We start from the raw sequence: 81,260 nt of genomic DNA, 5'->3' as shown, positions 1-81,260 counted from the left end.
GGGCAAGCCCGCTCCCACGCCCCTGGCACTGAAAGCGCTGGCGTGGGAGCGGGCTTGCCCCGCGATGGGGTCAGCCTGAACCCTGCGGCGCTCAGCTTTCCTTCTTCTGCAGACGCACTGCCAGCACATCGCACGGCGCACCATGCAGCACGTCATTGGCAGTGGAACCCAGTAGCAGCGCCAGGCCATGACGACCATGGCTGCCGACCACGATCAGGTCGCACTGTTGATCCTTGGCCAGCTGATGAATCTCTTGGCGCGGCTGGCCGTAGACCAGGTGCGAATCACCGCGGTTGATATCGGGGTACTTGTTGTACAAGCGCTCCATGCGCTCCTTGGCCTGGTCGAACTGCTGTTGTTGCAGCTGCGACAGGTCCATCGGCACGTCACCGCCAAAGGCCATGGCCATCGGCTCGACGATGTGTACCAGCGATACCTTCGCGCCGTTAGCCAGAGCGATCGCCTTGGCGCGCTTGATCACCGGGTCGCATTCTTCGGTCAGGTCGACGGCGACCAGAATATGTTGGTATTCCATGGGTGGTACTCCTGACAATCGCGATAGTAGAAGTATGGTCGCTTTCGCGCCGATTAACGTGAAACCTGGCTAACCAGCTCATTTGCAACGCTTTATGGGATCTACAGATATGACGGTATGGCTGGTGGTGTCAATCCTTGCGCTGATTCTCAGCCCTCTGGCGTGGTTGCGCCCCTCACGCAAACAGAGCGAGCAGATGAACCTGCGCCTGGAGGGTCGGCGTATGGGCCTGGCCATGCAATTGGCACCGCAGCAGTGGCCGCACTGGCTACAAGACCAGCCGCCAAGCCCTTGTCCGCAGTACCATCGGGCGCGGCGCAAAGGGCGCGACGATTGCTGGGCCTACTGGCAGGTGAGTCCCGGGGTATGGTGGAACACGTGGCGTGAGCCTTGTGCCGATCCACGCCTGACCGAGCAATTTGCCCGCCTGCCAGGCAATGTCTACCTGGTCGAGGCCAATACCCAGATGATCGCTCTGTACTGGGGAGAGCGCGGCGATAGCTCTGTGTTGCAGAATATTGCCCAGACCTTGGAAACCCTCGCTTAAACCATCGAAACGACATCGCGGGGCAAACCCGCTCCCGCGTTAGCGTGGAGTGGGCTTGCCCCGCGATGCGTTCTGCAGCCGCAGAAAGGCCAGGCAGGCCGGGAAACATTCGACTCGCCCCTCACTATAGCTAGCCTCAGCGAATTTGCGTTTAGCCAAACGCTTTTTTCTCCTGCCTCTTTGTTTATCGCTGTCATGAATGTCTGGCGATCACTGTCATCAGGGTTTGCACCCAAGCGTTGCAAAATGACCGGAAAGTCGCGTTTTCACACTGCTTGCGAGCATTTGACAACGTCGATCATTTCGGAGAATGTGTGCATACCCAAATCAAACGGGCGTATGAATTGAGCGTTTGTATGTCAGACCGCTCGTACGAATCCCGACTATCGCGCTGACGGGTGTGCCTGGTAAGACCGCTGAATAGACAGCGTTTCAGCCAGCGTTCGGCGTGTACAGTTCAGCTTCCATATCGTGGAGATCAGTTGATGATTTACGAAGGTAAAGCCATCACGGTTAAGGCTCTTGAAAGCGGCATCGTCGAACTCAAATTCGACCTCAAGGGTGAGTCCGTCAACAAGTTCAACCGCCTGACCCTGGACGAACTGCGCCAGGCCGTAGCTGCCATCAAGGGCGATGCTTCGGTCAAGGGCGTTATCGTCAGCAGTGGCAAGGACGTGTTCATCGTCGGCGCCGACATCACCGAATTCGTCGACAACTTCAAGCTGCCCGAGGCCGAACTGGTCGCTGGTAACCTGGAAGCCAATCGCATCTTCAATGACTTTGAAGACCTCGGCGTGCCTACTGTCGCTGCCATCAACGGCATTGCTTTGGGCGGTGGCCTGGAAATGTGCCTGGCCGCCGACTACCGGGTCATGTCCAGCAGCGCCAAGATTGGCCTGCCGGAAGTCAAGCTGGGCATCTACCCAGGCTTTGGCGGCACCGTGCGCCTGCCGCGCCTGATCGGTTCGGACAACGCCATCGAGTGGATTGCCGCCGGTAAGGAAAACCGTGCCGAAGACGCCCTGAAAGTCGGCGCAGTCGACGCTGTAGTCGCACCTGAGCTGCTGCAGGCCGCCGCCCTGGACCTGATCAAGCGCGCCATCAGTGGTGAGCTGGATTACCAGGCCAAGCGCCAGCCCAAGCTTGAGAAACTCAAGCTCAATGCCATCGAGCAGATGATGGCCTTCGAAACCGCCAAAGGCTTCGTTGCCGGCCAAGCGGGCCCGAACTACCCGGCGCCGGTCGAAGCGATCAAGTCGATCCAGAAAGCGGCCAACTTCGGCCGTGACAAGGCGCTGGAAGTCGAAGCCGCAGGTTTTGCCAAGCTGGCCAAGACCGACGTCGCCGCCAGCCTGATTGGCTTGTTCCTCAATGATCAGGAGCTCAAACGCAAGGCCAAGGCACATGACCAGATCGCCCAGGACGTGAAACAGGCCGCCGTGCTCGGCGCCGGTATCATGGGTGGCGGTATCGCCTACCAGTCGGCGGTCAAGGGTACGCCTATCCTGATGAAGGATATTCGTGAAGACGCCATTCAGTTGGGCTTGAACGAAGCCTCCAAGCTGCTCGGCAACCGCGTCGAGAAGGGCCGTCTGACCCCGGCGAAGATGGCCGAGGCGCTCAATGCCATTCGCCCGACCCTGTCCTATGGCGATTTCGCCAATGTCGACATCGTCGTCGAGGCGGTGGTCGAGAACCCCAAGGTCAAGCAAGCCGTGCTGGCTGAAGTGGAAGGCCAGGTCAAGGAAGATGCGATCCTCGCTTCCAACACCTCGACCATCTCCATCAACCTGCTGGCCAAAGCCCTCAAGCGCCCAGAAAACTTCGTCGGCATGCACTTCTTCAACCCGGTGCACATGATGCCGCTGGTGGAAGTGATCCGTGGCGAGAAGTCTAGCGAAGTGGCCGTGGCCACTACCGTTGCCTATGCCAAGAAAATGGGCAAGAACCCGATCGTGGTCAACGACTGCCCGGGCTTTTTGGTCAACCGCGTGCTGTTCCCGTACTTCGGCGGCTTCGCCAAGCTGGTCAGCGCTGGCGTCGACTTCGTGCGCATCGACAAGGTCATGGAAAAGTTCGGCTGGCCGATGGGCCCGGCCTACCTGATGGACGTGGTCGGTATCGACACAGGCCACCACGGCCGCGACGTGATGGCCGAAGGCTTCCCGGACCGCATGAAGGACGATCGCCGCTCTGCCGTCGACGCCCTGTATGAGGCCAATCGCCTCGGTCAGAAGAACGGCAAGGGCTTCTACGCCTATGAGACCGACAAGCGCGGCAAGCCGAAGAAAGTCGCCGATGCCAGCGTGCTGGATGTGCTCAAGCCGATCGTCTTCGAACAGCGTGAAGTCAGCGACCAGGACATCATCAACTGGATGATGATCCCGCTGTGCCTGGAAACCGTCCGTTGCCTGGAAGATGGCATTGTCGAAACCGCCGCCGAGGCCGATATGGGCCTGGTGTACGGCATCGGCTTCCCTCCCTTCCGTGGGGGCGCGCTGCGCTACATCGACTCGATAGGGGTCGCTGAGTTCGTCGCCCTGGCCGACCAGTACGCCGATCTGGGGCCGCTGTACCACCCCACCGCGAAGCTGCGCGAAATGGCCAAGACTGGCCAGCGCTTCTTCAACTGAGCGCCCAAACGAGTTAGAGCGAGAGTATTGATATGAGCCTGAATCCAAGAGACGTGGTGATTGTCGACTTCGGTCGGACCCCGATGGGCCGTTCCAAGGGTGGCATGCACCGCAACACCCGTGCCGAAGACATGTCCGCGCACCTGATCAGCAAACTGCTGGAGCGTAACGACAAGGTCGATCCAAAAGAAGTCGAGGACGTGATCTGGGGCTGCGTCAACCAGACCCTGGAGCAGGGCTGGAACATCGCCCGCATGGCCTCCTTGATGACCCAGATCCCGCACACCTCGGCCGCGCAAACCGTCAGCCGCCTGTGTGGCTCGTCGATGAGCGCGCTGCACACCGCCGCCCAGGCGATCATGACTGGCAATGGTGATGTGTTCGTCATCGGTGGCGTCGAGCACATGGGCCACGTCAGCATGATGCATGGCGTCGACCCTAACCCGCATATGTCGCTGCATGCGGCAAAGGCCTCGGGTATGATGGGCCTGACTGCCGAAATGCTTGGCAAGATGCATGGCATCAGCCGTGAACAGCAAGATGCCTTTGGCTTGCGCTCGCACCAGCTCGCTCACAAGGCGACCCTGGAAGGCAAGTTCAAGGACGAGATCATCCCGATGCAGGGTTATGACGAAAACGGCTTCCTCAAGGTCTTTGACTTCGACGAAACCATTCGCCCTGACACCACTCTGGAAAGCCTGGCCGCCCTCAAGCCTGCCTTCAATCCAAAAGGTGGTACGGTCACTGCCGGTACTTCTTCGCAGATCACTGACGGTGCTTCGTGCATGATCGTCATGTCTGGCCAGCGCGCCATGGACCTCGGCATCCAGCCGCTGGCGGTGATTCGCTCCATGGCAGTAGCGGGCGTCGACCCGGCAATCATGGGTTACGGCCCGGTGCCATCGACCCAGAAAGCCCTCAAGCGCGCCGGCCTGACCATGGCCGATATCGACTTCATCGAGCTCAACGAAGCCTTCGCCGCACAGGCCCTGCCAGTGCTGAAAGATTTGAAAGTGCTCGACAAGATGAATGAGAAGGTTAACCTGCACGGCGGCGCCATTGCTCTGGGCCACCCGTTCGGTTGCTCCGGTGCACGTATTTCGGGCACCCTGCTCAACGTCATGAAGCAAAATGGCGGTACCCTGGGCGTCGCCACCATGTGTGTCGGCCTGGGCCAAGGCATCACCACTGTCTTCGAACGCGTCTGATCGCGATCGCTAGGCAGCAACCGGGGCCATGTGCCCCGGTTTTTGTTTTTTACAGAATTTGTTCAAGAGGGTCAGCGAGATGCACATACAGCCAGGCGTATACCGCCACTACAAGGGCCCTGAGTATCGTGTATTCGGCGCTGCGCGGCACTCCGAAAGCGAAGAGTGGGTAGTCTTCTACCAATGTCTGTATGGTGATTACGGGCTTTGGGTGCGACCCCTTTCGATGTTCCTGGAGTCAGTCGAGGTTGACGGCGAGCAGGTGCCACGCTTTGCTTTGGTCACGGCCGAAGAAGGGCGGTTCGAGCATCCCGGTGCAGACCAGGCTTAGTCGACTGCGCTTGACCTCACCCTGTTGCCACTATATATAGCGGTGCCGCGTGCGGCACCTGACGCGTTTTTCATTTTCAGATTCAGGAATACTCCGATCCATGGGCAAATCGCTGGTCATTGTGGAATCCCCGGCCAAGGCCAAGACCATCAACAAGTACCTGGGCAGCCAGTACGTGGTGAAGTCGAGTATCGGCCACATCCGTGACCTCCCCACCAGCGGTTCGGCCAGCACCAGTAAGGAGCCGGCGGCCAAGCGTGGCAAGGCTGCAGCGGGTGAGGCGCCGGCCTTGTCGCCGAAAGAGAAGGCTCGGCGCCAGCTGGTCGCGCGTATGGGCGTCGATCCGGATGCGGGCTGGAAGGCCAAGTACGAGATCCTGCCGGGCAAGGAAAAGGTCATCGACGAGTTGCGTCGTTTGGCAAAAGATGCCGACACCATCTATCTCGCGACCGACTTGGACCGCGAAGGGGAGGCGATTGCCTGGCACCTGCGTGAGGCCATCGGCGGTGACGACACTCGCTACAAACGCGTGGTGTTCAACGAAATCACCAAGAAAGCCATCCAGGAGGCGTTCTCGCAGCCGGGTGAGCTGGATATCGACCGGGTCAACGCCCAGCAGGCACGGCGCTTCCTCGACCGCGTCGTGGGCTATATGGTCTCGCCGCTGCTGTGGTCGAAGATCGCCCGTGGCCTGTCGGCAGGTCGCGTGCAGTCGGTAGCGGTCAAGCTGGTGGTCGAGCGTGAGCGCGAGATTCGTGCCTTCAACCCTGAAGAGTACTGGGAAGTGCACGCCGACCTTGGCACCGCCAAGGATGCCAAGGTGCGTTTCGAAGTGGCGCGCGAGAAGGGTGAAGCCTTCAAGCCGCTCAACGAAGCCCAGGCCATGGCTGCCCTGGACAAGCTCAAGGCCTCCAGCTACAGCGTGGCCAAGCGCGAAGACCGGCCAACCAGCAGCAAGCCTTCGGCGCCGTTCATTACCTCGACCCTGCAGCAGGCCGCGAGCAATCGCCTGGGCTATGGCGTGAAGAAGACCATGATGATGGCGCAGCGCTTGTACGAAGCCGGCTACATCACCTACATGCGTACCGACTCGACCAACCTGTCGGCTGACGCTGTGGACATGGCTCGCAGCTACATCGAGAAAGAATTCGGCAAGCAGTACCTGCCTGAAGCGCCGATCGTGTACGGCAGCAAGGCAGGCGCCCAGGAGGCGCACGAGGCGATTCGTCCTTCCGATGTCAACATCCATCCCACCAAGCTCAGTGGCATGGAGCGTGACGCCGAGCGTCTGTACGAGTTGATCTGGCGCCAATTCCTGGCCTGCCAGATGCCGCCTGCGCAGTACCTGTCCACCAGCGTCACAGTCAACGCCGGTGACTTCGAGCTGCGTGCCAAGGGCCGTATCCTCAAGTTCGACGGTTACACCCGGGTGCTGCCGCAACAGAGCAAGCCAGGCGAAGACGATGTGCTGCCGGACATGGCCCAGGGCGAGGCGCTCAAGCTCATCAAGCTCGACCCAAGCCAGCACTTCACCAAGCCGCCGGCGCGCTTTACCGAAGCCAGCCTGGTCAAGGAAATGGAAAAGCGTGGCATTGGCCGTCCATCGACCTATGCGGCGATCATTTCCACCATTCAGGACCGTGGCTATGTGACCCTGCATAACCGCCGCTTCTACTCCGAGAAGATGGGCGACATCGTCACCGAGCGTCTGTCGGAGAGCTTCTCCAACCTGATGGACTACGGCTTCACCGCCGACATGGAAGAAAACCTCGACGACGTCGCCCAGGGCGAGCGCGACTGGAAGAACGTTCTCGACGAGTTCTATGGCGACTTCAGCAAGAAGCTGCAGACTGCCGAGTCGTCGGAAAACGGCATGCGCGCCAACCAGCCGACCATGACCAACATTCCGTGCAAGGAATGCGGCCGGCCGATGATGATTCGTACCGCCTCCACCGGCGTGTTCCTTGGCTGCTCAGGCTACAGCCTGCCGCCTAAAGAGCGCTGCAAGGCTACCGTCAACCTGGTGCCAGGCGACGAAATTGCCGCCGACGACGAAGGTGAGTCGGAGTCGCGGGTGCTGCTGGGCAAGCATCGCTGCCCGATCTGCGCCACGGCGATGGATGCCTACCTGCTCGATGAGAAGCACAAGCTGCACATCTGCGGTAACAACCCAGATTGCGTCGGCTACGAGATCGAGCAAGGCAGCTACCGCATCAAGGGCTACGAAGGGCCGAGCCTGGAGTGCGACAAGTGTGGCAGCGAGATGCAGCTCAAGACTGGCCGTTTCGGCAAGTTCTTCGGCTGCACCAACCCTACGTGCAAGAACACCCGCAAGCTGCTCAAGAGCGGCGAAGCGGCGCCACCGAAGATGGATAAGGTGGATATGCCGGAGCTCAAGTGCGAGAAGGTCAACGACACCTACGTGCTGCGTGACGGCGCTTCGGGGCTGTTCCTGGCTGCCAGCCAGTTCCCGAAAAACCGCGAGACGCGTGCGCCCTTGGTAATGGAAATCATCCCGCACAAGCACGAGATCGATCCGAAGTATCACTTCCTCTGCGAAGCGCCGCAGAAGGATCCGGAAGGTCGCCCGGCGGTGATCCGCTACAGCCGTAAGACCAAGGAGCAGTACGTGCAGTCCGAGGTCGATGGCAAGCCGACGGGTTGGAAGGCGTTCTACGACGGCAACGCGTGGAAGGTAGAAGACAAGCGCTGATCGATCCTGGCTGAACATTCGCGGGGCAAGCAAGCTGCCACCCTAGGGCTCGAGTTTGAGTCCAGGGCGTGGGAGCGGGCTTGCCCCGCGATGTTTTTGGGCTTGCGATAGGGCAGGGCGATGGCTGAAACTGAGCTATCGCCTTGCAGCCTTTGGGAGGGCATTTGAAATGGCCCAGGAACTCTACACCCGCACCAACCAGAAACTGTTCTTTGCCGGTCTTGCACTGGAATCCATGGCCAAGGCTGAGCAAAGCCGGGCAATGAACGCCCAGGGGTTGATCCAGGCTGAGCGCGAATCGGCGCTGTTTCACCTGTATGGCGCGCTGCTGGGGTTGTGCCACGAAATCGGTGGTTTCTATCGTCTGCCCCAGGCTAACGCCTCGCGTGCTGAGTTGTTGCTCAACGATGAAGTCCTGCAAAGCGTGGCGATTCCGGAAATGGCCGAGATGCTCGAACTGGCTCGCCAACCGGAAACCTGGCTAGCGCAATTGCTAGCAGCTTATGCCGATTTGTTCCGACCACCTGTCGCCAAGAAAGTCGCCAAAACCGACGTTACCCAGCCGCTGATTCAAGCCATTAATCTTGACCAAGCCGAGCAGCCCGCGCTATCTCGGGAAGAACTGGAAAGCTGGCGGAAAAATCTGAAAGATCTAGTGCGACGGTTTCGTGACGCGTTGAGTGAGTGCTGATAGGCCACTTGGCTGGTACAATGCCCGCCTTTCGTGGAGAACAGCCCTTTATGTCAACGTCCTTTCTTGAAATTGTAGAGTTGCCTGATGGCCGGATCGAGCTGCGTCGCGCCGAAGATGAAGGCTCTCTGGTAACCCTGGATTTCTCCGAGGACGCCAAGGCATTCCTACAGGGGCAGCACGTTGAAGTGGCCAAGGCCATGCTCAGTGTTGGTGTGCAGATGGCAGGCAAGCTGGTCGAAGGTGACTTCGAACGCGAAGAAGGCCCGCGCGTTCTGCACTGAGTTTCAGCTACACGATAGCGATCAATACAGGCAAAGCCTGAACATCAGCCGAGGCGGATGTTCAGGCTTTGTGCATTTCCGCTGTTTGCAGCGCGGGTCAGCTGCTGACGGGTGTTGGCGTTGAGGTTGCCCAGCCAGCTGACCACGGTGTGGCTGTGGCCCAGGCGCAGGGCTTCACAGGCCAGCTGCAGGGCGCTCTGGTTGCCGCCCGGTTGCAGCAGCAGGATGCGTTCGCGGTTAAGGCCTGCATCGCGCAGCCAGGCCTGGGTTAGGCTGGAGGGTGGGGCGATCAGGGTTAGCCAGCGTGCATCTTGCTCTTCGCTCAGGTCGCGTAGCACAGGCGCCAACAGGCTTTGGCAGTGACCCGGCGCACCGCGCAGGGCCAGTTCGCTGAACCGCTCGGGCTGGCTGCTCTTGCGCGCGTGTGCGCTAGCCTTCAGGCCCGGCAGTACCGGTTCGGCCAGAAAGGCTTCGAACAGCGGTAGCTGGGCGGACTGGGGTGCGTGGATGAACTGCTGCATGGCGCCTCCTGGATCAGCGGCGTATGACGCCGACACTCAAGCCCTCGATAACCAGCTCCTGTTGTTTCAGGTCGACTTCGATGGGGGCGAATTCGGGGTTCTCGGCGATCAGCCAGACCTTGCTGCCTTCGCGCTTGAAGCGCTTGACGGTCACTTCATCACCGATACGGGCGACGACGATCTGGCCATTGCGGGCCTCGCGGCAGGTGTGTACCGCCAGCAGGTCGCCGTCGAAGATACCGACGTCCTTCATGCTCATGCCGTGGACACGCAACAGGTAGTCGGCAGGCGGGTGGAAGAAGGTCGGGTTGATGTTGCAGGATTGCTCGATGTGCTGCTCGGCGAGAATCGGCGCACCGGCCGCGACCCGGCCAATGATCGGCAAGCCGCTTTCTTCAGCTTTGGCTTCGTGGCCAGGGATGCGGATGCCGCGGGATGCGCCTGGGGTCATCTCGATTGCACCCTTGCGGGCCAGGGCCTTGAGATGCTCCTCGGCAGCGTTGGGCGACTTGAAGCCCAGTTCCTGGGCAATCTCGGCCCGCGTTGGCGGGAAGCCGTTGTCGTCGAGGCAGCGTTTGATGAAAGCCAGGATCTCGGCTTGGCGGGGCGTCAGTTTCAGCATGGCGAGCGCTCTGTCTTTTTATACAGTGACTGGGATTATATACAGTAGATGGCCCGCTGCAAGCAGTTAACTGAAGAAGATGCGTGAGGGGGCGTATTGCGGGGGCTGCAGCTTGATGCGCAGCGCTGTGTTTTAATGGCGACCCATGGGTCACCGAGCCTTGACAGATGATGGCCTGAAACGTATGTTTCAAACAACTGTTTGTCAGGCCTCGTCCCGGAGTAGTGAGTAGTCATGGCCCAATCGGAAACCGTTGAACGCATTCTCGATGCTGCCGAGCAGCTATTCGCGGAAAGGGGGTTCGCGGAAACCTCGTTGCGGCTTATCACCAGCAAGGCCGGGGTCAACCTGGCGGCGGTGAACTATCACTTCGGCTCCAAGAAGGCCCTGATCCAGGCAGTCTTCTCGCGCTTCCTCGGCCCCTTCTGCGCCAGTTTGGAGCGTGAGCTGGAGCGTCGCCAGGCGCGTCCGGAGAGCAAGCCCAGCCTTGAAGAACTGCTCGAGATGCTGGTCGAGCAGGCGCTGGTGGTGCAGCCGCGCAGCAACAATGACCTGTCGATCTTCATGCGTTTGCTGGGCCTTGCGTTCAGTCAGAGCCAGGGTCACCTGCGGCGCTATCTGGAAGACATGTACGGCAAGGTATTCCGTCGTTACATGTTGCTGGTCAATGAAGCGGCCCCGCGTATTCCGCCGCTTGAATTGTTCTGGCGGGTGCACTTCATGCTCGGCGCGGCGGCGTTCAGCATGTCGGGTATCAAGGCCCTGCGGGCGATAGCCGAGACCGATTTCGGCATCAATACCTCGATCGAGCAGGTCATGCGCCTGATGGTGCCGTTCCTGGCGGCCGGTATGCGCGCCGACAGCGGTGTCACCGATGAGGCCATGGCCGCAGCGCAACTGCGCCCGCGGGCCAAGTCCAGCGCCTCCAGCACCCCCGCCAAGGCCTGAGCGCCGAGGCTGGGCGAGCAAGGGCAGTTGGGCTAAGCTAGCGCCCATGCCCGACCTCGATTTCCTGCACATTTCCCTCGCCGACCAGCACCTCTACGGTTTTGCCCATGGGCAGTTGCGTCTACGCCTGGCGGTTTCCACCGCGCGCAACGGTGCCGGTGAGCTCAATGGTTCTGGATGCACCCCACGCGGCTTGCATCAGGTGCGGGCCAAGATCGGCGCCGGCTTGCCCCTAGGCGCTGTGTTGAGCAGTCGCCGCTGGACGGGTGAGGTCTGGTCGCCGGCGCTGCACGCAGCATTTCCCGGGCGTGACTGGATCCTCAGTCGCATCCTCTGGCTCAGTGGCTGCGAACCCGGGGTCAATCGTCTGGGTCGGCGCGACACGTTTCGCCGCTACATCTATCTGCACGGCACGCCGGATACGCAACCGCTGGGTATACCCCTGTCCCATGGCTGCGTACGCCTGCGCAATGTTGATTTACTGGACCTGTTCGATCACGTACCCGCCCACTGCCCGGTGCGGATCGACGAGGCCGCATGCCCGCAATGGCTTTCCCTGAATATCGAATGAAGGACTTTCCATGACTGCCAGCCTGCAAGGCTCCCTGATGGTCGACATCGCCGGTTACTGGCTGACCGCCGAGGACCGGCATCTGCTGCGCCAGCCCGAAGTGGCCGGCCTGATCATCTTTGCGCGTAACATCGACAGCCCGCGCCAGGTGCGTGAGCTGTGCGCTTCGATTCGCGCCATTCGCCCTGACCTGATTCTTGCCGTCGATCAGGAAGGTGGCCGGGTCCAGCGCTTGCGCCAAGGCTTTGTGCGCCTGCCAGCGATGCGCGCAATCGCTGATAACGACAACGCCGAGTACCTGGCCGAGCAGTGCGGGTGGCTGATGGCCACCGAGGTGTTGGCGGTGGGCCTGGACTTGAGCTTCGCGCCGGTGCTGGATCTCGATCATCAGCGCAGCGCAGTGGTGGGTAGTCGTGCGTTCGAGGGTAATCCTGAGCGTGCCACGCAGCTGGCCGGTGCGTTTATCCGCGGCATGAATGCTGCGGGTATGGCCGCTTGCGGCAAGCACTTCCCGGGGCATGGTTGGGCCGAGGCCGATTCGCATGTGGCGATTCCCACTGACGAGCGCAGCCTTGAGCAACTGCGCCAGGCCGACCTGGTGCCCTTCACCCGTCTTAGCGGCCAATTGGCGGCGGTAATGCCGGCGCATGTCATTTACCCGCAAATCGACACTCAGCCTGCTGGTTTTTCCCGACGCTGGTTGCAGGACATCCTGCGCGGCGAGTTGGGCTTCGACGGGGTGATCTTCAGTGATGACCTGTCGATGGCTGGGGCGCATGTGGTGGGCGACGCTGCCAACCGGATCGAGGCGGCGTTGACTGCTGGTTGCGATATGGGCCTGGTATGCAACGACCGGGCAGCGGCGGAGCTCGCCCTGAGTGCGGCGCAGCGCTTGAAGGTCAAGCCGTCGCCGCGGATTGCCGGGATGCGCGGGCGTGGTTTTGCACGCACTGATTATCGGCAGCAGCCGCGTTGGCTGGAGGCGTTGGGGGCCTTGAGGGAGGCGCAGCTGGTCGATTGACAGCTTGGCCCTCATCGCAGGGCAAGCCCGCTCCCACAGCCCCACGATGAGGCTGTGGCGATGGCTATTTGCCGCGCTTGCCTGGCAACGGCGCAAACAGCGCTTCAATCTCCTCATCTCCAAGCCGCCACTGACCCGCCTGGCCGCCATCGAGCAGCCCGGCTGCCAGCGCCGCTTTTTCCTGCTGGAGCAGCTGGATCTTTTCTTCGACTGTCCCCCGGGTAATCAGCTTGAACACGAACACCGGTTTGTCCTGGCCGATGCGGTAGGCGCGGTCGGTAGCCTGGTTCTCGCTGGCGGGGTTCCACCAGGGGTCGTAGTGAATCACGGTATCAGCCGCCGTCAGGTTCAAACCGGTGCCGCCGGCCTTGAGGCTGATCAGGAACACCTCGCTATCACCCTTCTGGAACTGCTGCACCGGCGCGCGCCGGTCACGGGTATCGCCGGTCAGCAGGCTGTAGCGGATCTCGCGTTTCTCAAGCTCTTGCTCGATCAGCGCCAGCATCGAGGTGAACTGCGAAAACAGCAGTACCCGGCGGCCTTCGCTGAGCAGCTCTTCGAGCATCTGCATCAGGCTGCCTAGCTTGCCTTTGTCGGCCTGGTTGCCTTTGCTCTCCACGCTCTTGACCAAACGCAGGTCGCAGCACACCTGGCGCAGCTTGAGCAGGGCGTCGAGGATGACGATCTGGCTGCGCGCTGCGCCATTGCGCGCCAGTTCGTCGCGGACCTTCTTGTCCATCGCCACCCGCACCGCTTCATAGGTATCGCGCTGGGCGTCGCTGAGCTCGACCCAGTGGACCATCTCGGTCTTGGCGGGTAGATCCTGCGCCACTTGCTCTTTGGTGCGTCGCAGCAGGAACGGGCGGATGCGACTGGCCAGGTGGGCCATGCGTTCGTGGTCGCCGTGACGTTCGATCGGGGTGCGGTAGTCGTGGTTGAAGCGTTTGAGATCGCCCAGCCAGCCGGGCATCAGGAAGTGGAACAGCGACCATAGCTCGCCCAGGTTGTTTTCCATCGGCGTGCCCGTCAGGCATAGGCGCTGAGTGGCTTGTAGCTCGCAAACGGCCAGGGCGGCCTTGCTGGTGCTGCTCTTGATGTTCTGCGCCTCGTCGAGCACCAGCGTATGCCAAGGCTGTGCGCGCAGGTGTTCAAGGTCGCGCGGCACCAGGGCGTAGGTGGTCAGAATCAGGTCGTATTCACTCAGCGCGGAAAAATGCTTGCTGCGGCCTGGGCCGTGCAGGGCGAGTACGCGCAAGTCGGGGGCGAAGCGCTGGGCCTCGTCCAGCCAGTTGGGTACCAGGCTGGTGGGCATGACCGCCAGTGCTGGGTGCTGCAGGCGTCCGTGCTGTTTTTCCAGCAGCAGGTGGGCGAGGGTTTGCAGGGTCTTGCCCAGGCCCATGTCGTCGCCAAGGATGCCGCCGGTGCCCATCTCGCGCAGCGCCTGTAGCCAGTTCAGGCCCTGTTGCTGGTAAGGGCGCAAGGTGGCTTTGAGCTGTTTGGGCGGCTCGACCTCCAGCTCGCGGGCGTCACGCAGGCGCCGACCGAGACCGCGTACGTGCTCGCCGCCTTCCCAGTGCAGCGGCAGGTGCTCGATATCGTTAAGGCGGGCGGCGTCGGCTCGGTCCAGGCGCAGGGCGGGGCCTGCGGCGTCCTCGTGCAGGTAGAGCTCGCCGAGGGTGCCCATCACCGCCTTGATGCGGCCGTAGGGCAGGGCTACCCGCAGGGCCGGGCTCTCTGGTCGGCCCCGGTTGAGGTCGATCAGCAGGTGTTCATCGTCATTGCGCCGCGCCAGCTCGCTGGGGCGCAATAGCTCGGGGTTGCTGCGCAGCAGCTGCAGGACGATCGGCAGCAGGCTGTGGCGTTCACCATCGACGACGATGCCTAGTTCCAGATCGAACCATTCATGCCCAGGGGCTTCCTCGACCGTGGCGTACCAGTCGTCCACCTCGCGCAGGTTGAAGGCGAAGTCGCGGTGTACTTCGACCTCCCAGCCGGCCTCGCGCAGGCGCGGCAGGCCTTCGCGGGCGAACTGCAGCCAGGCTTCATCGTCGGGCAGTTGGTGCATATCACCAGCGCTGTCGGGCAGGGCCTTGCTCTGCCGGGTGGCCGGCTTGAAGCCGAACTCACGCAGGGTCTTGCGGATGGCCTGTTCGGCCTGGGGTTGGCGCTGGATGCGCTGGCTGGTCTCGCCGACCAGGCGGGTCAGCGGTTTGTCATCAGTGCCGGTGGCGCGCAGGCCGTCGTAGTCGAAGGCGAGGGCGGCGCGGTGTTGCATCTGGCGCTGCATGCGTCCGGTCTTGGGCATGTAGGCGCTGAATTCGAGGCTACCCAGGGTCAGCCGCGGCGTGGGGGTGAGGCTATCAATGGTTTCGCTGCGCACGGGCGTTGGCGTTGGCACGTGACGGTTCAGGGCGTTCAGGCGATGGCTCAAGGGGATGACCAGGTGTTCGGGTACGTTGGGTGCGCGTGCTAGTTGGCTGGCGATGAAGGGGTCCAGGTCGTGGCTGAGTTTACCCGCCAGGTGATGTTCGGTATCGATGTAATACAGCGGGTCGAGCGGCAGGGCGAGCAGGGGCATGTGTTCATCGTGGTACCAGGCGCCGCGATAACTGCCGTTGTTCAGCCGCACCCAACGAAACGCGGCATGCCGTACCGGCCCGGCGGCGAGGGTTGCCTGGGGTTCGGCGAGCAGCACTCGCCCGGTTGCCAAGGCGTACTCCAACAACTCCGCACCCTTCTTGCCTTCCAGGCAAAGCATGGGCAGTGCTGCGCCTCTGCTCTGGGTATCGATCAGGCGTAGCACGCGTGCGTCTTCGTCGGTGACGTAGCGCGGGGTGTAGTAGATCATCTCCGGCATCGAGGTGATGCGGCTCAGCTTCAGGTGGCCGTCGGCTTGCAGGGTGCCCTTCATCGCTGTCAGCAGCCAGCGCTGTTGGTCAAGGCTGATCTGGTAATAGATGGCCGGGCCTTTGCGCGAGGCTTCGCGGGCTTTGGCGGCTGTGGTTGGCGCTTCCAGGCCCTCCACCCATTTGCTCAGCTCGTGCGGCAAGGCCAGCGTGTGGTCGTTCAGCGCTGGCCGATCGCCCTGCAGGTGAAAAAGGGCGGCGGCGCAGTGCTTGCAATTGATCCCGACCGGGCAGGAGCAGCGTGCCAGGACCCGCAGCCTGCCAGCATTCATCACCAAATTGATCTTCTGGCTGTAGAGATGCCGAGCAGAGCCGGTGCAGGTCGACTCGATGGTGTTGTCGTGGATCGAGTGGAGGGTCACGCGGTCCTGTGCGGCATAGTCGCGACCACGCCCAAGTGCGCCGGGATCGAAATCTGCGGTCCAGCTTTCGTGGTCCCTAAGCAGTTGCTGCGTCTCGCTCTCGCTCACTTCACTGCTCCATCATCTCCGGATCCATCACCGGCAGCTTGCGCGCACCTACCGGCGCGACTTTCAGCAGTAGGGCCAGGTGCCCGCCATCGAGGAAGGTCAGCTGGCCGCTCTTCATGTTGCTGTTGATTTGCTTGAACTGCTCGCTGCGCAGCACGCTGCCATTGCCGTCGAGTTGGTTGACCCAGAAGTTCGCCTCAACGGCGATGAAGCGGCCTTCGGTGAGGCTCAGGTTGCCTTCGATGGGGAAATGGCCGAATTGCTCCTCACCCGCGCCGACGGCAATCCGGCTTGGCTCGCTGCCAAGCTGTTGTTGCCAGGCCTTGTGCAGCAGCACGGTGTAGCTGGGCGTCGCTTCCAGGCGAGTGGCCTCATCGCCCAGCACGGGCGGGCGTTCAGCGTCCTTGGCCAGGCGTGGGGCGCCGGCGCTCCAGTCTTCCGGGGCGAACTGGCTGGTCACTGCCGGCACGTCGTTCTGGCGCACCAGAATCATTTCTACCTGATACAGGCCTTCGGCGAAGGCGGCCGGCGCAAACAGCGTCAGCAGCAAGGTCAGGCAACGGATGGCACGCATGGATCTTCCTTCAGGCAGTCTGTGGGGTCAGGCGCTCGAAGAGCGCCTCCAGGGTATTGAAGCGTTCGTCGGGGCGTTCCATCGGCACCAGGAAGCGGAACTGGGTTGCGCCTTCGAACTTGTAGCGTTTGGGCTGGCCCTGGATCAGTTTGATCAGGGTCAGCGGGTCGACCGGCGTCTGGGCCTCGAACTCGATCTTGCCACCATTGGGGCCGCCGTCGACTTTCTTGATGCCGAGCTTCTCCGCCTGCAGCTTGAGCTGGGTCAGGCGGATCAGGTTCTTGGTCGGCTCTGGCAGCAGGCCGAAGCGATCGATCATTTCCACTTGCAGGTCCTTGAGGCCTTCTTCGTCGGCCGCCGAGGCGATGCGCTTGTACAGGATCAAGCGGGCGTGCACGTCGGGCAGGTAGTCCTCGGGGATCAGTGCCGGCAGGCGCAGGTTGATCTCCGGGCCGCCGCCCAGAGGTTGCTCAAGGTTTGGCTGGGTGCCCTTGCGAATGGCCTTGACCGCGCGCTCGAGCATTTCCATGTAGAGGGTAAAGCCCACTGCCTGGATCTGCCCGCTCTGGCCTTCGCCGAGCAGCTCACCGGCACCACGGATTTCCAGGTCGTTGGTGGCCAGCACGAAGCCTGCGCCCAGGTCCTGGGTATTGGCGATGGCCTCCAGGCGTTTCTCGGCGTCGCTGCTGACTTTCTGCCGGGCGGGCGTGAGCAGGTAGGCGTAGGCCTGGTGGTGGCTACGACCGACCCGACCGCGCAGCTGGTGCAACTGGGCCAGGCCGAACTTGTCGGCACGCTCGATGACGATGGTGTTGGCGCTGGGCACGTCGATGCCGGTCTCGATGATGGTCGAGGCGATCAGTACATTGAAGCGCTTGTGATAGAAGTCGCTCATCACCTGTTCCAGCTCACGCTCGCGCATCTGCCCGTGGCCGATGCCGATACGAGCTTCGGGAACCAGCTCGGCAAGGTCGGCGGCGCATTTTTCGATGGTTTTCACATCGTTGTGCAGGTAGTACACCTGGCCGCCACGCAACAGCTCACGCAGCAGTGCTTCTTTGACCGTGCTGTTGTTCTGCTCCATGACGAAGGTGCGCACCGACAGCCGGCGCGCCGGCGGGGTGGCGATGATCGACAGATCGCGCATGCCGGCCACGGCCATGTTCAGGGTGCGCGGAATAGGCGTGGCGGTCAGGGTGAGGATATCCACTTCGCTGCGCAGGGCCTTGAGCTGTTCTTTCTGACGCACGCCAAAGCGGTGTTCTTCGTCGATCACCACCAGGCCGAGGTCTTTGAAGCGCACATCGTCCTGCAGCAGCTTGTGGGTGCCGATGAGGATGTCGATCTTGCCTTCGGCGAGGTCTGCAGCGGCGCTGGCGATATCCTTGGCCGACTTGAAGCGGCTCATCACCTCGACCGTCACCGGCCAATCGGCGAAGCGGTCACGGAAGCTGTTGTAGTGCTGCTGGGCGAGCAGGGTGGTAGGCACCAGCACGGCCACCTGACGACCACTGTGCACGGCGATGAAAGCGGCGCGCATGGCCACTTCGGTCTTGCCAAAGCCGACGTCGCCGCAGACCAGGCGGTCCATCGGCTTGCCGGCGAGCATGTCGGCGCGCACCGCTTCGATGGCGTTCTGCTGGTCGGGGGTTTCCTCGAACGGGAAGCCGGCGCTGAAGGTGGCGTAGTCGGCGGCAGGGTCGGCGAAGGCATAGCCTTTGCGCGCGGCGCGGCGGGCATAGATGTCGAGCAGCTCGGCGGCGACGTCACGCACTTGCTCGGCAGCTTTGCGCTTGGCCTTCTGCCAGGTTTCCGAGCCCAGGCGGTGCAACGGCGCCAGGGCGTCATCGCTGCCGGTGTAGCGGGCGATCAGGTGCAGGTTGGCCACTGGCACATACAGCTTGGCGTTCTCGGCGTATTCGAGGGTCAGGAACTCGGCGGCCTGGCCGTCGATTTCCAGCGTCGCCAGGCCCAGGTAGCGGCCTACGCCATGGTCGATGTGCACCACCGGGGCGCCTTCGCGCAGCTCGGTAAGGTTCTTGATCACCGCATCGTTGGCAGCTTCGCCGCGTTTTTCGCGGCGGCGGCGCTGCATCACCCGTTGGCCGAACAGCGGGCTCTCGGCGATCAGGGCGATGGCCGGGTCGTCCAGCAGCAGGCCGTCGTCGAGTGGGGCGATGGTGATTGCCAGGCGCTCTTTGCCGGTGACGAAATCGGTCCAGCCTTCGACTGTCTGTGGCCGTAGCTTGAGGCGTTCGAGCAGCTCCAGCAGCACCTCGCGGCGGCCTGCCGACTCAGCGGTGAACAGCACCCGCCCAGGGAACTGGTCGAGGAAGTTCGCCAGCGCCGCCAGAGGCTGGTTGGCCTTGGCTTCGATGGCCAGGTTGGGCAGGGCGCGCCCGGGGAACCGTTCGCGGCCGGCGCCGGGCTCGACGTCGTCACTGCTGACCACCACGCGTGGCCACTGTTTGAGCTGGGCGAAGCAGTCCTCGACCGGCAGGAACAACTCTGCTGGCGGCAACAGCGGGCGGGTCAGGTCGCCGCGGCGATCCTCATAGCGCCCACGCACATCATTCCAGAAGTGCTCCGCCGCCTGTTCGACGCCCGGCAACGAAAACACCTGGGTGTCGGCCGGCAGGTAATCGAACAGGGTCGAGGTTTCCTCGAAGAACAGCGGCAGGTAATACTCGATGCCGGCCGGAATGATCCCGCTGGCCAAGTCCTGGAAGATCGCGCTGCGCCGGAAATCGACATCGAAGCGTTCGCGAAAGCGCGCCTTGAAGCGGGTCACTTCCTCTTTCTGCATCGGGAACTCGCGCGCCGGCAGCAGGCGCACCGAGTCGACCTTGTCGATCGAACGCTGGGTTTCTGGGTCGAACGTGCGCAGGGTCTCGATTTCGTCGTCGAACAGGTCGATCCGGTAGGGCAGCTTGCTGCCCATCGGGTAGAGATCGATCAGTGCCCCGCGCACGGCGAACTCGCCATGCTCGTAGACGGTGTCGACGCAGCGATAGCCGCTGGCCTCCAGGCGGGTGCGCATCTGTTCGACGTCAATCGTCTGGCCAACGTCCAGCACCAGGCTGCTGCCGAGCAGGAACCGCGTCGGCGCCAGGCGGTGCAGGGCAGTGGTGATCGGCACGACCAGAATGCCGTGATCCAGCTCTGGCAGCCGATACAGGCTGGCAATACGCTGGGAGATGATGTCCTGGTGCGGCGAGAACAGGTCGTAGGGCAGGGTTTCCCAGTCGGGGAACGGCAGCACCGGCAGGTCCGGGGCGAAGAAGCGCAGCTCCTGCTCCAGACGATCGGCCGCCTGGCTGTCGGCGGTCAGCAACAGGGTGAACCGGCGGGCGCCGCTGGCGGCCTCGGCGATGGCCAGGCTGAGGGCGGCACCGGGCAGGTTGCCCCAGGTTTGTTTGCCGGCTGTGGCCGACATTTGCGGTAGGCGCAGAACTGACACGGGAGATTGCACTCCAAGCGTTGCGGCAAAGAGGTCGATTGTACCGACGCCAGTGCCGGCTGTCAGGCTCGCGAGGGCCAGAACAGCGCGGTGTGGCGACGGCGACAGGCGCTCATTGCCCGATACGCTGTGGGGCGTCATAATGTAGCCCCTTTTTTCTCCCCCTACATGTGGAAGGTTCCCGTGACTCAGAAGCCCGACCAGTGTCTTGGTGAGTGGATCGATCGTGAAGCGCTTGCTGAAGCGATGATCCCGCTTATCGGTCAGCTCTACCGCAATAACAACGTGGTGAGCTCGATCTATGGCCGCAGCCTGATCAACCGTTCGGTTATCTCGATCCTCAAAGCCCACCGCTTTGCGCGTCACCGTCAGAGCGACGAGACCGAGCTGTCCGTCCACGAGACATTCCCGCTGCTCAAAGCGATGAGCGAGCTGAAACTGGGCGCCGCTTCGGTCGACCTGGGCAAGCTGGCCAACAAGTTCAAGCTCGAAGGCAATGGCCGCAGCGCCGAGCAGTTCGTGCGCGAAGAGCTGGCTGACGTGGTTGGCCAACAGAACGCCTCGGCGCGCAAAGGCACCGACGTTGTCCTGTACGGCTTCGGCCGCATCGGCCGCCTGCTGGCGCGCATCCTGATCGAAAAAACCGGTGGTGGCGACGGCCTGCGTCTGCGCGCCATCGTCGTGCGCAAAGGCGCCGAGAACGACCTGGTCAAGCGTGCCAGCCTGCTGCGTCGTGACTCGGTGCACGGCCCGTTCGATGGCACCATCACCATCGACGAAGCCAACAACACCATCACCGCCAACGGCAACCTGATCCAGGTTATCTACGCGAAGAACCCAAGCGAAGTCGACTACACCCAGTACGGCATCGAAAACGCCCTGATCGTCGACAACACCGGCGTATGGCGTGACGCTGACGGCCTCGGCCAGCACCTGGCTTGCCCGGGCGCTGCCCGCGTGATCCTCACCGCTCCTGGCAAAGGCGCGCTGAAGAACATTGTGCATGGCATCAACCATGGCGACATCAGCGCAGATGACAAGATCATCTCCGCCGCCTCCTGCACCACCAACGCCATCGTGCCGGTGCTCAAGGCGATCAACGACCAGTACGGCATCGTCAATGGTCACGTCGAAACCGTTCACTCGTTCACCAACGACCAGAACCTGATCGACAACTTCCACAAGGGCAGCCGTCGTGGCCGCGCCGCGCCGCTGAACATGGTTATCACCGAGACCGGTGCTGCCACTGCTGCTGCCAAGGCGCTGCCAGTGCTCAAGGGCAAGCTGACCGGTAACGCGATCCGCGTTCCGACGCCTAACGTGTCGATGGCCATCCTCAACCTGAATCTCGAGAAGGGCACCAGCCGCGAAGAGATCAACGAGTACCTGCGCCAGACCGCCATGCACTCCGAGCTGCACAAGCAGATCGACTACGTCAGCTCGCAGGAAGTGGTTTCCACTGACTTCGTAGGCTCGCGCCACGCCGGTGTAGTGGACGCTGAAGCGACCATCTGCAATGACAACCGCGTTGTTCTGTACGTCTGGTACGACAACGAATTCGGTTACAGCTGCCAGGTGGTTCGTGTGATGGAAGACATGGCCGGTGTGAACCCGCCAGCGTTTCCACGCTGATTCGCTTGTAAGGCAATGAAAAAACGGGAACCTTCGGGTTCCCGTTTTTTTGTCCAGCCTATTGTGGTGTCTGTGCTGGCGCTATCGCGGGGCAAGCCCGCTCCCACGCAGCACGCTCCCGCGCAGCCTAGTTTCCCACGTAGCCTAGTCTCCCACGTAGCCTAAGCGCCCACGCAGCTTGCGTTGTTATACGTGGGAGCCTAAGCGCCCACGCAGCTTGCGTTGTTATACGTGGGAGCGGGCTTGCCCCGCGATAGCGCCGGCCCAGACAACCGAGACTCAATGAATGCGCGCAACGCTCCTGCTCACCCTGCTACTGCTTGGCGCCTGCGACCAGCGCTCAACCCTGGAGCGCCTCAGCGGACCGACCATGGGCAGCAGCTACAGCATCCAGTACGTGCGTGAAGCCGATGGCCCGCCCCCCGAGCAGGTCCGCCAAGCCGTCGAAGCGATCCTGCACGACATCGACCAGCACTACTCCACCTACCGCAGCGATTCCACCGTCAGTCAGTTCAATCAGCTCTCCGCCAATCAGTGCCTGGCCATGCCCGCCGACCTGCTTGAATTGGTCGACTTCGGCCAACACCTGGCCGAGCAGAGCGCTGGCGCCTTCGATCTCACGGTCGAACCCTTGCTCGACCTGTGGGGCTTTGGCCCCCAAGCCCGTCATGAGCGGGTTCCTGATCCGCACGCTTTGGCCCAGGCCCGCCAGCGCGTCGGCTACCAGCACCTGCGCCGCGAACCGGGCATGCTGTGCAAGGAGGGCGCAGTAGAACTCGACTTCAACAGCATCGCCGCCGGCCATGCCGTCGACCTGATCGCCCAGCGCTTGGCTGCTATGGGCATCGCCAACTTCCTCGCTGAAGCTACTGGGGAGCTCAAGGCAGTAGGGCGCAAGCCCGATGGCAGGCCCTGGCGCATCGCCCTGGAGCTGCCGCGCGCAGACCGCCAGATCGCCCGCCAGGTGATCAGCGTCAATGGCCTGGCCGTGTCGACCTCGGGTGACTATCGCAACTATTTCGAGGAGAATGGCCGGCGCTATTCACACACCTTCGACGCGCGCCTGGGGCGGCCGGTCGAACATGAACTGGCTTCGGTGACCGTGCTCGATGCCTCGGCGCTGCAAGCCGACGGCTATTCGACCTTGTTGTTGATCATGGGGCCGGAGCGTGGCTGGGATTACGCCGTCGCCCATGACATCGCCGCGATTCTGGTGACCCGGGTCGAGGGTGGCTTCGTCTCTCAGGCTACGCCCAGCTTCGAGCGGGCAGTGAAAGGCGAGTGAAAGCGTAGGCAGGGATGATCGGCGCCAGGGAATCGGTGAACGATAACGACAATGTAGTGCAGGCAAAAATGGCCTACGACGCGACCAAGGGTTAATGTGCGCGGCGTTCACGCTTGATTAGACTGCACCCGAATTTTCTCATGGCGCCCCGGCGACATGATCGAGTCCCGCGGCTACCGTGGCCGGCGGGCGAGTTCTGAAGGAGTACGCATGGCTGTCTACAACTACGACGTAGTGGTGCTGGGTTCCGGCCCGGCCGGAGAAGGTGCGGCAATGAACGCCGCCAAAGCAGGGCGCAAGGTGGCGATGGTCGATAGCCGTCGCCAAGTCGGCGGCAACTGCACCCACCTGGGCACCATCCCGTCCAAGGCACTGCGTCACTCGGTGCGGCAGATCATGCAGTTCAACACCAACCCGATGTTCCGTGCCATCGGTGAGCCGCGCTGGTTCTCCTTCCCGGACGTGCTCAAGAGCGCCGAGAAGGTCATCTCCAAGCAAGTCGCCTCGCGCACCGGCTACTACGCGCGCAACCGTGTCGATGTGTTCTTCGGCACCGGCAGCTTCGCCGACGAGCAGACCGTCGAAGTGGTCTGCCCCAATGGCGTGGTCGAGAAACTGGTCGCCAAGCACATCATCATCGCCACCGGTTCGCGCCCCTATCGCCCGGCCGATATCGACTTCCATCACCCACGGGTCTACGACAGCGACACCATCCTCAGCCTGAGCCACACCCCGCGCAAGCTGATCGTCTATGGCGCTGGCGTGATCGGTTGCGAATACGCCTCGATCTTCAGCGGCCTGGGCGTACTGGTCGAGTTGGTCGACAACCGCGGCCAGCTGCTGAGCTTCCTCGATTCGGAAATCTCCCAGGCGCTGAGCTACCACTTCAGTAACAACAACATCACCGTGCGCCATAACGAGGAGTACGAGCGGGTTGAAGGCCTGGACAATGGGGTGATCCTGCACCTGAAGTCGGGCAAGAAGATCAAGGCTGACGCCTTGCTGTGGTGCAACGGCCGCACCGGCAACACCGACAAGCTGGGCCTGGAAAACATCGGCATCAAGGTCAACAGCCGTGGCCAGATCGAGGTCGACGAGGCTTACCGCACCACCGTGCCGAACATCTATGGCGCGGGTGACGTGATCGGCTGGCCGAGCCTGGCCAGCGCTGCCCACGACCAGGGTCGTTCGGCGGCCGGCAGCATTGTCGACAACGGCAGCTGGCGCTTCGTCAACGATGTGCCGACTGGCATCTACACCATTCCGGAGATCAGCTCGATCGGCAAGAACGAGCAGGAGCTGACCCAGGCCAAAGTGCCTTATGAAGTCGGCAAGGCGTTCTTCAAGAGCATGGCCCGCGCGCAGATCGCCGGCGAGCCGCAAGGCATGTTGAAGATCCTGTTCCACCGCGAGACGTTGCAGATCCTCGGCGTGCACTGCTTCGGCTACCAGGCTTCGGAGATCGTCCACATCGGCCAGGCGATCATGGATCAGCCGGGTGAGCGCAACACCCTGAAGTACTTCGTCAACACCACCTTCAACTACCCGACCATGGCCGAAGCCTATCGGGTAGCGGCCTACGACGGCCTGAACCGGCTTTTTTGAGCGGCTCCGGCCGGTGGCCTGAGCCGGTCGGGGAGTGCGGGTTCAGTCCTTCCCAAGGGTGGTCTTGGCCAAACCGGGAAAGTCTGTAATCAGGCTATCAGCGCCAAAGTCGGCGAGTCGGCGCATCAGTGCCGGCTCGTTGACCGTCCACACCGACACGTGCAACCCCTGGCGCTGGGCCTTGATCAGGCGCTCTGGGGTGCATAGCGTCCAGTTCAGAGCCAGCATCTGGCAGTTGTAGTTCTGCGCGACCTTCAGCGGGTCGAGCCAGGCATATTCGGCGACCAACCCACGCGACACGTCCGGGACCAGCTCCAGGGCGGCGCCGAGCACTTCGCGCGAGCTCGAGGTGATGGTGATCTTGTCCAGCAGGCCGTATTGCTGGGCCAGTTCGCGGATCGCCAGCACAGTGCTGGCGGCGCGGGTGCGCGAGGCGCTCTTGACCTCCAGCTGCCAATGCTCGAAATCACACTTCTCGAACAGCTCCTCAAGACGAGGAATCGGGCACGGCTGGACATGGCCTGGGCCGCCCTTGCGAGCGTCGTAGGTGGCAAGGTCGGCGGCAATGTGCTCGACCACCTTGCCGCGCCGGCCGGTGGTGCGCTTGAGGGTCGGGTCGTGGATCACCATCAGCTGGTTGTCGGCCGACAGATGCAGGTCCAGCTCGCAGCGGTTGACGCCGTGCGACAAGCACTTGCGAAAGCTGGTCAGGGTATTTTCGGGCGCTTCGCCCTTGGCGCCGCGATGGCCGTAGATCAGGGTCACGTTCGTTCCTTCAAATCAAAAAGAGCAGGGCTCAGGGGGCGGGATCGTTCTGTTCCAGCGCCTGGCGTCGTTGCTGTTGCTGGCGCTGCAAGATGTAGCGGGCGAGCAGTTGGCGCTGGGCATCGGTCATGTCGATGAATTCGGTGCCGACCTCGTAATCGCCATCCGGGCGCAGGTCGCAGTGGGTGACCCTGCCGCGCAGCAGCAGGCCATGGGCGCGGGGCATCAGCACCATTTTCACTTTGACCCGAGTGCCTGGGTCGATCTGCTGGGCCTGGGCGAACTCGATGCCGCCTTCGGACAGAATCACCCGGTGCGGTTGGCCGATTTCGCCCAGCAGGGTTTGGGCGACCACGGCGCTGAGCAGATCGAGGCGTTTGTTCTGGGCGCGCAGAAACGCGGCGAGGGTGCGGTCTTTGTCACTCAACTGGCGTAGCAGGTGCTGGGATTCGAAGTCCGACAGGTGCAGTTCGCTGAGCAGGTTGAATAGCGGCGAATCATCCTGCAACAGTTCTGGCTCAAGGGCCTCAGCCGCGCTCAAGGGGCTGATTTCCAGTGCGATCCTGTCTTCGATGCGGTAGTATTCGCGGCGATCTTCATCGTCTAATGTCGTCATGGCGAACCCAAGGTTACGGCGGTGGTCCGAGTGTAAAGCCGCCGTAGGCGCCCCGCCACAAGGACGTTCCCTTTCATCCGAACAAGCCCCGACATGTTCAGACCTCTATTCGCATTCATCGGTACGCGTTATACCCGTGCCAAGCGTCGCAATCACTTCGTCTCGTTCATTTCCCTGACCTCGATGATCGGCCTCGCCCTGGGCGTGGTGGTGATGATCGTAGTGCTCTCGGTCATGAACGGTTTCGATCACGAGATGCGTACCCGCGTGCTTGGCATGATCCCTCACGCCACACTTGAGAGCGGCCAACCGATCAATGATTGGCCGGCCCTTGCTCAACAAGTAAAGCAGAATCCGCAAGTGCTGGCGGTGGCGCCCTTCACCCAGATGCAGGGCCTGCTGACCCACGACGGCAAAGTCTCCAAGGTGCTGCTCAATGGCATCGATCCGGCCCGTGAGCGGGAGGTGTCGATCATCGACAACTTCATTCGCGAAGGTAGCCTGGACAAGCTGGCGCCGGGCGAGTGGGGCATCATGATCGGCGACAAGGCCGCCGCCAAACTGGGCGTTGCCATCGGCGACAAGCTGACCTTCGTCGCCCCCGAGGTCAGCGTGACGCCGGCCGGCATGTTCCCGCGCATGAAGCGCTTTACCGTGGTGGGCACCTTCCACGTCGGCGCTGGCGAGATCGACGGTTATATGGGGCTGACCAATATTGCCGATCTGTCCCGCCTGCACCGCTGGAAGCCCGATCAGGTCCAGGGTGTGCGGCTGAAGTTCGACGACCTGTTCCAGGCTCCACGGGTTGCCTGGGATATCGCTCAGCGCCTGGGCGACCAGGAGTTCTACGCCCGCGACTGGACCCGCAGCCACGGCAACCTGTACCAGGCGATTCGCATGGAGAAGGCCATGATCGGCCTGCTGCTGTTGCTGATCGTCGCGGTGGCGGCGTTCAACATCATTTCTACCCTGGTGATGGTGGTCAACGACAAGAAAGGCGACATCGCCATCTTGCGTACGCTCGGCGCCACGCCCGGGCAGATCATGGCCATCTTCATGGTCCAGGGTACGGTCATCGGCGTGGTCGGGACCTTGATCGGCGCCGTCGTCGGCATCATCGCCGCACTCAATGTCAGCGCCGCGATCGCCGGCCTGGAGACGTTGATCGGGCACAAGTTCCTCAACGCCGATGTGTACTTCATCGATTACCTGCCGTCGCAGATCATGGCCCAGGACGTCTGGCAGGTCTGTGGCGCGGCATTGGTCCTGAGTTTCTTCGCCACCCTGTACCCGGCCTGGCGTGCGGCCCGCACCCAGCCTGCAGAGGCGCTACGTTATGAGTGAGTCGCGCATGAGTGATAAAGCCGTTCTGAGTTGCCGCAACCTGGGCAAGTCCTACGACGAGGGCCCGGAGTCGGTGCAGGTGCTGGCCAATCTGCAGCTGGAGCTGCACCCCGGCGAGCGTGTGGCCATCGTCGGTAGCTCAGGTTCGGGCAAGAGTACCTTGCTCAACCTGCTCGGCGGTCTTGATACCCCAAGCCAGGGCAGCGTGTGGTTGGCCGGCGAGGAGTTGTCGGCGCTCGGTGAGCGCGCCCGCGGCCTGCTGCGCAACCGTGCGCTGGGCTTCGTCTACCAGTTCCACCACCTGCTGGCCGAGTTCACCGCTCTGGAAAACGTCTGCATGCCGCTGCTGATCGGTCGCACGCCGATCCCGGAGGCGCGCGAGCGGGCTGAAGCGCTGCTCAAGCGCGTGGGCTTGAGCCATCGCCTGAGCCACAAGCCGGCTGAACTGTCCGGTGGTGAGCGTCAGCGCGTGGCGATTGCCCGGGCGCTGGTCAATCGGCCAGGCCTGGTGATGCTCGATGAGCCGACCGGCAACCTCGACCACCACACCGCCCAAGGTATTCAGGAGCTGATGCAAGAGCTTTCCAGCGCTTCGCAAACCGCTTTCCTGGTGGTCACCCACGACCTCAACCTGGCGCGTCAGATGGACCGCGTATTGAAGCTCGAAGACGGCCACCTGGTGGCGATCTGAGTCGCTTGCCCGGGGCGGGATAAACCGCCCCGCAACTTTTTTCTTGGGTGTTCTCGTACATGTTCAGACCCTTGCCCTTGTTCATCGGTGCTCGCTACACCCGTGCCAAGCGCCGCAATCACTTCATCTCGTTCATCTCCATGACCTCGATGATCGGCCTGTCCCTGGGCGTGCTGGCGATGATCGTGGTGCTGTCGGTGATGAACGGCTTCCAGCGTGAGATGAGCTCGCGCATTCTCGGCTTGGTGCCGCATGCCAGCATCCTTGGCGTGCAACCGCTGGATGATTGGCAAAAAGTCGCCGATGCCGCGCTGAAGAACCCGGCAGTGATCGCCGCGGCGCCGATTACCGAAATGGAAGGCATGCTGTCCTACAAGGGCGCGATGCAGCCGATTCAGGTGGGCGGTATCGACCCGGCCGAAGAGGGCAAGGTTTCCATCGTGGGTCAGCACATCGTCCAAGGCAGCCTGCAAGACCTGGTGCCGGGTGAATACGGCGTGGTCATCGGCGAGCTGACGGCGCGACGTTTCCGCCTCAATACCGGAGACAAACTCACCCTGATCGTTCCTGAGATCAGCAAGGCGCCGGGCGGTATCACCCCGCGCATGCAGCGCCTGACCGTGGTTGGCATCTTCAAGGTTGGCGCCGAACTGGATGGCTCGCAGGCCTACATCAACGTCGCCGATGCCGGCGAGATGCAGCGTTGGGCACCGGGCAGCGTGCAGGGCGTGCGGCTCAAGTTGCATGACTTGTATGCCGCGCCGCAGGTGTCCAAGGCAATTGCTGCGCAGCTGGGGGCGGCCTATCACGCTGATGACTGGTCGCACACCCAAGGCAGCCTGTTCAGCGCCATGAAGATGGAAAAGACCATGATCGGCTTGCTGCTGATGATGATCATCGCGGTGGCGGCGTTCAACATCATCGCCACCTTGGTGATGGTGGTGAACGACAAGGGTTCGGACATCGCCATCTTGCGCACCATCGGCGCCACGCCTGCGCAAATCATGGGGACGTTCATGGTCCAGGGCAGCTTGATCGGTATTGTCGGCACCTTGATCGGTGGCGTGCTTGGGGTGATTGCCGCCCTAAACGTCAGCCAGATCGTTGGCTGGCTGGAGCGGGTCAGTGGCCAGCATATCTTCACATCCGATGTGTACTTCATCAGCAGCCTGCCTTCGCAGCTGCAATGGGCGGATGTGGCGATTATCTGCACGGCAGGGTTGGTGATGAGCTTCCTGGCGACTATCTATCCGGCGTACCGCGCTTCGCAAATCGAGCCGGCCATGGCGCTGCGTTACGAGTGATGGGTTGGGGGCCGCTTTACCGCGGCCCCGGTCATCCCGGTAGGTTGATCACAAACCGCGTCCAGCCACCCTCACATTCCGCCCGAATCCCCCCGCCATGCGCCTGGACAATCGACCGGGTAATCGCCAGTCCCAAGCCCGCATGCTCGCTGCTGCCTTCTCGTCGCGCAGGATCAGCCCGGTAGAAGCGATCAAACAAGCGCTGCAACGCCCCCGCCTCAATCGCAGGCCCGGTATTGGCCACCGTGATACTCAACCCCGCCGTCAAGCTCACCTTGATCGTGCCTCCTTGAGGGGTGAAGCGCAGCGCATTGTCCAGCAGGTTGGAAAGCGCCCGCCGCAGCATGTGCCGATCGCCCTCGATCGTCGCCGCGCCCTCGCGTAGCAGTTGCACGTCGCTTTCCTCGGCCAGCGCAGCGTAGTAGTCGAGCAGGGCATCGACCTCCGCAGCCAACTCCAGCGGCTGGCGGTTGGGCATCAACAAGCCATGGTCAGCCTTGGCCAGGTAGAGCATGTCGTTGACCAGTTGGGCCATCCACTGCAGCTCTTCGAGGTTGCCATGCAGCGCTTCGCGATACTCTTCCAGGCTGCGTGGACGGGTCAGGGTGACTTGGGTGTGGGTCAGCAGGTTGGACAGCGGCGTGCGCAGCTCATGGGCAATATCGGCAGAAAATGCCGAGAGCCGCTGGAAGGCGTCATCCAGCCGCTGCAGCATGGCGTTCACCGTGCTGGCCAACTGCGCCAACTCTTCGGGCATCTGCGCCACCGGCAGGCGCGTGGTCAGGGAGTGGGCACTGACGCTCGCCGCCACTTCGCCGATCTGCCTTAACGGTCGTAGCCCGCGCCGCGCAGCCCAGGCGCCGAGCAGGGCGGTGGCCAGTGCCGACAGGCCGACGGTGAGCCAGATCAGTCGCTGCATGCCCTGCAAGAAATGTTGGTGGTGGGTGATGTCGAGGAACAGGGTTAGTTGCGCGGCGTGCTCAGCGTGCTCATCGAGCGGCACGGACAGGCTGCGGTAATCGACGCTGTCGGCACGCAAGGTGGCTAGGCCAGGTTGTACAGCATCCTCTGGCAGCCCAGGGCGACTCTGGAACCACAGCTCGCCTTCGGCGCCACGAATACGCAGCGCGAGATCGGCCTGGTGGCTGAGCTCACCGCGCAGCGCTGGCAGTCTGGCGGCCAGTTTGTCCGCCGAGTCGACCCCAGCCAGTTGGCTGCGCAGCTGCGACAGACGGGCGCCGAGCAGTTGTTGGTCGAGTTCGACGAAGTGGTGTTTGCTGGCATGGCTGAACAACAGCCCGGCAGTCAATGACACTGCCGCGGTACAGGCGGCGAACAGCAGGGCCAGACGGCTGCCCAGCGACAATCGGCGCATCAGTCCTGGCGCTCCTCAAGTACGTAGCCCATGCCGCGCACGGTGTGGATCAGCTTGTTGCGATGGGCATCATCGATCTTCAGGCGCAAGCGGCGGATGGCGACTTCGATGACATTGGTGTCGCTGTCGAAATTCATGTCCCAGACTTGGGAAGCTATCAATGACTTGGGTAGTACCTCGCCTTGGCGACGCAACAGCAGTTCGAGCAGGGCGAACTCCTTGGCGGTAAGGTCGATGCGCTGGCCGGCGCGCTCGGCGCGGCGACGAATCAGGTCCAGACGCAGGTCGGCGAGGGTCAGCGTGGTGTCCAAACTGGGGCTGGCACCGCGTCGTAACAGGCTGCGCACGCGCGCTAACAGCTCGGAGAAGGCAAACGGCTTGACCAGGTAATCGTCCGCGCCGAGTTCCAGGCCGTGCACCCGATCTTCCACGGCATCGCGCGCGGTCAGAAACAGCACTGGCGTCTCTAGGCCCGCCTGACGTACGGCCTGAAGGATCTGCCAGCCGTCACGGCCAGGTAGCATCACATCGAGGATCAACAGCGCGTGATCGCCGGTCAGCGCCAGGTGCAGGCCGGTTTCGCCATCGGCGGCAAGCTCGGTGGCGAAGCCTGCTTCGCTCAGGCCCTGGCGCAGGTAATGGCCGGTCTTGGCCTGGTCCTCGACGATCAGCAGTTTCATGCACGGTCCTTCTCAAGTTGAAGCCCATCGCCCGGTTGGATGCGCTGGCGTGCGGAAATGATACGTGATGGTTTTGCCCTTCGCCCAAGCTGACAAAGTTGTAATCTTCCCGTCAGCTAGCTGCCAGTCATTGCCCCATAAAGTCGCCTCATCATCGCTGTAACCCCCGGAGTAGATATGAAACACCCGTTCATTGCCGCCGCTCTTGCGCTGTTCAGCCTGCCTGTGCTGGCTGATAGCAGCCACGGCTTCGCCTTTGGCGAGCCAGCCCCGGCAGCCAAGGCCACGCGCACCGTCGAGGTCGTGCTCAAGGACATTTCCTTCGAACCGAAAAGCCTGCAGGTAAAAGCCGGTGAAACGGTGCGCTTCGTCCTCATCAACCAAGGCCAATTGCCCCACGAGTTCAACCTGGGCGACAAGGCCATGCACGTCGAGCACCAGAAACAGATGATCGCCATGCAGGGCAAGCTGTTCACCGCCGGGATGAATCACGAGGGCATGGACCACAACCAAATGGCCCATGGCGAGCACGGCCATGCGGGAGGCAATACGGTACTGCTGCAGCCGGGGCAGCGCGGCGAGTTGACCTGGACCTTCCGCACCTCGGCACCGATCGAATTCGCCTGCAACGTGCCCGGTCACTACCAGGCTGGCATGGTCGGGCCGTTGACCATCGAGTGACTTGCTGCCCAAGGCGGGGTGCAAAACCGGTAGACTAGTTGCAGTTTCGAACTTTCAGGTCAGATTCCATGCACCCCGCAGCCGAACACTCTCCGCTGGGCAAGTCCAGCGAATACATCTCTACCTACACCCCATCGCTGCTGTTCCCCATCCCACGCCTGGCCAAGTGGGCCGAGCTTGGGGTCAGTGGCGATGCCCTGCCATGGCAGGGCGTCGATTACTGGAACTGCTTCGAGCTGTCCTGGCTGTTGCCTTCGGGCAAGCCAGTGGTGGCCATCGGCGAGTTCGCCATACCGGCAGATTCACCGAATATCATCGAGTCCAAGTCGTTCAAGTTGTACCTCAACTCGCTGAACCAGACGGTTTTCGCCTCTACCGATGAGCTGCAGGCGTGCCTTGAGAAGGACCTGTCAGCGGCGGCTGGCAAGCCGGTAGCGGTGCGCGTGCGCACCCTGGCTGAGGTTGAAGGTGAGGGCGTGGTGGCGCTGCCGGGGCAGTGCATCGATGGGCTGGATGTGGCGATCAGCAACTACGAGCAGCCACAACCACAGTTGTTGCAGTGCGATCCGCAGCGGGTGGTGGAGGAGGCGGTTCACAGCCATCTGCTCAAATCCAACTGCCCGGTCACTGGCCAGCCTGACTGGGGTAGCGTGGTGGTGGAGTACAAGGGCCTTGCGCTGGATCATGCCAGTCTGCTGACCTACCTGGTCAGCTTCCGCCAGCATGCAGACTTCCATGAGCAATGTGTGGAGCGGATCTATCTGGACCTCAAGCGCTTGCTCAAGCCTGAGTATCTGACCGTGTATGCGCGCTATGTGCGCCGGGGGGGCTTGGATATCAACCCGTATCGCAGCACTGGGGCGATCAGTCCGAGCAATCTGCGACTGGTTCGTCAGTGACAGTGCGGGGGCCGCTTGGCGGCCCCGTATAATGTTGACCCGGGCCTAGATGCCCATGCTGTGCAGGCTATTGGCGATACTGCGCAGGGTGGCAGTCAGGTCCGGGTGTTCGACTTCAAAGCGCTCGACCGCCAGGTGGAAACCATCAGCCAGGTTGTTGTCCGGCGTAGCTTCCTCAAGCTTCAACTGAGCTTCGATCTGTCTGGCTTCTTCATACAGCGCGGCCAACTCTTCTTCTGTGAGCGGCACATTTCGATCCAGTTGCTCGCGCAGGCTGTTCAGCCGCTCTTGCAGTTCGCGGGCAGGCATTGGGTGTTCTCCCTCTATGGCTTGGCAAAGCATGGACCTCGGCAACTAGGCAAAGGTTCTCACCTGTCTTCAAGCGTAATCCACTCGCCGCTGCTTTGCATGATCCGCGTCAATCACCCTGTGTCAGGGTTTTTCGCCCTTGCGCCGACGTTGGGCGATGTCCGCCAGGCAGGTATCGAGTGCTTCCAGATGATCGATCACCGAGTGCACGCCCAGGCTGAACAGCTCAAGGGTCGCCTTGCCTCGCGCTAGCTCGCGATCTTGCGGGTTCATGGCTTGCCACTGGGTCGAGGAAAGATCGCACGAGGGGCTACATGCCGCCAGGCCTACCGTCCACAGCCCAGCGTTGAGCCCGCACTGCAGCAAGCGCGGGTCGCCGCTGACCACCACGCAACCGTCCAACTGCTGGCTTTGCAGTTGCATCAGCGCTTGCCAGCAGGCATTGGGCGCAGGCCAAGGGGGGGAGGCGGTCAGCTGCCCCGGTAGCCACTGCGGCAGCACACTGGCCAATTGCTCGCTTTGCGAGGTGTTGAGTTCATCGAGCCAGATGCAGGGAATGTGTTGCTGACGCAAGCCGGCTAGGGTTTGCAGGGCTCCGGGGGCCGGGAGGGGGTTGCCCTCGGCTGGCTGGACCAGGCAGCTGCGCAAGCCGAAGAGCACAGCGGTGAAGGCGGGTGCGTCGTGCATGGTAACGTCCCTGAAATACTGCGCAGGCTATGCGTCGATTGTTACCGTGGGATGACTTCGCAACAGATGTTCACAAAATGTTGAGCAATAATGTGTAAAGGTGTTTATCAGCCAGCGACCCTTTATACTGTCGCCTTCTTAAGCAGCGCGCCAAGGCGCCTGCGACCGTGAAATCCGATGGAGAAACATCTATGCATAGGATCGGTGCCGGAGTGATCGAGCGAATCACCCACGCCTGTGTCTGCGCCAGCCTGCTATTGGCGCCCGTGGCGGCCACCCAGGCGGCGACCGAAGAAGATCCCTGGGAGGCGGTCAACCGCCCGATCTTCAGGTTCAACGACACCCTTGATACCTATGCCCTCAAGCCGCTGGCCCAGGGTTACCAGGCGATCACCCCGCAGTTTCTCGAAGACGGCATTCACAACATCTTCCGTAACCTGGGCGATGTCACCAACCTGGCCAACAATGTCCTGCAGCTCAAGCCGCATGCGGCTGGCGTGGATACCGCGCGGTTGATCGTCAACACCACCTTTGGCCTGGGCGGTTTCTTCGACGTCGGCACCAAGATGGGCCTGCAGCGCAACGACGAAGACTTCGGCCAGACCCTGGGTTACTGGGGCGTAGCCAGCGGCCCGTATGTGGTGATCCCACTGCTTGGCCCAAGCACCGTGCGCGATGGCCTGGCCAAGTATCCTGACACCTACACCGAACCCTACCGTTACATCGACCACGTGCCGACGCGCAACTCGATCATTCCCGTGGACATCATCGACACCCGCGCCAGCCTGCTGTCGGCCGAGAAGCTGATCAGCGGCGACAAGTACGTGTTCATCCGCAACGCGTACTTGCAGAATCGCGAGTTCAAGGTCAAGGATGGCGAAGTCGAAGACGACTTCTGATCTCAGTATTTTGTGAAACTGGGGCCGCTTCGCCGCCCTTCGCGGGCAAGCCCGCTCCCACCAGTACAGCGCCGAACACTGTGGGAGCGGGCTTGCCCGCGAAGGGCTGCGAAGCGGCCCCAGTTTTTTCCTAACAGCTCAATGCATGGCCAGAATCCGCAGGCCGAACTTCTGCTGGCCGCCGGGCTGATCGGCGATCCACACTACCTCGGTGCTGGCGTGCAAGCCCTTTAGCGCCGGGTGGTCGGAGTCGATGCTCACCTCGATCTGGTCGCCCACCTGGTAGCGTTGCGGGGCCTTGATCTGCATGCCGCCACTGGACAGGTCCACGCATACCGCAGCAATCACCTGGCCAGCATGCAGCAGGCTGACCTGGGCATCGATTCGCATGCGGATGAAATCGCGCTTTTCGCTGTGATTACTGGGTGTCTGGTGCATGCATGATCCTTTCATCGGGTTGCGTTCTACGGGTTTCTTATAACTCTCGGTAATTTGCCCGGTAAAGTGCACTGGACCCGACCCTCGCATGCTTGAAACGCCTGGCGGATGGGAGTACCGTCTGCGCCTTACAGGGCACCTCTGCTGGTTGCCGGACAAGGGTTCTTGTCCTACAACTCAAAGAGTAGAGCAGCCAAAGAGTATTCCAGTAGTGCTCGTCGCTTTTTATGACGATCCTACGCCAACCCAATCCGGCGCCGTTCGCCCACATGCAGAAAACCAGTGCAACGCTGCTGATCATCGATGACGACGACGTGGTCCGTGCGAGCCTCGCCGCCTATCTGGAAGACAGTGGCTTCAGCGTCCTTCAGGCCGGCAATGGCCAGCAGGGGCTTCAGGTCTTCGAAGAACACCAGCCCGATCTCGTGATCTGCGATCTGCGCATGCCGCAGATGGGCGGCCTCGAACTGATCCGTCGGATCAGCGAACTGGCCCCGCAGTTGCCGGTGATCGTGGTGTCCGGTGCCGGTGTCATGAGCGACGCCGTCGAGGCCTTGCGCCTGGGCGCTGCCGATTACCTGATCAAGCCGCTCGAAGACCTCGCCGTCCTCGAACACTCGGTGCGCCGCGCCCTCGATCGCTCACGCCTGGTGTTGGAAAACCAGCGCTACCGCGACAAGCTGGAAGCGGCCAACCGCGAGCTTGAGGCCAGCCTGCACCTGTTGCAGGAAGACCAGACCGCCGGGCGCCAGGTGCAGATGAACATGCTGCCCGAGAGCCCGTGGGTGGTGGATGACTTCGCCTTCGAGCACCAGATCATCCCTTCGCTGTACCTGTCGGGTGATTTTTCCGATTACTTCCGCGTGGATGATCGGCGCATTGCGTTTTACCTGGCAGATGTCTCCGGCCATGGCGCTTCGTCGGCGTTTGTCACGGTCCTGCTGAAATTCATGACCACCCGCCTGCTGTTCGAATTCAAGCGCGGCGGCAAGATGCGTGATTTCAAACCCTCGGAAGTGCTCAGCCACATCAACCGTGGGCTGATCAACTGCAAGCTGGGCAAGCATGTGACCATGGTCGGTGGCGTGATCGACCAGGATACGGGTCTACTGACCTACGCCGTCGGTGGCCACCTGCCGCTGCCGGTGCTGTACACCCCAGGTCAGGCCCGCTACCTTGAGGGCCGCGGTCTACCGGTTGGCTTGTTCGAAGAGGCGACCTATCAGGATGTGGTCATCGAGCTGCCCGAGCAGTTCAGCCTCAGCCTGATGTCGGACGGCATACTGGACCTTTTGCCGGGGGACACGCTCAAAGATAAAGAAGCTGCCTTGCCGGATATCGTCAAAGCAGCGGGTGGCAGCCTGGATGGGCTGCGCCAACGTTTCGGATTGGCTACGCTTGGGGAGATGCCGGATGATATCGCCCTATTGGTGTTGAGCAGGAACCTTCAATGAGTACCGGTAGAATCCAGTTCGCCGAGCAGAGCGGTACCTTCGTACTGAAATTCGTCGGTGAAGTGCGCCTGACCCTGTGTTCGGCCTTGGATGCGACGATCGAGAAGATCTTCACTGCGCTGAACTTCTCGGCCATCGTCATCGACTTGACCGAGACCGAAAGTATCGACAGCACCACGCTGGGCCTGTTGGCCAAGCTGTCCATTCTGTCCCGGCAGAAGGTCGGCCTGTTGCCGACCGTGGTCACCACCAACCCGGATATCTCGCGCTTGTTGCAGTCGATGGGGTTCGATCAGGTGTTCAACATCGTCGATCGTCCAGTACCCTGCCCAGAGTGCCTGACCGACCTGCCATCGCAGGACCAGAACGAAGACGTAGTGCGGTCCAAGGTGCTCGAGGCGCACAAGATTCTCATGGGCCTGAACGATTCCAACCGTGAAGCGTTCCATGACCTGGTGAGCGCGCTGGAGCGTTCATGATTAAAGCCGCTCACACATGATCGCGGCAATCCACATCCTGTGATCACCGCGCCCCTGTAGGCGCGGGCTTGCCCCGCGAAGGCATCAGCTCAATCAGCGCCCAGTCCGCCAGGCTCACTGATCCCGGACAAACTCATTCGCCGTCGAGCCATCGGCATTCAACTGAAACACCCGCTCCGGTTGCCCCTGTGCATTGAAAAACACCTGCCCCAGGCCGGCGCTATTCCACAAGCGCTCGCCAGCCTCACTGCGGCTCGGCAAGCGCGGCGCCACTTCCATCAAGCGCCGCTTGGTAAACCAGTTGAGCGGCGAGCGTGGCGAATACAGCCAGCGATTAAGCCTGTCGAGCACATCCAGCAAACGCTTGGGAAACTCGTTCTTGATCCCGCTGCTGGTGATCTGCCACAGGTCCGGATTGCGCTGGCGATGGCGGATCATCACCTCATAGACGAACGAATAGTGCACATCCCCCGACAGCACCACGTAATGCCCCGGTGTGCGCGAATGGCGGAAGATATTCAGGATCACCTGCGCAGCACCGCGGTGGGCCATCCAGTTTTCCGCATCCACCAGTAGCGGATAACCGCACCAGCTGAATACCCGCTGCACGGTTTCGATCAGCTTTACCCCGAAGATCGGCGCCGGTGAGACGATAATCGCCGACGGGTGATCGAGCAGCGACTGCTGCAGTTCACTCAGCGCCTCCCAGTCGAGCAAGCCGGAAGGCTTTTTCAGGCTGCTTTCACTGCGCCAGCGCCGGGTGCGGGTGTCGAGCACCAACAGCGGCGGATTGCTCGGCAGATCGTACTGCCAGCCCTGAAAGCGCAGCAGCTCGCCAATCAGGGCGTCCTGAGCCTGTTTGTTCAGATGCCGCTCAACACTGTTATCGCCCAGCGTCGCGCAGTGTTCGACCAGTTCTTTGCAGCTATCTGGATCGTTGCCCCAACCCTGACAGAGCAAGTAGCCGAGCAAGGCATTACCGATGATCCGTCGCGAGAAGGGATGGCCGTAGGCCGTTTCTTCCCATTGCGCGGAAAGGTTCCAGTCGTCGGTAATATCGTGGTCGTCGAAGATCATCAGGCAGGGCAGGTGCGCCATTACCCGTGCTACTTGGCCAAGGCCAGCAGCGAAGGCTTCGATCAGCGGCAGCTCTGCGTGGTAGCGCGCCTGCCGCTGTTTGGTGAGGCCCTCGGGCATATTCATGTCTACCAGCGCCCACGGCGTCGGCGACCAGACCAACAGATACATCGCCATCACCTCAGCGAAGGTCACCAGGTGGTTGTCGGCGTTGCTCGAAGAGAAAATCGGCTTGCGCTTGCCGCCGAAGAAGCGTTCGCGCAGGCTCTCGTTGCTCTCCTGAGCCGGCAGCAGGTCGGCGCGGTGGTAATAGCAAGCTGGATGGCGATACAGCGCTGTGCTGTCGTCGACCAAGGCGCCGTCCAGCGCTTCCTCGAACAGGCCTAGGCGCTCGATCAAACGATGGATGGCGCGCAGCATTGGGCCGGCGACATCGTCGGCATAGATCTGGTCGCCGCTCATCAGTAGCAGGGCAGGGCGCTGCTCGGGGCTGGCGCAGTCTTGCAGTAGCCGGTCGGCGCAGAGCAGGCCATCGGCAGCCGGATGATGAGGCTTACGGCACGAGCCGTGGAGCAGCTGTTCGATCCGCTCGCGCAAGACCACGCTTGGCCGGCTGGCGCCGGGATACAGCAGGTGCGGCGCCCAGGCGGCAATGCCTTCACCGGTGCTCAACTGCAGGTCGTATTCAATCGCCACGTTGCACGGCAACGGGGTGTCGAAGTGGACATCCAGCAGGTGTACGAATGCGTGCGTACCCATTGCAATCACTTGGCAGTCAACGCTCGCCTGGATGCCTGGGCAGTCGAGAATAAAGCGCGGATCAAGCGGTTGCGAACCGACCAGCCAGATGGCCAGGCGCTGGGGTTCCAGGCGGCGCAGCACAGGCCCGGCCAAGACGTGGGGGAGGAGATCGGCAGAGGGTGTCATCGACAGCTCAAATGGGTAGCAGCAAGCCAAGCCCGCCCCCACAGGAAACGCGCAGTCTCTGTAGGAGCGGGCTTGCCCGCGAAGAGGTCAGCAAATTCAACACAACATCCAGACTTGTAAGCAATGGGCGCAAGATGCTCGGCACTTTGCGCCCGTCAGGCAAACCCGATTTGTATCAGGCTTTTTCTGCCAGCAGTGCTTCCAGCTTTTCCTGGTCCCGGGCGAACTGGCGAATCCCCTCGGCCAGCTTCTCGGTACCCATTGCATCTTCGTTCATCGCCCAGCGGAACTGGCTCTCGCTCAGTTGCTGTTTGGCCTCGCCTTGATTGCCAGGCTTGAGGATGCGCGGCAGCTCGCCCTGATCATCGCTCAGCTGTTGCAGCAGTTCAGGGCTGATGGTCAGGCGATCGCAGCCAGCCAGTTGCTCGATCTGGCCGATGTTGCGGAAGCTCGCGCCCATCACCACGGTGTTGTAACCGTTGGTCTTGTAGTAGTCGTAGATACGCGTGACCGACTGCACGCCTGGATCTTCGGCGCCGACGTACTCCTTGCCGGTACTTTTCTTGTACCAGTCGTAGATCCGTCCTACGAACGGCGAGATCAGGAACACCCCGGCATCGGCGCAGGCCTGGGCTTGGGCGAAGGAGAACAGCAAGGTCAGGTTGGTCTGGATGCCTTCCTTCTCCAGCTTCTCGGCGGCGCGAATGCCTTCCCAGGTCGAGGCCAGCTTGATCAGCACGCGATCGCGGCCGATGCCAGCGCCATCGTACAGCTCGATCAACTGACGGGCCTTGGCCAGCAGCGCAGGCTCATCGAACGACAGCCGTGCATCGACTTCAGTCGAGATCCGCCCCGGAATGACCTTGAGAATCCCCGCGCCCACGGCCACGGCGAACTTGTCGCAGGCCAGGTCGACATTGCCCTTGCTGTCGGCCTTCACTTGCTTGAGCAGATCGGCATAGCCAGGGATGGCTGCGGCCTTGAGCAGCAGCGACGGGTTGGTGGTGGCATCGACCGGCTTGAGCCGAGTGATGGCGTCCAGGTCCCCGGTGTCGGCGACCACGGTGGTGAACTGCTTGAGTTGTTCCAGCTTGGAGGTCATGGGCGTGCTCTGTCCTGTGCAATGACTCGACATTACCCGACCCCCGACGGCCGCTCAAGGGCCGTCAGAGTGTCAGGCACAACCATCGCGAATTCACGCAAAACCCTGTAGCAGCGGGCGTGCCCCGCGATGGGCTGAGTACCAGCCTCGGGATCGACGGCCGTACCGAGATCCCCAGGCTATACGAAAGGTGAAGCTTCGAGTCAAAACCCCGCCCAGGGTTCCGTCCGCTTGCTTGATGCGCTCATTGCGCGAGCCGCGCAGAGGCCAGCCCAGCCCCCACTCCTCTATGGCAGTACCCTAGCTCAGCGACCTTGCAACAGCTCAGCAGCCTGATCCAGCACCGCCAACGGCGCGTCAGTCTTGTGAATATCCGCCGACAGCAACTGGCGGAACCGCCGCGCCCCCGGGAAGCCCTGGCCAAGCCCGAGAATATGCCGCGTCACATGGTGCATGGCGCCACCGCTGTCGATATGCGCAACGATGTAAGGCCGCAGCCGCTCCATCGCCTCACTGCGGCTAACCACCGGCGCGTCACTGCCAAACAGCTGCTGATCCACTTCGGCGAGCACATACGGATTGTGGTACGCCTCGCGCCCCAGCATCACCCCATCGAAGGTCGTCAGGTGCGTGCGGCACTCATCGAGCGTCTTGATCCCACCGTTGAGCACGATTTCCAGATCCGGGAAGTCCGCCTTCAACTGCGCCGCGACGTCATAGCGCAGCGGCGGAATCTCCCGGTTCTCCTTGGGCGACAAGCCCTCAAGAATTGCAATCCGCGCATGCACGGTGAAGCTACGGCAGCCCGCCTCGCGCACCTGGCCGACGAAATCGCACAGCTCGGCATAGCTGTCACGCCCGTTGATACCGATGCGGTGCTTGACCGTAATCGGCGTCGCCACCGCATCACGCATGGCCTTGACGCAATCGGCCACCAGCGCCGGGTGGGCCATCAGGCAGGCACCGATCATGTTGTTCTGCACCCGGTCGCTGGGGCAGCCGACATTGAGGTTGACCTCATCGTAGCCCGCCTGCTCGGCCAGCCGCGCGCAGGCTGCCAAGTCAGCCGGCACGCTACCGCCCAGTTGCAGGGCCAGCGGATGTTCGGAGACGTCATGGCGCAGGAAACGGTCGGCGTCGTTGTGCAGCAGGGCGCCGGTGGTGACCATTTCGGTGTAGAGCAGGGTGTGCTTGGAGAGCAGGCGCAGGAAGAACCGACAGTGGCGGTCGGTCCAATCCATCATCGGGGCCACGGAAAATTTGCGTGACATAACTTGTTGATTCATAAGGATATTTTGCAATTCAAATTAGGTGATTTTACCGTGATTTGTGCAGCTGGTGCACACGGGGTGCACATGAAGGGCTTGAATGGTACAAATATCGTCCATAATATGTCAGCAAGAATTTGCACACGGGGTGCACACGGACATGGCGACATTTACACGACTTCCCTCGGGCAAGACCCGCGCTCAGGTAAGGATCGGGGGATTCTACAGGGCGCAGACCTTTGATCTCGAAAAAACCGCTAGGAAATGGGCAAAGGAAATCGAGCAGCAGCTCAAGCTCTCTGGAACTGGTGAGTACATCGATCCGCCAAAGGACGCCAATCTAGAGGACTTGATTGTTCGGTACGAAGAAGATGTTGGAGGGGTAAAGCCGTTCGGCAAGAACAAGGCCGCTGTGCTGAAGTCGTTCAAACGCAAGATCGGTCATGTGAAGCTGAGATCTCTGTCGGAGGCCATCGTCCGTGATTTCGTCGACAGACGCGTAAAGGATGGTGCTGGCGGAGTGACAATCAGCATCGACCTGGCCTATCTCCGTACTGTTCTGAGCTGGGCTCGCTATGTCCGCAAGCTGAACGTCAACCCTGATATCACCGTTGATGTTAAAAGGTCACTGAAGCAGAGGGGGTTGAGGGTTCGATCGACAGAGAGAACGAGAGTCGCTTCCCCAGAGGAAATCGAGAAGCTGGCAGGGCACTACAGGAAAATGCAACGCGCTCAGATTGATATGATTGCTGTAATGGAGTTCGCAACCCTGACTTCGCTGCGTCAAGAAGAAATCTGTGCTCTGAGCATTGAGGATGTCGACCTGGAACGTCGCGTGATGGTGGTAAGAGATAGAAAGCACCCTACTGACAAAAAGGGTAACCACAGCGTTGTTCCAATTCTTGATGACTTTGTTGAGCCGATTCTCAAAGCCATGGGAGGCCGGAGGCGAGGTCAACTCTTTCCATACAACCATCGCTCAGTGAGTGCTTCGTTTACCAGGGCTTGCCAGGCTCTTGGAATTGGGGATTTGCGTTTTCATGACCTCAGGCATACAGCGACGACAGATCTGTTTGCCCGCGAGCTTGATATCGAATCTGTAGCGCTTTTCACAGGGCATAAGGATTGGAAGACCTTGCGTCGGTATACGCACATCAATCCCGAGTCAGTCCACCTCCAGGAGCGGAGGAAAGCTCTTCGCCGTGCAAGCGAGGATCGTTCACAAAGCGGCTCGGATGTGGGTTCGGTCTGATTTGGCTTGCGCGAGACTGTCGAAATAGTCTTTAACGTCTGCTTTCGAGTAAAGGGGCTCGTTTCCGAAGAGAATAGAGTCGGGCCCTTTCGCTCGCTTCCTCCATGATTCTAGCGTCGACTTTTTAACGCCAGCGAGCATCGCAACCTGGGTTTCTGTCAGATACCCAAGGGACTCAGCAAGCCTCGCACGCTCTCGCTCAGTAGCAGCACCATCGACAGCTAGCTCAAACTCTTCGACCTTCACGCACGCATTCATCTCTCATTCCAGTGCTCACAACGGGCGACACCACGCAGCCCCTCTGCAATCAATATGTTGCCAAATCGAATTGCTGGCAATACCGTTTGTCGGAAATAATCACCAGTATCGTTGACAAATTGGCAATTTACTGAAAGTACACTCGGTGTACTAATGCAGCCCCGCGAGCGTGTAAACCGTGAGATACCCAGCAAAACCGGGGCGTTGACCTTGCGCGACAAGCGAAAGCGTGCGTTAATAAATGCCATAATATATCAATCGGGGGATCGAAAATGGAAACCATCAAAAATTGGTGTCGCCGTCTCTTTCTGCTTGTGATGATCCTGTACATCTGCTCGATCTGGCTCTAGCCGTCCATGACCCAACCCCGTTCGGAGCTGCCTGGCGGGGTGTTTGGGAACAAATCTGCTTGGGGCCTGGAGCTGCTGGGGGCTACTTGGCTTTCTTCGCCTCGATGTCCTTCAGGCGTTTGATTTCCCGAGGTAGCGTCAGCTGGTCGTATACGTCGCGTACGGCTGCTAGCTCCGCTTTTGCACTCAACAGGTGATACTTGGGGGAGTTGTGGTGCTCAAGCGGCAGATCGGGCTCGCCGAGTTCGACGTAGCGCTTTCGATCCTGCTTCAGGAATTTCAGATGGCCTTCCAGGCGATTTACTTCTGCCCTGGCCTCGATTTGGTCAACACCGACCAGTTCTTTTACGAGCCTTTTGAACTGGGCAAGTGCGTCGCGGTAGATCTTTGCTGCGCGATCGTGAATCTCTACGCCCTGGAGCTTGGCTTCGAGTTCGATGATTGAGGTGTCCAGGTCGTGCTTACGCTTGGCGTAGTCTGCTTCTACTTGCGCTACTGTGCGTGCTGGACGCCCCATGCTTCTTGGGGACTCCTCGTTGATCATGGCCTTCGCTAAAGCTAAGCGAGCGATTCCGTAATTTTCAGCCAAGCCCCTGTCTAGGTTCTCGATTGGAGACTTCGGTGGTCTTCCTATCTTTGGAGCAGCGTCTATTCGAGCAGAAATGTCCTCTGGCTTCGATACTTCTTCCCCCTGCTCGACCTCCATGGCATTCAGTTCGGCGAGCGCAGCGGTAAATTCAGCAACGAGCTCTACGTAAGTTTGCTCATCCGATTTTGCGATCTTTCCAACTCGAAGCTGGATTTCAGGGGCTTCTTGGAAAGCGAAAACGTCGTGCACTGCGGGAAGCTGAGCCAGTTGCTTGATTAGGCCCGATTTTGTCTCGCCGCCCTTCGAAATCAGCATCCCGAGACTGAGGCGCTGTGACAGTGCGTTTGCGCGCAAAATGGCTGTATGGGGATCATCTACAGACAGGGGCTCAGCGAGCTGGTACCCGCACTCGTCGAGATTGGCTTTGAGTCGTGCAAGCTGATTTCGCTTCAGCTCCAGGTCGGAAGGTTTCGGCATGATCTGGCCCCGGTGCAAATATCGGGGATAATATTGCATGCCAACGTTTCTGGCTATCAGGGGCGCTGATGCTCTGGCAGCACTAGGCCAAGGTTGCGCTTGTAGCGCTGCAGGTCAGCAAGTGCTTTCTCCGGTGATGCTTCCCATACCTGGCGTTCTTCATTGCGCTGGAGATGGCCTAGCCAGGACACAGGGTCTTCCTCGGTGTGCACGAAGTCAATGTCACCCAGCAACGTGCTGTACCTGTAGCTCCGGCCAGTGGTGACGAAAGTCAGGCAGAAAGGCAACTGGCTGATCCAACCGTGCTCGCTGAGCACTGACTCGCAGCTCAGATAAAAGCTGTCGAGTGGACGAAGAAAATTGGTTAAGCGAAACAGCCCAGCCGCAGGAGGGCTAAGGAAGGGGTTTGAGTAAAGCGTGGGGGCGATCTTCTCGATGATGCAAGCTTTGACATGCCTGGCCATCGCGACCCGGAAGTAATCCTTTGTTGGATAGCCCGCAAACCCGACCAAGGTGGATTCAGGCACACACCACGCGCCAGCTGCAGCCAGGGTTCTGCACGACTCCATCAGCAGCTTTCGATTCACCACATGCCCTCATTCAACTCGACAAAAAACTATCATTTTTGATAATAAATTGTCGAGTAGGTGAACGGATCATTGTGGCCCAGACCCAGGCACAACGCGTTGGAACGAGCGGCGGTAGTACTGCTGGCACTCCTTAAGCGAGTATCGAATGTCGCGATTGTGTCCCCGGAAGAAGCCCAAATTCGGATTCCTGGTGCGCCAAGTCTTCAGTGTGTTCAGGCTCACACCCAAGACCTCTGCAGCTTCGCTAGCGGTGATCAAGTCATTCGGAATCCGCTCATACATGCCCATGTTTCGCTCTCTTTTCTGTTGTGTCGTCAACCGACCAGCAAAGGCTAAGAGCAATCAATATTCCTGTAAACCGCCAGTGAAATAATCAACTAAGTGTATTAATGCCCAGTGTCAGACAACCACACCCAGCAACCCCAGCAATTCCGGGTGTTGTCTGACACTGCCCCAGCTTTCTCTCATTGCATTCTCTGACGAATGGTAACGAAATTGACAAATTGGCAACGTAAAAAAGCCCCGGCCAGGAGAGAGAGGCCCGGCCAGGGCTGGTGCAGCACACAACAATAAAGGCATAGGCAGAAAGAGAGAGGAACTGCCTACATCTTTATATTAACACTGCCGCAACGCTGTATGTGGGGGTAAATCAAAAACTGTTGGGTTTTTTGAGTGCAAAGTTTGGTGGAGTTTGCGCGCAAAAGCCCCCTGGGGTTGAGGGCTCTGTGGGGTTTGCTTATCCAAAAATACGCAGAGTTGCCGATCTGCTAAAGTTGGCTTTAATTCTCTTTCCTGTCGCCTCATTGAGCAGGGTGACTGAGACTGAGTTATCGGGAAGATCTTTTGATTCCACCATTCTGTACACAACGTGATGAGATATTGCTCCGTCATTTTCTTTTGATATGAATTCATCAATCACCCTTTTGGGGGTATCGCTATTGAGAGGGCATAAGCTGATCGCATCAAAAATTGTGGCGGCAGAGACTACAGGCAGCTTTGTGTAGTCCTTGCTAATGTTGCTCTCAAATTTTTGGATGGTAGCTTCATAATCGAATGACTGATCATAGTACGGTCGATCAATGTAGTCGCGTGCGTCGAGGAGCTTGCTGAAGACGAAATCATTGAGGGCTGCAGATTCGTCAATGATGCTAGTACTCCCAAGCTCTATAGCAGATTCGTTGAACATCTTTACTAATACAAGGGCATCGAGGAAATCTGGATCAGGACACTCTGTCTGTAAATACGCGATATAACTACGGAGTGACGCGACCTTTTGATCCTTCGTCATTCTCTCCAGCATTTCTAAGCAGTACGGCATGTTGTTTTCCCTCTCTTATTGTTGTTATGGTTTCATTATCTCAATGAGGAGTTTTGAAAGCAACAAGGTGTTGGGCGGTATACCTGAAAGTAGTTTGGTGGCAAGGGCTGCTGGCGTGAAAAAGCCCCTCGCGGGGCCTCTTCGTTGCTTAAGCTTCAGTGAAAAAAGTGCCAATCTCGTTTTGGTCTGGGAAGCCACCAGTTCCTGCTTTGAGCTTGATACGGGCGTGGACAATCACGTCTTTTGCTTTCAAAACGTCGCCAAAACTGCTGGTGGGGAGGTTGGCGGCGGTCTTGAGTTTTTCGAGCATCTCGCCGGAGATCTTGATCGCGATTGGATGATTGCCTTGGCCGTAAAAACGGTGCCAAACGTGGCGTCCGGCGTGCTCGCCGCTGACGATTTCGAATTCGGCCAGGGCTGTTTCGCCGCCTGCCTTGGTCTTGCCGGGCTTAAAGTCTTTCAAGCGGATCATGGCTTCGTGAGTCGGCATTGGCTCTTTGCTCTGGGCCTTCCGGTTGACGATCGTGGTGTCGATGCCCTTGGCTTTTCGGCGCAGCCAGTTTAGATGGGATTTGACCCAGGATCTGCAGGCACGCAGGGCTGCAGCGTTTTGGCTCTCTCCTGGTCGTGGTTTGTGCCGAGCATAGGCGCGATCTCGGAAGTACTCGTTGCCAGGATTCTGCTCCTGGTCGACCTCCAGAATTTTTTGGACGATCTGCTCTTCGCTGGCTGAACGGAAAAGACCGCCAAGATACCGGTTTAGCTCAAAGCTCCGGCCTGCTGCGCCGACGGCTGTGCCTGGGGTGCGGGGCTTACCGGGGGTGGATGATTCGATGTCTAGACCGTAAGTGCTTTGAGATAGCTTAAGGTCGAGGGCGCACAGGGGCTTGCCGGGATTATAAAAGCTCATAGCCGCGCTTCTGCGATCAGGGTGTGACATAAATGTGTAGTAGCAGCGCGAGACCTCCTGCCAGCATCTGTCGATCACTTTGATCAGGCGGCCATCAAAAAAACCATCCAGGCATTCGATGACAGCAGCTGCAACTGCCGGCAAAGCCTCAGGTTGAATTGGGGTGTCTAATGGCATTACGACCCTGAAACGCGGGCACTCATCAGTGTTACTGTGTGATGTATAAATGCAGTGCTCAAAGTTCATGTCGAGTAAAGCATCTTCCATCTCTTCCAGGGTGATAATGTCGTCACGGGGCTTTTGATCGACGTCAAGCACGATCATCGATAGCTCCATTGCGTGCTCAATTAGTCGCTCAGGGTGTCTGAAGATCGCTGGGGTAAAGGTGCGACCGCTTTTTTCTTCGACAACACTCTCGGCTTGCAAGACGTTATCGTAAAATTCTTTGAAGTTCACGGTTTGGCAATTTTTGACCTGGCGGGTGGCTGCTGAATTTTGAATGCCGAATTTCATTGTGATGATCTCTCTTCTTGTTGTTGTGCTTCTGCGCACATTTGTATTGTTGAATATGAGCAAAAGGCTGCGCAACACCCATCTCGCTTGTCATTTTCGGAAGTCGAGGTATACGAAAGGAAAGATGCTTTCGTTTTTCTTAACCAAGTAAAGCTCCTCACCCGCAACGGGTCTTTCCTTTTATAAAAGGAAGGAGGCGGTTGACGGTGCTTGCTGATATCAAACCCTCAGGCTGGGGCGATGGCAAGGTATTTGGTTAAGAAAAACTGAAATCACAACGCTGCGTTACGCTTCACTCCCGAGCCTCATTTTTGGGCAATCGAAATCAACCCGGCGTTACCTTGATATCCCTCAATCAACCGAGCGTTACTTGCATACCTCAATATGTCCAACTGTCAACCCAGAAAGGTATTGCATGGTCTTTTGCTCATGTTCAACAATACAAATGTGCGCAGAAGCACGACAACAATACAGAGAGAAATCAAAATGCATCAGGTCGAACAAAACATCACTGGCGCTGGCAATACGGTCATTATCGGGATGGATTTCCCAATCAATGGCTTTCAAACCGTTGCAGCTGATGACCTCACAGATTCTACGCAGTACATTAAGAGCGAATATCCAAGCCTTAAAAGACTGGTGAACATTTCCAGCTCTGCTAGCCAGGCAGTTGAAGCGGCATTCAAAACCGCATCAGGCCTTTACGATCCACTCTCCGGGAAAATCACAGATAACGTCTATCAGCTGAATAGATCTGATGTAGCACTGCTCGTGCTTAAAAACGAGATGACGGAAGGCAATTTCAGTAAAGCAGCTTACGAATTGGCTCGGGACACATATATTGCTGGAGACAAAGCAGTTGCCGTTCAGAGCCTGGCCCTGGTGTCCGGAAGAAGTGAGACTGAATGCGCAATGGCCATCGCTGATAAGACACTCCGCGTTCAAGCATTCTTCGATTCAAAAAGCGATAGTCATGACTTCCCTGTAGTCCATAAGCCAGTTTCCGCGTCCTGGCTCCGATCGGTTCTCCTTCGTCGCGACCGTCGCGCACTGATCAAATGCCCGACTGGGTGGGGTAAAAGCTCCCTCGTCATCAACCCTTGCATCTCCGACTTCCTTGACGCCGGCAAGAAGGTTCTCGTGATTTCTCATCGTCGCTCGATCGTCAAGGGCATCAACATCCCAGGCCTGACTGACTACGAAGATGTCCAGCCTGGTCAGATGCAGAAAACCCGTGGACTCAAGGTGGTTGTCAACTCACTCATCAGTGCAAAATTTGACGATTTCATCAAGGACGTTGATCTGTTGGTGATCGACGAAGCGGCCCAAGTGCTCGATCACGTTTTCGAAGGCTCTGTTCAGCAGCGTGAAGTTGTGTGGAACACGTTGAAAGACGTCGTACACAGCGCGAAATCAGTGGTCTTTTCTGATGCCGACATTAACGACGAGTGCCTGTCCCTAATTCGAAAAGGCAAAGAGTTCATTGACTGCTTTGAAATCGACCAATCCCACTCTGACGTAAGCTGCAAGATTGGCGCTCTCGACCAAGTGCGTGCCATGGCCCTCTCTGCAGCCCAGGCAGGCCAGAACACCCTGATCGCCATCGACATCGCTCGTGACGCCGAGACCCTGGGCAAAGTCCTCGAAAAGACCGGCATTGCCCCTTTGGTCATCACCAGCAAATCTGCAGGCTGGCCAGCTCAGGCAGCCTTCATCAGCAATCCCAATACCACAGCCCACCAGGTAGTAATTTATTCACCTGCAATCACCTCGGCCCTGAGCATCACCAGTGGCCATTTCCAGGCCCACTACGGCTTGTTTGAGGGCTCTGTCACACCACGCTCAGCAATTCAGATGATGCGCCGTGACCGCACCGCCTGCGAGTTTGTGATCGGCCTGCGCAACCCTCAAAACAAGCGGGAAGAGATCGCCCAAGTCGAGTTCGACGCTTCTGCAAAATCCGCGTTCGACGATGTCCGCAAAGCCCACATGACTCGCACTGGCTGGCTCCGCGACAACATCCAGCTAACCCTGCCGTATGAGCTGAAACGCCAGGGATTCAAGCTGGAAATGATCACGAACGACAACGACCTCGGCATTGAGGGTTACAAAGCGAACAGCGCCGGTCGCAGAGCAGTGAAGAAGGACACCGCCCTGATCCTTCTTAACGCTACCGCTGCTAATGAAACCCAGGCCAAGCGCACACAGAAGATCGGCTCCAGCAGCGAAGCTGAGCACTTTGCCTCGATCCGTTATCAGGCTCAGCAAGCCCTGAAGCGAAAGGATCTGACTTTCCAGGACGCTCAATTCTGGGGTGAAGGCATCGGACAAGCGAAGCTCGACAATTACCGCAAGCTGTTCGCCAAGCCAGCCACTCAATTCGAAGAGCTCGTCCAGGAGCTGCACACTGGCCTGCTCAATGACAACTGGACTCCAGCCGACTCAGTGGCTCTCTATGATCGAATCAACGCTGTGAGGCACGAAGCAATCCTGGCTGGATTCAAAATGCCCAAGAACACTGGCAGCGTCTCTGACCGCAGTAAGCAAGGCGCAATTTCCGAAATCATGTCCCTGCATGGTTTGAAAACAAAGCGGAAGGATGGCGGTAAGTCAGGGTACTACTACATCATCGATCCTAAGTCCCTTGAGCAAATGAAAGAATACACAGGGCTTTAAGGGATTGCCTGGGGGCAAGGATGCCCCAATTCATCGCAAGTTGTCCGACACAAGAAAGAATTAAGATAATTGAATAAAAGGCGCGAATAGGTGTTGCGCCAGGTTTTGCTCATTAACGATAATAAGATCATAGCAGCACATAATAAGAATAAGAGAGTGCATTGTGAAAGGTCTAGATCCGCAGAAGATTGCTGACATCTTTAAATCAGATTCGTACGCCAAACACTTCCAGAAGCCACACGGCTATCTCAATGTCGACAACGAGCTCCTCAAGCTATGTGCTGATGCGTGCTACGAAGTCGAGCAAGCCTTCCCCTGGAATGACTACAATCGTCAGGCATACCAGCGCAAGTTTGAGGATGGTGAATCAATCATCAAGACTCCAGACCTGCCTCGCTACCCGCGCCCATATCGGAGCTGGAGTGAATTCAGAATGGGGCATTTCGGCGGCATGAAGGGCTTCGATTACGAGCCTTCCGCTTACAAGATTCCTTACTATGTCGAGCATAGCTACCAGCCAGATTGGATCGACCCCCTAAATGATCGAATCGTCTACGAGGGCAAAGGGGTTATTGCGGATCTAGAGACTGCTAGAAAATACATCTGTGCTGCGAAGCAGAACCACATTCACATCGTCTTCATATTCTCAAATCGCAATATCAAATGTCCCTGGGTTAAGCCGCGTGTTGATGGCACTTCAATGACGATGGAGGAATGGGCCAAGAAGCAAGGCTTCGACTATTGCTATGAGGGCCAAGAAGCCGCTTTCCGGAAGTCCGATCGTTACAAATGGCTTGTTCAAAACTTCGGACGTAATCTGCCGTCTCTGAAGGAACAACTCAGCGCAGACGGAATGAATAGCCATCCAGGCTTTTTTGCGCACAAACAACAATCAGCAGGTGTTACAATAACTGTACAATAAAAATAGTAAAGTCAGTCAACATGCGCCATATCCTAGGGATTGATCCCGGACTAACTGGTGGTATCGCAGTGATCGATGAGAACTTCAATCTTGTCGATTGCTTTCGTGTGCCCGTAAAAGAAATCGGCGGCAAGAATAAGGTCGATGCCGGGGCTCTATTTGATCGTCTTCTCCAATTCAGAATTGACCTTGCGGTACTGGAGCTGGTGGGCACAAGGCCAGGCGAAGGGGCTGTGGGGGCTTTCAGTTTCGGTGATGGCTATGGCGCTGTCCGTGCTGTTCTGGAGTGCCTGGGTATCCCTTATCGTCTAGAGCGGCCTCAGGCCTGGAGGGGTGGCCAGAGCCTCACTGGCTTGAGCAAGGAGCAAATCGGCGAGATCGCTTTCGAAGTCTTTGGCTCTGACGAGATCTACCGGGGCAAGCGCCTGAAAAAGGACGGCACTCGTGGGTGCAACGATGGCATCAGCGATGCCCTCATGATTGCCAAGTTCGGCGTGAGGTTTCTCGATGCGCCGTGCTAATCAGCTGTCCGCAAAACTCGTTAAAAAGATCGTGGAAGGTGTCCAGCGGACTACCACCATCGAGCTCGCCTGCGCAATTGCCGGGGTCTCAGAAGCGGGATTTTACAAGTGGCAAGCACTGGGCAGGGCCTTGATCGCAGACGAGGTCGATCAGGACGAAATGACCCCAGACGAGTTGCTTTGTGTAGAGCTTGTGGAGTCTGTTGAGCTTGCCAGGAAATTATCCTGCCTCCCCGCGATCGACACCATTCAGAAAGCAATCAAAATGGGAGACGTCAAAGCAGCAGAGAAGCTATTGGCCAGGCGCATGCCGGATGCGTTCGGTGACTACGATCGGAAGGAAGTCACGATCAAGACCGACAGCACGGGCGAACAGAATTCCGGCATCGCAAATATCCCAACGCTCAGCAGCGCTGCAGGTCAAGATCTCGAAGCCATCCTCATCCAGCAGCAGGCCGCAGCCGTAGACCTTGCCAAATCGTCAACACAGGCGAGGAAGCCAGGTCATGATTAAGCAGCGCACCCGATTCGACTGTGGGATCGCCTCTTTCGCGACCGCGCTTCAGCTGACGTACGAACAGGCGCTCAATCTATTCGCACCTCAATCAGATCTCCTGGGCACAACTGCCATAGACACCGCCAACGCTCTCACACAGCTTGGCATTCAAAATCAGTACGTCACATTCCCTGAGTACTACACCCACCTCGGTCGCCCAGGAAACCCCTGCAACCCCGAAATTGTCCGAGGCTGTCCTGCGATCCTGACGATACTATCTCGCAGTGGTTATGGCCTGCACGCGGTGTACTGGGACGGCCAGCAAGCTCACGACCCAGACCCTCGCTACCCAGAGCCAAGATCCCTGGAATCCCTGACCCTGCTCGAAGCTGTGTTTGTAAGCAAAACACCAGCTTTGTGCGCAAAAAGCGGAGCGTTGCTGCAGGGCTTTGAGGGTGTGTCGGCATGACTGCGATGTTGCCCCGCAAGGCCTTGAACACCGCCGTTCGCAGAGTGATTTGGGAGCCCACCAAGAACAAATCCGGAGGGCTTTCGAGCCAGGAGATGTTCCTGATCGTTGGCCAGCCCGACACGCTCGTGCACGAAGTGTTGTTCCATGGCACTCGCGGAAATGGGAAGTCGGCATGCTTGCTAATGGGGTTCGCCCAGCACGTCGGTAAGGGCTGGGGCGCGTACTGGCGCGGTGTGATTCTTCGTCGTCAGTATTCCGCTCTGCGCGACCTGATCAACGAGGCGGAAAAGGTCTTCCCGAGGCTCTTCCCTGGCGCGACTTACAACAAATCTGAGCGCACCTGGACGTTCCCGGAGGGTGAGCAGCTCATCTTCCAATACATCGAAAAGGCGTCGCAGTACGAAGCGAAGTTCCACGGCCAGCAGTTCACATATATCGGTTTTGATGAGCTCACGACCTGGGCTACCGACGAGATCTACGAGAAGCTCCTTTCGACCCTACGTACAGCGTACCAACCGACAGCCCGGCAGCCCCTGATGCCCCCGAAACAAGTCAGGGCAATGACAAACCCCTGGGGCGTCGGCAAGAGGTGGGTCAAGGAACGATTCATCGACGGCAAGCGCAACGGCGAGATCGAGCGCACGATCAAAACCCTGGTCGACGAGGACGGCAACACCCAGGAAATCGAGTGGAAGCGCTGTGCGATCTTCGGGACGGTTTTTGAGAACAAATACGTCGACCTGGAGTACAAAGCTTGGTTGATGAACATCGCCGATCCCATGCTCAGGGAAGCCTGGCTTTACGGAAATTGGGAGGTTGTGGACGACACGGCAATGTTCGCCAAAGTGTGGAACAGAGACATTCACATCCTGCAGCCCTTCGAAATTCCTGCGGCGTGGAAGGTGGATCGCGCTTTTGACTACGGTCAGTCGACTCCGTTTTGCTGTCTGTGGACTGCAGAAGCGAACGGTGAAGCGATCACGGTCGGTGGCAAGCTTTTCTGTCCGCCCAAGGGGTCGCTGATCATCTGCGGGGAGGACTATGGGACGCCTCTGACGCCTGATGGCAAGCAGCAGAAAAGGGATCTTGGCCTGTTCTTGAGTGCTGGCAAGATAGGCGCTCGGCTGAAGGCCAGAGAGGTAAAGCTACAGACTACAGTGCTGAAAAATCATGCCCGCATTGCCGCTGGCCCTGCCGACAACCAGATCTTCAACGGCGCCCTGGTCGACAATGGCACCGCACCGACTGTGGCAAAGGAATTGGCGCAGGAAGGCATCACATTCACGCAGTCCGACAAGCGCGCCGGCAGCCGGATCACATCAGCACAGATCATGTTTGAGCGCCTGCAGGCCACCGCAGACCGCAATCCCGAAAAGCCCCACATCTACATCTTCTCAGGCTGCAAATTCCTAACTCGCACTATCCCTGACCTGTATCGCGATGAAGATGAGCCCGACAGCGTAGCCAAGGGCGCGGATGACCACAGCTGGGATGCCCTGGCTTACCGCCTGACATGGAAACGCCCTCACACATCTGTGACCACGGGGGTCATGGGTTAAAAGCAGCATCAATAACAAGAGTCGAAAAGACCAATGAAAGTCCAAGACCGCAGCGAAATCTGCTCGAAATACCTCTCCGATCGCAAGATCATCAGGGCCCTCCGGGGTGGCACCGAGGCCATGCGAAACGCCGGTCAAGACTACTTGCCACTGGAGGCAGGTGAGACCCCAGCCGCATACTCGAAACGCCTAAAACGCTCAGTACTCACGAACTTCATTGCGAGGGTTGTGAAGAATTTGAGTTCAAAGCCTTTCTCGCGCCCTGTGGGTGTCACATCTGAGGGGCATCCGGAGCTTGCAGAGCTTTTCGCTTCTGATATCGACGGCAAAGGAACCTCGGTGAGCGCTTTGGCGAGCGTAGTGTTTCAGGATGCGCTGTGGAATGGCACGTCGTTCCTGTGTGTCGATGCGCCTGTTGATGGTGGTCAGCCCTATGTGTACTGGCTGTCGGCGGATGACATCCTGGGCTACAAGCTCGACGAAGATGGCCGCCTGCTGGAGATCAGAATCTCGGAAGTGGCGGCTGTTGAGGATGGGGAATGGGGTGAGCGGAATGTGGCCCGCGTGAGGGTATTCAGGCGCTCTGGGGGGAAGGTGCTTTGGAGCTTGTACCAGGAGTCTGAGGGTGCCGATTACGCACAGGTTGAGCCGTGGCGCGACTTCGGCCTGCAGGAAATCCCGGTCATTCCGATTCACTCAAATCCTGCCGAGACTCGCGGGACGCTGTTCTGTCCGCCGCCGATGATCGATCTTGCTCACATGAACGTTGCTCACTGGCAAGAATTTAGTGACCAACGAAACATTCTTCACGTTGCCCGCGTGCCAATACTATTTGCCTCGGGTGTTGAGGAAGGCGTTGAGATCAAGATCGGTGTCGATAGTGCGATCGTGGCCAACGCCGGCAGTGATCTGAAATTCGTGGAGCACAGCGGAAATGCCATAAATGCCGGACGTCAGAGCCTGCAAGACCTGGAGGGCCAGATGGCGTCTTATGGGATAGAGATGCTGCAGAACAACGGAGTCGTCGAGACAGCCACCGGCAGGGCCCTAAACGCTGGTGAAAATAACAACCAGATCGCGAGCATGGCCACGGCCACCGCATCGGCTATCGCGAAGGTTTTTGAGATGTTGGCCAGGTTCTCGCGGGTGAGTGCTGCATCGTTCAGCGTCGACATCAACACCGAGTACGGCATCAATGCGAGCACTGAAGAACTGCAGGCCCTGGCAACCGCTCGTGCGAATGGTGACCTGAGCCAGTTCGAATACCTGGCAGAGCTGAAACGCCGGGGCGTGCTCCGGAATGACTTCAATCAAGAAGACAACGCCGATCGCCTGGCAACTGAGTACGTCGCCGCTTGATGGTTTGATGTCAAAGCGCTGCTATTCTGCGTTCTCCAACCTGGAAGGACGCAGTTATGTACCCAGACGCTTTCGAACCCGGAGAGAAAACCGTATACGGTGACGACTACACACCTGCTGATTGGCGGGCGTTGCAGGAGTTTTCTCAGGACAACCCAGGCCATTACACCATGCCTTGCTGCGGGGCGCGTGCAATCCCCAAGACCAGCCCCAACGGTGTCCATCACTTCGCTCACTACGGCAGCGAGTGTGCGAATGCCCCAGAAACGATCTGGCACCAGGAGGCGAAGGACTTGGTAATCGGGTCAATCAAGCGTCTTGGTCTTGAGGGTGTTCACGAGCTTTCTGGTGGCACCGGGAAGGATCGATGGCGCGCAGACGTAATGCTCACATCCCCCACAGGCCCCGTAGCGGTAGAGATCCAACGTTCGCATCAGCACATCCGAGACTTCGTCCGTCGAACTGAGCGATACACCCGCCACGGAATTCGTTGTGTCTGGATCGTGCGGTTCGACCAGTTCCAGTCCTTGGTTAAACGCATATTCAATCAGCGTTATCGTGCTGAAGTGCACCATAAGCGGAGCCTAGAGGAGCACGAGACCTTGGTGGCCATGCCTGATTTCTTCTATGCCAGCCTTTCGACCAATGAAGGAAATACAAAGATCGGAATCCCCAGGGGCGTGTTCACCCTCGATGAATACATATCAGCTGTCTCCGACAACAGGTTCGTATTCAACGGTGATAGGTGGGTGATACAAGATCTTTGAATGCAAAAAGCCCCGCGAGCTGGCGGGGCTTCTGGGTTGGCAAGGATCAGGTCTTTTCTCGCAGCTTATTAAATCTCAAAACCCTGGACGTTTTGAAAGGGCTATCTTGACTGGCTGAGAATAAAAATATCGCCATGAATACTAGAAGGTATTGGTGGTCGTTCAACACAAGTCCCCCAAAATAATGGAGAAAGATCTTGCAGAAAGTCGTAATTACTAGCGACCAGATGCAGATATCGGAAATGTAGTTCGTGAGCATCCATGCTTTACCCGACTTTGTGGTGGGGTCGTAGTTCGCTGAGCGACAACTAATACAAGTTATAAGTAGGAAGATGTCTACTAAAATATAAAGGCTCATTGTTTTTATTCTCTTGGGTGGTTCTATATATTAACGCATTGGAGCAATGGGTGGTGCAATACCCCAAGCCCGGATATACCTTAAAGTAGTTTGCTGTCAAACGGCCTGCTGTTATAATGTCTTCCTACCTAACAGGAGATGATGCTGTGACTTTGGTGATCGCAGGGCACTCGTTGCTCAACATGGGTTTCAGTCGTTTGGATAATAAGTTCTGCGAGGGAATCTTCTTCGTCTCTGACAGCAGCATCACACAAAAGGGTACAACGCTAGTCAGTGGCTTCAAGAAAGTTGTCGAGATGCCCATCCGTGTAGCCGGGGTGAACTTTCTAGAGGAAACGTTTCAGGGTTATCATGGCTACAGATACGAAGGTGCTTGCGCTATCGCATTCGCTGGCAGTACCTTGGTAGCCCAGCACATTCTGAATTCGATTCGGAACCATTTGGCTGATTTGTATCCCACTTTTCGAGATGGCAGGTACCAGTTAGCAATGGTCTGCGAGGGGAGTAAATTCCTCCATGGTGACTATCCGACAGATATGTTTTTGCAGCGGGATATTAGCCCTAGCAGCCTCTTATCAGCGCAGCTGATTGCTGATGTGGTAGAACATTCAGTACAATCAACTCTGAATCAGGCAAAGAAGCATCAGAACATGAATCATATGTTCTCTGCTTACCAGGCCTATTTTATTCTTGGCATCTGCTGCCCTAAAACAAAAAAATACCATATTTATCAATATGAGATTTTGCCAAGCGATCCAGACGGCGCTGTTGTATCGATGAAGGAAATTCCTGAAGGCCAGGTAGCTGTTATTGGTATGCGCAAGCTCCATGAGCAAGATGCCAACGATACATTCGCCAAGGCAGTGGCTGACGGTAATACCACAGCGCCCGTGATGTTTGATTTTCTGGCCAATGCCATCACAGCTCAGAATGAAATTGGGGTCTTTGATATAGGCTTCCCTGCTTTCCTCTACACGCTTGAGCAGAGTCGCTTGAGTAAGCCCAAAAGGCGTGAGTCATAACCACAGATCCCCGCCAGCCCGAGATCCGACACCCAGAGCAAGCGGCAACTAGCCTGGGTAGTGTTGTTTGGTTAAGAAAAACCGCTTGTAAACAAAAAGCCTCCTGGCGGTGGCATTCTCATCCAGTGTTAGTTCGCAGAAGGTGCTCTCAGTCCTAATGAACAGAATCGTCTTCGACTTGAGAGTTCCGGATTTTGGCTCGAACAGTTTCCAGGTCTGACCCCGTCGGCACATCAACACGCTTCAGAGTCTTAATCCGGCCACGTCCGAAGTTCTTCCTTAGCTCGTAGATGTCCAGGATTTCGTCGTTGTTGCCGTAAAGCTCTTGGATGTAGTGGATCTCAAGGCCATTGCCTAGCATGGTGGGCGCGTCCTTCATGTTTTTCTCTCTTATTATTATGTGCTGTGGGTGGATTTGAAAACAAAGACAAGGTTCAAAGGCCCAGGTCAGCGCCGAGCTTGTGGTCTAGATACTGGCGCAAGTGCATTTTTGTAGTGTCCAGCATATAGGCCTGCGCCAGTTTTTCTTTCAGGGCATCGAAGTAGTTGCTCCGGAACTGATATGGCCGATCATATGTTTTATCGTATGATATACGGCGTACCTCATCGCGACCAAGTTCAACGATCGCTGCCTGAACAAGCGGAAAGCTCTCGGATAGGATGTGATGCGCACTTCTTTGACGCTCCTCTCGCCTTTGCCTTTCATCTTGACTCATTGACGGCAGATCCATGATGTTTAGAAGTGGGGCTGTGTGAAGAATCGTTCGAGCGTATCGCAACACGCTACACTCTTCGCCTGGCTCTTCCTTAGCATCCAAATCCTCTTTAACTTCTATAGCCATGGACTGGAGATCCTCGGCAATCCTTTTCGACATCGCGTCAAAGACACCCTTCAGGGAAGGGGGAAGACTTTCGCAAATGTCATTCTGGGGTTGTAGGGTTACGAAGAAGTCGAATCTAGTATGATCATGAGGCATGGAGTTTATCTCTCTTATTATGTGTTCTTCTTACTTTAAGAGTACTGGTTGTGCATACAGTTACGCAATAGGTCAAGGAAAATATTCTCGACTCGTACAACAACTATCAGGATAATACTTGCACGCTATCCGAGCTGGGATTACATTTCATAGCACTTACTAAAACGGAGCATCACCAATGTCAAAAGCAGCCGAATACCGGGCCCTTGAACGCCAGATCGCCGAGCAATTGCAAGCGCTGGAAGCTCTCAAAGGCAGCGAAGCCCTGCAGCGGGAGCTGGAGTTTGAAGACAAACTGCGCAAGCTTCTCGCCCAGTACGGGATGTCTCTGCGCAACGTCATTTCGATTCTCGATCCAAAGGCTGCTGCGGGTGCTGGAGCTGCAGTTAGCGTCAAGGCTGACGGGCGTAAGGGGCCGCGTGCGCCGCGAGCAGTCAAGCGCTATCTGAACCCGCATACCAACGAAGTGGTAGAGACCAAGGGTGGAAATCACAGCACCCTCAAAGCCTGGAAGTCGGAGCATGGCGCTCAAGAAGTCGAAAGCTGGCTTCAAGCCTAAGGAATAGGTATGTCTGTGAAAAAATGGTGGGCAGCTCTTTATCTAGTATCGGTATCTAGCCTTGCTCAGGCCCAGCCAGCCTTGTACGGCGTCACTACCGGACAAAGCTTCGAAACAGCAAAGAAAGAGCTGGCTTTCTGCGATAGCTGTCGCGCCGAGTTCAACGAGCGGCCAAAGACGGTTAGCCATTACACTGTCTATCTAAATTATCAGAAGGAATTTTATAGCAACACTCCAAATGCTGGTGTGAATTTCAATAGACCTTGGGAGGCTGTGTTCGTAACAATAGGAAAACAGGGCCAAGTCGTATCCGTGCTTAATCAGATACACGGAGATGAAGCAAAGGTCGATGGTTTCATAGCGCAGCGGGCTAAAGAGTCGGGCCTGAATTTGGTTTCAATCAATGAGCGGCTAGAGGGTCTACCGGCTACGACCTTGATCAGTGGCGGAAGGAACAAGACATCTACACTAGACGATAAAGATGCTGCTGGTCAGCAATTCAGAATTTCGAAGGTAAAAGCGCGCAGCGGTCTCTATCTTGTTAGCGCCTCCTACACTGACTTCGATCTTTATCATCAGTTGCTCGGCAGCACTCCTCCTCAAGCGGTGGCTGAGCGGGACGTTGGCTACACGTTAGCGAAATTGTCTAAAATGCAGCCGTTGAAAATAGCTTTTGGCCCAGAAACGCAGAGTGCAGCAGGTAAGCTAACAGTTAATGGTTCGAATGTGTCGCTTAACGGAAGTGCAGTCTATCAAGATGAGTACGACATCTCCGGGATCGCCAAGCTGCCTGGGGCTGGTGATAAATTCATGCTCGCAATCGAATCGGGTGGAAACTCATGCTCTGGTTCTATGAGCAAAATCCTAACCATCACTGCAGGCCAAACCCAGGTCTCTGATGAGTTTGGTTTTTGTGCGCCTCCCGCTGTCTATGATGCTAAAGATTTTGATTCGAGCTTCGTAATGGTCTTCGAGTCCGACAATCCCGAATATGCCGACGATAAGCAAGTGTTCCTGATGCGCTGAGTCGGCCCTTGCCTCGTTAAATAGTTGTTGCGCTCTCTTTTGCTCCCTCCGCATAGTGACAGTATGCAAGGGCATAACAACAAGAGAGCGCACCATGAACATCAGCAAAATCTACGCAGACGCCAAAGCCGCCATTGAATTCTCATCCGGCACGTACTTCCTTTTCCAAATTACTCCCCGAATCGAGGATTTCTGCGTAGACGAGTGCTTCCGCTTAGCACAGCAGGACACCCGTAAACCCTCCGACCGCCCTGATCTCAAGCAGCTCCCGAAATGGCAACAGCTTTGCGCAGCTGCGTGCATGACCGAGTTTCACGCCTGCCTCTCACGCATCGCCCAAGAACGTCTGGAACGACTTAAAACTGCCTAATCCTTAACACCCTAGGGCCTGGCCACCCGAGCTGGGCCCTTGACATTCCCACCCCCAATTGCCAATCTGTCAATAACTGCCATAATATGACGGACAGGCCATGCTCACCTACATCACACCCCGTGACCGCCTGCTGCTCAAGCTTTTGAAGCCAAAAGTCGCGGCGTGGCGGTGGTTTGCTAGGGCCAGGGGGCTCATGAGCATTTCTGCTGAGAGCCATGAATTCCTTGAGCGAGCCTTGAACGAGCAAATTGAGAATTACGATAGGTTCTCAATGGTCGGCGGCTTCAAGTTCCAGGACGGGCAGTACCTGCTTCAGTTGCAGACGGCGGATGGCGTAGTGAATCGCTACTGCTCGTCTCTGCTGGAAGTTGCGGTGATTGTGAGCTTTAAGTTCAAAGTTTGGAGCGGCCCTGTGCTGAGTTTTACTCCTCCGTTTTCGACAGCAGCTCTTAATGCCACCAGCCCTAATGACTTTATTGCCAGGTTTCTAGGGATGCTGCGAGAGGAGCGGCTTGATCAACTTCGACGGCTCTGGCTCACATATCTGACTACTGAGCGGGATAGCGATTCTTCCAGGCGCTCACAGGTTAAATGTATTGCGGGCATTCTTTCTAGGAATTACGAGTCTGCTCACGCCGGAGCGGATGTTGGCGAGAGGTTTTCTGCCGATCTTGTAAGCTTGGGAATCGATAAAAAAAAGGCTTACGACGATATCTTCGATTTGATGCACCCTTTGATTCTAAAAGAGTTGCAGCTGGATAGGCCTCACGCTTATCACCTGTACCCTGTTTGTGAGAGCGAAGATGAATTGCGTCGACTCCTAAGTGGGGATCTGGGGTTCCTTCGCGGCAGAGTGGCATTGATGACTGCTGAACAGAGGGAGTACACGTTTGGCTCGGAGTTGGGGCTATGATGTACCTCCAAAATATCATCAGGTTCTGTTCCCCAGCTGCGAGCAGATTTGAGGGTGGCAACTACTATTTCGATGATTGCGAGTTTGGCACTTTCATTGAGTTCTTTGATTATGTGTCCCAGGTTTACTCATTCTCTGAAACAACAGTTCACGTAGACTGGGAGTTTGAATGCCTCAGCAGCATCGCTCATAGCATTTCAGACGAGCAAGCAAATCTTGATGATGTTGAGTTTCTGTGGCATCTGCTAAATACGGTGTTATTCGAAGACCTGGGTCGCAATGAAGCCCTAGATACAATCATGTCCAAAGCTTACTGGGCTCTCAAGAATAGCGATATCGATGCAGCCTGTAGTGCGCTGAGTGACTATGCACGACATGCCACTGGGAGCGAGAATGCGACTGTCGCTAGTTAGGTATTTGCAATGGGTATTCCCAGTAATGCTAAGGGCAGAAGACGGCTATGTAGTCTATGAGCGCCTTAAATACAGGTCTGAGCGTGACCTGATTGTTGTTTTGTACTCAAACTTCCTAGCGCTGCCAGCGAGTTATTATCGCGAGCGAGGGTTTGATAAGGTTTGGGCTTTGGTTGACTCGATTGCTGAAGAGGACTTGCTCTTTCATGAGCTCGGGAATGAGGTTGCTGGGATTGCCTGGCGGCTGGGGTTTGTGGAAAGACTAGACAAGATTCTCATTGTCAAAGAAAATGCCGCAGATGAGTATTACTGGGGTCTGTCGGCTGTGAATGACCTGGCTCTCATTAAGTTTGCCCTTAAGTACATGGGCAAGTTTGCAGATATGATTTACGGAGGGAGTATGAAATCACTTATCCAAAGCTTTCATGATAAAAAGCGGGAGGAGTTTATTCGTCGATATCGTCTCGTTAATCCAGAGCGTGCAAATATTCTTGACGAATGCAAGACTGAGTCAGAGTGTGACAAGTTCTTGCGCAATGATAAAGAGTTCATGCAGATTCTTCGCCAGCGCCTAATGGATGTCGGTAAGTTTGAATCCATTGACTATCTGACTGGTGCTGACCTGGGCAAGTGATTGGTTGAGAGAAGCGCTTTACCGAAGTTTTGGGAGGTCAGACAGGCGGGTGGTGTAGTAAGGGCTCAGATGGCCGCGTTGCATGCTCCAGGGCATCTCACCGATTGTCGTGGCTGAACGCAGAGAGCCTTTGCCGAACCTGGCATTGATCGCGTCGAGCACCCTGGCCCTGGGACTCTGTGAGCTGACCGAAGCGAACATGTCCTTAGTCAGGTCTTCTGGCTGACAGATCTCGCTCAATGCCACTGAGGACTTTGCATAAACTGCATTTTCGTCGAAGATTTTCTTAGCCAAAGAAACAGCCGCACCCTGGAGCGTAATGGTGTCGTCAGTGTGCTGCTGCAGTCTAGCGGTCGCTGAGGAGTACGCATCACTGAAGCTTTCAGCCGTGGCTTTCCTCACGATTAGAGCGACATCAATCTTCCGACACACAGACCCCTGGGCTCGCAGTTTCTCGGCTGCGCGAGCTACGTAGCTGGCAATCGACTGCTCAATTGGCTTCCACCCCTGTTGCCGGCTTCCGAATGCACGTGAGCTGATGATTTGTTTTTTCTTCGGGGCATTCAGCTCCAGATCGTTGCATGGGATGCCCCGGAGCTCCAGGATTGTTCGCTGGAGAACGACGCTGAATTCCTTTCCCATCGCCTGGTCATCGCAGCTTGCCAGATGCCAGGCCGTGACAATGCCTCTAGCCTTTAGCTTTTCAGCGTACCGACGCCCAATCCCCCATACCTCATCGACGGGAGCCCGTTTGAGCAGCAGCTCATGGCGCTTGTCATCAAGAACTACTGCGACACCACTTAGTCCCTTCCAGTTTTTCGCAGCCCAGTTCGCCAGCTTGGCCAGGGTTTTTGTCGCGGAAATGCCTACACCGACCCTGATTCCGACCCATCCCCACACTCTGTTCCTGAGCTCTTCGCCGAACCCTTGAAGCCCAGCAATACCCGTGAGATCGGCGAACATTTCATCGATCGAATAGACCTCCAGCTCGGGCACCATGTCCGCAAGGGTCATCATTACTCTGTTCGATAGGTCATCGTAGAGGGTGTAGTTCGAAGAGAACACATGTACTCCTTCATCTCGCAGCCGCTCCTTCAGCTTGAAATGAGGGTCACCCATTTTGTACCCCATCTTTTTCGCTTCCATGCTCATGGCGATCACGCAGCCATCGTTGTTGCTGAGCACCACGACTGGCTTGCCGATCAGGTCTGGACGCCACAGGGGATGAGATTCACACGACGCATAGAATTTGTTGCAGTCCACAAGCCCATAGACCTTCCGGGCATTTGCGCTCAAACGCCATTCCGGTTTTAGAACAGGCGCGTGCATGCGATCAACACTCCGTGAAAAACCCATTCTTCCCCGTCTCCAGGTCTGATGGGTCTGTAAGCGCTGTTGCCGGCGAGGAGCACTGGGCCGTGGTCATCTTCGGATAGCAGCTTCAGCGTGTTTTGACCGTCGATGCTGATAACAACGATCTTCCCTGGCCGTGCAGGCTCATTGCGGCTAATGACAGCGACATCGCCTGGCTGGATGCCGTAGTCGATCATGGAATCGCCATCAATCTGGCACAGATAGCAGTAGCGCGGATCTAGCTTCACAACGTCATTCAGCGTCAGCCTGTCTTCGACGTAGTCGAGCGCCGGGGATGGGAAGCCCGCCTTGAGCTTGCAGAGCTGCAGGGGCAGCGGGATTTGGCTGAGCGACAGATGTGGGAGTTGAGTGAGCATAGCGATGCACTACGGATAGTTAGCTGGACATATATACAGTGTCTTAGGCTTGCTTGCCGGTCAAGCCAAATCCGCCAGAACGGATATGGCTAGGCTTATTAATAAATGCCATGATATTGATTTTTATGGCGCTCAATGCTAATAATGAAGAATAAAAATAATAAGAATGAGCACCCGAAATGACAGCGAATCCATTGATCGAGCTAGTGCTGGTTTGCGACGAATCCACCCGGCACCTTTGCGCCATTTATCTCTGCGGTGGGTTCGATAAGGCAAAAAACTTTTACCCAGGAGCGTCTCATTGTTTTCGCGGGAAACGCCAGAAGGCCCTTCAAGAGTGGGGTATCGAAGCAGAACTTGGAGACCAGCAGCACTGGCAGATTTTCAAATGCATGGTCAGGTACCTGCTGAGCTCTGGACGATTCAAATTCAGACACACGACTTATAAATTCTGCGTCGACACCTTCGACGAAGAGACTCTGAACTCCTTAGTTTGGGAGGTTCTGTCACAAATTAACGAATGGTGAGATATGTCAGAAGCAGCTGAGCTAGTCTTTCAACACTTCAAAGCCCGCAACCTCCGTGGGCTCCAATCCATCCGCCACCATCTGGACAAACACGAGCTGCAAGCTGGCACTGTCCAGCTCTTGGCCGACATCGCAGATCACCTGCACGCCCTTGGCTTTGATGGCAAAAGCAAGCCTCTGGACGATGGGCATAGGGAAATGCTGCTGGAGCTTGCGACGATGATCGGGCCGGTTGCAGTGCTGCTGGGCACTCAGCGGAATGCTCCGATTTCCGCAGACTACGAGCTTGTGCGCTGCTTGCTGAACCAGCTTGTGGAGCATCAAGACGAGCTGATCATTGAGCAAATTCCGGCTGCTCTGATGAACTCGCAGTTTCATGTGGGGATGCTTCTGGTTAGGTTCTATTTGCATAAGCTGCCTGCGGGCCGGAAGCCGCAGCGAAAGCTCACGGCGGTGGAGTTGTACCAGGCGTTCGAGGCGTTGGATGAAGTTGTCCCGTTTAATAGCCAAGGTGACGAGGAACTGGCTTCACTGGAGATTATGCGACTGATGTTGGACACGGGCTTTGTTCACAACATTCTGTATCGAGCCCAGACCGGAAAGTTCGTACCAAGCCAATCGTTTTACGATGCACTGAATCTGCTTACACCATCTGAGCAGCAGTTTCTCAAGCTGTTCCATGCCCGAAAAAAAGCCTGAAAAATATTTGCATTTGTCCCCCTTTGTGTGTTTGGCATTGATATAATTAAGACATAACGATAAGAAAACAACGTCCTTGGGGGACTAAATGTTTCAGATGCACAAGCTGGTAAGCCTTATTCGCTTCGGCGAAGATGAAGTTCCACCTTTGGACTTCAACACCCTTGCAGAAAACCCCGCCTTCCTTGACTTCGTTAAATCTCACGTAGAGAAAGAAGTCGCTCCTCTCAAAAGCAAGAACGCCGAGCTTTTGAACGAGAAGAAATCCCTGGCGGAGCGAATGAAGGCATTTGAGTCAGGCATCCAGGAAAAAGATGATCTGGAGGCTTTGAAGACCGGCAAGCTCGACCTTCAGGCTCTGCTCGACAAGCGCATCAATGCCAACAGCTCTACTTGGCAGGAAAAACTGGCAGCTGAGCAAGCTGAAAAAGAAGATCTGCGCAAGGCTGTTGATGGGGAAAGGCTTAAACTCAAGCAGTTCCAGATCAAGCAAAGCATCGGCCAAGTGGCGCTAAAAAACGAGTTCTTCCATCCTTCGGCGCTCGATGATTTGATGTCCGTTGCAGGCAACACTTGGCAGCTCAATGACGCTGGGGAGCTCGTAGCGCGTGACTCAAGCGGGAACATTGCTATCGGTAAAAACGGCAGGCCCCTGACCCCAGACGAGTGGATTTCCGGGCTCACAGCAACGAAACCGCACTACTTCAGGCAAATGCCAGGCTCCGGCTCCAGGGGCGTCACAGGAGCTGGAAAAGCCATCAGCACTGCAGAATGGCAACGCACCCTGATCGCGGCAAGCGCAGAAGAAAAGAAAGCTTTGCTCGCAAAAAGAGCATCAGGCGAGATCGTCATCAACTGATTCACTTCGGGGCTTCCGAGCCCCTCCGGTTGTGCCGGAACCATCGAGCCTTGTGGGCTGATGCTGCATCAAAACCTCCATATCCATCACCAATAAAAATATAAAAACAGGTGAAGTAATGACTGCAATGCTCCCTCTCGTGTCGCTGATTCGCTTCGGCAACGACACTGAAGCCCTCATGACAGAGGTGATTCTGCCCCTGGCCATCGATCGACTCTACGGCCAGCTGACAATGCCAAATCTCGTCAGCATCAACACCGCCGACGAGTCGAAAAACCATGGTGACACTATCCGGATCGCGAAGCCGATCGAGTTCTCGGATGCCGATGATCACCCGACTGACTCTGCCGGTTCCCAGTCGGAAGACATCACCGCTGGCAAGATCGATGTGAAGCTGGATCGTCATCTGTACAAGCAGTTCGCGATGAAAGACGCCGAGTTCCTGGCTCACGCAAACTCGCTAACACTTCCGTCCGCTGCAGAAGCTGCCGTTGATGCCCTTGGCCGAACTATCAACAAAATTCTGTTCAATCTGTACAAAGACGTTCCGTACATTTCGGGTGATCCGACATCGCCGGCAGGTCGCGACAAACTGGATTTGATCAATGCTCGCAAGGAGATGCAAAACCGAAAAATCAAAAATGGCCGCAACATTGTCCTGACTTCGGACACTGAAGCTGACCTGCTGATGGAGTTCTCGAAGATCAACGAGACCGGCGACGCGAACGTGGTTAGTCAGGGTCTGATCGGTCGCAAATACGGGTTCGATCTGTACTCTGACGTTCAAGCTCCGTACCACGTCGCAGGCTCTGCGGCTGCTAACGCCGGGATGACTCTGTCTGCCCAGGCAGTCGCTGGTTCCACCACGCTCGCCCTGGCTGGTGTGGACGGTGCAACGTTCCTGAAAGGTGACGTGATCTCTGTTGCCGGAAGTCCCCAGACTTTCGTAGTCACCGCTGACACCACCGGCGCTGCAGTCCCTGTCTATCCCGCAGTGCTGGATGCCATTGCAGCTGGCTCAGCTGTGACCGTGCTTGGCGATCACCCGATCGACCTGGCCTTTACCAAGTCCGCATTCCTGATCGCATTCCGCAATCTTGAAGTGCCTGAAGACGCTGCGGGTGTGAACATTGCGCAGATGACTGACCCACGCACTGGCATCTCTCTGCGTATGCTCCGCTGGTACGAGCCGCGCACTGAGTCGACTCAGTGGAAGTTCGAGACGCTCTGCGGACTTAAAACCGTATGCCCGGAACGTGCCCTTCGCCTCGGCGGTCACTGACAGAGACTGGGCCCTCCGGGGCCCTTTCTTCAGCTCGTTAAGCACTATTCGCCATAATATGTTCCACGTGGAACACCCTACGATTTGAGAACAAAAATGAAGCGCGAAGTATTGGTAAATTCACTGCAGTTCGGGGATCACAGGGTGTTCGTGGATGCCGGGTCGAGAGCTGAAAGTCATTGGCTTGGCCTGGGGTACCTGTACGTCGGCGGCACTGTTGGATCTACTCCTGGCGAACCTGAGCCTGCAGCTGAAAAGCCGAAGCGTCGGGGCCGGAAAGCTGCCGTGGAGACGACTGGTGATGAGTAGGCGTCCAGGTTTGTTTACTGCCCAAACGCGTGAAAGAGAGCCGCTGCCGATCGTGGCGCCTGCTGAGCTACTGGGGCGGAAAGGGCTTTCGGGGTCTGAAGTATTGGTGTCTGAGCCATGCGAATCCGAGGCTGTGTATCTCTTCTGCAACTCTCTCATTCACGTAGCCGCTGGCGGTGTGGTTAGCACTGATTCACCGCCTGTGGATGCGCGTGGGGGCACCTTCATCGCCGTTGACAGGGGGGCGGTGCTGCAGGTGCGGCTGATGGAGGGCGTCGATTCAGCTACGTGCTGGATTCACGCAGTCAAATGATTAGAAAGATTGGGGCTGCGGCGATCTTGGGGGTGCTCAGTGTGGGCAGTCGACGTTTCGCCGGCACGGCGCCTTCGATTCCCGACAATGCAGTGGTTTACGAGATCGGCCAGGGTGTGTTTGAAGCTGAGAGAACAGATAGCGGTGAAGTAATCATTTATGAAAACGATCAGTGAGCTGCCCGCCTGGGCTGGTGATGTGTCGATGCGCCTGCATGCGCACAGGCCAGGTGCGTCGGAGTCTGTGAGCATTGGGGATGTTGCGGCCAAAGCTGTAAAGGTTGGCGACATCGTTCTGAAGCCGCGTGGAACATACGAAGGACTGCTGGAGTGCGACGGAGCGTATCTGTACGACGACGGCCTAGATGATCTCAAGACTGCTCTGAACTTCGAAGAATACGGGGCTACCAGGGTTGCGCTGAACGAAAATTCAGAGGCCAGGTTTGGCACTGATCTCTACTCTCGGGTATTTCGAAGCGGACAAGCGACGCTAGCGAAAGCTGAAGGCAACTGGCATGTGTTCCAGACTGGTATCCCGACGCCCAGCATTTATCCAGAAAGCATGACTGTTTTCAAAACTGCCAGTCACATTTACTACGGCACCGGCGGGACAGTGTTTCAAGACATCGGTGGCGTAGCGCTCAATGCGACCTTTGAAAGTATTGCCGGAGCAGCTGAATCGATCTACGGCTACACGATTCTTGCCGTTGTCGAGTCGGGTGTTCTGACAATCTACAAAGAAGATGATGGGGCCACATTCGTCAGCTCGGGAACCATCGCTGCTGACGTGTTGAAGCCCATGAAGTTCGTCGAGTGCGGTGATGTGTATGCTCAGTTAACGATTGCTGGTGTTCAGGGCATCTACAAGCTGGTGTTCGATGATAGCCAGATCTCAACTGTACTGATGTTTGAGATCGATGCTGACGTTCAACATGAGTGCATCGAAAGCGCTGGATTTGGCGCGGCATACATATACACAAGCAGGAATGCCCTTGAATTCCGGACGCTTGAGGATGGGTTCAGCTTCCCGATCAACCTCCCTCCGTTAATGAGCCTGAAGCGTCTGGTGGCGGTCAACAGCAGCACTGGCACAAGCCTGCTCGTCGCCGTCCCAGAAACCAGCACCTCCTCAATGATCTCTTTCGACAGTGGCGCCACTTGGTTGCAGGCTCCGGTCATGTCGGGATACGCAGACGCTGACTTCGATGCCCTGAGCAACGAGTTCGTCTTCGTCGGTGGCCAGGGCTCGACCGGATCGCTAATGGGGCAAAGCGGCAGCATACAGACGAACACAGCCAACTTCGGGCCTGGCTTCGCGCTCATCCTGCCGAACCTTCAACGCCCTGAAAAAAACCTGGCTTACTACATAAAGAAGTGATGACCATGCGTGCTTACTACAACGATTCGGGCTACGTCTTTCGCATCACTGATGCTGACATGCCGGGCCTCGAATACCTTGAATTTTCAGAAAGCCCCGCGATCGCAACCAGCCTTGGCCAGGGCCTGGTGCCTGTCGTACGCAATGGCCAGGTAGTTTTCGAAGCCAATCGCGCAGCTTTGATGAAAGCTGTAAGAGACAGGCGATGCGAGCTGCTGCAGGAAGCTGACGCCAGGGTATCTGTGCTAAATGACCAGGCTCTCATCGCCGGCACCCAGTTCGACAAAGAAACCCGCCTGGCCCTGGCGAACTACAGGCAGGCACTGCGCGACATCCCGGAGACCTCTAATCCATCAGCGGTGGTTTGGCCGCAAAAGCCTTGGTGAGGCCCAGGCGCGCTGGCAGAATGAGATCAGACGGTTCGGTGATTCATATGGAGGTGCGCGTGCGGATTTTAAGGGTTTCGGTTTTTGGTGGTTTGATGGTTGCTGGCACTGTTGTTCACGCTGAAGAAAGGCTGTCTTCAGAGTCCTGCAATAACGTGTTCAGCGAACTGAGGTCGCAGCACCCAGCTTCAGAGGCTTCTGCCTTAATTTCTACGCTAACAACCCTTTCCGGAGCGTCGATCTTTCGCTATGTGTCAGGGGCTGACTCAATCATCACTGACATGAAAAAAAACTTTGGCCCTACACCCTTTGTCACCGAGCTCGATGCAGCAAGAGATAAGCTAGATGAGCAGCAGAAAAAGTACTGGCTTGCCAAGGCTCGGTACGAGGAGTTCCTGGTACGACGAGATACAGAAAAGTTCTTTGGGGCGAAATCAGAATATAAGCCCCTATCTTCCAAGATCGCCAGATGCGCAAGCCAATCCATTTATTTTGGTAAAACCAAACCTGGCCAGTACGACGCACTCACTAAGAGCTCATTTAAGAAAGGTAGGTTCGGTCATTTCACAGTCGGAATGAATTCGTGCGAAATAAAATCTAGCGTGGGCACGAACAATAGGTTCAGCGAACCCGACTCTTGGGCTGGGTCGAAATTCGTTGTTATTGACGCCACATTCAAAAATGAAGATTCTGAAGGTCGACTGCCTTCTGAGGGTAGCTTGATAATAATCACTCCGGAAAAGAAGGAACTTCGTTACGACACGACTGAATCTGTTATGCAGAAGGGCTATGGCATCTACTTCAAGTCTGTGAATCCGCTGGTTACGATGCCAACAAAAATCGTCTATAGAATCCCAGCGGAAATTACCGGAGAGGTGCTCTGGGAGCCAGGTCGTAACCCAGAAGGTAAGAAGCTGTGGTGCACATTTTCCAAGTCGGAAAATAATACATAATAGAGAACACATTGCGCCATTTGCTAAATGGCGCATGCTACAATCAGACATAGGCCATAGAGCCCTTTCTGACAATAATAAGAAGAATGATAAATGTCAGCCACTCCCCCGGCGCCGACAAACGCCTCCAACTTGGTTATTTCCCTGTATGCCCTGATCCCCCTGTTATCACTGGTGGTTTCAGGTGTCTGGGCTTATTCAGGTCTCGATAAGAAAATCGAACTCCTGGATCAGCGCGTCGACATCGTCTCAGCTCAAATCCAGACTTATCAGATTGAGCGCAAAGAAGACAGCAAGCGCATTGAAGACAAACTCGACAAGATCAGTGTGAGGATTGATGCCCTGATTGTTAAGGGGGTGTCGAAATGATTGCAATCGTATCTGCCATCTTCGGATTCCTGGGGCCGTTTGTTCCCAAGATCTTCGACATGTTCCAGTCTAAGCAAGACCATGCTCAAGAAATTGAGTTGATGAAGCTGCGGATGGAAACAGCCTCGTCTGAGCACATGTGGAGGCTTGAGGAAATTAATGCCAAGGCTGACATTGCTGAAGCTGTCGCAGTGCACAAGCCTGAAGAGTCATACGCGGATAAGCTAATTTCGAATGTCGGGGGTGGGTCGCTGCCTGGATGGGTCAAGGCATACGTGGCTCTGATCGGTGTCCATGTCGATTTTGTGATTCGTATGTGCAGGCCGTTGATCACGTATTTGATGGTCGGCTTTTACATGTTCTACAAGATCGCTGTGTTTCATGCATTGCAGAGCATGGGGATGACGGGCTTCGAAGCGCTGAAAGGCAGCTGGACTGAGTTTGATGAAGCCATGCTGGCCGCAGTCATCAGCTTCTGGTTCGGCGGTCGTATCCTGCAGCGTCATATGAAGGCCAGGTAATGGCTAGGTCGCTGCTCGAAGAAGCAGTTGAGATCGCGGCCAAGCTTGTCAGTCGTCCGGAGTTTGATGGTCTGCATGACCCTGACCGATCAACAGCTGTAATCGAGCCCTATTACGATCCGGTCGGCCTGCCCACGATTGGTTATGGGCATCTGCTTTCTCGCACTGCATGGACAGCTCTGGATCAGTTTCCTGCGATCTCTATTGCCCAGGCTGAAGCGCTGCTACGAGCTGACCTGATGAAGGCTGCTGGTGCAGTGATGCGCCTGGTGAGGGTCAAGCTCAATGCGAACCAGATCGCGGCCCTGATCGATTTTGTATTCAACGTTGGCTCTGGAAATTTCGAGATCTCGACCGTACGTAAGGTTATCAATCGTGGGGATTTTGCTTCGGTGCCGGCCCATTTGATGCGTTGGGTATATGCGAAAGGTGTGAAGCTTCCGGGCCTTGTGAAGCGTCGCAAGGCTGAAGCTGCGCTCTGGGTGGCATGATGAAAAAGGTCTCGGCAAAGAAGGTCATTAGTCGACAGATCCAGCTTCGTGGGCAGTACACGCGCATTGCCAGGGGAGCTGTTGCTCAGCTCTACCAGCTCAGATCCCAGGTCGCAGAAGAGTTGAAGGCTGACGTGAAGCCAGGCGGCATCATGACTGCGTATAAGTTGAAGGCGAAGCTCAAGAACATCGACAGAGCTATCGATGACCAGTACTCAGCCATGGAGCGTGATCTCGTCGATGAGCTGAGCCAGCTTTATAAGTCACAGGCTGACTGGGCTGGAGAAGTTTTTGAAGTAGACATTGGCGGTGCGCAGACCAGCGATGAGTTCATCCGGAGCTTCATCGAGTCCGATCCCTTTGATGGCAAATTACTCAAGGAATGGATCGGCGAGCAGAGCCTGGCTACGACGAACGCGGTGAAGCGGGCCGTGCGGTTGGGTGTCATGAATGGGCTGCCCTTGAGCAAGATTGTCGATGCGGTCGTCAGTGACCCAGTGAATCCATTCAACGCCTCCAGGCGCAATGTGGAAATCCTGGTGAGGACGGCGGCGGCTCATGTGACAGCCAATGCAGACATGATCGGATTCCAAGAAGCTGGGGTTGATGAGTACCAACTCAGTGCGGTGCTGGACACTCGAACGACACTCGCGTGCGCTGCGCTCAACGGCGAAAGATTCAAGATCTCAGATCCTAAGCGGAAGGTTCCCCCGTTTCATCCAGGTTGCCGCACGACGATGATCGCAGTGTTCGACCCGGATGATGATCCAGTGCCAGACACGTTCGACGACTTCCTGAAGGGACTGGATGAAGATGATCAACTGAAGATCCTCGGCCCAACCAGACTAAGGATGTGGAAAAAGGGGATGCCTTTGGACGGGTTCGTTGATCAAGATTCCTATCACGTCATTCCTCTCACTGAAATGAAAGGACTATCACTGTCATAAAAAGCGTTTCTCTTAACCAAAAGATCTTACAGTCACCCTCAATGGTCTCTGTCCTTTTATAAATAGAAGGAGGGGTTGAGGGTAAGGATCCTAGGGAGGGAGCCCATAGACCCTTTTTTTGGTTAAGAAAAACTATGTACTCGACATTTCAAGAATACGTCACCGAATTCGGAGATGATGACCTCCCGATGGGGGGCGAAGCCCGTGTGGTAAGAGCCATCGAGAGAGCATCCAGGGATGCCAACAGCTACATCCTCGCTGCTGGCTTAGACACCCCTGTGATTGACCCAAACGCTATCCTAGACCTTCAGGGCCCGATTCTGGATATCGCTAGATACCTGGTATACGACAACCCCTCGGAGGCCATCACGAATCGATACAAGAACGCCATTGAATGGCTGGTCGGCCTCGGCACGGGGCGAAACAGGTTGAGGGTGGCCGAGAAAGAGACCCGGAAGTCCGGATTTCATAACGTCAGGCTCGTGCGCTCATGATTACTGCTGCATCCCAACCAATCACACTGGAAGTGTCCACAGCGGCACTCCAGGAGCTGATCCAAAAGGTCAAGCATCTCGGGCCGAGCAACGCTCACGTAAAAAAAGGTCTCAATCAGATTGGCGTGAGATGGGTAGCGAGGGTCAAGGTCTGCTTTCAGCGTTCGATCGACCCTTACGGCAAGCCCTGGGCGCCAATCACCCACAGACAGGGGCAGCCACTACTCGACACCGGGCGTCTCAGGAATAGCATCAAGCACAACGTCCGAGGCACTAATCTCGAATTGGCTTCCAACCTTATATATGCCGACAACCATCAGTACGGCATAACAGTAAAGCAACGTCGCTTCTTACCAGACAAACAGGGTCTCCCAAAAGCTTGGTTGGCAGAGTACGAAAAAATACTCATCGAAAACTTAGAAAACGCCCTCAAGACCACCTCGGTTGTTGTAAAATAAGAATAAAACATGAATATCACTGAACACCTAGAAGCTTGTAAAGCCCTGATCGAACAACTACCTAGTCAGCCCAAGGTTCAGCTCTTCTCTGGCACACTGACAGCTGAAAACATCAAAGATTTAAGCTTGGATGGCCAGAGATGCTATGTGTTGCTCGGGTGCGGTGGTGGCCCAATACCCCCAAAGAAAGAACGGATGGGTCTGGAATGTGATGCTGTTTTTGGTGCATTTGTTGTGGCCAAATCTGACCCTGATACAAAAGGCGTAAGCCGACAGGCAATGACAACAGCTAACGAGATTCTCATAGCCTTTGATAATTATCGCGGCAACATTAAAACCAATCCCAATCTTCCTGAGCTCCAGTTAATCGAAGAGCTATTCTCAGGGATGAAAGGAAATACCAACTTCTCTGCATGGCAGGTTGTTTGGACGCAAAGAATAAAGCTCTCCTAATCCATCACCACCAATAAAAATGACAAAGGTGCATGAAATGCCTGTACAAACTATCGACACATCCATTGGCTGGATCGGCAACGGTGCTATCTTGATTGCCAAATTGGATTCAAATGACTTGCCGGTCGGCGGCTTCTACGCTGTTGCTCATTCTTCGTCTGCAGTTTTAGCTCTAACTAGCGACAAAGTGGAGATGCAAGATACCACCTACGGCACGTTGGCTACCGCAAAGTCACGGGTGATCAAGAACACGGGCGAGCTCACGATCAATGCCAAGGACTTCAACGTTGAAGTCATGAAGCTGGCACTGTTCGCAGACGCCATCAAAGACGCTGCAGCCGCTGAAAAGACTTGGACAGGCAAGGCATACCTGGGCCGCAGCGTCGTCGTGCCCGGCATGATTGCATCTGTCACATCTATCACCATGGGCGGGGAAGTCCTGGATGAAAGCGCCTACCGCGTCTCCGGAGGCTCGATCGAGTTTGACTTGGCAGCTGGCTTCATCGACGGCGCCGAGGCCACCGTCGTGTATGCCACTAAGGCCTCGACTCGCCTGGAAGGCCTGATTAACTCGAACGTCAACGTGCAGATCATCTTCGAAGGCGTGAACCTGGGCGAAGAAGACCAGGCGGTGAAAGTGACCTACCATAAGGTCTCCCTGAGCCCGGCAGCTCAGCGACAGCTAATCACCACCGACTGGGGCGACCAGGAGATCAAGGGCACACTGCTTGCGTCCAAAGCCGTGAGCGGCAGCGGGCTGTCTAAGCTATTCAGAGAGGAATACGCTTAACGCCGCGCCCGCTCAAGAATGGGCGATGACACCGGATCACTCACGCGGTATTTTGTCACCCAAGAATGGAGGCTTGGGTTGCCCCATTGGTACCGTGCGGAGCATTACGTGGGCAAGAAATACTCTCATTACAGCGATCGACGCGTGCAAGAAGGAATCGACAGCGGCGAATTCAATGTTGCCACAGTCGGCCTCGTCCGAGATGGTGCTGGTCAAATCGTGAAGCATATTACCGGCCATCCCGCAGGTGTGATACCACAAACTCTAATTCAGGTTAATAACAACATCGTATTTGAAAACAATCTCGATGATTTTTTCAATATGATGGTTAGCGAAAGAGAGACCGTGCTCTTCTCAGATCTTGCGAAAGAGTATGCGAAGGTCATGCGAAAATTGATTCATTATAGGGATCTTGGGGATAATCTAACAGACGTCTTGAATTCGAGCCTGGACACCGCTACGGAATTCGATCTAACCATTGATGACTTCATGGAATCCGCTGATTCCATTTTGAAGTCACCAGAAAGGAACGTGACGACGCTAGATAGGCTAGCCAACCTGATTTTTATCCGAGTGTTTAGTGGCTATCTGAAGTACAGGTCAAAGTTCAATGACGATCACAATTCCAGGCAGATGCTCGCGAAGCTTGAGAGGCAAACACGCTCAGTTTATCAGCAGTTGGTCATCAGCGGATCTGGGACAGAGATGAACTTGCGCGATTCGCTGTATGCGCATTTATACCTGGACAAAGAAAGGGATATTAAATTAATAGATAGGCTGGTGGAACATGATGGTCGCTGTGGTTCCGCACTGGACTTCTTCGAGTCTTATCGCGATGAGTGCATTCGGAAAAAGCCTAGCTACCCTAATGACGATTATATAACCAATCTGCATACATTCAATAAGGCTTCTGTAGACACAAGATTGGAAGTCGCGTTAGGTTTGGCTGGCGTTCTTGATAAAATTGCCAATATCAAGAACATAATTTCAGAGCTGGAGGTCGCCGGTGAGATTTCCGAGGCTGATATAGACCGTGAGTCAGGAACTATTGAGTCCCCTTTTTCTATATTCAGAATAACGCAAGAAAATTCGAAGCCGGGCGCGTAGCCCGGTTTTCACCTCAGTGGTTGTACTTGTACCAGACCTGCCGAGCTGCTGCAGTACACCACAACTCCTTGAAAGCCTCTAATTTGTGGAATTCTCTTTCAAGTCCGGCCTTGGCGTTCAAGCAAAACCCTTCGACACACCCCTGGTCAGCCAGCTCATCCAGCAGATTGGATTCGATGAACTCAGCCAGTTCATCGATCCTTTCACGCTCGTAAGCCGGGTCATTGCGCTGAGCGTTCTTCCGCTTGCACATGTACTCCATGACATCCAGAAGCGACATCGTGTCCATTTGCGAATCAGTAAGCATCGGCGGGATATCAGTGCGAGCATCAAACATGATCATTCTCCCCGTCAAAAGCCAAGGATTTGTATGCCTGTAGCGCTTCTTCGACAACCCAGTCCAGCTCTGGCGGAATAATCAGATCAGAACCAATAGATCCCTCGACTTCTTTTCTGAGTTCGACGAAGTTGTAGGCATCCGAGTTGATGGCAATCTCCCGGACTGCTGCGAGGATCTCATCCTTTGTTGCAATCAGCTCAGGGTCGTATTCGATATCGCTCATTTGAAATCTCTCTCTTGTTATTGGGCACTGCTTACACTTTCAATATTAACGTTACCTACCATGCTGCGCTAGTAGACATCCCCAGCAGTTGAGGTATACAACAAAAATAGTTCTACCTCGATTTTCTTTGTTGTCAAACCTGGTTTGGCCCACAGTGGTTGCTGGGTTCGGTATAATAGAGAAAAGCCACACATAATAATAAGAAGAAACCATGGCACTCTCAGATCTCGTGATTCCCTCGCGGCCTATTACAATTACCCAGGCATCCGCTGAAAAGCCGGAAGTGACTATCGATGTGTTTGGCCTGAATACTGAAGACTTCATCTATCTTGTCGATGGTTATCGTGACGCGCTGGGCGCTATTTTTCTGCGTAATGTAAAAGAGTCTCTGGCCGATCCGGATGTGTCGAAAGAGATTTTGATGAGCTTTCCGGGGTTTGCTGCTGCGTGTGTTGCGTGTGCTTGTAAACAGCGTAGTGCTGAAGACTATGTTCGAAACCTGCCTTTTCCAATCCAGCTTGAGTTGCTGGCAACAGTCTTTGCGCTGACATTCCCTAACGGTCTAAAAAAAAGCCTAGACAAGTTGCTGCCGACGATCTTACCCCTGCTCAAAAAGTAGCTCAGTTCGAAGCGGGAAGGAAAAAATCCAAGCCTACCGAAGAACAAGATCCGGAGCAGTTTGCGCTTGTTCTTATTGAGTGTTGCGAACTGCTCTTAGCAAATGGTCATGCTGGGCTGAATCCCTACCAGTACTCAATTAAGCGCCTGTTGCACTTGGTTGCTGTTCATAAAGAGCGTCTGCGTGACCAACTAATTACCCGGATCGTCGCTGACCATATGTCTCGCATTGCAATTGCGACAGGCGACGGGAAAGAGTTCAAGAATCTAATCGACCAATTAAGCCAAAAAGAAGAATAAAACATGGCTGGTAGTACAATTATTCAGCTCGTCCTGCGGGCTCGCGACGACATGTCCAAGGGGCTTGGTAGCGCAGCTGCCAAGATCACCGCACTTATTGCTGCCTTTGCGGGCGCAAGTGCTATCAAAGAAACGGTTGGGCAACTGACTGAGCTAGATGTTGCTGCAAAGCGCCTGCAAGTAAGCGTCGAGGATTTAACGGCTGCTCAGTACGCAGCATTCAAAACAAGTGGCGTCGGTGCGCAGCAGTTCGTAGACGCCCTGGAAGAAGTTCGCATAAAGATTGAGGAGATGAACTCAATTCAATCGGGTGGAGCCATCGACTTTTTCCAAGTCATGAAGACGTCCAGCGAGTCATTTATGAAGTTGAACCCACTGGAACAACTTCAGAAGATCTCTGACACGATGAAGGGTATGTCTTCTAGCGCCCAATTCACATTTCTAGATCAGATTGGGTCAGACAACCTTCGGAACCTCCTCCCTCTATTAGAAGATGGATCGGGCAAGTTTAAAGAGTTGATGGGCCAGGCAAAAGCTGCTGGCTATACGCTCAACAGTCTAGACACGAAGAACGTGCAGCAACTCAGCCGCACCTTCAGTGAGCTGTCCACATCCATCTCGGTAAGCTTTAAGAAAGCGGTTGCTGACGCTGCCCCAGAATTCACTGCTCTGATTCAAATGATGCTTCAAGGCACGACTGACGTGAAGACGGGTGTCGATGAACTTGGCACGTCAGGAAGGGAGCAATTCCGTGGAATCGTGAATGCAGCGGGCCAAGCATTCGCTGCCTTTGGTCGAGTCGGAGACGCCCTGTACGCAGTTTTCTTCGCAATTGCCAAGGGAGCAAGTAACACCGCTGGCGTGTTCGCTCTGGGCTTCGATCAAATCCTGACTTATCTCAGCAAGTTCGTGAACAGCTTCGTGGGCTTCTACCGTCGAGCCTTTGCTGATGTGTTGTCCCTTGTTGGAAACACCTTTGTTCCTGGCATTCAAAGCCTGCTGAACAAGATACCTGGCAGCCTCGCAAGCTCTATGTCGAGCTCCTTGGACAGCGTCAGGAGCTACATCAACAGCTCGATCGCAGACCTCAACCAGCCCGTCAACATCGACCTCGGCGGCGGCATCTTCAAAGACTTCGCTGCGCAGGCTGGCCAGGCATCTCAAGTGCTCGACAAGCTCGGCCAGGAAGCCGTCAAAGCCACCCTAACTGGCGTTGGTGGAATCAGCGGTGCGATCTCGTCTGCAACAAACAAACTGCTCGATGCCGGCGCAGCCATTGAGGCTCAAAACAAAGCGCTAGTTGATCAAGACGCAGCACGGGCGAAGCTCGGCATCAGCAAGGGAGGTGATGCCAAAAACTCACTGACAAATACCCAAACTGCAGCAACCCTCGCAGCAACCCAGGCGAAGCTCCAAGCTGATCTGGCAAAGATGGAAATCGACAAAACCATCGAGTCGATCCAAACCCGCCAGCAGCTCGAAAACAAAGCCCTCGACGCCCGCGCAACCGCTGAAAAACTGACCGCTGGTGAGATCGCTGACGCCAGGCTCAACATAGATTTGAAAGCAAACCGGGAGATCAGCGACCAGCGCAAAGCCAGCATGGGCGAAGATCTGAAAGTGCTACAGGTGCAGCTCGCGGCTCAGAAAAAGGTGTTAGGTCAGTCGACCATTGATTCGGAGCGGGGCACGGCCCTGGGTGCTATCGCTGACCTTGAAGCGCAGATCGTGTTGAAGCGCCAGGAGCAGGTAAACCTGACGTCTCAGCTGGCGAACCAGGAGGCACTGCTGAAGGCTGACAGGGCTTCGGCGCTTGCGGATTCCCAGGCTCAGGTGCAAGCCATCAAGGATCAGCTTGAAGTCGATTTGCTGCGAATCCGTGGCTCCGGTTACAAAGCCGATCTGCTTGAGATTGAGCGTGAATTCGCGGATACCAAACGCATTCTTGAGGCCATGGGTGAAGACTCAACTGCTGCCCAGGAGCTCGTGGCCGCGAAGAAAGCTAAGGTCGAGTTGGATGAAATTGACCGGCAATACGCTGCACTGAAGCGGAAGCTTGAGAACAATAAGATCAGCTCCAAGGATTACTTGAGCCAGGTGAGCGCCCTGGGTGAGCGTGGGCAAAAAGCTGCGGAGACCACTGGCAACGAAGCCGATGTTGATCGCACCAAGGACAGCTTGGAGGCGGCGAAATCTGAGGTCTTTAGCTTCGATAAAACTTGGAAGGATCTGCAGTCTTCGATGAGCTCAGGGTTGGGTGATGCCTTCACCAGCATCGTCAATGGCTCTAAGAGCGCTAAAGAGGCATTTGCAGATATGGGCAGCGCCATGATCTCAACGATCCTGCAGGTCATCGCTCAGCTCATGGTTCAGTACGCGATTCAAAGCATGTTGGGGATGGTTAGCGGTGGGTCTTCATCAGCAATTGGCGCTGTCGCAGGTGGCGTAAAACACGACGGAGGCATGATTGGCTCTGGCGGTGGACGTAGCCGGTCTGTGCCGGGCTGGCTATTTGGCGGGGCCATGAAGTTCCACACAGGCGGGATTATTGGGCTCAAGCCGAACGAAGTGCCAATCATCGCTGAAAAGGGAGAAGAAATGCTGACTGCCAATGACCCTCGTCATCGCAACAACTTGGGTAAGGGCTCCAGTAGTTCTGGCAGTGATCAACCCCGCTTAACGATCAACAACATGATCGATGCACCGAGCATTGCCAGTGCTATGGAAGGCCCAGACGGCGAGAGAGTGATTATGAACGTCGTTCGAGCAAATCGCTCTGAAATTAAACAGATGTAAATGCTATAATAAATAAAAAGGCCTATTAGAATAACACCATGGCTATCTACACTTTCACTGCT

81 protein-coding genes are annotated in these 81,260 nt (G+C 57.1%); 55 read left to right on the top strand and 26 right to left on the bottom strand.

The window, feature by feature from the left end; translation table 11 throughout:
- Positions 1-91: 91 nt before the first annotated feature.
- A complete protein-coding gene (locus tag AAZU54_RS08755; protein ID WP_186556326.1) occupies positions 92-535 on the bottom strand; it encodes a universal stress protein in 444 nt (147 codons plus the stop codon).
- A 109-nt stretch (positions 536-644) separates the two neighbouring features.
- Between AAZU54_RS08755 and AAZU54_RS08750 the strand changes: the two genes are divergently transcribed.
- The 7 genes from AAZU54_RS08750 to AAZU54_RS08720 all read left to right on the top strand — a co-directional run bounded on the left by AAZU54_RS08750 (position 645) and on the right by AAZU54_RS08720 (position 8,942).
- A complete protein-coding gene (locus AAZU54_RS08750; RefSeq protein WP_186556327.1) occupies positions 645-1,082 on the top strand; it encodes a hypothetical protein in 438 nt (145 codons plus the stop codon).
- A gap of 485 nt (positions 1,083-1,567) precedes the next feature.
- Positions 1,568-3,715, top strand: a complete 2,148-nt coding sequence (gene fadB, locus AAZU54_RS08745) for a fatty acid oxidation complex subunit alpha FadB (protein WP_264235426.1) — start codon at positions 1,568-1,570, stop codon at positions 3,713-3,715.
- 32 nt (positions 3,716-3,747) lie between these two features.
- Positions 3,748-4,923 carry an acetyl-CoA C-acyltransferase FadA gene (gene fadA / locus AAZU54_RS08740; RefSeq protein ID WP_186556329.1) on the top strand — a complete coding sequence of 392 codons (1,176 nt, stop codon included), beginning with the start codon at positions 3,748-3,750 and terminating at the stop codon, positions 4,921-4,923.
- 79 nt (positions 4,924-5,002) lie between these two features.
- The gene (locus AAZU54_RS08735) at positions 5,003-5,254 is read left to right on the top strand and encodes a DUF1653 domain-containing protein (RefSeq protein ID WP_186556330.1); all 252 of its coding nucleotides are present in this window, start codon (positions 5,003-5,005) and stop codon (positions 5,252-5,254) included.
- A gap of 100 nt (positions 5,255-5,354) precedes the next feature.
- Positions 5,355-7,967: a type I DNA topoisomerase gene (gene topA / locus AAZU54_RS08730; RefSeq protein WP_405128800.1), complete on the top strand. Its 2,613-nt coding sequence runs from the start codon at positions 5,355-5,357 to the stop codon at positions 7,965-7,967.
- A gap of 169 nt (positions 7,968-8,136) precedes the next feature.
- Positions 8,137-8,658 carry a DUF6586 family protein gene (locus tag AAZU54_RS08725; protein ID WP_186556332.1) on the top strand — a complete coding sequence of 174 codons (522 nt, stop codon included), beginning with the start codon at positions 8,137-8,139 and terminating at the stop codon, positions 8,656-8,658.
- Between the two features lie 50 nt (positions 8,659-8,708).
- Entirely contained in the window at positions 8,709-8,942 is a 234-nt protein-coding gene (locus AAZU54_RS08720) for a hypothetical protein (RefSeq protein ID WP_138220148.1), read from the top strand.
- A gap of 44 nt (positions 8,943-8,986) precedes the next feature.
- On the opposite strand, the gene sulA is transcribed toward AAZU54_RS08720, so the two are convergent.
- A complete protein-coding gene (gene sulA / locus AAZU54_RS08715) occupies positions 8,987-9,463 on the bottom strand; it encodes an SOS-induced cell division inhibitor SulA (protein ID WP_186556333.1) in 477 nt (158 codons plus the stop codon).
- Positions 9,464-9,476: 13 nt separating this feature from the next.
- Positions 9,477-10,085 carry a transcriptional repressor LexA gene (gene lexA / locus AAZU54_RS08710; RefSeq protein WP_264235430.1) on the bottom strand — a complete coding sequence of 203 codons (609 nt, stop codon included), beginning with the start codon at positions 10,083-10,085 and terminating at the stop codon, positions 9,477-9,479.
- Positions 10,086-10,319: 234 nt separating this feature from the next.
- Here lexA and AAZU54_RS08705 point away from each other — a divergent pair, with 234 nt between their 5' ends.
- Genes AAZU54_RS08705 through nagZ form a run of 3 tightly spaced genes read left to right on the top strand, consistent with a single transcriptional unit; the run spans position 10,320 to position 12,625 of the window.
- Positions 10,320-11,033 carry a TetR/AcrR family transcriptional regulator gene (locus AAZU54_RS08705; RefSeq protein WP_264235431.1) on the top strand — a complete coding sequence of 238 codons (714 nt, stop codon included), beginning with the start codon at positions 10,320-10,322 and terminating at the stop codon, positions 11,031-11,033.
- A gap of 46 nt (positions 11,034-11,079) precedes the next feature.
- Complete coding sequence (locus AAZU54_RS08700; RefSeq protein ID WP_434727008.1) at positions 11,080-11,604, top strand: L,D-transpeptidase family protein; 525 nt, start codon at positions 11,080-11,082, stop codon at positions 11,602-11,604.
- Positions 11,605-11,626: 22 nt separating this feature from the next.
- A complete protein-coding gene (gene nagZ / locus AAZU54_RS08695; protein WP_186556357.1) occupies positions 11,627-12,625 on the top strand; it encodes a beta-N-acetylhexosaminidase in 999 nt (332 codons plus the stop codon).
- A gap of 64 nt (positions 12,626-12,689) precedes the next feature.
- Here nagZ and AAZU54_RS08690 read toward each other — a convergent pair whose 3' ends face one another.
- The 3 genes from AAZU54_RS08690 to mfd are packed head-to-tail and all read right to left on the bottom strand — an operon-like array spanning position 12,690 to position 20,035.
- Positions 12,690-16,001, bottom strand: coding sequence for an SNF2-related protein (locus AAZU54_RS08690; protein WP_405128799.1), 3,312 nt, complete (start codon positions 15,999-16,001; stop codon positions 12,690-12,692).
- A 1-nt stretch (position 16,002) separates the two neighbouring features.
- Positions 16,003-16,575 (bottom strand): peptidoglycan binding protein CsiV, encoded by a 573-nt coding sequence (locus AAZU54_RS08685; RefSeq protein ID WP_186556338.1) that lies wholly within the window; start codon positions 16,573-16,575, stop codon positions 16,003-16,005.
- Between the two features lie 10 nt (positions 16,576-16,585).
- Positions 16,586-20,035, bottom strand: a complete 3,450-nt coding sequence (gene mfd, locus AAZU54_RS08680) for a transcription-repair coupling factor (RefSeq protein ID WP_186556339.1) — start codon at positions 20,033-20,035, stop codon at positions 16,586-16,588.
- Between the two features lie 168 nt (positions 20,036-20,203).
- On the opposite strand from mfd, the gene AAZU54_RS08675 reads away from it, so the two are divergent.
- From AAZU54_RS08675 to sthA, 3 genes are all read left to right on the top strand, one after another.
- The gene (locus AAZU54_RS08675) at positions 20,204-21,667 is read left to right on the top strand and encodes a glyceraldehyde-3-phosphate dehydrogenase (protein ID WP_186556340.1); all 1,464 of its coding nucleotides are present in this window, start codon (positions 20,204-20,206) and stop codon (positions 21,665-21,667) included.
- Positions 21,668-21,953: 286 nt separating this feature from the next.
- A complete protein-coding gene (locus AAZU54_RS08670) occupies positions 21,954-22,952 on the top strand; it encodes an FAD:protein FMN transferase (RefSeq protein ID WP_186556341.1) in 999 nt (332 codons plus the stop codon).
- A 210-nt stretch (positions 22,953-23,162) separates the two neighbouring features.
- Complete coding sequence (gene sthA, locus AAZU54_RS08665) at positions 23,163-24,557, top strand: Si-specific NAD(P)(+) transhydrogenase (RefSeq protein ID WP_186556342.1); 1,395 nt, start codon at positions 23,163-23,165, stop codon at positions 24,555-24,557.
- A 42-nt stretch (positions 24,558-24,599) separates the two neighbouring features.
- On the opposite strand, the gene AAZU54_RS08660 is transcribed toward sthA, so the two are convergent.
- Positions 24,600-25,322, bottom strand: coding sequence for a glycerophosphodiester phosphodiesterase (locus tag AAZU54_RS08660; RefSeq protein WP_186556343.1), 723 nt, complete (start codon positions 25,320-25,322; stop codon positions 24,600-24,602).
- A 31-nt stretch (positions 25,323-25,353) separates the two neighbouring features.
- Positions 25,354-25,938 carry a PilZ domain-containing protein gene (locus AAZU54_RS08655; protein ID WP_186556344.1) on the bottom strand — a complete coding sequence of 195 codons (585 nt, stop codon included), beginning with the start codon at positions 25,936-25,938 and terminating at the stop codon, positions 25,354-25,356.
- Between the two features lie 93 nt (positions 25,939-26,031).
- Here AAZU54_RS08655 and AAZU54_RS08650 point away from each other — a divergent pair, with 93 nt between their 5' ends.
- Genes AAZU54_RS08650 through AAZU54_RS08640 form a run of 3 tightly spaced genes read left to right on the top strand, consistent with a single transcriptional unit; the run spans position 26,032 to position 29,277 of the window.
- Complete coding sequence (locus AAZU54_RS08650) at positions 26,032-27,282, top strand: lipoprotein-releasing ABC transporter permease subunit (protein ID WP_186556345.1); 1,251 nt, start codon at positions 26,032-26,034, stop codon at positions 27,280-27,282.
- Positions 27,283-27,289: 7 nt separating this feature from the next.
- Positions 27,290-27,973 carry a lipoprotein-releasing ABC transporter ATP-binding protein LolD gene (gene lolD / locus AAZU54_RS08645; protein ID WP_186556346.1) on the top strand — a complete coding sequence of 228 codons (684 nt, stop codon included), beginning with the start codon at positions 27,290-27,292 and terminating at the stop codon, positions 27,971-27,973.
- A 59-nt stretch (positions 27,974-28,032) separates the two neighbouring features.
- Complete coding sequence (locus AAZU54_RS08640) at positions 28,033-29,277, top strand: lipoprotein-releasing ABC transporter permease subunit (RefSeq protein WP_186556347.1); 1,245 nt, start codon at positions 28,033-28,035, stop codon at positions 29,275-29,277.
- A 31-nt stretch (positions 29,278-29,308) separates the two neighbouring features.
- On the opposite strand, the gene AAZU54_RS08635 is transcribed toward AAZU54_RS08640, so the two are convergent.
- On the bottom strand, positions 29,309-30,652 hold the full coding sequence (locus tag AAZU54_RS08635; RefSeq protein WP_312154311.1) for a heavy metal sensor histidine kinase: 1,344 nt from the start codon (positions 30,650-30,652) through the stop codon (positions 29,309-29,311).
- Complete coding sequence (locus AAZU54_RS08630) at positions 30,652-31,332, bottom strand: heavy metal response regulator transcription factor (RefSeq protein ID WP_186556349.1); 681 nt, start codon at positions 31,330-31,332, stop codon at positions 30,652-30,654. Before AAZU54_RS08630 ends, AAZU54_RS08635 begins: the two co-directional genes overlap by 1 nt.
- Positions 31,333-31,509: 177 nt before the next feature.
- Here AAZU54_RS08630 and AAZU54_RS08625 point away from each other — a divergent pair, with 177 nt between their 5' ends.
- Complete coding sequence (locus tag AAZU54_RS08625) at positions 31,510-32,013, top strand: cupredoxin domain-containing protein (RefSeq protein ID WP_405128795.1); 504 nt, start codon at positions 31,510-31,512, stop codon at positions 32,011-32,013.
- A 68-nt stretch (positions 32,014-32,081) separates the two neighbouring features.
- Complete coding sequence (gene queF / locus AAZU54_RS08620) at positions 32,082-32,912, top strand: NADPH-dependent 7-cyano-7-deazaguanine reductase QueF (protein WP_405128794.1); 831 nt, start codon at positions 32,082-32,084, stop codon at positions 32,910-32,912.
- A gap of 45 nt (positions 32,913-32,957) precedes the next feature.
- Here queF and AAZU54_RS08615 read toward each other — a convergent pair whose 3' ends face one another.
- The gene (locus AAZU54_RS08615) at positions 32,958-33,221 is read right to left on the bottom strand and encodes a DUF4404 family protein (RefSeq protein ID WP_186556352.1); all 264 of its coding nucleotides are present in this window, start codon (positions 33,219-33,221) and stop codon (positions 32,958-32,960) included.
- A gap of 123 nt (positions 33,222-33,344) precedes the next feature.
- The gene (locus AAZU54_RS08610; RefSeq protein ID WP_312156430.1) at positions 33,345-33,908 is read right to left on the bottom strand and encodes a phosphonoacetaldehyde phosphonohydrolase-related protein; all 564 of its coding nucleotides are present in this window, start codon (positions 33,906-33,908) and stop codon (positions 33,345-33,347) included.
- A gap of 191 nt (positions 33,909-34,099) precedes the next feature.
- Between AAZU54_RS08610 and AAZU54_RS08605 the strand changes: the two genes are divergently transcribed.
- A complete protein-coding gene (locus AAZU54_RS08605; protein ID WP_186556354.1) occupies positions 34,100-34,807 on the top strand; it encodes an MlaA family lipoprotein in 708 nt (235 codons plus the stop codon).
- 138 nt (positions 34,808-34,945) lie between these two features.
- Here the strand turns inward: AAZU54_RS08605 and AAZU54_RS08600 are convergent, their stop codons facing one another.
- Positions 34,946-35,245 (bottom strand): PilZ domain-containing protein, encoded by a 300-nt coding sequence (locus AAZU54_RS08600; protein ID WP_434727007.1) that lies wholly within the window; start codon positions 35,243-35,245, stop codon positions 34,946-34,948.
- A gap of 269 nt (positions 35,246-35,514) precedes the next feature.
- Between AAZU54_RS08600 and rssB the strand changes: the two genes are divergently transcribed.
- Both rssB and rssC read left to right on the top strand, forming a co-directional pair.
- A complete protein-coding gene (rssB, locus tag AAZU54_RS08595; protein WP_186555076.1) occupies positions 35,515-36,699 on the top strand; it encodes a two-component system response regulator RssB in 1,185 nt (394 codons plus the stop codon).
- Positions 36,696-37,178: an anti-sigma factor antagonist RssC gene (gene rssC, locus AAZU54_RS08590; protein ID WP_186555062.1), complete on the top strand. Its 483-nt coding sequence runs from the start codon at positions 36,696-36,698 to the stop codon at positions 37,176-37,178. The genes rssB and rssC overlap by 4 nt, the downstream gene beginning before the upstream one ends.
- A gap of 114 nt (positions 37,179-37,292) precedes the next feature.
- Here the strand turns inward: rssC and AAZU54_RS08585 are convergent, their stop codons facing one another.
- The 3 genes from AAZU54_RS08585 to dusA form a co-directional block, all read right to left on the bottom strand.
- Positions 37,293-39,182 carry an alkaline phosphatase D family protein gene (locus AAZU54_RS08585; protein WP_434727006.1) on the bottom strand — a complete coding sequence of 630 codons (1,890 nt, stop codon included), beginning with the start codon at positions 39,180-39,182 and terminating at the stop codon, positions 37,293-37,295.
- 175 nt (positions 39,183-39,357) lie between these two features.
- On the bottom strand, positions 39,358-40,284 hold the full coding sequence (gene tal, locus AAZU54_RS08580; RefSeq protein ID WP_434727005.1) for a transaldolase: 927 nt from the start codon (positions 40,282-40,284) through the stop codon (positions 39,358-39,360).
- 305 nt (positions 40,285-40,589) lie between these two features.
- Positions 40,590-41,570, bottom strand: coding sequence for a tRNA dihydrouridine(20/20a) synthase DusA (gene dusA / locus AAZU54_RS08575; protein WP_434727004.1), 981 nt, complete (start codon positions 41,568-41,570; stop codon positions 40,590-40,592).
- A gap of 142 nt (positions 41,571-41,712) precedes the next feature.
- Between dusA and AAZU54_RS08570 the strand changes: the two genes are divergently transcribed.
- A complete protein-coding gene (locus tag AAZU54_RS08570) occupies positions 41,713-42,804 on the top strand; it encodes a tyrosine-type recombinase/integrase (protein WP_434727003.1) in 1,092 nt (363 codons plus the stop codon).
- Between the two features lie 690 nt (positions 42,805-43,494).
- Here AAZU54_RS08570 and AAZU54_RS08565 read toward each other — a convergent pair.
- The 4 genes from AAZU54_RS08565 to AAZU54_RS08550 form a co-directional block, all read right to left on the bottom strand.
- Positions 43,495-44,478, bottom strand: a complete 984-nt coding sequence (locus AAZU54_RS08565; protein WP_434727002.1) for a hypothetical protein — start codon at positions 44,476-44,478, stop codon at positions 43,495-43,497.
- A gap of 56 nt (positions 44,479-44,534) precedes the next feature.
- Positions 44,535-45,065 (bottom strand): hypothetical protein, encoded by a 531-nt coding sequence (locus AAZU54_RS08560; protein ID WP_434727001.1) that lies wholly within the window; start codon positions 45,063-45,065, stop codon positions 44,535-44,537.
- A gap of 739 nt (positions 45,066-45,804) precedes the next feature.
- Positions 45,805-46,386 carry a hypothetical protein gene (locus AAZU54_RS08555; protein ID WP_434727000.1) on the bottom strand — a complete coding sequence of 194 codons (582 nt, stop codon included), beginning with the start codon at positions 46,384-46,386 and terminating at the stop codon, positions 45,805-45,807.
- Positions 46,387-46,534: 148 nt separating this feature from the next.
- Complete coding sequence (locus tag AAZU54_RS08550) at positions 46,535-47,809, bottom strand: hypothetical protein (RefSeq protein ID WP_434726999.1); 1,275 nt, start codon at positions 47,807-47,809, stop codon at positions 46,535-46,537.
- A gap of 429 nt (positions 47,810-48,238) precedes the next feature.
- Here AAZU54_RS08550 and AAZU54_RS08545 point away from each other — a divergent pair, with 429 nt between their 5' ends.
- The 9 genes from AAZU54_RS08545 to AAZU54_RS08505 all read left to right on the top strand — a co-directional run bounded on the left by AAZU54_RS08545 (position 48,239) and on the right by AAZU54_RS08505 (position 57,961).
- Entirely contained in the window at positions 48,239-50,485 is a 2,247-nt protein-coding gene (locus AAZU54_RS08545; protein ID WP_434726998.1) for a hypothetical protein, read from the top strand.
- Between the two features lie 163 nt (positions 50,486-50,648).
- Positions 50,649-51,407 carry a hypothetical protein gene (locus AAZU54_RS08540; RefSeq protein ID WP_434726997.1) on the top strand — a complete coding sequence of 253 codons (759 nt, stop codon included), beginning with the start codon at positions 50,649-50,651 and terminating at the stop codon, positions 51,405-51,407.
- 20 nt (positions 51,408-51,427) lie between these two features.
- Positions 51,428-51,928 (top strand): hypothetical protein, encoded by a 501-nt coding sequence (locus AAZU54_RS08535; RefSeq protein ID WP_434726996.1) that lies wholly within the window; start codon positions 51,428-51,430, stop codon positions 51,926-51,928.
- The gene (locus AAZU54_RS08530) at positions 51,915-52,442 is read left to right on the top strand and encodes a hypothetical protein (protein WP_434726995.1); all 528 of its coding nucleotides are present in this window, start codon (positions 51,915-51,917) and stop codon (positions 52,440-52,442) included. The genes AAZU54_RS08535 and AAZU54_RS08530 overlap by 14 nt, the downstream gene beginning before the upstream one ends.
- On the top strand, positions 52,435-52,893 hold the full coding sequence (locus AAZU54_RS08525; protein ID WP_434726994.1) for a hypothetical protein: 459 nt from the start codon (positions 52,435-52,437) through the stop codon (positions 52,891-52,893). Before AAZU54_RS08530 ends, AAZU54_RS08525 begins: the two co-directional genes overlap by 8 nt.
- Positions 52,890-54,455, top strand: a complete 1,566-nt coding sequence (locus AAZU54_RS08520; RefSeq protein WP_434726993.1) for a terminase large subunit domain-containing protein — start codon at positions 52,890-52,892, stop codon at positions 54,453-54,455. The genes AAZU54_RS08525 and AAZU54_RS08520 overlap by 4 nt, the downstream gene beginning before the upstream one ends.
- 33 nt (positions 54,456-54,488) lie before the next feature.
- Entirely contained in the window at positions 54,489-55,814 is a 1,326-nt protein-coding gene (locus AAZU54_RS08515) for a DUF4055 domain-containing protein (RefSeq protein WP_434726992.1), read from the top strand.
- Between the two features lie 56 nt (positions 55,815-55,870).
- Positions 55,871-56,581, top strand: coding sequence for a competence protein CoiA (locus AAZU54_RS08510; protein WP_434726991.1), 711 nt, complete (start codon positions 55,871-55,873; stop codon positions 56,579-56,581).
- Between the two features lie 504 nt (positions 56,582-57,085).
- Entirely contained in the window at positions 57,086-57,961 is an 876-nt protein-coding gene (locus AAZU54_RS08505) for a hypothetical protein (protein WP_434726990.1), read from the top strand.
- Between the two features lie 154 nt (positions 57,962-58,115).
- Here AAZU54_RS08505 and AAZU54_RS08500 read toward each other — a convergent pair whose 3' ends face one another.
- Together AAZU54_RS08500 and AAZU54_RS08495 are read right to left on the bottom strand one after the other, a co-directional pair.
- Entirely contained in the window at positions 58,116-58,340 is a 225-nt protein-coding gene (locus tag AAZU54_RS08500; protein WP_434726989.1) for a hypothetical protein, read from the bottom strand.
- Positions 58,341-58,395: 55 nt separating this feature from the next.
- Entirely contained in the window at positions 58,396-58,803 is a 408-nt protein-coding gene (locus AAZU54_RS08495; protein ID WP_434726988.1) for a hypothetical protein, read from the bottom strand.
- 313 nt (positions 58,804-59,116) lie between these two features.
- On the opposite strand from AAZU54_RS08495, the gene AAZU54_RS08490 reads away from it, so the two are divergent.
- The 6 genes from AAZU54_RS08490 (at position 59,117) to AAZU54_RS08465 (ending at position 62,856) form a co-directional block, all read left to right on the top strand.
- On the top strand, positions 59,117-59,497 hold the full coding sequence (locus AAZU54_RS08490) for a histone-like nucleoid-structuring protein, MvaT/MvaU family (protein WP_434726987.1): 381 nt from the start codon (positions 59,117-59,119) through the stop codon (positions 59,495-59,497).
- Positions 59,498-59,506: 9 nt separating this feature from the next.
- A complete protein-coding gene (locus AAZU54_RS08485; RefSeq protein ID WP_434726986.1) occupies positions 59,507-60,523 on the top strand; it encodes a hypothetical protein in 1,017 nt (338 codons plus the stop codon).
- A gap of 94 nt (positions 60,524-60,617) precedes the next feature.
- The gene (locus AAZU54_RS08480; protein WP_434726985.1) at positions 60,618-60,893 is read left to right on the top strand and encodes a hypothetical protein; all 276 of its coding nucleotides are present in this window, start codon (positions 60,618-60,620) and stop codon (positions 60,891-60,893) included.
- Positions 60,894-60,993: 100 nt separating this feature from the next.
- On the top strand, positions 60,994-61,809 hold the full coding sequence (locus tag AAZU54_RS08475) for a hypothetical protein (RefSeq protein ID WP_434726984.1): 816 nt from the start codon (positions 60,994-60,996) through the stop codon (positions 61,807-61,809).
- A complete protein-coding gene (locus AAZU54_RS08470) occupies positions 61,806-62,222 on the top strand; it encodes a hypothetical protein (RefSeq protein ID WP_434726983.1) in 417 nt (138 codons plus the stop codon). Before AAZU54_RS08475 ends, AAZU54_RS08470 begins: the two co-directional genes overlap by 4 nt.
- Positions 62,203-62,856: a hypothetical protein gene (locus tag AAZU54_RS08465; protein WP_434726982.1), complete on the top strand. Its 654-nt coding sequence runs from the start codon at positions 62,203-62,205 to the stop codon at positions 62,854-62,856. The genes AAZU54_RS08470 and AAZU54_RS08465 overlap by 20 nt, the downstream gene beginning before the upstream one ends.
- A gap of 18 nt (positions 62,857-62,874) precedes the next feature.
- On the opposite strand, the gene AAZU54_RS08460 is transcribed toward AAZU54_RS08465, so the two are convergent.
- Together AAZU54_RS08460 and AAZU54_RS08455 are read right to left on the bottom strand one after the other, a co-directional pair.
- On the bottom strand, positions 62,875-64,185 hold the full coding sequence (locus AAZU54_RS08460) for a Y-family DNA polymerase (RefSeq protein ID WP_434726981.1): 1,311 nt from the start codon (positions 64,183-64,185) through the stop codon (positions 62,875-62,877).
- Positions 64,167-64,586, bottom strand: a complete 420-nt coding sequence (locus AAZU54_RS08455) for a LexA family protein (protein WP_434726980.1) — start codon at positions 64,584-64,586, stop codon at positions 64,167-64,169. The genes AAZU54_RS08460 and AAZU54_RS08455 overlap by 19 nt, the downstream gene beginning before the upstream one ends.
- Positions 64,587-65,116: 530 nt before the next feature.
- On the opposite strand from AAZU54_RS08455, the gene AAZU54_RS08450 reads away from it, so the two are divergent.
- The 16 genes from AAZU54_RS08450 to AAZU54_RS08375 all read left to right on the top strand — a co-directional run bounded on the left by AAZU54_RS08450 (position 65,117) and on the right by AAZU54_RS08375 (position 76,921).
- Positions 65,117-65,812 carry a hypothetical protein gene (locus tag AAZU54_RS08450; RefSeq protein WP_434726979.1) on the top strand — a complete coding sequence of 232 codons (696 nt, stop codon included), beginning with the start codon at positions 65,117-65,119 and terminating at the stop codon, positions 65,810-65,812.
- A gap of 88 nt (positions 65,813-65,900) precedes the next feature.
- Positions 65,901-66,671, top strand: a complete 771-nt coding sequence (locus AAZU54_RS08445; RefSeq protein ID WP_434726978.1) for a hypothetical protein — start codon at positions 65,901-65,903, stop codon at positions 66,669-66,671.
- Between the two features lie 118 nt (positions 66,672-66,789).
- On the top strand, positions 66,790-67,953 hold the full coding sequence (locus AAZU54_RS08440) for a P22 phage major capsid protein family protein (RefSeq protein WP_434726977.1): 1,164 nt from the start codon (positions 66,790-66,792) through the stop codon (positions 67,951-67,953).
- Between the two features lie 597 nt (positions 67,954-68,550).
- The gene (locus tag AAZU54_RS08435) at positions 68,551-68,751 is read left to right on the top strand and encodes a hypothetical protein (protein WP_434726976.1); all 201 of its coding nucleotides are present in this window, start codon (positions 68,551-68,553) and stop codon (positions 68,749-68,751) included.
- The gene (locus AAZU54_RS08430) at positions 68,735-69,952 is read left to right on the top strand and encodes a hypothetical protein (protein WP_434726975.1); all 1,218 of its coding nucleotides are present in this window, start codon (positions 68,735-68,737) and stop codon (positions 69,950-69,952) included. Before AAZU54_RS08435 ends, AAZU54_RS08430 begins: the two co-directional genes overlap by 17 nt.
- Positions 69,953-69,957: 5 nt before the next feature.
- Positions 69,958-70,338 (top strand): phage tail assembly chaperone, encoded by a 381-nt coding sequence (locus AAZU54_RS08425; RefSeq protein WP_434726974.1) that lies wholly within the window; start codon positions 69,958-69,960, stop codon positions 70,336-70,338.
- Between the two features lie 20 nt (positions 70,339-70,358).
- Positions 70,359-71,291: a hypothetical protein gene (locus AAZU54_RS08420; protein ID WP_124355845.1), complete on the top strand. Its 933-nt coding sequence runs from the start codon at positions 70,359-70,361 to the stop codon at positions 71,289-71,291.
- 93 nt (positions 71,292-71,384) lie between these two features.
- The gene (locus tag AAZU54_RS08415) at positions 71,385-71,660 is read left to right on the top strand and encodes a hypothetical protein (protein ID WP_179179368.1); all 276 of its coding nucleotides are present in this window, start codon (positions 71,385-71,387) and stop codon (positions 71,658-71,660) included.
- Positions 71,657-72,181 carry a hypothetical protein gene (locus AAZU54_RS08410; RefSeq protein ID WP_434726973.1) on the top strand — a complete coding sequence of 175 codons (525 nt, stop codon included), beginning with the start codon at positions 71,657-71,659 and terminating at the stop codon, positions 72,179-72,181. The genes AAZU54_RS08415 and AAZU54_RS08410 overlap by 4 nt, the downstream gene beginning before the upstream one ends.
- On the top strand, positions 72,181-72,672 hold the full coding sequence (locus tag AAZU54_RS08405) for a lysozyme (protein WP_124355847.1): 492 nt from the start codon (positions 72,181-72,183) through the stop codon (positions 72,670-72,672). Before AAZU54_RS08410 ends, AAZU54_RS08405 begins: the two co-directional genes overlap by 1 nt.
- Complete coding sequence (locus AAZU54_RS08400; protein ID WP_434726972.1) at positions 72,672-73,619, top strand: minor capsid protein; 948 nt, start codon at positions 72,672-72,674, stop codon at positions 73,617-73,619. Before AAZU54_RS08405 ends, AAZU54_RS08400 begins: the two co-directional genes overlap by 1 nt.
- Before the next feature lie 134 nt (positions 73,620-73,753).
- Positions 73,754-74,113 carry a phage protein Gp36 family protein gene (locus tag AAZU54_RS08395; RefSeq protein WP_434726971.1) on the top strand — a complete coding sequence of 120 codons (360 nt, stop codon included), beginning with the start codon at positions 73,754-73,756 and terminating at the stop codon, positions 74,111-74,113.
- Complete coding sequence (locus AAZU54_RS08390; protein WP_434726970.1) at positions 74,110-74,571, top strand: phage virion morphogenesis protein; 462 nt, start codon at positions 74,110-74,112, stop codon at positions 74,569-74,571. Before AAZU54_RS08395 ends, AAZU54_RS08390 begins: the two co-directional genes overlap by 4 nt.
- Before the next feature lie 9 nt (positions 74,572-74,580).
- Positions 74,581-75,024, top strand: coding sequence for a hypothetical protein (locus AAZU54_RS08385; protein WP_434726969.1), 444 nt, complete (start codon positions 74,581-74,583; stop codon positions 75,022-75,024).
- Between the two features lie 37 nt (positions 75,025-75,061).
- Positions 75,062-75,814, top strand: a complete 753-nt coding sequence (locus tag AAZU54_RS08380) for a hypothetical protein (protein WP_434726968.1) — start codon at positions 75,062-75,064, stop codon at positions 75,812-75,814.
- A 108-nt stretch (positions 75,815-75,922) separates the two neighbouring features.
- Entirely contained in the window at positions 75,923-76,921 is a 999-nt protein-coding gene (locus AAZU54_RS08375) for a hypothetical protein (protein WP_434726967.1), read from the top strand.
- A 13-nt stretch (positions 76,922-76,934) separates the two neighbouring features.
- Here the strand turns inward: AAZU54_RS08375 and AAZU54_RS08370 are convergent, their stop codons facing one another.
- Entirely contained in the window at positions 76,935-77,258 is a 324-nt protein-coding gene (locus tag AAZU54_RS08370) for a hypothetical protein (RefSeq protein WP_434726966.1), read from the bottom strand.
- Positions 77,251-77,484: a hypothetical protein gene (locus AAZU54_RS08365; protein WP_434726965.1), complete on the bottom strand. Its 234-nt coding sequence runs from the start codon at positions 77,482-77,484 to the stop codon at positions 77,251-77,253. The genes AAZU54_RS08370 and AAZU54_RS08365 overlap by 8 nt, the downstream gene beginning before the upstream one ends.
- Before the next feature lie 211 nt (positions 77,485-77,695).
- Here AAZU54_RS08365 and AAZU54_RS08360 point away from each other — a divergent pair, with 211 nt between their 5' ends.
- Together AAZU54_RS08360 and AAZU54_RS08355 are read left to right on the top strand one after the other, a co-directional pair.
- Entirely contained in the window at positions 77,696-78,103 is a 408-nt protein-coding gene (locus tag AAZU54_RS08360) for a phage pre-tape measure protein (protein ID WP_434726964.1), read from the top strand.
- Between the two features lie 302 nt (positions 78,104-78,405).
- The gene (locus tag AAZU54_RS08355) at positions 78,406-81,198 is read left to right on the top strand and encodes a phage tail tape measure protein (protein ID WP_434726963.1); all 2,793 of its coding nucleotides are present in this window, start codon (positions 78,406-78,408) and stop codon (positions 81,196-81,198) included.
- The last annotated feature ends 62 nt before the right edge of the window (positions 81,199-81,260 follow it).

Source organism: Pseudomonas sp. Je.1.5.c (genome assembly GCF_051129895.1).
GTDB classification, from domain to species: domain Bacteria; phylum Pseudomonadota; class Gammaproteobacteria; order Pseudomonadales; family Pseudomonadaceae; genus Aquipseudomonas; species Aquipseudomonas urmiensis.
The sequence above is the reverse complement of the archived record's forward strand: the minus strand, read 5'-3'. Positions and strand labels throughout refer to the sequence as shown.

Coding starts and splice junctions, on each gene's coding strand:
- AAZU54_RS08405 (WP_124355847.1), top strand. CDS start 72,181: ATGGCTAGGTCGCTGCTCGAAGAAGCAGTTGAGATCGCGGCCAAGCTT.
- AAZU54_RS08655 (WP_186556344.1), bottom strand. CDS start 25,938: ATGACGACATTAGACGATGAAGATCGCCGCGAATACTACCGCATCGAA.
- AAZU54_RS08625 (WP_405128795.1), top strand. CDS start 31,510: ATGAAACACCCGTTCATTGCCGCCGCTCTTGCGCTGTTCAGCCTGCCT.
- AAZU54_RS08705 (WP_264235431.1), top strand. CDS start 10,320: ATGGCCCAATCGGAAACCGTTGAACGCATTCTCGATGCTGCCGAGCAG.
- AAZU54_RS08390 (WP_434726970.1), top strand. CDS start 74,110: ATGATTACTGCTGCATCCCAACCAATCACACTGGAAGTGTCCACAGCG.
- AAZU54_RS08420 (WP_124355845.1), top strand. CDS start 70,359: ATGAGATCAGACGGTTCGGTGATTCATATGGAGGTGCGCGTGCGGATT.
- AAZU54_RS08510 (WP_434726991.1), top strand. CDS start 55,871: ATGTACCCAGACGCTTTCGAACCCGGAGAGAAAACCGTATACGGTGAC.
- topA (WP_405128800.1), top strand. CDS start 5,355: ATGGGCAAATCGCTGGTCATTGTGGAATCCCCGGCCAAGGCCAAGACC.
- AAZU54_RS08735 (WP_186556330.1), top strand. CDS start 5,003: ATGCACATACAGCCAGGCGTATACCGCCACTACAAGGGCCCTGAGTAT.
- AAZU54_RS08650 (WP_186556345.1), top strand. CDS start 26,032: ATGTTCAGACCTCTATTCGCATTCATCGGTACGCGTTATACCCGTGCC.
- AAZU54_RS08440 (WP_434726977.1), top strand. CDS start 66,790: ATGACTGCAATGCTCCCTCTCGTGTCGCTGATTCGCTTCGGCAACGAC.
- AAZU54_RS08725 (WP_186556332.1), top strand. CDS start 8,137: ATGGCCCAGGAACTCTACACCCGCACCAACCAGAAACTGTTCTTTGCC.
- dusA (WP_434727004.1), bottom strand. CDS start 41,570: ATGAATCAACAAGTTATGTCACGCAAATTTTCCGTGGCCCCGATGATG.
- AAZU54_RS08670 (WP_186556341.1), top strand. CDS start 21,954: ATGCGCGCAACGCTCCTGCTCACCCTGCTACTGCTTGGCGCCTGCGAC.
- AAZU54_RS08485 (WP_434726986.1), top strand. CDS start 59,507: ATGTCTGTGAAAAAATGGTGGGCAGCTCTTTATCTAGTATCGGTATCT.
- AAZU54_RS08470 (WP_434726983.1), top strand. CDS start 61,806: ATGATGTACCTCCAAAATATCATCAGGTTCTGTTCCCCAGCTGCGAGC.
- AAZU54_RS08410 (WP_434726973.1), top strand. CDS start 71,657: ATGATTGCAATCGTATCTGCCATCTTCGGATTCCTGGGGCCGTTTGTT.
- AAZU54_RS08465 (WP_434726982.1), top strand. CDS start 62,203: ATGCGACTGTCGCTAGTTAGGTATTTGCAATGGGTATTCCCAGTAATG.
- AAZU54_RS08520 (WP_434726993.1), top strand. CDS start 52,890: ATGACTGCGATGTTGCCCCGCAAGGCCTTGAACACCGCCGTTCGCAGA.
- AAZU54_RS08400 (WP_434726972.1), top strand. CDS start 72,672: ATGAAAAAGGTCTCGGCAAAGAAGGTCATTAGTCGACAGATCCAGCTT.
- AAZU54_RS08380 (WP_434726968.1), top strand. CDS start 75,062: ATGCCTGTACAAACTATCGACACATCCATTGGCTGGATCGGCAACGGT.
- AAZU54_RS08640 (WP_186556347.1), top strand. CDS start 28,033: ATGTTCAGACCCTTGCCCTTGTTCATCGGTGCTCGCTACACCCGTGCC.
- AAZU54_RS08635 (WP_312154311.1), bottom strand. CDS start 30,652: ATGCGCCGATTGTCGCTGGGCAGCCGTCTGGCCCTGCTGTTCGCCGCC.
- AAZU54_RS08605 (WP_186556354.1), top strand. CDS start 34,100: ATGCATAGGATCGGTGCCGGAGTGATCGAGCGAATCACCCACGCCTGT.
- AAZU54_RS08565 (WP_434727002.1), bottom strand. CDS start 44,478: ATGCCGAAACCTTCCGACCTGGAGCTGAAGCGAAATCAGCTTGCACGA.
- AAZU54_RS08425 (WP_434726974.1), top strand. CDS start 69,958: ATGCGTGCTTACTACAACGATTCGGGCTACGTCTTTCGCATCACTGAT.
- AAZU54_RS08370 (WP_434726966.1), bottom strand. CDS start 77,258: ATGTTTGATGCTCGCACTGATATCCCGCCGATGCTTACTGATTCGCAA.
- AAZU54_RS08675 (WP_186556340.1), top strand. CDS start 20,204: ATGTGGAAGGTTCCCGTGACTCAGAAGCCCGACCAGTGTCTTGGTGAG.
- AAZU54_RS08500 (WP_434726989.1), bottom strand. CDS start 58,340: ATGAAGGACGCGCCCACCATGCTAGGCAATGGCCTTGAGATCCACTAC.
- lolD (WP_186556346.1), top strand. CDS start 27,290: ATGAGTGATAAAGCCGTTCTGAGTTGCCGCAACCTGGGCAAGTCCTAC.
- AAZU54_RS08600 (WP_434727007.1), bottom strand. CDS start 35,245: ATGCACCAGACACCCAGTAATCACAGCGAAAAGCGCGATTTCATCCGC.
- AAZU54_RS08445 (WP_434726978.1), top strand. CDS start 65,901: ATGTTTCAGATGCACAAGCTGGTAAGCCTTATTCGCTTCGGCGAAGAT.
- AAZU54_RS08755 (WP_186556326.1), bottom strand. CDS start 535: ATGGAATACCAACATATTCTGGTCGCCGTCGACCTGACCGAAGAATGC.
- AAZU54_RS08525 (WP_434726994.1), top strand. CDS start 52,435: ATGATTAAGCAGCGCACCCGATTCGACTGTGGGATCGCCTCTTTCGCG.
- AAZU54_RS08555 (WP_434727000.1), bottom strand. CDS start 46,386: ATGCCGTACTGCTTAGAAATGCTGGAGAGAATGACGAAGGATCAAAAG.
- lexA (WP_264235430.1), bottom strand. CDS start 10,085: ATGCTGAAACTGACGCCCCGCCAAGCCGAGATCCTGGCTTTCATCAAA.
- AAZU54_RS08535 (WP_434726996.1), top strand. CDS start 51,428: ATGCGCCATATCCTAGGGATTGATCCCGGACTAACTGGTGGTATCGCA.
- AAZU54_RS08450 (WP_434726979.1), top strand. CDS start 65,117: ATGTCAGAAGCAGCTGAGCTAGTCTTTCAACACTTCAAAGCCCGCAAC.
- AAZU54_RS08700 (WP_434727008.1), top strand. CDS start 11,080: ATGCCCGACCTCGATTTCCTGCACATTTCCCTCGCCGACCAGCACCTC.
- AAZU54_RS08530 (WP_434726995.1), top strand. CDS start 51,915: ATGCGCCGTGCTAATCAGCTGTCCGCAAAACTCGTTAAAAAGATCGTG.
- AAZU54_RS08495 (WP_434726988.1), bottom strand. CDS start 58,803: ATGGCTATAGAAGTTAAAGAGGATTTGGATGCTAAGGAAGAGCCAGGC.
- AAZU54_RS08720 (WP_138220148.1), top strand. CDS start 8,709: ATGTCAACGTCCTTTCTTGAAATTGTAGAGTTGCCTGATGGCCGGATC.
- AAZU54_RS08430 (WP_434726975.1), top strand. CDS start 68,735: ATGAAAACGATCAGTGAGCTGCCCGCCTGGGCTGGTGATGTGTCGATG.
- queF (WP_405128794.1), top strand. CDS start 32,082: ATGCACCCCGCAGCCGAACACTCTCCGCTGGGCAAGTCCAGCGAATAC.
- AAZU54_RS08550 (WP_434726999.1), bottom strand. CDS start 47,809: ATGAAATTCGGCATTCAAAATTCAGCAGCCACCCGCCAGGTCAAAAAT.
- AAZU54_RS08415 (WP_179179368.1), top strand. CDS start 71,385: ATGTCAGCCACTCCCCCGGCGCCGACAAACGCCTCCAACTTGGTTATT.
- AAZU54_RS08490 (WP_434726987.1), top strand. CDS start 59,117: ATGTCAAAAGCAGCCGAATACCGGGCCCTTGAACGCCAGATCGCCGAG.
- AAZU54_RS08545 (WP_434726998.1), top strand. CDS start 48,239: ATGTTCAACAATACAAATGTGCGCAGAAGCACGACAACAATACAGAGA.
- AAZU54_RS08355 (WP_434726963.1), top strand. CDS start 78,406: ATGGCTGGTAGTACAATTATTCAGCTCGTCCTGCGGGCTCGCGACGAC.
- sulA (WP_186556333.1), bottom strand. CDS start 9,463: ATGCAGCAGTTCATCCACGCACCCCAGTCCGCCCAGCTACCGCTGTTC.
- AAZU54_RS08515 (WP_434726992.1), top strand. CDS start 54,489: ATGAAAGTCCAAGACCGCAGCGAAATCTGCTCGAAATACCTCTCCGAT.
- fadB (WP_264235426.1), top strand. CDS start 1,568: ATGATTTACGAAGGTAAAGCCATCACGGTTAAGGCTCTTGAAAGCGGC.
- AAZU54_RS08585 (WP_434727006.1), bottom strand. CDS start 39,182: ATGACACCCTCTGCCGATCTCCTCCCCCACGTCTTGGCCGGGCCTGTG.
- AAZU54_RS08475 (WP_434726984.1), top strand. CDS start 60,994: ATGCTCACCTACATCACACCCCGTGACCGCCTGCTGCTCAAGCTTTTG.
- AAZU54_RS08750 (WP_186556327.1), top strand. CDS start 645: ATGACGGTATGGCTGGTGGTGTCAATCCTTGCGCTGATTCTCAGCCCT.
- sthA (WP_186556342.1), top strand. CDS start 23,163: ATGGCTGTCTACAACTACGACGTAGTGGTGCTGGGTTCCGGCCCGGCC.
- AAZU54_RS08570 (WP_434727003.1), top strand. CDS start 41,713: ATGGCGACATTTACACGACTTCCCTCGGGCAAGACCCGCGCTCAGGTA.
- AAZU54_RS08360 (WP_434726964.1), top strand. CDS start 77,696: ATGGCACTCTCAGATCTCGTGATTCCCTCGCGGCCTATTACAATTACC.
- AAZU54_RS08460 (WP_434726981.1), bottom strand. CDS start 64,185: ATGCACGCGCCTGTTCTAAAACCGGAATGGCGTTTGAGCGCAAATGCC.
- rssC (WP_186555062.1), top strand. CDS start 36,696: ATGAGTACCGGTAGAATCCAGTTCGCCGAGCAGAGCGGTACCTTCGTA.
- AAZU54_RS08480 (WP_434726985.1), top strand. CDS start 60,618: ATGAACATCAGCAAAATCTACGCAGACGCCAAAGCCGCCATTGAATTC.
- AAZU54_RS08365 (WP_434726965.1), bottom strand. CDS start 77,484: ATGAGCGATATCGAATACGACCCTGAGCTGATTGCAACAAAGGATGAG.
- AAZU54_RS08685 (WP_186556338.1), bottom strand. CDS start 16,575: ATGCGTGCCATCCGTTGCCTGACCTTGCTGCTGACGCTGTTTGCGCCG.
- AAZU54_RS08630 (WP_186556349.1), bottom strand. CDS start 31,332: ATGAAACTGCTGATCGTCGAGGACCAGGCCAAGACCGGCCATTACCTG.
- tal (WP_434727005.1), bottom strand. CDS start 40,284: ATGACCTCCAAGCTGGAACAACTCAAGCAGTTCACCACCGTGGTCGCC.
- fadA (WP_186556329.1), top strand. CDS start 3,748: ATGAGCCTGAATCCAAGAGACGTGGTGATTGTCGACTTCGGTCGGACC.
- AAZU54_RS08385 (WP_434726969.1), top strand. CDS start 74,581: ATGAATATCACTGAACACCTAGAAGCTTGTAAAGCCCTGATCGAACAA.
- rssB (WP_186555076.1), top strand. CDS start 35,515: ATGCAGAAAACCAGTGCAACGCTGCTGATCATCGATGACGACGACGTG.
- AAZU54_RS08395 (WP_434726971.1), top strand. CDS start 73,754: ATGTACTCGACATTTCAAGAATACGTCACCGAATTCGGAGATGATGAC.
- AAZU54_RS08455 (WP_434726980.1), bottom strand. CDS start 64,586: ATGCTCACTCAACTCCCACATCTGTCGCTCAGCCAAATCCCGCTGCCC.
- AAZU54_RS08610 (WP_312156430.1), bottom strand. CDS start 33,908: ATGCACGACGCACCCGCCTTCACCGCTGTGCTCTTCGGCTTGCGCAGC.
- AAZU54_RS08615 (WP_186556352.1), bottom strand. CDS start 33,221: ATGCCTGCCCGCGAACTGCAAGAGCGGCTGAACAGCCTGCGCGAGCAA.